The sequence below is a fragment of the Rhodanobacter sp. FW021-MT20 genome, from assembly GCF_041107475.1.
In the GTDB taxonomy this organism is placed as follows: Bacteria; Pseudomonadota; Gammaproteobacteria; order Xanthomonadales; family Rhodanobacteraceae; genus Rhodanobacter_A; species Rhodanobacter_A glycinis.
The window spans coordinates 57,104-156,334 of record NZ_JBGBPX010000010.1 but is presented as its reverse complement, the minus strand read 5'-3'; the positions used below and the strand labels follow the sequence as shown (position 1 = coordinate 156,334).

General features: G+C 65.7%; 88 protein-coding genes (1 of these 88 running past the window's edge). 42 read left to right on the top strand and 46 right to left on the bottom strand.

Features of this window, described 5'->3' with window-relative positions:
- Window positions 1-119: 119 nt before the first annotated feature.
- From AB7849_RS12305 to AB7849_RS12285, 5 genes are all read left to right on the top strand, one after another.
- The gene (locus AB7849_RS12305) at window positions 120-5,237 is read left to right on the top strand and encodes a calcium-binding protein (protein WP_369501113.1); all 5,118 of its coding nucleotides are present in this window, start codon (window positions 120-122) and stop codon (window positions 5,235-5,237) included.
- A 215-nt stretch (window positions 5,238-5,452) separates the two neighbouring features.
- A complete protein-coding gene (locus AB7849_RS12300; protein ID WP_008216148.1) occupies window positions 5,453-6,112 on the top strand; it encodes a C40 family peptidase in 660 nt (219 codons plus the stop codon).
- A 184-nt stretch (window positions 6,113-6,296) separates the two neighbouring features.
- Window positions 6,297-6,962 carry a rhomboid family intramembrane serine protease gene (locus tag AB7849_RS12295; RefSeq protein WP_008216147.1) on the top strand — a complete coding sequence of 222 codons (666 nt, stop codon included), beginning with the start codon at window positions 6,297-6,299 and terminating at the stop codon, window positions 6,960-6,962.
- A 111-nt stretch (window positions 6,963-7,073) separates the two neighbouring features.
- Window positions 7,074-7,331, top strand: a complete 258-nt coding sequence (locus AB7849_RS12290; RefSeq protein WP_037102234.1) for a DUF2249 domain-containing protein — start codon at window positions 7,074-7,076, stop codon at window positions 7,329-7,331.
- Between the two features lie 9 nt (window positions 7,332-7,340).
- Complete coding sequence (locus AB7849_RS12285) at window positions 7,341-7,952, top strand: hypothetical protein (protein ID WP_037102232.1); 612 nt, start codon at window positions 7,341-7,343, stop codon at window positions 7,950-7,952.
- Window positions 7,953-8,114: 162 nt separating this feature from the next.
- Here the strand turns inward: AB7849_RS12285 and rapA are convergent, their stop codons facing one another.
- The 5 genes from rapA to AB7849_RS12260 all read right to left on the bottom strand — a co-directional run bounded on the left by rapA (window position 8,115) and on the right by AB7849_RS12260 (window position 17,642).
- Entirely contained in the window at window positions 8,115-10,955 is a 2,841-nt protein-coding gene (gene rapA, locus AB7849_RS12280) for an RNA polymerase-associated protein RapA (protein WP_369501112.1), read from the bottom strand.
- A gap of 82 nt (window positions 10,956-11,037) precedes the next feature.
- Entirely contained in the window at window positions 11,038-11,715 is a 678-nt protein-coding gene (locus AB7849_RS12275) for a Fe2+-dependent dioxygenase (RefSeq protein ID WP_008215459.1), read from the bottom strand.
- An 87-nt stretch (window positions 11,716-11,802) separates the two neighbouring features.
- Window positions 11,803-14,133, bottom strand: coding sequence for a catecholate siderophore receptor Fiu (locus tag AB7849_RS12270; protein ID WP_008215456.1), 2,331 nt, complete (start codon window positions 14,131-14,133; stop codon window positions 11,803-11,805).
- 354 nt (window positions 14,134-14,487) lie between these two features.
- Window positions 14,488-16,626: a M13 family metallopeptidase gene (locus AB7849_RS12265; protein ID WP_369501111.1), complete on the bottom strand. Its 2,139-nt coding sequence runs from the start codon at window positions 16,624-16,626 to the stop codon at window positions 14,488-14,490.
- A gap of 131 nt (window positions 16,627-16,757) precedes the next feature.
- The gene (locus tag AB7849_RS12260; RefSeq protein ID WP_037099642.1) at window positions 16,758-17,642 is read right to left on the bottom strand and encodes a LysR family transcriptional regulator; all 885 of its coding nucleotides are present in this window, start codon (window positions 17,640-17,642) and stop codon (window positions 16,758-16,760) included.
- Window positions 17,643-17,719: 77 nt separating this feature from the next.
- Here AB7849_RS12260 and AB7849_RS12255 point away from each other — a divergent pair, with 77 nt between their 5' ends.
- Window positions 17,720-18,133: a CidA/LrgA family protein gene (locus AB7849_RS12255; protein ID WP_008211088.1), complete on the top strand. Its 414-nt coding sequence runs from the start codon at window positions 17,720-17,722 to the stop codon at window positions 18,131-18,133.
- On the top strand, window positions 18,123-18,812 hold the full coding sequence (locus AB7849_RS12250; RefSeq protein ID WP_369501110.1) for an LrgB family protein: 690 nt from the start codon (window positions 18,123-18,125) through the stop codon (window positions 18,810-18,812). Before AB7849_RS12255 ends, AB7849_RS12250 begins: the two co-directional genes overlap by 11 nt.
- 109 nt (window positions 18,813-18,921) lie before the next feature.
- Here the strand turns inward: AB7849_RS12250 and AB7849_RS12245 are convergent, their stop codons facing one another.
- From AB7849_RS12245 to AB7849_RS12230, 4 genes are all read right to left on the bottom strand, one after another.
- Window positions 18,922-20,745 carry a M14 family metallopeptidase gene (locus tag AB7849_RS12245; RefSeq protein WP_008211083.1) on the bottom strand — a complete coding sequence of 608 codons (1,824 nt, stop codon included), beginning with the start codon at window positions 20,743-20,745 and terminating at the stop codon, window positions 18,922-18,924.
- A gap of 103 nt (window positions 20,746-20,848) precedes the next feature.
- Window positions 20,849-21,511, bottom strand: a complete 663-nt coding sequence (locus tag AB7849_RS12240) for a DUF502 domain-containing protein (protein ID WP_008211082.1) — start codon at window positions 21,509-21,511, stop codon at window positions 20,849-20,851.
- A gap of 201 nt (window positions 21,512-21,712) precedes the next feature.
- Window positions 21,713-22,597 carry an HNH endonuclease gene (locus AB7849_RS12235; RefSeq protein WP_008211080.1) on the bottom strand — a complete coding sequence of 295 codons (885 nt, stop codon included), beginning with the start codon at window positions 22,595-22,597 and terminating at the stop codon, window positions 21,713-21,715.
- A gap of 181 nt (window positions 22,598-22,778) precedes the next feature.
- Complete coding sequence (locus AB7849_RS12230; protein ID WP_037099635.1) at window positions 22,779-23,837, bottom strand: tellurite resistance/C4-dicarboxylate transporter family protein; 1,059 nt, start codon at window positions 23,835-23,837, stop codon at window positions 22,779-22,781.
- 323 nt (window positions 23,838-24,160) lie between these two features.
- On the opposite strand from AB7849_RS12230, the gene AB7849_RS12225 reads away from it, so the two are divergent.
- Both AB7849_RS12225 and AB7849_RS12220 read left to right on the top strand, forming a co-directional pair.
- Window positions 24,161-24,688, top strand: coding sequence for an RNA polymerase sigma factor (locus tag AB7849_RS12225; RefSeq protein WP_008211077.1), 528 nt, complete (start codon window positions 24,161-24,163; stop codon window positions 24,686-24,688).
- Window positions 24,689-24,690: 2 nt separating this feature from the next.
- Window positions 24,691-25,359, top strand: coding sequence for a hypothetical protein (locus AB7849_RS12220; protein ID WP_008211075.1), 669 nt, complete (start codon window positions 24,691-24,693; stop codon window positions 25,357-25,359).
- A gap of 137 nt (window positions 25,360-25,496) precedes the next feature.
- Here AB7849_RS12220 and AB7849_RS12215 read toward each other — a convergent pair whose 3' ends face one another.
- Complete coding sequence (locus AB7849_RS12215; protein WP_008211073.1) at window positions 25,497-25,949, bottom strand: DUF4442 domain-containing protein; 453 nt, start codon at window positions 25,947-25,949, stop codon at window positions 25,497-25,499.
- A gap of 70 nt (window positions 25,950-26,019) precedes the next feature.
- Window positions 26,020-26,892, bottom strand: coding sequence for a thioredoxin (gene trxA, locus AB7849_RS12210; protein ID WP_008211071.1), 873 nt, complete (start codon window positions 26,890-26,892; stop codon window positions 26,020-26,022).
- Window positions 26,893-26,991: 99 nt separating this feature from the next.
- Here trxA and AB7849_RS12205 point away from each other — a divergent pair, with 99 nt between their 5' ends.
- The 8 genes from AB7849_RS12205 (at window position 26,992) to nadD (ending at window position 35,642) form a co-directional block, all read left to right on the top strand.
- Window positions 26,992-27,663, top strand: coding sequence for a paraquat-inducible protein A (locus AB7849_RS12205; protein WP_008211068.1), 672 nt, complete (start codon window positions 26,992-26,994; stop codon window positions 27,661-27,663).
- Window positions 27,660-28,283 carry a paraquat-inducible protein A gene (locus AB7849_RS12200; RefSeq protein ID WP_008211066.1) on the top strand — a complete coding sequence of 208 codons (624 nt, stop codon included), beginning with the start codon at window positions 27,660-27,662 and terminating at the stop codon, window positions 28,281-28,283. The genes AB7849_RS12205 and AB7849_RS12200 overlap by 4 nt, the downstream gene beginning before the upstream one ends.
- Window positions 28,276-29,973 (top strand): PqiB family protein, encoded by a 1,698-nt coding sequence (locus AB7849_RS12195; RefSeq protein WP_369501109.1) that lies wholly within the window; start codon window positions 28,276-28,278, stop codon window positions 29,971-29,973. Before AB7849_RS12200 ends, AB7849_RS12195 begins: the two co-directional genes overlap by 8 nt.
- Entirely contained in the window at window positions 29,970-30,575 is a 606-nt protein-coding gene (locus AB7849_RS12190) for a PqiC family protein (RefSeq protein WP_008211059.1), read from the top strand. Before AB7849_RS12195 ends, AB7849_RS12190 begins: the two co-directional genes overlap by 4 nt.
- A gap of 199 nt (window positions 30,576-30,774) precedes the next feature.
- Window positions 30,775-33,414: a leucine--tRNA ligase gene (leuS, locus tag AB7849_RS12185; protein ID WP_369501108.1), complete on the top strand. Its 2,640-nt coding sequence runs from the start codon at window positions 30,775-30,777 to the stop codon at window positions 33,412-33,414.
- 5 nt (window positions 33,415-33,419) lie between these two features.
- Window positions 33,420-33,971 (top strand): LPS-assembly lipoprotein LptE, encoded by a 552-nt coding sequence (locus AB7849_RS12180; protein ID WP_008211051.1) that lies wholly within the window; start codon window positions 33,420-33,422, stop codon window positions 33,969-33,971.
- A gap of 7 nt (window positions 33,972-33,978) precedes the next feature.
- Complete coding sequence (holA, locus tag AB7849_RS12175; protein WP_092704523.1) at window positions 33,979-34,995, top strand: DNA polymerase III subunit delta; 1,017 nt, start codon at window positions 33,979-33,981, stop codon at window positions 34,993-34,995.
- Window positions 34,996-35,009: 14 nt separating this feature from the next.
- Complete coding sequence (gene nadD / locus AB7849_RS12170) at window positions 35,010-35,642, top strand: nicotinate-nucleotide adenylyltransferase (RefSeq protein ID WP_008211046.1); 633 nt, start codon at window positions 35,010-35,012, stop codon at window positions 35,640-35,642.
- A gap of 212 nt (window positions 35,643-35,854) precedes the next feature.
- Here the strand turns inward: nadD and AB7849_RS12165 are convergent, their stop codons facing one another.
- The 11 genes from AB7849_RS12165 to AB7849_RS12115 all read right to left on the bottom strand — a co-directional run bounded on the left by AB7849_RS12165 (window position 35,855) and on the right by AB7849_RS12115 (window position 52,544).
- Entirely contained in the window at window positions 35,855-36,388 is a 534-nt protein-coding gene (locus tag AB7849_RS12165; protein WP_037099611.1) for a hypothetical protein, read from the bottom strand.
- A gap of 7 nt (window positions 36,389-36,395) precedes the next feature.
- Entirely contained in the window at window positions 36,396-41,141 is a 4,746-nt protein-coding gene (locus tag AB7849_RS12160) for an RHS repeat-associated core domain-containing protein (RefSeq protein WP_008211042.1), read from the bottom strand.
- An 18-nt stretch (window positions 41,142-41,159) separates the two neighbouring features.
- Window positions 41,160-41,288, bottom strand: a complete 129-nt coding sequence (locus tag AB7849_RS12155; RefSeq protein WP_256364903.1) for a hypothetical protein — start codon at window positions 41,286-41,288, stop codon at window positions 41,160-41,162.
- Window positions 41,285-42,925 carry a hypothetical protein gene (locus AB7849_RS12150; RefSeq protein ID WP_008211039.1) on the bottom strand — a complete coding sequence of 547 codons (1,641 nt, stop codon included), beginning with the start codon at window positions 42,923-42,925 and terminating at the stop codon, window positions 41,285-41,287. The genes AB7849_RS12155 and AB7849_RS12150 overlap by 4 nt, the downstream gene beginning before the upstream one ends.
- Before the next feature lie 16 nt (window positions 42,926-42,941).
- Window positions 42,942-45,170, bottom strand: coding sequence for a type VI secretion system Vgr family protein (locus AB7849_RS12145; RefSeq protein ID WP_008211038.1), 2,229 nt, complete (start codon window positions 45,168-45,170; stop codon window positions 42,942-42,944).
- Window positions 45,171-45,439: 269 nt separating this feature from the next.
- Entirely contained in the window at window positions 45,440-47,005 is a 1,566-nt protein-coding gene (locus tag AB7849_RS12140) for a PepSY-associated TM helix domain-containing protein (RefSeq protein ID WP_369501107.1), read from the bottom strand.
- A gap of 10 nt (window positions 47,006-47,015) precedes the next feature.
- Window positions 47,016-47,279 carry a hypothetical protein gene (locus AB7849_RS12135; protein WP_008208079.1) on the bottom strand — a complete coding sequence of 88 codons (264 nt, stop codon included), beginning with the start codon at window positions 47,277-47,279 and terminating at the stop codon, window positions 47,016-47,018.
- A complete protein-coding gene (locus AB7849_RS12130; RefSeq protein WP_369501106.1) occupies window positions 47,279-47,572 on the bottom strand; it encodes a hypothetical protein in 294 nt (97 codons plus the stop codon). The genes AB7849_RS12135 and AB7849_RS12130 overlap by 1 nt, the downstream gene beginning before the upstream one ends.
- 10 nt (window positions 47,573-47,582) lie before the next feature.
- Window positions 47,583-49,712, bottom strand: a complete 2,130-nt coding sequence (locus AB7849_RS12125) for a TonB-dependent siderophore receptor (RefSeq protein ID WP_037101729.1) — start codon at window positions 49,710-49,712, stop codon at window positions 47,583-47,585.
- Window positions 49,713-50,102: 390 nt separating this feature from the next.
- Window positions 50,103-50,723, bottom strand: coding sequence for a peptide-methionine (R)-S-oxide reductase MsrB (gene msrB, locus AB7849_RS12120; RefSeq protein WP_008214926.1), 621 nt, complete (start codon window positions 50,721-50,723; stop codon window positions 50,103-50,105).
- A gap of 93 nt (window positions 50,724-50,816) precedes the next feature.
- Complete coding sequence (locus AB7849_RS12115) at window positions 50,817-52,544, bottom strand: cytochrome c biogenesis protein DipZ (RefSeq protein ID WP_008214925.1); 1,728 nt, start codon at window positions 52,542-52,544, stop codon at window positions 50,817-50,819.
- Between the two features lie 285 nt (window positions 52,545-52,829).
- On the opposite strand from AB7849_RS12115, the gene AB7849_RS12110 reads away from it, so the two are divergent.
- From AB7849_RS12110 to AB7849_RS12070, 9 genes are all read left to right on the top strand, one after another.
- A complete protein-coding gene (locus AB7849_RS12110) occupies window positions 52,830-53,354 on the top strand; it encodes an RNA polymerase sigma factor (RefSeq protein ID WP_008214915.1) in 525 nt (174 codons plus the stop codon).
- Window positions 53,355-53,359: 5 nt separating this feature from the next.
- Complete coding sequence (locus tag AB7849_RS12105; protein ID WP_008214913.1) at window positions 53,360-54,016, top strand: NrsF family protein; 657 nt, start codon at window positions 53,360-53,362, stop codon at window positions 54,014-54,016.
- Between the two features lie 118 nt (window positions 54,017-54,134).
- The gene (locus tag AB7849_RS12100; RefSeq protein WP_008214910.1) at window positions 54,135-54,473 is read left to right on the top strand and encodes a pentapeptide MXKDX repeat protein; all 339 of its coding nucleotides are present in this window, start codon (window positions 54,135-54,137) and stop codon (window positions 54,471-54,473) included.
- Window positions 54,474-54,601: 128 nt separating this feature from the next.
- Window positions 54,602-55,666, top strand: a complete 1,065-nt coding sequence (locus AB7849_RS12095; protein ID WP_037101726.1) for an NAD(P)H-dependent flavin oxidoreductase — start codon at window positions 54,602-54,604, stop codon at window positions 55,664-55,666.
- Between the two features lie 93 nt (window positions 55,667-55,759).
- Window positions 55,760-56,146, top strand: coding sequence for a ribosome silencing factor (gene rsfS / locus AB7849_RS12090; RefSeq protein ID WP_008214905.1), 387 nt, complete (start codon window positions 55,760-55,762; stop codon window positions 56,144-56,146).
- A 253-nt stretch (window positions 56,147-56,399) separates the two neighbouring features.
- Window positions 56,400-56,873, top strand: a complete 474-nt coding sequence (gene rlmH, locus AB7849_RS12085; protein WP_008214903.1) for a 23S rRNA (pseudouridine(1915)-N(3))-methyltransferase RlmH — start codon at window positions 56,400-56,402, stop codon at window positions 56,871-56,873.
- A 7-nt stretch (window positions 56,874-56,880) separates the two neighbouring features.
- Window positions 56,881-57,363, top strand: coding sequence for an HXXEE domain-containing protein (locus AB7849_RS12080; RefSeq protein WP_008214901.1), 483 nt, complete (start codon window positions 56,881-56,883; stop codon window positions 57,361-57,363).
- A gap of 35 nt (window positions 57,364-57,398) precedes the next feature.
- Complete coding sequence (locus tag AB7849_RS12075) at window positions 57,399-57,848, top strand: GNAT family N-acetyltransferase (RefSeq protein ID WP_008214899.1); 450 nt, start codon at window positions 57,399-57,401, stop codon at window positions 57,846-57,848.
- Window positions 57,849-57,883: 35 nt separating this feature from the next.
- Complete coding sequence (locus tag AB7849_RS12070) at window positions 57,884-58,456, top strand: Maf family protein (protein ID WP_008214897.1); 573 nt, start codon at window positions 57,884-57,886, stop codon at window positions 58,454-58,456.
- A gap of 10 nt (window positions 58,457-58,466) precedes the next feature.
- Here the strand turns inward: AB7849_RS12070 and AB7849_RS12065 are convergent, their stop codons facing one another.
- Entirely contained in the window at window positions 58,467-59,300 is an 834-nt protein-coding gene (locus tag AB7849_RS12065) for a CPBP family intramembrane glutamic endopeptidase (RefSeq protein ID WP_008214896.1), read from the bottom strand.
- A gap of 64 nt (window positions 59,301-59,364) precedes the next feature.
- Entirely contained in the window at window positions 59,365-59,760 is a 396-nt protein-coding gene (locus tag AB7849_RS12060) for an MAPEG family protein (protein WP_008214895.1), read from the bottom strand.
- 107 nt (window positions 59,761-59,867) lie between these two features.
- Here AB7849_RS12060 and ypfJ point away from each other — a divergent pair, with 107 nt between their 5' ends.
- Window positions 59,868-60,728, top strand: a complete 861-nt coding sequence (gene ypfJ / locus AB7849_RS12055) for a KPN_02809 family neutral zinc metallopeptidase (protein ID WP_369501104.1) — start codon at window positions 59,868-59,870, stop codon at window positions 60,726-60,728.
- Window positions 60,729-60,922: 194 nt separating this feature from the next.
- Window positions 60,923-61,390: a YkgJ family cysteine cluster protein gene (locus tag AB7849_RS12050; protein ID WP_081491837.1), complete on the top strand. Its 468-nt coding sequence runs from the start codon at window positions 60,923-60,925 to the stop codon at window positions 61,388-61,390.
- Between the two features lie 55 nt (window positions 61,391-61,445).
- Here AB7849_RS12050 and AB7849_RS12045 read toward each other — a convergent pair whose 3' ends face one another.
- Window positions 61,446-62,267, bottom strand: a complete 822-nt coding sequence (locus AB7849_RS12045) for a dioxygenase family protein (RefSeq protein ID WP_008214889.1) — start codon at window positions 62,265-62,267, stop codon at window positions 61,446-61,448.
- Window positions 62,268-62,485: 218 nt separating this feature from the next.
- On the bottom strand, window positions 62,486-64,348 hold the full coding sequence (locus tag AB7849_RS12040) for a DEAD/DEAH box helicase (protein ID WP_037101720.1): 1,863 nt from the start codon (window positions 64,346-64,348) through the stop codon (window positions 62,486-62,488).
- Between the two features lie 245 nt (window positions 64,349-64,593).
- On the opposite strand from AB7849_RS12040, the gene fghA reads away from it, so the two are divergent.
- Both fghA and AB7849_RS12030 read left to right on the top strand, forming a co-directional pair.
- On the top strand, window positions 64,594-65,442 hold the full coding sequence (fghA, locus tag AB7849_RS12035; RefSeq protein WP_008214884.1) for an S-formylglutathione hydrolase: 849 nt from the start codon (window positions 64,594-64,596) through the stop codon (window positions 65,440-65,442).
- A complete protein-coding gene (locus tag AB7849_RS12030; protein ID WP_008214882.1) occupies window positions 65,439-65,993 on the top strand; it encodes a GNAT family N-acetyltransferase in 555 nt (184 codons plus the stop codon). The genes fghA and AB7849_RS12030 overlap by 4 nt, the downstream gene beginning before the upstream one ends.
- 317 nt (window positions 65,994-66,310) lie before the next feature.
- On the opposite strand, the gene AB7849_RS12025 is transcribed toward AB7849_RS12030, so the two are convergent.
- Window positions 66,311-67,636: a DEAD/DEAH box helicase gene (locus tag AB7849_RS12025; protein ID WP_369501103.1), complete on the bottom strand. Its 1,326-nt coding sequence runs from the start codon at window positions 67,634-67,636 to the stop codon at window positions 66,311-66,313.
- Window positions 67,637-67,789: 153 nt separating this feature from the next.
- The gene (locus AB7849_RS12020; RefSeq protein ID WP_008208769.1) at window positions 67,790-68,488 is read right to left on the bottom strand and encodes a class I SAM-dependent methyltransferase; all 699 of its coding nucleotides are present in this window, start codon (window positions 68,486-68,488) and stop codon (window positions 67,790-67,792) included.
- A gap of 110 nt (window positions 68,489-68,598) precedes the next feature.
- Here AB7849_RS12020 and AB7849_RS12015 point away from each other — a divergent pair, with 110 nt between their 5' ends.
- Entirely contained in the window at window positions 68,599-69,831 is a 1,233-nt protein-coding gene (locus AB7849_RS12015) for an MFS transporter (protein ID WP_008208767.1), read from the top strand.
- 37 nt (window positions 69,832-69,868) lie between these two features.
- Window positions 69,869-70,354 carry an FKBP-type peptidyl-prolyl cis-trans isomerase gene (locus AB7849_RS12010; RefSeq protein ID WP_008208766.1) on the top strand — a complete coding sequence of 162 codons (486 nt, stop codon included), beginning with the start codon at window positions 69,869-69,871 and terminating at the stop codon, window positions 70,352-70,354.
- Window positions 70,355-70,576: 222 nt separating this feature from the next.
- On the opposite strand, the gene AB7849_RS12005 is transcribed toward AB7849_RS12010, so the two are convergent.
- From AB7849_RS12005 to AB7849_RS11985, 5 genes are all read right to left on the bottom strand, one after another.
- The gene (locus tag AB7849_RS12005; protein ID WP_092703336.1) at window positions 70,577-71,152 is read right to left on the bottom strand and encodes a C40 family peptidase; all 576 of its coding nucleotides are present in this window, start codon (window positions 71,150-71,152) and stop codon (window positions 70,577-70,579) included.
- A gap of 56 nt (window positions 71,153-71,208) precedes the next feature.
- The gene (locus AB7849_RS12000) at window positions 71,209-72,465 is read right to left on the bottom strand and encodes a M56 family metallopeptidase (protein WP_008208761.1); all 1,257 of its coding nucleotides are present in this window, start codon (window positions 72,463-72,465) and stop codon (window positions 71,209-71,211) included.
- A gap of 1 nt (window position 72,466) precedes the next feature.
- A complete protein-coding gene (locus AB7849_RS11995) occupies window positions 72,467-72,853 on the bottom strand; it encodes a BlaI/MecI/CopY family transcriptional regulator (protein WP_008208759.1) in 387 nt (128 codons plus the stop codon).
- A 79-nt stretch (window positions 72,854-72,932) separates the two neighbouring features.
- Window positions 72,933-74,204: a hypothetical protein gene (locus tag AB7849_RS11990; protein ID WP_369501102.1), complete on the bottom strand. Its 1,272-nt coding sequence runs from the start codon at window positions 74,202-74,204 to the stop codon at window positions 72,933-72,935.
- Between the two features lie 102 nt (window positions 74,205-74,306).
- Complete coding sequence (locus tag AB7849_RS11985; RefSeq protein WP_008208754.1) at window positions 74,307-75,686, bottom strand: hypothetical protein; 1,380 nt, start codon at window positions 75,684-75,686, stop codon at window positions 74,307-74,309.
- 104 nt (window positions 75,687-75,790) lie between these two features.
- Here AB7849_RS11985 and AB7849_RS11980 point away from each other — a divergent pair, with 104 nt between their 5' ends.
- From AB7849_RS11980 to AB7849_RS11965, 4 genes are all read left to right on the top strand, one after another.
- A complete protein-coding gene (locus tag AB7849_RS11980) occupies window positions 75,791-77,050 on the top strand; it encodes an NAD(P)/FAD-dependent oxidoreductase (protein ID WP_008208752.1) in 1,260 nt (419 codons plus the stop codon).
- 64 nt (window positions 77,051-77,114) lie between these two features.
- Window positions 77,115-78,461, top strand: a complete 1,347-nt coding sequence (gorA, locus tag AB7849_RS11975) for a glutathione-disulfide reductase (RefSeq protein WP_008208749.1) — start codon at window positions 77,115-77,117, stop codon at window positions 78,459-78,461.
- 25 nt (window positions 78,462-78,486) lie between these two features.
- Window positions 78,487-79,269 (top strand): N-formylglutamate deformylase, encoded by a 783-nt coding sequence (gene hutG / locus AB7849_RS11970; protein WP_369501101.1) that lies wholly within the window; start codon window positions 78,487-78,489, stop codon window positions 79,267-79,269.
- An 86-nt stretch (window positions 79,270-79,355) separates the two neighbouring features.
- Window positions 79,356-79,646: a hypothetical protein gene (locus AB7849_RS11965; RefSeq protein ID WP_008208744.1), complete on the top strand. Its 291-nt coding sequence runs from the start codon at window positions 79,356-79,358 to the stop codon at window positions 79,644-79,646.
- Between the two features lie 75 nt (window positions 79,647-79,721).
- Here the strand turns inward: AB7849_RS11965 and AB7849_RS11960 are convergent, their stop codons facing one another.
- Together AB7849_RS11960 and AB7849_RS11955 are read right to left on the bottom strand one after the other, a co-directional pair.
- Window positions 79,722-80,156 carry a RidA family protein gene (locus AB7849_RS11960; RefSeq protein WP_008208742.1) on the bottom strand — a complete coding sequence of 145 codons (435 nt, stop codon included), beginning with the start codon at window positions 80,154-80,156 and terminating at the stop codon, window positions 79,722-79,724.
- A gap of 74 nt (window positions 80,157-80,230) precedes the next feature.
- On the bottom strand, window positions 80,231-81,139 hold the full coding sequence (locus AB7849_RS11955; protein WP_008208740.1) for a LysR substrate-binding domain-containing protein: 909 nt from the start codon (window positions 81,137-81,139) through the stop codon (window positions 80,231-80,233).
- Window positions 81,140-81,233: 94 nt separating this feature from the next.
- Between AB7849_RS11955 and AB7849_RS11950 the strand changes: the two genes are divergently transcribed.
- Together AB7849_RS11950 and AB7849_RS11945 are read left to right on the top strand one after the other, a co-directional pair.
- Entirely contained in the window at window positions 81,234-82,802 is a 1,569-nt protein-coding gene (locus tag AB7849_RS11950) for an NADH-quinone oxidoreductase subunit L (RefSeq protein ID WP_369501100.1), read from the top strand.
- Between the two features lie 7 nt (window positions 82,803-82,809).
- Entirely contained in the window at window positions 82,810-85,284 is a 2,475-nt protein-coding gene (locus AB7849_RS11945) for a YbcC family protein (RefSeq protein ID WP_157618010.1), read from the top strand.
- A gap of 38 nt (window positions 85,285-85,322) precedes the next feature.
- On the opposite strand, the gene AB7849_RS11940 is transcribed toward AB7849_RS11945, so the two are convergent.
- From AB7849_RS11940 to asnS, 11 genes are all read right to left on the bottom strand, one after another.
- Window positions 85,323-86,780: an aldehyde dehydrogenase gene (locus AB7849_RS11940; RefSeq protein WP_439822719.1), complete on the bottom strand. Its 1,458-nt coding sequence runs from the start codon at window positions 86,778-86,780 to the stop codon at window positions 85,323-85,325.
- 110 nt (window positions 86,781-86,890) lie between these two features.
- The gene (locus AB7849_RS11935; RefSeq protein WP_008208732.1) at window positions 86,891-88,012 is read right to left on the bottom strand and encodes a contractile injection system protein, VgrG/Pvc8 family; all 1,122 of its coding nucleotides are present in this window, start codon (window positions 88,010-88,012) and stop codon (window positions 86,891-86,893) included.
- 15 nt (window positions 88,013-88,027) lie between these two features.
- A complete protein-coding gene (locus AB7849_RS11930) occupies window positions 88,028-88,198 on the bottom strand; it encodes a hypothetical protein (protein WP_157618009.1) in 171 nt (56 codons plus the stop codon).
- A 179-nt stretch (window positions 88,199-88,377) separates the two neighbouring features.
- Window positions 88,378-88,596, bottom strand: a complete 219-nt coding sequence (locus AB7849_RS11925; RefSeq protein WP_008208730.1) for a hypothetical protein — start codon at window positions 88,594-88,596, stop codon at window positions 88,378-88,380.
- 89 nt (window positions 88,597-88,685) lie between these two features.
- Window positions 88,686-89,654 carry a hypothetical protein gene (locus tag AB7849_RS11920; RefSeq protein WP_008208729.1) on the bottom strand — a complete coding sequence of 323 codons (969 nt, stop codon included), beginning with the start codon at window positions 89,652-89,654 and terminating at the stop codon, window positions 88,686-88,688.
- A gap of 12 nt (window positions 89,655-89,666) precedes the next feature.
- Window positions 89,667-90,950 (bottom strand): hypothetical protein, encoded by a 1,284-nt coding sequence (locus tag AB7849_RS11915; protein WP_202799612.1) that lies wholly within the window; start codon window positions 90,948-90,950, stop codon window positions 89,667-89,669.
- A gap of 171 nt (window positions 90,951-91,121) precedes the next feature.
- Window positions 91,122-93,917, bottom strand: coding sequence for a type VI secretion system Vgr family protein (locus tag AB7849_RS11910; RefSeq protein WP_369501098.1), 2,796 nt, complete (start codon window positions 93,915-93,917; stop codon window positions 91,122-91,124).
- Window positions 93,918-94,137: 220 nt separating this feature from the next.
- Complete coding sequence (locus tag AB7849_RS11905) at window positions 94,138-94,929, bottom strand: SDR family NAD(P)-dependent oxidoreductase (RefSeq protein ID WP_369501097.1); 792 nt, start codon at window positions 94,927-94,929, stop codon at window positions 94,138-94,140.
- A 67-nt stretch (window positions 94,930-94,996) separates the two neighbouring features.
- Window positions 94,997-95,314: a hypothetical protein gene (locus AB7849_RS11900; protein WP_008213238.1), complete on the bottom strand. Its 318-nt coding sequence runs from the start codon at window positions 95,312-95,314 to the stop codon at window positions 94,997-94,999.
- Window positions 95,311-96,102 carry a MalM family protein gene (locus AB7849_RS11895; protein WP_369501096.1) on the bottom strand — a complete coding sequence of 264 codons (792 nt, stop codon included), beginning with the start codon at window positions 96,100-96,102 and terminating at the stop codon, window positions 95,311-95,313. Before AB7849_RS11895 ends, AB7849_RS11900 begins: the two co-directional genes overlap by 4 nt.
- Window positions 96,103-96,110: 8 nt before the next feature.
- Window positions 96,111-97,526 (bottom strand): asparagine--tRNA ligase, encoded by a 1,416-nt coding sequence (gene asnS, locus AB7849_RS11890; RefSeq protein WP_008213235.1) that lies wholly within the window; start codon window positions 97,524-97,526, stop codon window positions 96,111-96,113.
- A 134-nt stretch (window positions 97,527-97,660) separates the two neighbouring features.
- Here asnS and AB7849_RS11885 point away from each other — a divergent pair, with 134 nt between their 5' ends.
- The 4 genes from AB7849_RS11885 to rplI form a co-directional block, all read left to right on the top strand.
- Entirely contained in the window at window positions 97,661-97,987 is a 327-nt protein-coding gene (locus AB7849_RS11885) for a HesB/IscA family protein (RefSeq protein ID WP_008213234.1), read from the top strand.
- Between the two features lie 214 nt (window positions 97,988-98,201).
- Entirely contained in the window at window positions 98,202-98,645 is a 444-nt protein-coding gene (gene rpsF / locus AB7849_RS11880) for a 30S ribosomal protein S6 (protein ID WP_008213233.1), read from the top strand.
- Window positions 98,646-98,659: 14 nt separating this feature from the next.
- A complete protein-coding gene (gene rpsR, locus AB7849_RS11875) occupies window positions 98,660-98,890 on the top strand; it encodes a 30S ribosomal protein S18 (RefSeq protein WP_008213232.1) in 231 nt (76 codons plus the stop codon).
- A gap of 213 nt (window positions 98,891-99,103) precedes the next feature.
- Window positions 99,104-99,231 carry the start of a 50S ribosomal protein L9 gene (rplI, locus tag AB7849_RS11870; protein ID WP_008213230.1) on the top strand. 322 nt of this gene lie beyond the right edge of the window, so the window shows 128 of its 450 coding nt (coding positions 1-128); the start codon lies at window positions 99,104-99,106; the stop codon falls past the right edge of the window.

Genomic DNA, 99,231 nt, shown 5'->3' with positions numbered 1-99,231 from the left:
GCGCATCGAGGGGAAGCCTTGCGATTGATCGAGCCTATGACAGTCGGCTCGGGCGAGAGTTTCTCAACAGCCTGCTAGCGGCATACCCCGACCTAGCGCCGATTTTCGATACGGCCTCGGTGCTTGGTACAGCCAACAATGACAGCCTGTTCGGTGGTGCCCAGGGTGAAATCATTGTTGGTGGCACCGGGGACGACGCGATCTTTGGCGGTGGTGGCGACGACAAATACTATTACAGCTTGGGCGATGGCAAGGATCGCGTGTACGACAGCAGTGGCGCGGATCAGCTTCTGCTGCTGGGCGGGATCACCACCGCGGATGTATCCGTAACCAGGGACCTCACTTCAATTTTTCTCCATGTTGGAACGGGGGAGGATGCTGGTGAAATCCGACTGGATAACGTGTTTGATGAGAACGGGCACCTGGCCGAGGGCGTCATCGAGTCCATAAAGTTCGAGGACGGCACCGAGTGGGGTCTGCCGGACATTCTGTCTCGTGTCTTGCTGCCGATCACCGAAGGCGCCGACGTGCTGTACGGGAGCATCCTCAACGACACGATCAACGCGTTGGGTGGTGATGACCGGGTGCTGGGTTTGGACGGCGATGATCAGCTGACTGGCGGAAGCGGCGCCGACTTGCTGTTCGGCGGGGATGGCAACGACAGTCTGACCGGGGGTGCCGGTGACGACACCTTGAATGGTGGCGCTGGTGATGACAGCTACTTCTTCGAGCCGGGCTTCGGCCACGACGTCATCGAGAACTACGATGATCAGGCCGGTCGTCTGGACAGGATCATTTTGGGCGGAAACATCGTTGCCTCCGACGTCACCGTGAAGCGCTCGGGGGATGACCTGCTGCTGTCTCTGGCTACTGGCGACAGCATCAGGGTTCGCTCGCATTTCGTCGGCGAGGGCAGCGGTGCATACAGCATCAATCAGATCCGGTTCTCGGATGGCCAGACATGGGGCATGCCCGACTTGAAGCTGCAGGCACTGGCAGGTACCTCAGTTGGCGACAATCTGGTCGGCTACGCGTCTGACGACACCATTAACGGCTTCGAAGGCGACGACATCATCCAGGGTGAGGGCGGTTCAGATCAGCTGTTCGGTGACAGTGGCAATGATCATCTGAGCGGCGGTAGCGGTAACGACGCGCTCTCCGGTGGTGCTGGCAACGACAGCCTTGCGGGTGATGATGGCGAAGATGTCATCAATGGCAGTTCAGGTAGTGACCATCTCAGCGGGGGATATGGTGCGGATCAACTGTTCGGTGGCGATGGTGACGACCAGTTGTTTGGTGATGCGGGCGACGACCGCCTCAGCGGAGGATTGGGCAACGACCGTCTGGAAGGTGGTTATGGCGATGACCAGTACTTCTTCGCCAAAGGCGATGGCAAGGACACCATTGATGATGTGGGGGGGCAGAACACCATTTATGTTTCGGATATCGCCCTGAGTACGGTGTATTTCCGTCGCGATGGGACCAGCCTGGTTGTTCGCTTTCTCGACAGCGTCGACGATGAGATCCGGCTGGAGCACATGTTCGACCCCACAAGCGGTGATGCGCTGTCCGGCTTGGCCATCGATGATGGTAGCGGCCAACGACGGGATCTGGATGCCGCGAGTCTGGATCTGGAGGTTTTGAAGGGCACTGCCCTGGACGACACCATTCTCGGCAACGTTCTGGCCAACGACATAGACGGCCTTGCGGGCGATGACATCATCCATGCAGCGGGTGGTGATGATCATGTCAGCGGGGGAGTGGGTGACGACCACCTGTACGGTGATGCCGGCAACGACATGTTACTTGGTGGCGCTGGCATCGACCTCCTCGATGGCGGTACGGGTGACGACCAGCTTGACAGCGGTGATGGCAATGACCACCTGCTGGGTGGTGAGGGCACAGACCAATTGCTGGGTGGTTCCGGCAATGATTTTCTTGATGGTGGCGCTGACGACGATCATATGGCTGGTGGATCGGGTGACGACATCTATGTCGTGGACTCGGCAGGCGACACGTTGCTGGAAGGCGCTGGCGAGGGCAACGACACCATCCGCAGCAGCGTGACCTACACATTGCTGGACAACGTGGAGCGGATGGAGCTCACCGGCAGCGACAGTATTGATGCCAAGGGCAACAGCCTGGACAACGAGCTGAACGGAAACGATGTGGCAAACCGCCTGGAGGGTTTGCAGGGCGATGACGTGCTGCGAGGCAATGCCGGCGACGACACGCTCATCGGCGGCACCGGCAACGACCTGCTGGACGGTGGCTATGGCGTCGACACCCTGACCGGCGGTGTCGGTGATGACACGTACGTGGTCGACACCGAAGGTGATGCCATCGTCGAACAGGCCGGCGAAGGCCTCGACGTGGTCAATGCCTACAGCAGCTACGCGCTTTCCGCGAACATCGAGAAGCTGGTGCTGGTGGAGGGTAGTGGCGCGTGGAGCGGCACCGGCAACAGCAGCGCGAATACCATTGTTGGCAATTCGTCGTCCAATCGACTGGACGGCGGCGCGGGCGCCGACACATTGACCGGTGGCCTGGGTGACGACACCTACGTCGTCGACGATGCGGGTGACCAGATTGTCGAGGCCGCGGGGGAGGACGCGGATACCGTCGAGTCGGGCATCGACTACGTGCTGGGCGCCACGCTGGAAAACCTCACCCTGCTGGGCAGCGCCAACCTCGACGGCACCGGCAACGATCAGGACAACGTGCTGATCGGCAATGCCGGCAACAACCGCCTGGAGGGCGGCCTGGGCGCCGACTCGCTCTACGGCGGGCTGGGCGACGACTACTTCATCGAGGAGTCGAGCGACGACTGGGTCTACGAGAACATCGGCGAGGGCCTGGATACGGTCGAGCGCCGCTACGAGACCAACCTCGTGCTCAAGGACAACGTCGAGAACCTGATCCTGGCTAACGGCGTCAAGACCGGCAACGGCAACGACCTGGGCAACCTGATCACCGGCAATGCCGGCGACAACACGCTCGGCGGCTGGGAAGGCGACGATACGCTGCACGGCCTGGACGGCAACGATGCGCTGTTCGGCGGCAACGGCAGCGACGCGCTGTTCGGCGGGTCCGGCGACGACTACCTCGACGGCGGCACCGGCGTGGACCATCTCGAAGGCGGCGCCGGCAGCGACAACTACATCGTCGACGACGGCAGCGACGTCGTGGTCGAGGCGGCGAACGCCGGCACCGACCAGGTGCAGGCATCCGCCTCGTACGTGCTGTCGGCCAACGTCGAGAACCTGTTCCTGACCGGGAGCGCGGACATCGACGGCACTGGCAACGGCCTGGACAACTACATCGCCGGCAACGGCGGCGCCAACCGGATCGACGGCGGCGGCGGCAACGACACCCTGGTGGCCGGCGGCGGCGACGATACCCTGGTCGGCGGCAGCGGCGACGACAAGTACGTCTTCGACGCCAGCTCTGGCAGCGACGTGATCGACAACGCCGACGGCGGCTTCGACGGCGTGTTCTTCACCGGCGGCATCACCCGCGAGCGGCTTTCGTTCGGCCGCGACGGCGACGACCTGCTGATCTTCGTGGACGCCGCGGCGACGCCGGCGGTACGCGTGAGCAACCATTTCCTCGGCGGCAATGCGGCCATCGACTACGTGCAGCCGGACGGCGGCAACTACCTCACCACGGCCCAGATCAACCAGATCGTGGCCGGCGGCAGCACCGGCGGGCAGTACGACCAGGTGATCGAGGGCACCGCGGCCGGCGAGCAACTGGTGGGCAGCGCCAGCAAGGACCTGGTCAAGGGCCTGGCCGGCGACGACCAGTTGTTCGGCCTGGGCGGGGACGACACGCTGCAGGGCGGCGACGGCGACGACTACCTGGCCGGCGGTGGCGGCAGCGGTACCGGCTCCGGCGCGGACCGCCTGGAAGGCGGCGCGGGCAACGACACGCTCAGCGGCGAGGATGGCAACGACGCCATGCTCGGCGGCACCGGCGACGACAGCTACGTCTACGGCGGCGGGCAGGACACGATCGACAATACCGGCGGCGGCTACGACGGCGTGTTCTTCAACGACGGCATCACCGCCTCGCGCCTGGCCTTCAGTCGCGACGGCGACGACCTGCTGATCACGGTCGACGGCGATGCCGGGAGCACGGTGCGCGTCGCCAAGCACTTCCTCGGCGGCGACTACGCCATCGACTACGTGCAGCCGGCCAGCGGCTCGATGCTCGACACGGCGGCGATCAACGCCCTGGCGGGCGGCAGCTCCGGCGGCGATCCCGATCCGGGCAACACCGGCAACGACGGCGACTACACGAACGTCGTGGACGGAACCGCTGCCGGCGAGCAATTGCTCGGCACCAATGGGCGCGACCTCATCCACGGGCTCGGCGGCAACGACACCATCTTCGGCTTCGGCGGCGACGACAAGTTCGAAGGCGGCGACGGCGACGATTACCTTTCCGGCGGCAACGGTTCCTTCAGCGGCTCGGGCAACGACATCCTGATCGGCGGCGCCGGCGTGGACACGCTGGTGGGCGAGGATGGCGAGGACCTGCTCATCGGCGGTACCGGCAACGACAAGTACGTGTGGCAGGCCGGTTCCGGCAGCGACGTGATCGACAACACCGGCGGCGGCACCGACTGGCTGTTCTTCAATGGCGTCGCCCGCACGCGGCTCAGCTTCCACCGCGACGGTGACGACCTGGTCATCCGGGTCGACGGCGACGCGGCGCAGCAGGTGCGCGTGCAGGATCACTTCAAGGGCGGCGACCTCGCCATCAGCTACGTCCAGCCGAGCGACGGCAATGCCATCCCGGCCTCGCAGTTCGGCAGCCTGCTGACGCTGATGCCGGCCGCAAGTGCCCGGCAGGCATCGGCATCGGGCGTGTCGAGTGCCATCGTCATGGATCAACCAAGGGAAAGCGGGCCGGTGTTCACGCAGCCTCCCGCGGAGCCGTGGCACGCCGACGCGGGCGGGCATGGCAATGGACTGGATGCATGGAATGACGGCACGCATCGCCGTCATCCCGACCTGCGCCGCTGGCACGACGCCTGGGGCGGCGGGGTGACGCATGGCGTCCAGGTGAATCATGAGGTCCAGCAGCTGATCCAGGCCATGGCCCGATTCGGTGCCGCTGCGGGCGGCGAAAGCTCGCTTCCAGACTACGCCGAGCAGCATCACGGTTTCGCGCTGGGCGCCCCCGGCCAGCTGCATGGTGCAACCATGCACCGCGAGATGTCTCACGCGTAGGCTGTGGCAGATCCCGCCGGGCGATCCTGCCAGGACGCCCGGCAGTGATGGTGATCACAGGGCTGAAGGAAAGGTGTCGGGTTTGCTGGACGACAGGGTTCAATTAACTCCATCCGAACAAGTCGTCCACTTCCCTTTGCTAAGTTCACTCCTTCATCACGGTCGTCGCACCATGCGGGCGATCGGAAGTCAGCGATTACACTGGGATTTCCCGAATGCTCTTCAAGCGATTGACCGCTTCTGCCGTGCTGGTGTCGGCCTTGCTCGCCAGCGGCACGCTGTTTGCTGCGGGTACGGTCGGGGCCACGGCCGACATGGCCGCTGCCCGGGCGTCCGCCCCGCTGATGGATGCCTTGCCGATCTTCAACCCGGCCACGAAGCTGGCGCAGTCGATGATCCCCAGTGGCCCGGTGGCCTTGCCGGCGTCCGCTGCGGATGACCAGGCACTGGATCTGCGCAAGACCCTGATCAGCCTGGCCATGAAGCTGCGCAACAGCCCGTACGTGCGCGGCGGCCATAGCCCGTCCACCGGGTTCGATTGCAGCGGTTTCGTGCGTTACGTGTTCGCCCATGCGCTGGGCCTGGAGCTGCCGACCAACTCCGCCTCGCAGTTCCACGTGGGGCACAAGGTGAAGCGCGACCAGATGAAGCCGGGCGACCTGGTGTTTTTCCGCACCGCCGGCCGTCACGGCCACGGCCGCGTCTCCCATGTGGGCATTTACCTCAGCGGTGGGCGCTTCATCCATTCGCCCCGCCACGGCGAAACCGTGCGCGTGGACAGCCTGCAGGAGGCCTACTGGGCCAAGCGTTTCGCCGGCGCCAAGCGTCCGGACGCGATGGCCGAGATCGACTCGATGGCCGCTCGCCAGGGCTGATTCGCCTGTCTCGCATCGCTGGACGAGGCCGCCATCTGGCGGCCTTGTCGTTTCCTTTTCCGGTTTTTGCGCCCCTTCGTGGCGTGGCGAATTGTCGCGGAGGGGTGCGTAGCCGTCCAGGCGACCGCATGACGCATGAGGGTACACCCGGCTACCCTTGCTCCATCGCTCCCGGAAACCTTGCATGCCCTTCAACCTGCCACCCGTTACCCGCAACCTGCTAATCGCCAATGTGCTGGTGTTCGTGCTGCAACTGTTGCTGCATGACCAGACCAGCCTGGCGCTGACCCAGCATTTCGCGTTGTGGCCGCTGGGGCCGGATGTCACCGGTGCCACGCCAGACGGGCATGTCATCACTGCCGGTTTCCGCATCTGGCAGGTGGTCACCTATGCCTTCATGCATGGCGGCTTCACCCACATCCTGTTCAACATGTTCGCGCTGTACATGTTTGGCGGGGCGATCGAACAGACCTTCGGCGCGCGTCACTTCGTCATCTACTACTTCGTCTGCGCGATCGTGGCGGCGCTGGCGCAACTGCTGGTGGTGAAATACTTCACCCACGGCTTCTATCCCACCATCGGCGCTTCCGGTGCGATCTTCGGCCTGCTGTTGGCGTTCGGCATGCTGTATCCGCAGGAGAAGGTGATGCTGCTGTTCCTGCCGGTGCCGATGCCGGCGTGGCTGTTCGTGATCGGCTACGCGGCAGTGGAGTTGTTCATGGGCGTCACCGGCACCGAGGCGGGCGTGGCGCATTTCGCGCACCTGGGCGGAATGGTCGGGGGCATCGTGCTGATCCAGTACTGGCGCGGCAAGTTTCCGATCAAGCCGAAACGGCGCCTGATGCGCTGACCGTGGCGGCTGCGGCGTGTCGCCGCGGGGCGGGCTGATCCATGTCATGGCGGGGCTGCGTGGCGGCGGCGCATGCTGCGCGGGTCATTCCCGCCACAGGTATCCATGCCCATGTACACGTCTGCCACGCTGAGCCAGAACTCCACGCACATCTTCGATGCACGCGGCATCGCACGGCGTTTCCGTCATTCGTCGATCTTCGCTGCATTGGGCGTGTTGCAGCCGGGCGAAGCCATGCGCTTCATCAACGACCACGATCCGTTGCCGCTGATCGCCCAGTTGAACGAGCGCTACGGCGACGTGTTGTCGGTGAACTATGTGCAGCGCGATGCCGAGCTGGTGGTCATCGATTTCGGCGTGACTGGCTGAGGCGCGATCATGTCCATGCCCGAGTTTTTCGACCAGGCGCCGGTGGTGTGCGTGCGTGACCGGTTGGCTGACCTGCTCGGCGCGGCGGGCGACGGTGTGATGGAATACCACTATGCCGACGCGGTGCGCCTGGCCGGGCATTCGTGCCCCACCGTGGCCGGTGCCTTTCTGCTGGGGCGTGCCGCGCTGATGACGCTCTATCCCGGCGAGATACCCGAGCGCGGCGGCGTGAGCGTACGCATGCCGGCACCCGTGGATGACGGCGTGACCGGCGTGACCGCACAGGTGCTCACACTGCTGACCGGTGCGGCCGCCGAAAACGGTTTCCATGGCCTCGGCGGCCAGCATGTGCGCAGCGGCCTGCTGGATTTTGCCGAGAGCGTCGAGGGTGGCCCCATCCTGTTCCGTCGCAACGATACCGGCGCCGCCGTGGCGTTGACCCTGGACCTGTCCAGCGTCCCGCCCGACCCTGCTCAGCGGGCCTTGCTGGGCCCGGTGCTGCAGGGCAATGCCGATGCAGCGCAGCGGCGCGCATTCGGTGCCGCGTGGCAGGGACGGGTGCGACGGCTGTTGCTGGAACACGCCGACGATCCGGCGGTGATACGGGTTGAGCGTCGGTGAGGGTACGACAAAGGCGGGCGCCGGTGACTCGTTGGCGCCTCGACTTCGTGTCGCCTCGACCTTCGTCACAGCCGCGAAAGCGGAAATGACGGTGAGGAGTGGGGTGCTGTGAAAAGCGGGGGCGAGGCGCGCTGGCGCACCGCCCGCTTGGGTCAACAGTGCTCAGCGAAGCGCCAGGAAGTCCGCGCTGACCACGAAGCGCACCGCGTCCAGGCGTAGCCGCGATTGCGGCAGAGCGTCCAGCAGGGCGGTGCGCTCGTCGGCGACGGCGGTGATTTCCGCCTCGCTGATCGACGGGTTGACTGCGTGCAGGGCACGCAGGCGTGACAGTTCCGCATCCAGCATCTCGGTGGCGAGCACGGTGGCCTCGTCGATGACTGATTGCGAGCGCAAGGTGGCAATGGCTTCGCTGCGTTCCAGCATCGGCGGTACCAGCTTGGTCAGGAATTTGCGGTAGCGCGCCACTTCGATGTTGCGGTCGGCGGCCTTGCGCAAAGCGATGTCACTGGGGCGGAAATCGGCGCGTTCGGCCAGTCGGGTGTCCACGGTGACCGTGATCGGCTGGGTCGGCAGGAAGCGTTCGGCATCGAGCTGGCGGTGGGCCACGCATTCAAGCAGGTACACCGCCTGCAGCAGTGCGGTGCGCGGCGGCAGCGCGTCGTCGACCATGAAGGCGGCGTTGCCCTGTTCACCGGACAGCGCCAGGTCCAGCGCGCCGGCCACCAGCGGGTGGTCGAGCCGCAGCAGTGGTAGTTCCTCGCGCGCCAGTGCCACGTCGCGCGCGAATGTCGCCGATTGCGGGCCTTCGGCGAAGCCGGGCAGGGCATCGGTGGACAGGTATTGCGGATCGAGCAGCAGTATCTGGCCGCCGAGTTCTTCGGCATGGATGCCGAAGGCTTCCAGCAGGCGTTGCACGAAGGCATCGCGGGCCGGATCGATGTCTTCGCGGCGGAATGCCTGGCCCAGTTCCTCGGCATGCAGGTCGCGGTTGGCTGCCAGTTCCAGCAGGTGGTCGCGGCCGGCGCGAATCAGTTCGGCCAATTGTTCGTGGGCGGCGCGGGTCTCGGCCAGCAGCGCTTCCAGTTCCTGGTCGCGGCTGCCGGGGCCGCGGGCGTGCTCCTCGGCCAGTTGCGTCAGCGTGCCGCCAAAACGGCGCAGCAGTTCGCGGCCATCGGCCGGGCTGGCGCGGAACGCGTCCACGCCTTCGTCGTACCAGCGGGCCAGCACGTGTTGTGCGCTGTCGGCCACGGCGAGAATGTGGATGGCGATGTCGTGGCTTTGGCCGATGCGGTCGAGTCGGCCGATGCGTTGTTCCAGCAGGTCGGGGTCGAGCGGCAAATCCCACAGCACCAGCCGGTGCGCGAACTGGAAGTTGCGGCCTTCCGAGCCGATCTCCGAGCACAGCAGCAGGCGCGCGCCATCGGGCTGGGCGAAGAACGCGGCGTTGCGATCGCGCTGCATGATGCCCAGGCCTTCATGGAAGCGCGCGATGCCGGCGCCGGTGCGCGTGCGCAGCGCTTCTTCCAGCGCCAGCACCTTGGCCTGGCTGCGGCAGATCAGCAGGAACTTGTCTTGCGGGTGTTCGTCGAGCAGGGCGACCAGGGTTTCGAGCCGCGGGTCATCCGCGTAGTCCAGTTCCAGCACGGGTGCCGGTTGCTGGATGTCGGCGTGGAACTCGGCGAGCAGGGACTGGCGGGCGTCGTCGCTGACCTCGTCAGGTTCAGTCACATGCCATGTCGGCTGGCGCTGCGGGAAGCCGCCGATACCGGCACGGCGGTTGCGGAACATGGCTCGGCCGGTGCCGTGGCGATCGATCAACGCATCAAGAATCGTGCGCGCGTGGGCGGCCTTGGTGGTGTCGGCCAGGCAGGCGAGCAAGGCATCGTCGCCGGCGAACAAGGCGTGCAGATGGGAGCGCTGCTCGGCGTCCAGGGCTTCGCCGTCGAGCAGCCGATCGGCGATGCGCGACAACGGCTGGAAGCGATCGGCTTCGGCCAGGTAGGTGTCCAGGTCGTGGTAGCGCTGCGGATCGAGCAGGCGCAGGCGGGCGAAATGGCCGCTGCGGCCGAGTTGCTCGGGAGTGGCGGTGAGCAGGATCACGCCGGGCGTCTTCGCGGCCAGCTGTTCCACCAGCGTGTAGCGCGGACTGGCGGCTTCGGGCGTCCACTCCAGATGATGGGCCTCATCCACCACCAGCAGGTCCCACGGTGCATCGAGCAGTTGCTGCGCGCGTTTCGCGCTGGCCTGCAGGAAGCCGAAGTCAGCGATCACCATCTGCTCGTCTTCAAACGGGTTGCTGTCGTCGCCGGATTGCTCCAGCGCCTCGCAGCGCTCTTCGTCGTAGATCGCGAAACTGAGGTTGAAGCGACGCAGCAATTCGACGAACCACTGGTACACCAGCGTGTCGGGCAGCAGCACCAGCACACGCGAGGCGCGGCCGGCGGCGAGCTGGCGGGCGATGATCATGCCCGCCTCGATGGTCTTGCCCAGGCCCACCTCGTCGGCCAGCAACACCCGCGGTGGCCGCCGAGCGGCGGCGGCGCCGGCCACGCGCAACTGGTGCGGCACCAGCCCGATGCGCGCGGCGCCGAGTCCCCAGGTGGGTGAGCGGCGGGCGTCGGCACGGCGTTGCAAGCCTTCCAGGCGCAGCTCGAAGTGGCTCACCGGATCCGTGCGGCCACCGGTCAGGCGCTCGTCGGCCTGGCTTACGCTTTGTTCGTCGTCGAGCTGGCCTTCGTGCAGTTCGCGACCTTCACCGCGATAGATCAGCAGGTCGTCCTTCACTTCCACCCGTTCGACCAGGAAGGCGACCCCCTTGCCGGCCACGCGTTGTCCCGCGCGGAATTCGGCCCGCACCAGCGGTGCCGAGTCGATCGCGTAGGGGCGCAGCACGCCAGCCTTGGCGAACAGCACCTGCACGCCGCGTCCTTCGACGCGCAGCACGGTACCGAGGCCGAGTTCCGGCTCGGCGGTGGAGATCCAGCGTTGACCAGGTACGAACATTGCACAGCCGTGGAGTTTCAGGGGTCGCCGATTATCCGCTCCCGGTCGCGTGGTGGGAACCGTTGCGTGTCGCCGGCCCTCTTCAGGCTTCGGCCCATTGCCGCAGCAGGTTGTGGTAGGTGCCGGTGAGTTGCAGCACGGCGTCGGCATCGGCGCCGGTGGCGGTGAGGCGCTGGATCGAGGTATCCAGTTCGAACAGCAGGCGGCGGCGACCGTCGTCGCGGATCAGGCTTTGCACCCAGAAGAACGAGGCCAGGCGCGCGCCGCGGGTGACCGGTTGCACGCGGTGCAGGCTGCTGGACGGATAGATGATGGCGTCGCCGGCGGGCAGCTTCACCTCGTGTTCGCCATAGGTATCGCTGACGATCAGCTCGCCGCCGTCGTAATCGTCCGGTTCGCTGAGGAACAGCGTGCAGGAGATGTCGCTGCGCAACTGCTCGCCGCCAGGCAGCGACATCACCGAACCGTCGACATGCATGCCGTATTGGCCACCGCCTTCGTAGCGGTTGAAGCGCGGCGGCAGCGTGCGCAGCGGCAAGGTGGCGGCATGGTAGAGCGGGTGGCGTGCGAGTGCGGCCAGCACGATGTGGCCCAGCTCGGCGCGCAGTGGCGAAGCATCGGGCAGCTGCCGGTTGCGTTTCACCAGTGCGCCCTGCACGCCGACGGTTTCGCGGCCATCGGTCCAGTCGGCGGCATCCAGCGCCTGGCGCAGCTGCACGATCTGGTCGTGATCGAGGATGGCAGGGATGTGCAACAGCATGGCGAGGGTCCTCAACGCGGCAAGCCCTCCCCGCAGGGGAAGGGCTTTCGAGTTTGCCTGAAACCGCAGGTGACAGCCTGACTCGGATCAGAAGCGGATGTTGGCGGTCAGCATGCCCGAGCGTGGCGTGGCCGGGGTGTAGCGGTAGCCGCTTTTGTTGATCGCCGCCACGTACTTCCTGTTGAACAGGTTGTACAGGTTCAACTGCAGGTCGATGTGCTTGTTGAGCGGATAGCTGGCCATCGCGTCGAACACCCAGTAGGCACGGGTGAAGGCCGGTGTGCCGATGGCGCCGTCGGTACCGCGCTTCATCTCGCCGGAGTAGCGCGCGCCGCCGCCGATGGTCAGGTTGAACGGCAGGTGGTAGGTGGTCCAGGCGGTGAAAGCGCTCTTCGGCGTGTAGGCCAGGTCGTCGGAGCCGTCTTCGGAGACGTTCGGGCCGGTGGTGACTTTGGCGTTCATGACGGTGTAGCCGGCACTGACCGCCCAGTTCCGGGTGATCTGGCCGACCGCGTTCAGCTCGATGCCTTGCACGCGCTTCTTGCCAACCTGGTAGTACAGCAGGTCAGTCGGATCCTGCACGACCTGGTTGGTGACCACGGTGCGGTACAGCGCACCGGTGAGCAGCAACTGGTCGTCGAGCAGGTTCCACTTGGTGCCGATTTCGGTGGTGCGGGCTTTTTCCGGATCGAAGATCGGGTTGTCCGCGCTGTTGGCCGAGGAACTGAGTGACAGGCCGTTGCCGCCCGGCGGCTCCTGCGATACGGCGAAATTGGCGTAGATGCTGCTGATCGCGCTGGGCTTGTACAGCACGCCGAGTTTGTAGCCGAGCAGGTTGCCGTTCTTGCTGGCGTCGACGCCAGGCGCGGGGCTGCCGGCCGGTAGGCCACCGCAATCGGGGCCGCGACGGCCACCACACGCCACGATGCTGTCGAAGCGGGTGGTGTAGTGGTCCAGTCGCGCACCGGCGTTCACCTGCCAGTGCTCGCCGAATTTCAGCGTGTCGAACAGGTAGGCGGCGTAGGTGTCGGTCTTGCCGCGGCTGGAGATGCCGGTGTCGCCGTAGACCAGACCGGTGGCATTCCAGCTGGGGTCGTACAGGTTGGCGGGTGACGCCGTGCTGCCGTCCAGCGTGCCGAGCCCACCGGTGTTGAGCTTCTCCTGGCTCAGCTCAATGCCGGTGCTGATGTCGTGGATGACGCTGCCGGTGGTGAAGCTGGCGGTGAGGTTGGTCTGGTTGGTGACGATGCGGTTGGTCTGGTCCTTGTAGTTCGGAATGCTGCGGACCAGCGACCAGCTGGACGGATCGGCCGGGTTCGGCGTGACCAGGTTGGCCGCGTTGCCCATGAACGAGGTCAGCAGGTAATCCTCATGCGTGCGGCCCCAGCGCAGCGTGTTGTGCAAGGCCATGTCCGGCGAGAAGTCGTGCTCGACGATCACGGTGAACATGTCCGCGGTGACGTGGTCGTGGTCGGCGTCGATGCCGTAAAAATTGTGCGGGTTGACCTGGGGGGCGTTGCTGATGAACGGGCGCGTCGGATCGGGGCTGGAATAGCCGGGCAGGCCGATGGCGGGGACGCCGCCGTCGGGCACGTTGGTCTGCTTCACATGCAGGTAGTCCAGGTACACGCGGGTGGGCGTGCCCAGGCCGAACGCCAGCGTGGGGGCGATGCCCCAGCGATCGTTCTTCACGTGGTCGCGGCCGGCCACACCGCTGTTCTGGCCCATCACGTTGAGGCGGAAGGCAGAGTGGTTGCCGGTGACCTGGTTCAAGTCGGCGGTCGCGCGCTTGTGGTTGCCGCTGCCGTAGGAGATCGAGGCGGAGACGGCGTTGCCCAGCATCGGCTGCTTGCTGACCATGTTGACCGCGCCGGTGGGCGCGGTGCGGCCGTATTCGGTGCCATCCGGGCCCTTGGTCACTTCCACCTGCTCGATGTTGAACACGTCGCGCGAAATCGAGCCGAGGTCGCGCACGCCATCCACGAAGATGCTGCCGGAGGTGTCGAAACCGCGCATGTAGATGGCGTCACCGGTGGAAGTGGTGCCGTTCTCGCCCACGTAGAAAGTGCCCACGCCGGGACTGTTGCGCAGCGCTTCGGTCAGCGTGGTGGCGCCTTGCTGCTGGATGATTTCCTTGCTGATGATGCTGATGGTCTGCGGCGTGTCGAGTAGCGGTTCGGTGAACTTGGACGAGGAGAGTTGATCGATCTTGTACGCCGCCGCGGTGCCTTCCACGTTGACGGCCGGCAGGCGCTTGGCCGAAGCAAGCTGTTCGGGCGTGGGGAAGGCGGTATCGGTGGACGTTGCAGCGACCGCGGGCAGCGCCAGCGCCAGGCCGGTCATCAGCGTGGCGGCGGTGAGTGTCGGTGCGCACGAACGGCGCGTGACGGGATGCTTGCGGCTCTTGATGAAGTCCATCGGTAAAAACTCCACGGCGTTTCTGGAAAGGGGAAAGCAGGGGGCGCGAGGTTGCGACTTGGCGGCCGGATGGCTGGCGTGTCCACGGATCCCGGCAGCGGGATCCGCGAGCGCGCTGCACTGTCGTCATGGCGCAGGCCGGGTCGGTTCCCCGAGACACGGACGGCGCGACCGTCGCAACGAATCATTCAGTCAATGTTATTTTTAATGAGAATGATTTGCAACATCTTTCGCGTCGTCAACCCGTAATGCCTGCTTCCCCACAATCGTGGCGCCCACGAAAAAGGCCCCGCACTCGCGTGCGGGGCCTTTGGTCTGGTCAAGCCGCGACTGGCGTGGCTTGGCCGAAGCGACTTACCAGATCTTCACCTGCTTGTCGCCAGAGCGGACCATCGGATCGGTGGTCTTGCACTGGAACGCCTTGGCGAATGCGCTCATGTCCGACGGAGCGGCAATGGCGCGGATCGATGCCGGCGAATGCGGGTCGACATTCAGGTACAGCTCGGCCTGCTTCTCGCGGATGTTGCCGCGCCACACGCGGGCCCAGCTGAGGAAGAAGCGCTGGTCCTCGGTATAGCCGTCGATCTTGGTGGCCGCTTCCTGCGGGTGATTCTTCAGCGCGGTCTGCAGGGCGTCGTAGGCGATGTTCAGGCCGCCCAGGTCGGCGATGTTCTCGCCCAGGGTCAGCTTGCCGTTGACGTGCAGGTCCGGCTTGCCCTTGATCGGCGTGTAGCCGTCGAACTGCTCGACCAGCAGCTTGGTGCGCGCATCGAACTGCTTCTTGTCCTGCGGCGTCCACCAGTCTTCGCGGTTGCCGTGGCCGTCGAACTGGCTGCCCTGGTCGTCGAAGCCGTGGCTGGACTCGTGGCCGATCACCGCACCGATGCCGCCGTAGTTGATCGCGTCGTCGCCGTGTGCATAGAAGAACGGCGCCTGCAGGATCGCGGCCGGGAAGTTGATGGTGTTGGTGCTCGGGTCGTAGTAGGCGTTGACCGTCTGCGGGGTCATGCCCCATTCCTTGCGGTCGGTGGCCTTGCCGATCTTGCTGATGTCGTAGTGGTAGTTGTACTTGCTGGCGGCTTCGAGGTTGGCGAACCAGTTGCCCTGCTCGATCTTCAGGCCGCTCCAGTCACGCCATTCGCCCTTGTCGGGGTAGCCGATCTTGGGCAGGAATTCGGCCCACTTGTCCAGCGCCTTCTTCTTGGTCGCTTCGCTCATCCAGTCCAGGTGCTCGATGCGATCCTTCAACGCGTTGCGCACGTTGGTCACCAGCTCTTCGGCGCGCTGCTTGGATTCCGGCGGGAAGTACTTGGCCACGTACAGCTGGCCCAGGCCCATGCCCATGGCGCCATTCACCGAGCGCAGCACGCGCTTCCAGCGCGGCTTCTGTTCCGGCTGGCCGGACAGGGTCTTGCCGTAGAAGTCGAAGCGGTTGTCCTCGAACGGCTTGCTCAGCGCGGACGAGGCGCTGCTGATCAGGTGGAAGCGCAGGTAGGCCTGCCACTGTGACACCGGCGCGTGGGCCAGCAGCTTGTCGAACTCGGCGATGAATTTCGGCTGCGACAGCGAGAAGCCCTTGTCGATGGTCACGCCCTGGGCGGCGAAGAACTTCTGCCAGTTGAAGTGCGGGCTGATCTTGTCCGCTTCCTTCAGGCTGACGAAGTGGTACTGGTTGTCGAGATTGCGCATCTCGGTAGGAGCGAGCGAGGCCTTGGCCAGCTCGGTTTCGAACTTCATCACTTCGCCGGCCTGCTTCTTGGCATCGGCGGCGGACACGCCGACCAGCTCCAGCGACTTGGCGATGTAGGCCTCGTACGCGGTGCGGATGTCCTTGTACTGTGGCTTGAAGTAGTAATCCTTGGTCGGCAGGCCCAGGCCATCCTGGTACACGTAGCCGATCTGCTTGGTCGCATCCTTGAAGTCGGCGCCGGAGCCGAAGCTGAAGATGTAGCTGTCACCGTTGTTGAAGCTGGTGTCGATGAAATTGGCGATGTCGGCGCTGTTCTTCAGGCCGTCGATCTGCGCCAGCTGCGGCTTGATCGGGTCGAAACCGGCCTTGTCGATGGCCGCTTCATCCATGCCGGCGGAGTACAGCCAGCCCAGTTTCTGTTCGGTCGAACCGTCCTTGGCGCTGGCAACGTTCTTTGCGGCGTTCTCGAGAATCTGGTGCTGCTCGTCCATGCTCTTGTCGGCCAACTGGTCGAACGCGCCCCAGCGGGTGCGGTCGGAGGGAATCGGGTTGGCCGCAACCCACTTCGCGTTGACGAAGGTATTGAAGTCCTGGCAGGCCTCGGTGGGCGCGCCCAGCTCGCTGACGTCGAACACGCTCTTGGGCGCGGCTGCGGCAGCAGTGCTGGCTGCGGCAGCCGGCGCGGCGACGGTCTTGGCCGGAGCCGGGGCGGGCGCGGCGGCCTGCTCGCTCTTGCCGCACGCGGCAAGCGCCAGGCTCAGGCTGGCGGCCAGCGCCAGCGGCTTCAGATACTGCTTGGTCATGGGTATCCCTCTGATAAATAGCAATGTGATTTGCCCGTAGGCTTCCTGGTTCGCGCGGACCGTGCCGGTGGGCCTCCCCGCCCGCGACCATGACCGCTCACGCTAGGTCAAAGGTCATGGGGGGCCCAGTGTCAAAGGTCAGGGGTGGTGTCGGCAACCAGTGCCAGCCAGGCGCGGGCGGCCGGCGAAAGCTCGGCGCCGCGGCGCCAGGCCAGCACCATCTGCCAGCGCAGGTCGCGGCCGGACAGCGGCACGGCGACCACGCCGCTGAGCGAACGCTCCTCCACGGTCAGCCGCGGCAGCAGGGCGATGCCGCCACCGGCGGCGACCAGCGCCAGGATGAAGTCCACTTGCGCGCTGTGCACGGTCTCGCGCGGCGCCACGCCGTGGCCGGCACAGGCGTCGCGGATCAGCCGGTTCAGCGCGAAGCCTTCCTCGAACAGGATCAACGGCGACTCGCCCAGCCACTCCATGCGGAAGCGGCGCGCCCGTGCGCGAGGATGCGATTGCGGCAGCAGGGCCAGCATGGGTTCGTCGCAGACTGGCTGGCAGTCCAGCCCTTCGCCGACCGGACGCAGCGTGGCGGCGATTTCCAGCTCCCCGGCCAGCACGGATTGCTCCAGGCGCCGACTGCCGTGTTCCAGCAGGTGGATGTCGATTTGCGGATGCTGTTCGCGGAAGCGTGCCAGCAGGGGCGCGAACAGCACGCTGCTGCCCAGCGGCGGCAGGCCCAGTCGCAGTTCACCGCGATGCAGGTTTTGCAATGCGTCCAGCTCGGCGCGCAGATGCTCGGTTCGCGCCAGCATGGCCAGCGCGTGGCGATGCACGATCTCGCCGGCCTGGGTCAGGCGCACGCCGCGACGGTCACGGTCGAGCAGCCGTGTGCCCAGTTCGTCTTCCAGTTGGGCGATGGCCTTGCTCAGCGTGGGCTGGCTGGCGTGGGCCGAGCCGGTCGCGCGGGCGAAGCCACCGCGACTGGCCACCTCGGTGAAATAACGCAGGCTGCGCAGGTCCATAATGTATTCCAAAAACGAATTGAAATGACGGAAACAATTCATTTCCATCATATACGGGATGGCCATAGGCTGGCGCCATGAAAACGCTCCATGCCCGCATGCGCCTGCTTGATCGTCGCCATCCCCGGCTTGCCCTGCTTGTGCAGGTGTTGCTGCTGGTGGTGCTGTGCGCCGTTTGCGAATACGTGGTGCGTGCGTGGCGCCTGCCGGTGCCGGGCAGTGTGCTGGCGCTGGGCGTATTGCTGCTGATGCTGGCGTGCGGCGTGGTGCCGATGTCGAGCCTGCGCCGCGGTGCCGACTGGCTGCTGGCCGAGATGCTGCTGTTTTTCATTCCCGCCGTGATGGCGGTGTCGCAGCATGCGGCGCTGCTGCGTGCGGAGGGCGTGCGCATCGTGGCGGTGATCCTGATCGGCACCGTGCTGGTGATGACGGCCACGGCCTTCCTGGTCGATCTGGTCTGGCGCTGGAGGCAAAAACACCATGCGCAGTGAACTCGCCTCGCTGGCGTGGCTGGCGGTCACGCTGGGCGGTTACTACCTGCTCAAGCCACTGTACCGGCGGCTGCCGCGCTGGTGGACCTCGCCGCTGTTCACCGTCCCCGTGCTGCTGATCGCGCTGGGCCTGCTGTTCGGTATGGACTACCCGGTGTACAGCCGCGACACGCACTGGCTGGTGCTGATGCTGGGTCCGGCGACAGTGGCGTTCGCGCTGCCAATCTGGCGTTATCGACGGTTGATCCGCCAGCACTGGGCTGCGTTGCTGGCCGGTGTGCTGGGTGGCAGCACGGTGGCGATGAGCAGCGCGTGGGGGCTGGCCACATTGTTTGGTTTGAGTGGAAGCCTGCGCCTGAGCCTGGTGCCGCGTTCGATCACCACGCCGCTGGCGATGCTGGTGTCGGCCGATATCGGCGGCGTGCCGGATCTGACCGCGCTGTTTGTGGTGATCACCGGCGTGGCCGGCATCGCGTTGGGTGAGTTGTTGCTGAAATACCTTCCGCTGCGTTCGGCGCTGGCACGCGGCGCGTTGTTCGGTGTCGGCGCACATGGCGCCGGTACCGCCAAGGCCTGGGACGTGGGAGCCGAGGAGGGCACCATCGCCAGCCTCGCGATGGTGCTGGCCGGCCTGCTCAATGTGCTGGCTGCCCCCGGGGTCGCCTGGCTGCTGCGGTGATTCGGCGTTTTCCTTCTCCCCGTCGGGGAGAAGGTGGCCCGAAGGGTCGGATGAGGGGCGGGTGCTCGCGGAAACACTTCACAAGCGAGGTTTTCGCAAGAGCGGCCCCTCACCCCGCCCCTCTCCCCGACGGGGAGAGGGAGACAGACAGTTGGCGCAGCTCTGCCGCGTTGAGTCGCAACACCGGGTACGCGCCAACACGCTGCACCGTGTACCACGGCGAGCGCTTGTAGAAGAATTCCAGGCGCGCGTGGCTGCTGGCGGCGAAGGCCGGATCGTCGTGCAATTTCTTTTCGAATTCGGCTTTGAGCGCCGGGTTCTTCGCGATCATCTCGCGCGCCAGCTTCTCCAGCACGCGCGGTTCGCCGTATTCCTTCGCCTCGAAGATCGCATTCAGATAGCCCCAGTGCAGCAACGAGTCGGGTGCCTGCGGTTCGAGCAATTCGATCGCCACGTTGGCCGCGCGCTGATCCATCGGCACGATCACCGAGCCGGGCGCCAGGGTGACGGTGCGTGGTGCCGTCGCCAGCGTGAAATCGCGCAGCATCAGGTGGCCTTCGAATGACCGGGTCGCCCAGCGCGGATCGTCGAGCTGGTAGCCCTGCGCGGTCATCGTCAGCGGGTGGTCGATGCGCCGGTAGGCAATGCCGTGTGCTTTCAGCCGGTCGATGATGACCGTCCACTGTGCCGGCACGACATAGGCCGCCGGCGGGGTGATCGAGAGATCCGGCAACAGACGGTTCCAGTTCTGGATGGTGTAGTTGCGCGGCGTGTGCGGGTCGTACCGGATCCAAATGTCGTTGGAGATGTCGCTGTGGGTCTGGCTGAAGGCGTAGCCCTTCAGCGTGTACGACGTGGGCACGGGATCGAGCTTGAAGGTGAGCGGTACGCGTGCCGCAGGATTGTCGGCGCGGGCGATCACGTCGGCATCGGCCTTGTGCGTGGCGGCGAGCAGGGCGGCCGGGTCCCGGTTGATGTCGGCCAGCATCAATTCGACCAGATCGTAGACGGCCTTCACGCGCACGCCGTAGGGCTTGAGCATGTGCGTTTCGATCAGCAGCGCGGGCCGGTTCTGAAGCGCCGCGTAGCCGGTGGAGAAGCGTGGGCCGGAGCCGAAATTCGCGATGCCCTTGCGCGGGTCGCGACCATCCTTGAACTCCAGATAGATCGAAGCGAGATGGCCGCGCTTGTCGTAGGCCGGCATCACCGTGTCGGTGAGCTGCTGCTGCCAGGACGCCACGGCGGGATCGAGCTTGTGCGGGTCTTCGGTGTACCAGGTCAGGTCGTACTGGTAGTCGGCGCCGTCGGTGGCATGCACGTCGACCAGGAAATTCGGTAGCCACGTCTGCCACAACTTCAGCCACGCGCGCATTTCCGGCGCGTCGGCCTTGATGTAGTCGCGGTTGAGGTTGAGGTACTGCGACTGCCCGCGGAAGCCCATGCTGGCTGGGCCGTTCTGATTGATGCGGTTGTAGGGCGAGGAATTCGCGTGACCATCCACGCTGAACACCGGGATGTAGACCAGCACCACATGATCAAGCAGGTGCGGATACTTGCCGGTGATGGCGAAATCGCGTAACAGCATCAGGCCGGCATCCTTGCCCGCGATCTCGCCCGGATGGATGCCGGCCTGCACCAGCACGACAGCCTTGTGCGCGGCGCGGGCCGCTTGCGGAGTGAACGTGCCATCGCCGCTGGCGATCACCACCGTCATCGGCCGGCCTTCCGGCGTGGTGCCGAAGGTTTCCAGATGGATCTTGCCGGGCGCGGCCTTTTGCAATCGTTGCAGGTAGGTCAGCGTATCGGCATAACTCGGCGTGGTACGGAAGTGTGCCGCCTCGGCCGGGGTGATCCAGTTCGTGGACGCGAACGTGGTGGCAGGCACGCATGCCGTGGCAAGCATGAGCAATGCGGTAAGCGGCCATTTCGGCATGAGGTTCCCCGGCACTGGCGTGAAAGACGCAGGCATTGTGGTGGGAGCGCTCCCTGTGCGCGCATGCCTTTCGTCGTGGTGGCGCGCGCGCGCAGCGCGCCGGCTACAGCGGGTGATCGGGATGGCGGGCAGGCGCAGGCAGAGTGTCCGGCGCCACGGCACCACCGGAAATGATGAAGGCCATCGCCTGGTCCATCGTCCAGTCGGTCGGCGTCAGCTCGTCCACCGGCACCAGTTCGAGATAGCCGCCGGTTGGGTTGGGCGTGGTGGGGATGTATACCGCCGCCATCTCGCGGCCGGTGCCTTCCTCGACCATGGTGCGGGTAACGAAACCGACCACCTTCATGCCGCGCCGGGGGAAATCGATCAGCACCACGCGCTGCATGCCGCCGGGCTTGTTCTGCAGCACCGTCATCAGCTTCTTGGTGCCGCCGTAAATCGTCTGCACCAGCGGGATGCGGTGCAACAGTCCGTCGAAAGCATCGAGCACGCGCCGACCGATCACCCGGTGCGCCAGCCAGCCGAGCGTATACAGCGCGGCCAGCGTCAGCAGCAGGGCGAGGATGAAGATCAGCCAGTCCTGGTTCAGCGCATCGGCTGCGCGCGGCGCCACCAGCGCCAACGCCTTGACGAAGCCCGCCACCACCGGCGCGCCGATCCCGGCCAGCAGACCCAGCACGAACTTGAACACCAGCCAGGTCACCCACAACGGGATGAAGGTGAGCAGTCCGGTCAGCAGATAGCGTTTGAGGCGCAGCGGTTGCATGGGGTGGGCACGTCAGGGGGATGGTTCGGCCATTGTAGGCGACGACTGTGGTGCCCTGGGAAAGCCGTTTGGCGGGTGTTTTTGCAAGGAGAGGCTTCAGTCGTGATGTTCTTGCTTGTTCCTGACCCACCGTCGTGTGGATCTTTGGCTGCCGCCGTTTCCAGCGAATTGCTGGAGGCACCGATTGCCTCGACGGTACAGCTACCGCTTGAAGCAATTTTCCCTGTGCCAGGCCAGATAGGTTGCGTGCGGTCGCAGGTCGGGATTGGCAGGGATACGCAGCTTTCTATCCGGCAGAATCAGCTTGTCCAGATCATCGGGTACGCCATGGGGTGAGAGCAGGATGCTGTAGTCATCGGCGAAGGTCAGCAGGCCTCTATCAAATAGCCAGTGAGCCGTGCCGGTGAGGGCAATGCCATTGCGGACGGTATCGGGGCCATCGGCTTCTACCGAACGGATATGGGCAGCCTGAACTTCAGGGCGACCACCGCCATTGATCAGGCGAAGACCTGTGACCGCACAAGTGTTTGCGTAGGCGTTGCGGACATGGCGCCTGAATGCGGCATCACGAAATTTTCGTTGGCTGACCTGTTCCACGATGGGGTGCACGACATACTCAGGCACAGGTTCTGCCACCCGGTCAGCCAGCTCCCATGGTTGGGGCTGGGCGTACAGGCCGGCTTGTGCGATTCGATCGAATTCCTCTCTGGGAATCAGGCGAACAGATCGACCGAAGGCGCCTTTGTTGGTTGAACCATCCGCTTTTTGCAGAATTGATTCCCGGTACTCTGCACCTTCACGAAACGCGATGGCTTGATCGAACTCCAGGAAGCCGCGCATCTGTGCGTAATGATGATCCGGTCGCGCGGGGTCCTGCGTGATGCCCGCGACTTGAGCGATGGCAAAGTAGGCTTGTCGGCCACCAGCGCGGTTCGGACCAGTGGACCGACGTGGTTCGTAGTAGATGATCCAGTCACCAATAGCCTCTTCGACCTGTCGAAGATAGGTGCGAGGGAAGTGGTAACGGCACTCGATCTGGTCGTCGTAAGCGGAGCTTTCTGAAGCGGTGAATATCGCGTTGGTCATCCTGCCTCCCCGTGTTGCCCAGGTTACCAGGGATAACGCGCTATGGGATTTCACGCGTGGCACGGCATGCCGGACTTGCAAAAGCGGAAGTATCGTGGAGTCCTTCAGGGGCGTTCAGCGAGCTGATGGCGAAGCGGTGCAAGGGATCAAAGTGCACACCACGCTGTGCCCACAGCGCATGTCAGCGCGACACGTGCGGCGCGTGCCGAAACTGGCTCCGGTACAACCGGCGCAATCCGATCAGCGCCACCAGCAGCCAGGCCAGCAGGCTGACGTAGACGCCCACGGCAGGAATCGTCCGCAGAAAATCCAGATGCAGTGCCTGTGCCAGTTCGAACGTGCCCACGGTATACATGCCGATGGGAAACACGATGTCCCAGTCGTCGGTTTCGTAACGCACCGGCACGTGGCGCCAGATGTGGCGCCACAGTTCCAGGATCACCAGCAGCGGAATCCACCAGCTGGCAGTGGCCCAGAAGAACAGGGTGAATCCTTTCACGAACGGCAGCAGGGGCAACAGCGGGCTGGCGGCTGGCGTGTTGATGACCACCAGGCTGCCGGCCAGCGTGGTTACCGCCAGTGCACCCATGTCGATCCAGTACGGTGGCGTGAACTCGCGTGCGCGCATCGGGAAAAACACCATGCGATAGACCACCAGCGTGATGATCAGCAGGTACAGCGCCGCGCCCAGCAGGTACAGGCACAGCGCCACGAACAGCCAGCCGCCGCGCGGCGTGGGTGCGTGGCCGGCGATCAGTGCAACCAGTGCCGCCAATGCCTGCGTGGAGACCACCGCCACCAGCCAGCCGCCGTTGATGCTGCGGGTGAAGCCGGGCTTGAAGCGGGCGGTGATGGTGGCGGCGAAGAACAGGTAGATCAGTGCCAGCCAGAGGACGGCGCCGGCGATCGCCAAGCCCAGGGCCAGCCGCGGACACGACACCACCAGCAGGCATTGGCTGCCGAGCACGCTGGTCGCCGCTGCCAGTGTCAGGAAGCCGGCGCCGCGCGAGGGATCGACGAAATCCGCCACCATGCTGTGGCGAAAACGCGCCAGCCGCAGCGCGGTCAGCACCAGCAGCCAGGCGTAGGCGATCAGGTTGAAGGCGAACAAGGCCAGCGCCAGCCACGGCATGCCGTGTTGGCTGGCGTCGACGGAGACGATGCCGGTGGCCATCACCAGCGCGAAGCAGCCGGGGTCGAGCCGGCGTACTCGCCGCAATAGCGCATCCACCACAGCCATCGCACCCTCCATCGCCGGCAACCTCGGTCATTATGCGACCGTGGGCCGGCGCGCCGGTGTGAAGGCGCAGCAGAGACACGACCCCGGGCCCCGCCGTTCGCACTGAGCGTAGCCTGCGCAGCTGGTGGAGTCGAAGTGGGGCCCGCATGGCCAGCGCTTCGCCGTGGGTGTCCTGCGACTTCGGCCTTCGGTCTGCGCTCTGCACTCGGAGCCTGCCCCGGACGCAATCCGGGGCGAGCGGTAACAAATGGTCTTCGGACGAGGTGTGATTTTTTTTTCGCGCCGTGCGAATCATGGGGTGTATCACGGGGAATACGGATGACATGACCAGCCGCAGCCATCAGCGACAGTTCGAGGCACTGCTGCACGAGCATCGCGGCATCGTGTTCAAGGTGGCTTCGGTGTATGCCGTCAGCGCTGCCGATCGCGATGATCTGGCGCAGGAAATCTGCGTGCAGTTGTGGCGATCGTTCGGCCACTACGACGAGCGCCGGGCGAAGTTTTCCACCTGGATGTACCGCATTGCGTTGAACGTGGCGATCTCGCAATTGCGTCGCCGCAAGACGTCGCTGGACAGCCGTGTCGAACCGCTGGATGAACATCATCTGGACAGCATCGGTGGTGGCCAGGTCATTGCCGAAACTGATGAGCGGCTGGCTGCGATGTACGCCTGCATCGGCCAGCTCGATCCGCTCCATCGCGCGCTGATCCTGCTGTACCTGGAAGACCGCAGCTACGCCGAGATCGCCGACGTGCTCGGCATCAGCGAAACCAACGTGGCCACCAAGATCAATCGCATCAAGCAGAAGCTGCGCGGCCAGATGACCGCGCCGGCACCTACCGGAGCATGACGATGGAACTCGACGAGATGAAGCTGGCCTGGCAGGCCATGGGACAGCAACTGGAGCGGCAGAATGCGTTGCAATTGGAGCTGTTGCGACAGGGGCGCGCCGACCGCCTGCACCGGCACTTGCGACCGCTGGCATGGGGACAGTCGCTGCTTATCGTGCTTGGCGTCGCCATCATGCTGTGGGGCATCAGCTTCTGGTCGACGCACCTGGGCATCTGGCAGGCGGTGGCTTGCGGTGCCTTCATGCAACTGTTCGGTACCCTGGCGTTTGCCTTCCCGATCCGCTTGCTGGTGATGCAACAAGGCATCGATTACACCGCGCCGGTGCTGGACATCCAGCGCCGCCTTGCCCGGATGCGCGTCTGGCGGGTGAAGGTGGAAGCGCCGGTGTTCGCGGTGCTGGGTGGCGTGGTGTGGATACCGGCCTTGCTGATGCTGGCGCAGTACGAGGGGGATCGTGTCGGGCTGAATCTGTGGCAGCAGGGCTGGCGACCGGGGCTCATGGCGTGGCTGTTGCTGAGCGTGGCGGTGTCGGTGGGCCTGGTGTTCCTGATCCGCTTCGTGCTGCGCCGGCTGGGTCATGGCCGCTGGCTGGAGAATGGCCTGGCCGGCAGCGCCATCGTCAGGGCTGAAGCGGTGCTGGAGGAGATGGCGCGCTTCGAGCGGGACTGAAGCCGTCCGTCATTCCGGCGCAGGCCGGAATCCAGTGTCGTCACGGCGGGGTTATCGCGAAATCCCTGAGCCCGGTTTCTGGATTCCGGCCTGCGCCGGAATGACGACTGGGTACGGAATGGCGGTGGGACAGGGCCTCAGCGCGCCTTTGGCTTCAAGCGCACATAGATCTGCTTGCGCACCCGGGCGATTACTTTGCCCGAGGCGGTGACGACGTCGGTCTCGAACCAGCGCAACACCTTCTCGCCGCCGGCGGCTGCCGTGCGCAGTTCGTCGATCACGCCGGGTTCCAGCTTGAAGTGGGCGTAGACGTCTTCATAGCCAGGTGCGACGAAGTCGATCGTGCCGGCCTTGTCCCACACGAAGTAGTCCTTGCCCAGTTGCTGCATCACCAGCAGCATCCAGAACGGGTCGGTCATCGCGAACAGGTTGCCGCCGAACTGGCTCTTGACGTAGTTGCGGTTCCACGGGCGCAGGCGCAACACCACCCTTGCTTCGGTGTAGTCGTCGCTGACCGATTGCAGGCGGATGCTGTTGAACAGGAACGGCGGCCACAGATTCAACAGCCGGCGGAAAGTGGATGCGCGCATGGGGCGGGAAGCGTGTCGAAGTCGCCGGAACGATACCATACCTTTGCGTATGGTGTGCCACTCGCACCGCTTAGAACAACAGCGAAGCCATCCGGCGCCGGTAGCGTCCCACCAGTTCCGCATCATCGAGCGTATTGAACGCCGCCAGCAGGCGCTTTTTCGCGGCACCGTCGTTCCAGTCGCGGGCCTTTTCGAGGATGACGAGGAACTGGTCGAGGCCGGTGGCCGGCTCGTCGCCGAGCAGCAGGCGCACGCCGAGCAGGTCGCGGGCCTCCCAGTCCGTGGCATCGGTTTGCACGCGCTGTTGCAGTTCGGCCAGCGTGGGCGCGTTTTTCAGCGTGCTCGCCAGTTCGAGCTGGCTGCGCAGGCGGACGGCGCGGGCATCGGTGGCGAGGTTGGCGGGCAGGGCGTTCAGTTCGGTTTCGGCGGCGTCGCTTTGACCGGCCTGCATCAGTGCCAGGGCGAGGTCGAGCTTGAGCTCGGCACGGTCCGGCTCGGTGGCGATGGCCTGCTGCAGGCGGTTGATGGCCTGTTCGGGCGTTTCGGCCGGGGCTTCGACGGCGTCGGCGGCATCTTCATCGCCGGCTCCGTCCAGTGGCTGCAGATGGCGCGACAGGAATTCGCGCAACTGGCCCTCGGGCAAGGCACCGGAGAAACCGTCGGCGATCTCGCCATTCTTCACCAGCATCACGGTGGGAATGGAGCGGATGCCGAACATGCCGGCCAGCTCCTGGTTCTTGTCCACGTCGACCTTGGCCAGCCGGAACGCGCCGTTGTATTCGGCGGCAAGCTTTTCCAGCATCGGGCCGAGGGTCTTGCACGGGCCGCACCAGGTGGCCCAGAAATCCACCAGCACCGGGGTGGCCTGCGAGGCCTGCAGGACATCGGTCTCGAAGTTGGTCGGGTCCACGTCGAAGACGTGAGTGGTGGCGGTATCGGTCACGATGGGCTCCGGTAGGCGGGATGCCCGCTGAAGGTCGGGGCGGGCACGAGCATATCAAGGGCTTCGACACATGCGCGCCGTTGACGCGGATTTGCGAGAATGGCCGGCATGAGCGTCCCGTCTCCCGCCATTGAGCAGGCCCCGGCCCCCGTGCCGGCGCCGCTGCTGATCTGCGAGCACTGCGACACGGTGTATCGCCGCCGCCCGCTGGCGTGCGGCGAAACGGCGCGTTGTGCGCGCTGCGATGCGGTGCTGGAGCGCCATCAGCGGCTGGGTACCAACGCCATGCTGGCGCTGATATTGACGGCCATGCTGGTGTTCGTGGAAGCGAACGTCTGGCCGATCGTCACCCTTGGGCTGAACGGCGAGAAGGTGGCCACCACGCTCTGGGGCATGATCCTGGCGATGTGGCACGAAGATGCCAAGGTGGTGTCGGTGCTGGCGGCGGCTACGCTGTTCTTCTTTCCGCTGGCGAAGATGATCGGCATGGGCTGGCTGTTGTTGTTCGCGCGCAAGGGGCAGCGGGCGCCGGGCTTCCGGTCGCTGATGGTGGGGCTGCATTACTTGCATCCGTGGACGATGAGCGAGGTGTTCGTGCTGGGCGTGCTGGTATCCATCGTCAAGGCGCACCTCTATTTCGAGATCAGCCCGGACCCGGGCATCTTCGCGTATGCGGCGCTGGCCGTCCTGATCACGATCTTCGCCGGGGTGGACTTGCGGCAATTGTGGGAAACCCTGCCGGAGCACGCGACCACGGAGCCGACTGAATGAGCGCGCTGCCGCGGGCACACGAGCTGGGGCTGATCGGCTGCCATGTCTGCGGACTGGTTTGTCGCGACACGCCGATGGACGACGCGGCCTGCCCGCGCTGCGGCTCGGCGCTGCATCGGCGCAAGACGGCCAGCTACGCGCGCACCTGGGCGCTGCTGATTGCCGGCTTCCTGCTGTACATCCCGGCCAACGTGCTGCCGATCATGCGCACGGCGAGCCTGGGCGACGTGGACGACAACACCATCATCAGCGGCGTGATGGAGCTGTGGAACAAGGGATCGCCGGATCTGGCGGTGATCGTGTTCACTGCCAGCATCCTGGTGCCGATGACGAAATTCTTCGTGCTGACGACCCTGCTTGTCAGTGCTCGTCGGGGCAGCAACTGGGCACGTCCGCAGCGTGCGAAACTGTACCGGCTGGTGGAATTCATCGGCTACTGGTCGATGCTGGACGTGTTCGTGGTGGCGTTGCTGACGGCGCTGGTGCAGTTCGGCATCTTCAGCCTGGTGGCGCCGTTGCCCGGCGTGATTTTCTTCGGCCTGACCGTGGTGCTGACCATGCTGGCCTCGATGAGTTTCGACCCGCGTTTGATCTGGGATGGCAGGACCGACGATGACTGATGAATCCAGGGCGACTCCCCCCGACGACTTGCCGCAACCGGTGGTACGAAGCCGACGCGTTGGCATATCGCTGATCTGGCTGGTGCCGGTCATCGCCGCACTGGTGGGGTTGTCGCTGGTGGTCCATGCCTGGTTGCAGGCGGGGCCCACGATCAACATCAGCTTCCAGACCGCCGAGGGCCTGACGCCGGGCAAGACGCCGGTGAAATACAAGAGCGTGACGATTGGCAAGGTCGAGAAGGTCCGACTCGGCAAGGATCGCGACCACGTCGTGGTCAAGGTGGCGCTGGAAAAGAGCGCCGAAAGTTTCGCCACGGCCGACACGCGTTTCTGGGTGGTGCGTCCCCGCATCGGGCTGGGTGGGGTGTCGGGGGTCGGCACGCTGTTGTCGGGGGCCTATATCGGCGCCGACATCGGTGACTCGAAAGAGGAAAAGTACCGCTTCAAGGGGCTGGAGCTGCCGCCGGCGATCACCCACGGTTCGCCCGGGCGCAGCTTCGTGCTGCATGCCCAGGATCTGGGTTCGCTCGACGTGGGCTCGCCGATCTATTACCGGCGCATCCAGGTGGGCCAGGTGGCGTCCTATCAACTGGACAAGGATGGCAGCGGCGTCACCATCCGGATTTTCGTGGGCAGTCCGAACGACCACTTCGTCACGGCTTCCACGCGTTTCTGGAATGCCAGTGGCGTGGATGTCTCGCTGGGCGCGAACGGGCTGAAACTCAACACGCAATCGCTGGCCGCGGTGCTGGCCGGTGGTGTGGCGTTCCAGAATCCGCCGGGGCCGCACGACAGCACACCGGCCGCCGAGAATGCCAGCTTTCGCCTGTTCGACGACGAGACCACCGCGATGGCGCCGCCGGATGGCCCGGCGCACTACATCCGCATGCGTTTCAGGCAGTCGCTGCGTGGGCTGGCGGTGGGCGCGCCGGTGGAGTTCCTTGGGGTGAACTTCGGCAAGGTGGTGTCGATCCGGATGGATTACGACGAGAAGACGCAGAGCTTCCCGTTGATCGTCGGCGCCGTGGTCTATCCGCAGCGGCTCGGGCAGGCTCACGACAAGCTGGTGGCACTGGCCAAGGCGCAGGGTGACAACGCGGACCTTTCGCACATGGTCGGCCGGCTGGTGGCGCATGGCCTGCGGGCGCAGGCGCGCACCGGCAACCTGCTCACCGGGCAGCTCTACATCGCGCTGGATTTCCTGCCGCATGCGGCCAAGGTGAAGTACGACCCCGATGCGCATCCGCTGGAGATTCCCACCGCGCCGGGCAGCTTCGACAAGCTGCAGGAGCAGTTGGCCGAGATCGTGGACAAGATCCACCGGATCCCGTTCGACAGCATCGGCAAGCATCTGGACGATTCGCTGGCCAACCTGGACAGCACGCTGAAACAGGTCAACGGCCAGGTGCTGCCGCAGGTCAGCGAGACCTTGAAGGGCGCGCAGGGCACGCTCGGCTCGGCCAACCACATGCTGGCCGGCGATTCGCCACTGCAGCAGAACCTGGGCGCCACGTTGCAGGAACTGCAGCGCATGGCGCGTTCGCTACGCGTGCTGACCGACTATCTCGGCGTGCACCCGGAAGCGTTGATTCGCGGGCGCCACGCCGATCCGGCCGTGCACGCGCCCGCCGCGGAGCCGACACCGTCTGCTGCGCCGAAGGGCACGGCATCGAAAGGGAGCAAGCCATGATTCGCCTGCGTTATCCGCTCGTGGCCACGCTGGCCGTGGCGCTGGTCGCCTGCGCCTCCGCGCCGATGCATTACTACACCTTGATGGCGCCGGCCGTGGCCGAAGCAGCGCCTGCCGTCACGCCGGCCTCGTTCCGTTTCGCGCTTTTGCCGGTGGGCATTCCGGCCCAGGTCGACCAGCCGCAGCTGGTGGTGCGCGAAGGCGGGCAGGGCGTGGCCATGCTCGATGGGCAGCGCTGGATCGCCCCGCTGGGCGATGAAGTGCGGGGCGCGCTGTCGGCCGATCTTTCGCGCGACATGGGCGCGCAGGATGTCAGCGGACTACCCACGGGGAACCAGCCGGTGCTGCGCATCAAGGTCGACCTGCGCCGCTTCGAATCCTCGCCCGGCCAGTACGCCCTGATCGACGCCGCCTGGAGCGTGCATGCGCTCAAGGGCGATACGGTGCTGGCCTGCACCAGCCGGATCCGGGAGAGCGTCGGCCCCGGTTTCGACGCGCTGGTGGCGGGCCATCAACAAGCATTGGCGGAGCTGGCACGGCGTATCGCCGCTGTGGCCCCGGTGGTCGCCGGCGGCAGAGTACCCGCCTGCCCGGCGGATTAGAACGGCCCCGCCATTGCCGCAGGGCGGGCATGCCCGCCGTCGTCATCGCCCCGCAAGGCGGGCATGGTCCGCCTTGCGGAGGCCTTTCCGCCCGCCCGTCGGCCCCGTCCGTCCGCCGTTCTGCTAGTCTGGCGCGTTCAACACGGCCGCCGGCCATGACGGTTCCCGGCGCCGGCCACAGGCACAACGGCAGCGGAACATGCAGGACATCCAGCAACAGGCCTCCAACGACTATGACCCGCAGGCGGTGGAAGCCGCCGCACAGCGGTACTGGAACGAACAGCACGCCTACGAGGTGAAGGAAGACCCGGCCCGGCCGAAGTTCTTCTGTCTCTCGATGCTGCCGTATCCGTCCGGCGCGCTGCACATGGGCCATGTGCGCAACTACACCATCAGCGACGTGATCAGCCGCTACCAGCGCATGCAGGGCAGGAACGTGCTGCAGCCGATGGGCTGGGATGCGTTCGGCCTGCCGGCCGAAAACGCCGCGATCAAGAACAAGACCGCGCCGGCGAAGTGGACCTACGCCAACATCGAGCACATGCGCGGCCAGCTGAAGTCGCTGGGCTATGCGATCGACTGGACCCGCGAGTTCGCCACCTGCCGTCCGGATTACTACGTGCACGAACAGCGCATGTTCGTGCGGCTGATGAAGAAAGGCATCGCCTACCGCCGCAACGCGGTGGTGAACTGGGACCCGGTCGACCAGACCGTGCTGGCCAACGAGCAGGTGATCGACGGCCGCGGCTGGCGCACCGGCGCGCCGGTGGAAAAGCGCGAAATCCCGCAGTGGTTCCTGAAGATCACCGATTACGCGCAGGAACTGCTCGACGGCCTGGACACGTTGCCCGGCTGGCCCGACGCCGTGAAGACCATGCAGCGCAACTGGATCGGCCGCAGCGAGGGCCTGGAAATCCATTTCGCGGTGGAGGGCGAAGCCACGCCGCTGACCGTGTTCACCACACGACCCGACACGCTGATGGGCGTGACCTTCGTGTCCATTGCCGGTGAACACCCGCTGGCGCAGAAGGCTGCGCAGGGTAATCCGGCGCTGGCGAGGTTCCTGGAAGAACTGAAGCACGGCGGTGTGTCCGAGGCCGAACTGGAAACCCAGGAAAAGCGCGGCATGGCCACTGGCCTGTTCGCCATCCATCCCGTCACCGGCGACAAGGTGCCGGTATGGGTCGCCAACTTCGTGCTGATGGGTTACGGCACCGGCGCGGTGATGGCCGTGCCCGGCCATGACGAGCGCGACTTCGAGTTCGCGACCAAATACCAGTTGCCGATCCGGCAGGTGATCGACGTCGACGGCGGCGAATACGACGCCACGCGCTGGCAGGACTGGTACGGCGACAAGACCCGCGCCGACATGCGCGTGGTCAACTCCGGCGTGCTCGACGGCAAGAATTACAAGCAGGCCTTCGACGCCATCGCCGAGTTGCTGGAGAAGGACGACAAGAGTCAGCGCCGCGTGAACTACCGCCTGCGTGACTGGGGCGTTTCGCGCCAGCGCTACTGGGGTTGCCCGATTCCGGTGATCCGTTGCGTCAAGTGCGGTGACGTGCCGGTGCCGGAAGACCAGTTGCCGGTGCTGCTGCCCGAAGACGTGGCCGACGTGTACTCGAAGGGCGGTGGCGTGCAGTCGCCGATCAAGACCGATCCGGAATGGCGCAAGACCACCTGTCCCGAGTGCGGCGGCGCGGCCGAGCGCGAAACCGACACCTTCGACACCTTCATGGAGTCGAGCTGGTACTACGCGCGCTACACCTCGCCGGGTGCCGCCACCCAGGTCGACGAACGCGCCAACTACTGGCTGCCGGTGGACCAGTACATCGGCGGCATCGAACACGCCATCCTGCATCTGCTGTACTTCCGCTTCTATCACAAGCTGTTGCGCGACGCGGGCATGGTGAATTCGGATGAGCCGGCGACCAACCTGCTGTGCCAGGGCATGGTGATCGCCGATACGTTCTATCGCGACAACGCCGACGGCTCGAAGGACTGGATCAATCCCGCCGACGTGGAAATCCAGCGTGACGACAAGGCGCGGACGATCGGCGCGGTGCTCAAGGCCGATGGCCGGCCGGTGCAGATCGGCGGCACCGAGAAGATGTCCAAGTCGAAGAACAACGGCGTCGATCCGCAGTCGATGGTGGGCAAGTTCGGCGCCGACACGGTGCGTCTGTTCTCCATGTTCGCCGCGCCGCCGGAGCAGTCGCTGGAATGGAACGAGGCGGGCGTGGAAGGCATGTCGCGCTTCCTGCGCCGTTTCTGGCGTGAGGTGACCACGCATGCCGCACAGCCGGATCACGCGGTGGTCGATCCGGCGCAACTGGATGCCGGCCAGAAGGCCTTGCGCCGGCAGTTGCACGAAGCCATCCAGAAAGTGGGTGACGACCTCGGTCGGCGCCACTCCTTCAACACGGCCATCGCCGCGCTGATGGAACTGCTCAACGCGGTCGGCAAGTTCGCCGACATGAGCGAGCAGGGCCGCGCGGTACGCCACGAAGTGCTGGAAACCATGGTGCTGCTGCTGAACCCGGTGGTGCCGCACGTCAGCCATCGCCTGTGGCAGGTGCTGGGGCACGCCGAAAGCGTGCTGGAAGACCAGCCGTGGCCGAAGGTGGACGAAAGTGCGCTGGTGCGTGATTCGCTGACCCTGGCGGTTCAGGTGAACGGCAAGTTGCGCGCTACCATCGAGGTTGCCGCCAGTGCGTCGAAGGACGAGGCGGAACAATTGGCTCGCGCGCACCCGCACGTGACCAGCTTCTTGGAAGGGAAGACCGTGCGCAAGGTGATCGTGGTACCGGGCAAGATCGTCAACATCGTCGCAGGATGAAAGCCATGAGCCGTTCGCTCCAAGTTTCGCTGTTGCTGCTGTGCGGCCTCGCGCTGAGCGCCTGCGGCTTCCATCTGCGTCGCAGCGCGGCGTTGCCGCCGTCGATGCAGCGCGTACATCTCACCGTCAGCGGCGGTGGCGAACTGCAGCGCAACCTGGCGCGCACGCTGACCGCCTCCGGCGTCACTGTCGAGGACGAAAGCGGCCCGGGCATCGCCGAGCTGGACGTCACTACCGCGCACTTCAGCACCGACTCGCTGAGCATCAACGGTTCCGCCCGCGTTACCGAATACGCCGTGCGCTACCACGTCGAGTTCAACGTCAAGGACGGCAAGGGTGACTTGCTGATCCCGGGGCAGCACATCGACATGTCGCGCGAGTACAGCTACAACGCCGGCGACACCGTGGGCAGCACCGCCGAGGTGGAAGAGCTGCAGCGCAGCCTCAACGACGACATGGTGCAGGCCATCCTGTTCCGTCTGCAGGCGGCCGCTAAGCATCCCCAGCCCGTAATGGGTGCGGCTGCCGCGCCGGCACCAGCCAGCAGCACGCACTGAGACAGCCATGCCGCTGAATGCCACCCAATGGCAGAAGGCGCTGGCGGCGGACAGCCTGCGCCCGGTCTACCTGCTGGTGGGCGAGGAATTGCTGGTGCTGGAAGCGGCCGACGCATTGCGCGCGCAGGCGCGCAAGCTCGGCTACAGCGAGCGCGACGTGCTCGACGCCGGTACCCATTTCGACTGGAACGATCTGGCTCGCGCGGGCGCAGGCATGTCGCTGTTCGCCACGCGACGGATGATCGACCTGCGCCTGCCCACCGGGCGCCCGGGCAAGGAAGGCGCCGCCGCGCTCACCGAGTACTGCGCCGACCCGCCGCCCGATGTCACCCTGCTGGTGACGGCCACCACCTGGAGCAGCAAGCACGACGGCGCGTGGAGCAAGAAGCTCGACGCTACCGGCGCGATGGTGGTGTTCAACGCACCGCGCCCGAACGAATGGAGTTCGTGGATCGGTGCCCGACTCGCTTCGCGCGGCTTGTCGGCCACGCCGGATGCCGCGGCATTGCTGGCCGAGCGCGTGGAAGGCAACCTGCTGGCCGCCGCGCAAGAGGTCGACAAGCTTGCCGTGCTGCGTGCCGGCGACAGCTCGCGCATCGATGCGGCGGCGATGGAAAGCCTGGTCGCCGACAGCGCCCGCTACGACGCCTTCAAGCTCACCGATGCCGCCTTTGCCGGCGACGGTGCGCGCGCATTGCACATCCTGGCCGGCCTGCATGCCGAAGGCGAGGAATTGATCGGCCTGATGGGCTGGCTGGTCAATCAATTGCAGCTTGCATTGCGCCTGGCCAATGCCCGCGACTTCGCCGCGCAAGCCCGCCTCGAACGCCTGTGGCCCGCACGCGAACAACTGTTTCGCAAGGCCCTGCGTCGTGCCCCGCGCGAACACTGGCTGCAATGCCTGGCGCGCGCCTCGCGCATCGACCGCATGGCCAAGGGGCGCGAAACCGGTGAACCGTGGCGCGAAGCCGAGCGGCTGATTGCCGCCATCGCCGAACCGCGCGCGGCCATGGCACTCGCCTGAACGCCAGACTTGTCATGAAGCCCCTCGCCATCCTCGGCGGCACCTTCGACCCGGTACACATCGGCCACCTCAACGCCGCCTGGGAAGCCGCCGAACTGCTCGACGCCGAAGTGCGCCTGATGCCTGCCAACGTGCCGCCGCATCGCCCGCCGCCGGTGGCCAGTGCCGAACAGCGCGTGGCGATGCTGCGCGCCGCGCTGCAGGGGCAGTCGCGACTGAGCCTCGACACCCGCGAACTGCAGCGCGAAGGCCCGTCCTATACCGTCGACACCCTTGTCGAGCTGCGCGCCGAGCAGGGCGATCGTCCGCTGGTGTTGCTGCTGGGTGAAGACGCCTTCGCCGGATTGCCGAGTTGGCATCGTTGGCATGAATTATTTGAGCTGGCGCATATGGGAGTGCTGACGCGGCCGGGGGTTGAACCGACGTGGCCGGCGGGACTTGCTGAGGCGATCAGCGGACGTTTGACTACCGATCCCCAGGGTATTCGCGCCACCCATGCTGGCCGAGTGGTCCTGATGCCGATCACGCCTTTGGAAATTTCCGCTACGCGCGTGCGCGAGCTGCTCGGTGCAGGGTGGCAGCCGCGTTATCTGCTTCCTGGTGGGCTGCTGGACAGTGTGGCATTGCTGGCACCATATCGACGGTAGATCGCCCACGAGAGCAGCTGGCGTCCAAGAAGCTGTGTCGCATGTGCTGTTCTTGATTGGGAGGACAGTCTCCGCTTCGGGCAGAAACCTGAAAATGTGTTCCTGCGAAAGCGCTTCTTCGGTCCCATGCTCTTCAATGCGTGGAAACGTCGGGATTCCGGCGTCTGGTGCCATTCAGTGCCGTAAAGCGACACACCAGGGTCCATGAGCCCTCAGTACGGCAGAAACTCAAGTTTCAATCCGTGAGTCTCCACCTGCTGTACCAATTTCTCCGATGCGACCATGTACATCCGGAACGCATGGTCCCGGGCCAGGTAGAACTCCTGAGTTACAGGCTTGAAGACGGGCCTCGTCAATATCCGTATTCCGCGGATATTGGAGAATGACGAAGCATCGGTATCGATCAGGTCCAAGGCGAGTTCAATCTTGCCTGCACGATAATCTCGTGTGCCTCCGCGCAAATACAGGGTTGCAGGGACCATTGTGACACTCTGTGCAAAAGCTTCCGGCATCGATGTGACGAACTTTTCGGAGAAGATGGGAATCCCCTTGGTCGTCTGGAGGTAGTCCGGTCCGATCTTGTCAAATTTCTTGATATCCAGGTCGACATCGATTTCGACCTTGTTGATGCTGACGGTGGCGGTCGGATCATCAATGAATATCGCAGTGCCGAATTCGTCTTCTCCTCGCATGGTGATTGAGAATTCGCCCAGCGATGTCGGATGGAGGAGCTCAAAATATTTCACTAATCACCTATCTGGCGCAGGTCAAATGACCGGTTCTCGTCCTGTTTCTCAGGTCCATCTGGAAATCCCTGAAAGCTGCCCGAGCGTCCGCCGCACTCAACCCACGCAAATGCGGTAACAATTGTTGCAGTTCCCTTGTGACCTGTTGATTGTACTGGGTATGTAACGGATGGAACCCGCGATGCAGTCCCATGTTGGGATAATTGCTTGGACGCCCTGAGGCGTATCGCGGCATGTACATCATGTTGTGAGCACCATGTACGTCGCTCATCGTCAATCCGAGCGAGGATAATTGGGGCATGAAATCGCGCCATACCGCGAACGGCACCAGATGTTGCCGTTCCCATCCTCTGACACCTGGCATCCATGGGGGCATTCGCCGGATGCCTGTCTTGGGATCTATGGGGTTTCTTGCCAGCCCCAGCGGATCCACCCACTGGATGGTATTGGGGCCGTACTGATAGAGGCTGATGCCCCCTACCAGACGAATGGGATCCTGGCTGATGTACGTGCCGATACAAGACGCGTAGTAGCGGTGTCGGTTGTAACAAAGATCGCTTTCCTGATCGAACTGCTGTCCTTGGTATCCGATGAAGTTCTGGATTTGTGCGACTGAAGTATTCGGGGCGCCTCCCCATGTGGCATAGCTTGCTCCCCAGACCACGGTGCCATTGCGATCGGTCATCCGGGTAGGGCAGCCGTTCACATCGACGTGGTAGTGGTAGACGACTGGCGTCCATTCGATGGCGGGTGTTCGGCCGGAGAGCAAATGTGATTGTTGTGTATCGCCGTCTTGCCGTCGGGCCGGCACGGCTGTGGTGGGTTGTTCTGTTGCAGTGCTCATGACAGACAACGATGCTTTGTCCGTGGCGCTCAATATCAAGCCGCCCGGCGTGCATGTTTTGAATGGTTGTTCCAATGAGCCGTGCTCGACGCATTTCTTGTGTTCCACTCCGATTAGCGATGGTGCGTCGGTCATCCCGGTTACCCCAGCACCCCTATTGGGCTGGCCAAGTGCGACCTGGCCGAGACCGCCAAAACCAGGGCCGGGCGCGATGCGCTGGGAGGTGGAGGTGCACATGGTGGCAGTCGCACTTGTCTGCGATGGGCCCGTCTGGGCGTGCGGTGCTGCACATTCGTGATGCTCGGCACGAGCAGACGGCAGGCTCTTGTCGTCGGCGGTGTTGCTCCCGCCTGCATATTTGAGACCGGGATCATTGTCCCCGCTCGCCACCATATTGCGTGTCGCCCGAGCGCGCTGCCGGTCAATCATCGCCAGTGGTATGAAGGTGTCGGAATGGTAGACGTATTCGCGCGTGCGGGGATGCAAGGCTTTGAACACTCGGTTGCGCTTTTGGGCGGCCATGAAGTCGACGACATGGCCGCCGCTCGCAGGCGCTGGTGCATCCGCAGCATCGCTGGCGTGGGTTACCTCGCCCAGCAGCACATCGCCATCCCAGAAAAACCACGTCGTATGCGTCGGGTTGCGCTTGAACACGCGTCGTCCCAGCGGGTCGTAGCCGTAGGTGGTGCGCAATTCTTCGCGGTCGCCGCCTTCCCAGTGGCTTTCGGCCAGGCGCTGGTTGGCGTCCCAGGCCAGGTGCAGGGTGGGGCGGCCGGGTTCCTGGTGGTGCTGGCGGCGGATCAGGTTGCCGGCGCGGTCGAATACGTAGTGGCGGCCGTCGTAGTCGCCTTCGCGGGTCCAGGCATCGGCAAGCGGGGCACCGCCCACGGCCTGTTTCATGCGCACTTCCAGCACACGGGTCTTGAGCCGGTCACCTGCGGGATCGTTGAGCCAACGGGTGAGCTTGCCGGCGGGATCGGTGTGCTCCAGCACGCGACCCATCGGGTCGTAGGTGTAGCGATCGGTGCCGTGGACGCTGTCGGTGCGTTCGGTGAGGTTGCCTGTCTGGTCGTAGGCGTAGCGGGTGTCGAACAGCGGCGTGTGGTCGTTCGTCACCGCCTGCGCGGTGAGCAGGCCGTCGGCGTTGTAGTCCAGCGTGCGGCGCAGGGTGGGCGTGAGTTGTTCGGCGACGACCAGCCCCGACGCGTTGCGTTCGATGGTGATGGGCGCGGCATCGTTGATGGTGATGCACTCGGGGCGGCCCAGTACATCGAAGCCGATGCGCACGGTGTTGCCGGCCGAGGTATGGCGCTCGATGCGATTGCCCAGCGCATCGTAGATGTTGTCCACGGTGAAGCCGTTCTGGACTTCCTGCAATAGCCGGCCTTCGGCATCGAAATTGCGGGTGACGTGGGCGACGGTATTGCGCAGTTCCACCAGCTGTCCCGCCGCGTTGTAGCGGAAGGTCTCGTGGATCTGGCGATTGGCATCCCGCGGATTGGGCAGGGTTTTCCGGGTGATGCGCCCCAGCGCGTCAGTGTCGAAGCCCAGGGCCCGGCCCAATGGATCGGTGCTGCGGCACAGGCGGCCGGCGGCATCGTAGTCGTAGCGGCGGCCCTGGCCCCAGTAGTCGATTTCCTCGACGATGCGACCGAGCGGGTCGCGCTTCAGCTCGTAGCGTTCCGCACGCTGGTTGATCACGGCGACCAGCCGTTCTTCGGTATCGTATTCGTAGCGAACGTCATGGCCGTCCGGCTGCCGGCGTCGGGCGAGCTGGCCGATGCCGGTGTAGTCAAACTGGGTGACGTGGCCGGCCTCGTCGCGATAGCGCACCAGTTGGTCTTCGGCGTCGTATTCGCAATGCACGCGGGCGTCGGTGGGCGAGATGATTTCGAGCAGGCGGCCCTTGGCGTCGTAGCGGTAGCGGCTGCTGCGGCCGGTGGCATCGGTGCGGCTGAGCAGGCGGCCCAGGGTATCGTGCTCGAAGCGATTGGCCTGTCCCATCGGATCGATGAGTTCGAGCAATGAGCCATGTCGGTCGAAGGCCAGTCGGGTGGCGGCGCCGAGTGCGTTGATGTGCCCGGTCAGCTGGCCATGCGCATCGTAGGTGTAGCGGGTGGTGGCACCCAGCGGGGTGCGTTGTTCATGCAGCAGGCCGTGTTCGTTCCACTGCTGTTGCCAGCTCGCTCCGGCAGCGTCGGTCATGGCGACGGGGTGGTCATTCTCGTCGTAAGCCGTTTCGATGACACTGCCGTCGGCTCGGGTGAGCATGAGCAGGTTGCCGTGCTCGTCGTACTCGAATTCGGTGCGCAACCCCATCGGGTCCACGACGGCGGTGGTGCGGCCGACGTCGTCGTATTCGAACACGGTGACGCCATCGAGCGGGTCGATCTCGCACAGTGGCAGGCCGTTCTCGTCGAACTTCACCAGCGACACATGGCCGAGCGAATCGGTGACTTCGGTTTCCTGCAATGCTTCGTCGTAGTGGAAGCGGTAGTCGTGCAGGCCGCCGTCGCCCCAGGCATGGATGACTTGCTGGCGGGCGTTGTACTCGTAGTGGAAACTCAGGCCGGTGCGGTCGGTGTGGCGCACCAGATGGTGTTTGGCGTATTCGAACCTGCGCGGCGCGCCCAGCGGGTCGATGGCCGCGACCAGGTCGCCGGCCTCGTCGTAGTCATAGCTGACCAGCGGATGGTTGATGCCAGTGGCGGGGTCGTGCAGCAGCAACTGGCGGATGTGGTTGCCGTGCACGGTGACGTCGATGAAACGCCCTTGCAATCCATCGATGCCGCTTTCCTGGATACGGGTGAGGCGCCCGTCGATGCGCTCGAAGCACCAGTGGTTGCCGCACCGGTCCTCGATGCGCTCGATGGGCAGCCGTTGCTGGCCCAGCGCGGCCACGTTGCGTGGTGGTCGCTGGAATGCGTAGACCAGGCCATCCTTGGTTCGTACCCGGTATGCCGCGCCTTCGGCGTACAGGCGCGCGCCATCGACCAGTTCGGTCACGGCATGTTCGAAGCCGTCCGCGGCAGGCAGTTGCGGGAACACCACATGACGATCCGTGTCGACGAACACCGCAATGCCATCGGTGTCGATGTCCAGGTGCAGGTCGGCGGGCGTCTGCCAGCCATGACCGCACAGGCCGGGCTGAAGGTTGCGCGAGCGATAGACGCGTGGCCACGCCAATGACAGCCGGCCCGGGATGACGAAGTCTTCGTGCTCCACCGCCACGCTGCCGTCGCGGATGTCCACCGGCTCGGCGCGCAGCACTTTGCACTTGAGGAATCCGCTGGGCATTTCACCGAATTTGCTCTTGCGCCAGGCCTTGAATTTCTCCATGGCGCTTTCGAAGCGTTTCAGCTTCTTCAGTGCCTTGAGACCTTTCAGCGCGCCGGCGAAACCGGCCTGGAACAGCAGGCCCATCATGTCGATGGTGGGCGCGCCGCCCACGCTGACGTTGCTGGGAATGGCCAGGTTCACCGCGGTGGGCAGGGTCAGCGACAGCGAGGGCTTCTTCGGTTTCTTCAGTCGCAATGGCGGGATCATGCCGACCATGTTGCAGTCGAGCACGGGCATGCACAGCTTGGAGAACGGCGCGCTGTCGGCGACCACGGTCTGGCTGCCCATGAACAACTGGTCGTCGAACTGCGGACCCTCGGGCGCTTCCTCCGGCGGAACCCACAAGCCACCGACCGGGATGTGCACGTTCAAGCCGCCGGTGCCTGCGGTGGCGCGCTTGATGCCGTGGACGTGGACGGTGCCGCCGATGAACGGGATGTAGTCGAACGGGTCGAAGACGATGCCGATATGCGGTGTCGGCAGGGGAATCGGGATCGGGCTGGGCGGAATCTCGTACAGGTGGATGTCGAGGCCCAACTGCGGATCGAAATGCTTGGCGGCGATGGTCATCGGTGACGTCCTTGTGGGTTACAGCGCGCGGCGCAGGGCACGCAGCAGGCTGTGTGCGTCGTGCCCGCCGACGCCGAACCAGTACACCAGCGCGATCGCCACGAGCACGGCGCCCGCCAGCACGAGCCAGCGTTGCGAGGTGCTCATGCGTGGTTCTCCAGCAGTGATTCGGTGGCGTTGGGTGCATCCGGCGTGGGAGCGAGCGGCGTCTCGGCCAGGTCGTTGCCGTCCGGCAGGGGCAGGAAGCCGGGTGGTTCGCTCCATTCCGCGGTGGGCTTGTCTTGCGGATGGCGCACGTCGGGCATGCCGTTCCAGCCCGGATGCAGCAATTCGCGGCCTACGGCGACGGTCTTGCGGAAGAACACGTCGCCGCCGGCAATCAATTGTTCGCGTTCCTTCACCAGTTTGGCGAAGGCGGATTCGCACTGTTCCAGCAACTCGGCGTCGATGCTGTCGAGGGCATCGCGAGCGGGCGCGTCGCCGAGCTTCGCGGCGCGATGTTCCGCGCGGACATGCGCGTCGGCGACGGCCTTCTGGTAGTCGTCGGCGCGCGTTGCCAGTTGCGTGGCGCGCCGCGGGTCCTCAAGTTGCAACAGGTTCTGCAGCAGCAACGGGAAGGTGGTCATGGCGCGATCGGGGGCTGCCATCTCGCGTGCCGCAGCTACGCCTTGCAGATGTTGCTGCAAGGCCTGCTCGCGCTGGTGGGCCTGGGCGAGGGAATGCCCGGCCATGCGTCGGCCTTCGATCACGAACAAGGGATTGGGTATCGACGCGGCCACTTGCGCGGCTTCGGCATAGGCCTGCGCGGCGTGCTCGGGCTGCTTCGCCGCAAGCAGGGCGCCGGCTTCGCCGAACCAGCCCTGCATCAGCAGGTCGTTGGCGGCGGGGTGTTGTTGCGCCTGGGCGACCAGCGCGCATTCGCGGGCGCGGCGATAGCGCAGCACGGCCTCGCCATAATGCTTTTCCTTCAGATGCGCACCGGCCACGGCCAGGTGCAGTACCACCTGCTGGTCGGGCCAGGATTGCCGTTCGGCAATGGCCATGGCGCGATCGGCGCGATGCGCGGTCTGCGCGGCGCTGCGCTTGTCGAGCAGGTTCATCACGTCGGTGAGCAGTTGCCGATAGGCGGTGGTACCGGGCGGACCGCCAGCCCCGGCCTGGGCGGCGGTGGCGCGCGCGATGTCGAACATGTCCAGCGGCGTTTCGATCAGGCGCGTCTGCGCGGGATGCTTGTCGATCAGGCCTTGCCAGGTGGGGCGGGCGATGCTGTCCACCAGTACCAGCCGCACGTGTTCGGGCACCGGTGCCGCCAGCGCCTGCGTCAGCCATTGCTCCAGCGCGGTCGCCGAGCCGACCTGTTCCGGCCACAACACGGCCACGCTGTAGCGCAGGTGTTCGCCATGGTGGCAGGTAAAGGAATCGAGCAGGCCGAGGAAGCCGGGGGCGGTATCCGGATGCGGTTCGAACGGACCGTTCCAGTCGACCTTCAGCGCCAGGTTCGTGAGCGTGTCGCGGCTGCGCAGGTAGCCGTCGAGCAGTTCGTCCTTCAGCGCGCGGCTGTAGCGATAGCCGGTCTCGAAGCTCGTCGAAAACTGCACGAACAAGTCGGGTGTGCCGGCGGTTTCGGGCTGTTGTTGCGCTTCGATGAAGGCGGACACCAGGCTCAGCGCATTGCCGGGAACGCGCCATACGGCCAATCGCATGGCCGGGTCGGCGCTGGTGTCCAGCCAGCGTTCGAGCAAGGTATCGATGGCCTTCTCGACCGGATTCCGTGTGACAGTCATGGTCGCGTCCCTGCGATCAGTTCAGGCTGATCTTGGCGCCGTTGATGCTGACGCCACCGCCGTCGATCTTGATCGTCGACCCGGCCGCGCTGATCACGATGGAGCTGCCGACGATCTCGATGCCGGCGCCGCCGACCTGCAGCGTCATCTTGCTGCCGGAGGCCAGCGTCATCGGGCCGCTGGCTGCCGTGTCGTGCTTGCCGCCGGCGACATGGCTGACGTCGCTGGCCACCATGGTCTTGTGCTGGCCGCCGATCTCCTGTTCGAGATTGCCGCCCACCTGGTGCGTGTCGCTGGCGGCCACCGTGGTGGTGCGGGTGGCATTGTGGTTTTCGGTGGTGGCGCCAAGCACGGTGCGCGTGGAAGTGCCGGTGACGGTTTCCGCCAGGGTGCCATTGCGCTGGCTGACGTGGTTGCCGTTCAAGGTGCTGGCGTAATCGCCGGTGATGGTTTCGTTGTAGCCGCCGGTGACGGTACGGGTATGGCCGGACTGGTAGGTCTCGGCCACCGCGCCGGCCACCGTGGCGGTGAGCGCACCGGTGATGGCATGGGTGGAACTGCCGGTGATGCTGGCGCTGTGGCTGCCCTTGACGTTGATGTCCTGGTTGCCGCCGATGGCGATGCTCTGGTTGGCCCCGACGTCAAGGCTGTGGCTGGCGCCGACGCTGGTGGATTTGCTGCTGCCGACCGAGCTGGTGTGGTCGTTCAGCACCGTGGTCGCCATGTCGCGCTGCGCGTGCATGTTGAGCAGTTCGGCGCCGGCGGCGTCGTGCATGGTCAGTTCGTTGAAGCCTTCGCCCTGCACGGTCTTCGAACGGATGCCGCTGACATGCTTGTCGAACGGTTGCGGGTTGTCCTCGTTGTAAACGCGGCCGGTGATGATCGGGCGATCCGGATCGCCATCGAGGAAATCCACCACCACTTCCTGGCCGATGCGCGGGGCAGAGACGCCACCCATGCCTGGGCCGGCCCATGGACTGGACACGCGTACCCAGCACGAGCTGCGTTCATCGCGCTGGCCCAGGCGATCCCAGTGGAACTGCACCTTGACCCGGCCGTAGCGGTCGGTCCAGATCTCCTCGCCGGCAGGGCCGACCACCGTGGCCGTCTGCGGTCCGCGCATCAACGGCAGCGGCGTGACGCATGGTGGCCGGTACGAAATCTTGCGGCGCAGGCAGGTGGCCTCGGTGCGATACACGCAGCCCTCGGCTTCGGAGAAGTCGGGCTTGAAGTTGTTGCGGGCCTCGTGCGTCACCTCGAGCAGGAAAAACTGGCGCGGTTCCTCGTCGGCTTCCGCATGGTCGTAGTGGCCCTGCAGCACGAAATAATGGCCCGCACGCAGCGCACGACAGGTACCGCCCGTCTCGAACAGCTTGGTCTGCCAGCTGAGTTCCTCGCCGCGCAGGCCGGCCAGTGCCTCGCCGCCGCTGCTGTCGCCGAAACGCGCGGCGCCGTCGTAGCGGTAATGTTCCAGCACGGGCAGCACGCCATGCGGCGGTTCGAGCAGGCGATCCACCGAGAGCGCGCTGCGTGGCTGCTTGAAATCGAAGCTCTTGTGCGATTTCAGGCCGACGCCGACGCGGCGAATGGCCGTCCATTCGTCCAGGCCGTCCTCGTCGCGCACACCCTGGTCGGACTGGAAGTGCACTGCCGGATGCGGGCCAATGGCCGGGCTGTGGGTGGAATCATCGGCCAGCTTCAGCACGTGCGCCTCGGCCGAGTGCTCGAAGTAGTAGTGGATGCCGGCGTCTTCGAGCAGGCGCGAGACGAAGGCGAAGTCCGACTCGTTGTATTGCACGCAGTACGGCATCTTCGGGTAACGCGAGGCGGTGACGTCGGCGCTGTACTCGGCCAGCCCGGGATAGCGGGCGAACACTTCGTCGACGATGTCCAGCACCGTCATGCCCTGGAAAATGCGGCAATTGCTGGTGTGGCGCAGGAAGTCGAACCATGGCGCGACTTCGGCGCGGTAGGTGGCCAGGTCGCCATCGGTACCGGTGCGCGCGAATTCCTTCACGTAGCCGTGAAAGTGGCGATCGCCTTCAGGCGTCTGCAAGGTGAACCCCATCGGCTGGCCGATGACCTGCTTCAGCTCCAGCGTGGCATCGGGCGAGAGCAGGTCGGCGGTAAACGCGAAGGGGCGGGAAACCGCTTCGCTGCCGCGGAAGCGGTGGACCACGAAGGGTTCGGGATCAAGTTGGGAGGTGACCCGGATCAGGCGGTGATCCTGCTGGAAGCGGGCCATTGTTGGCATGGCTTCGGCGGTATGTCCGTACACGGTGTTTCTCCCTCGGGTAGCAGTTTGTCGTGAACCGCCACATCGCCTGGCTGCATCGCCATCGGTGTCACGGTGTCTCGAACATTGCCCCCTGCGACCGAGGGTAAAACAGCCGGCGAACGACGCAAAGTGCGCACGGGGTGACGGTTCAGCTTGTACTGGCCGCAATGTGATGGTGTTCGCACAAGCGCAGGGATCGCTGGAAAATCGTTCCCCCCGATCACAGCCCTGGCGATTCAGGTGGCGGCTCGCGGAAGCGCCCACACGCTGTTGGTTTCGCCTGCCTGCGCGCGACGGTTGGTGGCGCGGGCCAGTGCGGCAAAGCCGGCGGCCAGCGCCAGTGCGCCGAGGTCGATGGCGGCCAGCGAGGTGTGTCCAGCCGCGGCACTGCGCCAGAACCACCAGCCAGTGGCGAAGCCGTGCGCCGCGGGTACCAGCGCGGTGACAATCGCGGCCAGCCACAGCAATTCGCGTGCGGCCTGAATCGGTGCGCGCACGCAGGCCCACAGCAGGCACAGCGTCCAGCCGAAGAAGCAGACCCAGTGCTCGCCCGCATCCACGTTCCAGCCTGACCTTGGCAGCAGTTGCGCTGCGATGGCGGTGGCCGAAATCGCCACGCACACACCGATGCACACACCGACGGTAGCGCGTGCCATCACGTACGCAGAGCGACGTTGTTCGCCCTGGCGTCGGCGTCGGCGCGATTCGATCCACAGCAGGTTGCCGGAGTAGAACAGGAACGCGCCGCCCAGCCCGAGCAGGAAGTACAGCCACTGCACGGCGGCGTTGCCGTAATCGCCAAAGTGCAATGCGTAGGCCCAGGCCAGCGTGGCGTGGTTGGCGTCGCGGTGGCCTGGCAATTGATTGGCGATCACCGCGCCGCTGGAAGCGTCCAGTGCCAGCGTGCCGGCGGCCAGCGTGCGCGGCACAGCGCCGGTGATTTCCACGGTGGCGTGGGCGTCGCCGGCATGCGCCAGTTTCAGGTATTGCGGCGCGAAGTCGTCAAGGCCCTGCTTGCGTGCGACGGCAGCAGCCTGCGCCGCCCACGACGACACCGGTGCCAGCGGCGCGGCGATGCCCGATGGCTGCACGGTCGGCGCAGTATTCATGGCCGGCGCCGAGGCCGCCAGCAGCTTGCCTTGCCAGGCCAGCGGGCCGATCGCCAGCATCAGCACCACGGACAGGCACAGCATCGCGCCGGTCACCGCGAACATCGCGTGGAACGGCAGGCTCAGCACGCCGATGGCGTTGTGCGCGTCTTGCCAGAAGCGCTTGAGGTTGCGTCCCGGACGCAGCGCGAACAGGTCTTTCAGCAGGCGCGGCAGGTGGATGATCACGCCGCTCACCAGCGCGATGCCGTAGAGCAGGCTGACGATGCCCATCAGGTACATGCCGATGTTGCCGGGCAGGCCGAGCGAGAAGTGCAATGCGTTGATCAACTCCGGCAAACCAGCCCCCGGTCGTTCGGGGCTGCCGGCCAGGTTGTCCAGCGTGGCGAACTGCCATGTGCCGTGACTGTCCTGCCAGTACGCGCTGGGGCCTTCCAGCATGTAGCCGGGGAAGGTCATGCCCAGGTGGGTGCGGGCATCCGGATGACGCGCCAGCACTTCGTCGAGCAGGCGCTGCATGTCGCTCGTCGAGCGGGTGGTTGCCACGTGCGGCGTGGCCCACTGCTGCAACGGCTGCTGGAACACCGTGATCGCGCCGGCGTAGAACGCCACGAACAGCGCAAGCCCGGCGAGCAGGCCCATCCATGAATGCAGCGAAGTGAAGATGCGCAGCGTGGCCGGTTTCAGTTTCATGCGATGGTCCTCAACGCACCCATTCCAGCGCCTGCAGCATGCGCAGCAGCAACAACCCGCCCACCGCCAGCGCACCCAGCCACAACCACGCGCGCCTGGCGCTGGCGAACTTCAGGCTGGCGCAGATCACGCCGATCCACAACGGGATGAAGGCGAGCAAGCCCGGCACCAGCGTGGATTGCCACGACCCCGGCAGCAGCCAGCAGACCAGCCCCACCAGCGCGGCGGACAGGAAGAAGCCAGCCACCACGCCGGCCGCGAAACGGCCCCACATCAGTCGTCCTCCCGCGCGGTGGCCTCGGCGGCATGACGGTCGGCCAACAGCGCGAAATACGGTTGCATGACCAGCGCCAGCATCCAGCCAACCAGCATCGCGCACAGGCCGGCACCGGGTCCGAGTGCGGCGATCCAGCCGACCAGCGCCAGCACGGCGAGGGCGAAGCCGCCGCCCAGCACGCCGCGCCGACGTCGCCACGCGTGCCACACGCAGTGGGACGACGCGGCGTACAGCAGCGCGGCGGACAACAGCGTCGCCACGCATGCCAGCAAGGTCAGCCATGCCGTCATCGGCCGATGCCTACCAGCGATACCGCGCGCTGGCGGTCACGTTGCGCGCGTAGCCGTAGTAGCACCAGACGGCGCTGTTGCAGACCGAGACATAGTTGCGGTCGAACAGGTTGCTGGCGTTCAACTGCAGGCGCCAGCGACCGGTTTCGTAATGCACCACGCCATCGACCAGGGTGTACGACGGCGTCTGCCACTGGTTGTAGCTGTCGCCGTAATGCGCGCCCACGTAACGCACGCCGCCGCCGAAACCCAGCCCGGCCAGTGGACCGCTGACGATGGTGTAGTCGGCGCCGATCGCAGCCTGCTGCTTCGGCAGCAGCGGAATCTGCTTGCCCAGCGAGGGCAGGTCGTTGGTCGCGGTGACCTTCGAGTTGCTGTAGGTGTAGTCGCCGTACAGGCTGAAATTCGTGCCGAAGTTCCAGCGGCCTTCCAGCTCCACTCCGCGCAGGCGCGTCTGACCCTGCTGCACCTGGAACAAGGTGTGGTTGGGATCGATGGTGAGCGAGTTCTTCTGGGTGATCTGGTAGGTCGCCAGGCTGAGCAGGCCGTTGCCGCTGGCCGGCTGGAACTTCAGACCGGCCTCGTACTGATCGCCGGTGGTCGGCTTGAAGGCGGTGCCGGCGAAGTCGGTGCCCACGGTGGGCTGGAACGAGTGCGACCACGACACGTACGGCACGAAGCCGCTGTCAAAGCGGTAGTTGACGCCGATGCGGCCGGAGAAGGCGTGGTCGGTCTGCTGCGCACGGGTGTCGCCGATCAACTGGTTCGTGTTGGTGTCCACGTGATCCTGGCGGCCGCCGATGGTGATGCCCCAGCGATCGATCCTGATCTGGTCCTGCGCGTACACGCCGAGCTGCTTCTGCACCTGCAGCGTGTGCGTGGTGTAGGCGGGTACCGTCACCGGGCTGCCGTAGACCGGGTCGAAGATGTCCAGCGGCGGTGCGTTGAAATCGAACGCCGAGGCGTAGTCATCGTTCGAGCGGCGGTAGTCCACGCCCACCAGCACGGTGTGCTGCAGCGCGCCGGTGTCGAAGTCGTATTGCAGGTTGTTGTCGACGCTGAAGGTCTTGGTGTGGTTTTCGTTGGGGAAGGCGTAGCGGATCAGCGTGCGGTTGTCGGCCAGCAGACCGAACGCACCGATGTTGGCGCCGTCACTGTCCACGTCGGCCTTGCCGTAACGCAGGTTCTGCCTGAACGTCACGCCGTTGGCGAAGTCGTGGCGTAACGCGTAGCCGATCGAGGCCAGCGTCTTGTCATAGTCGTTCTGGCCGGGCTCGCCGGTGAAGCGGTGGCGGGAAATCTTGCCGTTGGGGTTGTACAACAACGTGCCTGCCGCGGGCAGGAAGCCGGCACCCGAATCGGTATCGCCCTTCTGGAAGCGCGACAGCACGGTCAGCGAGGTGGCGTCCGAGGGCTTCCACGTGATCGCGGGTGCGAGGTAGTAGCGGTCGTCCTTGATGTAGTCGGTCATGGTGTTGCTGTTGCGGGCCAGGCCGGTGAGGCGGTACAGCAGCGTGCCCGCGTCGTTCAGCGGACCACCGAAATCGAACGTGCCCTGGCGCAGGGCGAAGCTGCCGTACGCGACGCCCACTTCGTGCAGCGGCTGCGCGGTGGGCTGCTTGCTGATCATGTTGATCATGCCGCCCGGCGGCATCGCGCCGTACAGCACCGACGACGGTCCCTTGATCACCTCCAGCCGTTCCAGCCCGTAAGGTTCGATGCGGGTGATGCCGGTACCGGAGCCGGCGGGCAGGGCCAGCCCGTCGAGATAACGCGCCGGGGTGAAGCCGCGTACCAGCAACCAGTCGCTGCGCGAATCGGGGCCGTAGCCGCCACCTTGCGCGCCAGCGGTGTACCACACCGCTTCCTCGATGCCCTGGATGCCGCGGCGGGCCATCTGCTGGTCGGTGATCACCGACACCGACTGCGGGATCGCCACGATCGGCGTGTCGGTCTTGGTCACCGAATCGCTGTCCTTGACGATCTTCGCGCTGACCTGTACGCCCTTCAGCGTGGTGGCCTGTTGCGGCGAGGGCGTGGTGTCGGCGGCATGGACAACGGCTACGCCGCCGAACAAGGGCAGGCCAAGCAGAGCGCACTGGAGCGCACGGGGAAGACAACGCAGATGGAACCTGGACATCGGAAACCTTGGCGAGTGAGGGCGGTCGGCGCCGCACTCCGGCCGTCATCTTCGGGTGGTGACGGCCGGGGCGAACGGTTTGTTCTCGACGGCTCGACACAAGGCGTTCAGGCAGATGCGTCAGAAGTTGCGTATGAGAATGATTCGCATTGTAAATCCAATGCCGGGTTTTCGGCAACGCCGCCGTCCCGAGCCCGGTTCGTCCGGAGCCGTAGGGAAGGCCGGCTGCGCATCGCGGCACCTCGATGCCGCCCTCTGTGCGGGCTGCGCTCCGTGCGAACGGGGCAGAGATCCACGCCCTTCGCTCCGCTTGTTGCCCGGGCCAAGCCCAGCCTGGATGGCGGGGGGGGCTGAGTGACGCGGATAAGTGCCGTTCGACCGGGAAGCGGCTCAGCTTGCGGCGCGTGGCACGAAATGCAGCGCCAGCGAGTTCATGCAATAGCGCAAACCGGTCGGGTGTGGGCCGTCGTCGAAGACGTGGCCGAGATGGCTGTCGCAGCGGGCGCAGCGGATCTCGGTGCGTTCCATGCCGAGGGTGGCATCACGATTTTGCACCACGTTGTGAGCCGAGATGGGCTGCCAGAAGCTGGGCCAGCCGGTGCCCGAGTCGAACTCGGTGGCGTCGTCGTAAAGCGCGGTGCCGCAGCCGCGGCAGCGAAAGATGCCGCGTGCGGCAGGGCGTTCGTGCTCGCCGCTGAAGGCCCGTTCGGTACCGCGCCGACGCATGATGTCGAAGGAGGCTTGCGACAGGCGCTGGTGCCACTGGGCATCGGTCAGCACCAGCTTCAGCTCGCGATGCAGGCCAAGGTTGCGGCCGTCGTCGGCGAAGGTTTCCAGCAGGACCGAGCCCGGCGTGGTATGGATCAGCCCCGGTGGCCAGCTGTCGGCGCCGGCGGCGAGCAGGCGGGGCAACGCGATGCTGCCGCCCACGGCAAGCATCACGCCGCCGGCCAGGGCCGAACGCAGGAAGCGGCGGCGATCTGCGGCAATGACTTCATCGATGCGTGACATGACGGTCTCCTGGGGGAGTCGGAGGTGTGGAGTCGGCCATGGCGTTCAACGTCCGCGGCCGGCGCCCGATGGCTTCAGGTCTTTCCCGGCCACTTAGCCGAAGGTGAAGGCGTAGGCGCGCACGCCGGGGTCGAGGAAGGTGATCTTGAACACCCGCTCGCCGGTGCCGTGGGCCTGGCGCACCAGCTGGTACAGCCGCTGCGAGGTCACCGTGCCGTTGCCGTCGGCGTCGGTGTCCATGCCGTGGTCGGCGCCCGGTGCCTTGCCATCCAGCGTGACGCGGAAGCGCACCGGCTTGCCGTCCTTGGTCGGGCCCAGCACCAGGTGCAGGTCGCGGCCGCGGAAGCGGTAGCTGATGCTGCCGTCGGCGCGATCGAGCGTGGCGTCCTGCGGATGCACCGTCCAGCGGCCGTCGAGCGCCCACTGATTGGTAGCCAGCGTGGCGGGCGCGTGGTAGGGGAACGCATCGTCATGGGCCACCTGGCCGCTGGCGAAATTTTCTGCACGGGCGTAGCCGACGTAGGTTTCCGGCGAACGCTGCGCATCACCCGAGGCCGCTGCTTCCGCGCCTTTCGCGCCCGGCTGCACGTAACCGCCCGGCAGGTTCTTGTAGCCGGCGTCGGTGAGCAGGCGGCGAATCATGTCCTCGCCTTCCGCGTAGCCGCCTTCGCCAAAGTAGTGGTGGCGGATGCGGCCATGTGCGTCGATGAAGTAATCCGCCGGCCAGTATTCGTTGTTGAAGCCCTGCCAGATCGCGTAGTCGTCATCCAGCGCCACCGGATACTTCACGCCCAGGCGTTTCACGGCGGCGGCCACGTTGGCCGGGTCCTTCTCGAAGGCGAATTCCGGGGAATGCACGCCGATGATCACCAGGCCGTGGTCCTTGTACTTGTCGTACCAGGCTTCGACGTAAGGCAGCGAGCGCAGGCAGTTGATGCAGGAATAGGTCCAGAAATCCACCAGCACTACCTTGCCGCGCAGCGATTGCGGGGTCAGTGCGCCGCTGTTGAGCCAGCCGGTGGCACCGGCGAGCGAAGGAAACTGGCCTTCGATCGGCAGCGGCTCGCCGGCTTTCGGCGCCGGCTCGGCGGAGGCCGTCGACATGGGGCGTACCGCGTTGATCAGCTTCTGCTCGATGCCGCTGGTGCTGGCCAGCGAGACGCGGGTGAGCAGGCCGGTATCCGCACCCAGCGCAATCGCCACCACGCCGCACAGCACCAGCGCACCCAGCCCGCGGCGAACCCATTCGCCCGCGCCCAGCGAGCGCTTCATCACGGCGAATACACGGCCGCCCACGGCCAACGCCAGCGCCAGCGAGGTGGCCGCGCCGGCGGCGTAGACGAGCAGCAGCAGGGTGGTGGCCACGCTGGCGCCGTTCAGTGCCGCGCCGGTCAGCAGCAGGCCGAGGATCGGTCCGGCGCAGGGTGCCCACAGCAGGCCGGTGGCGATGCCCAGGCCCACCGCGCCCCAGATCGAATCCTGTTCCGAATCGGCGTGTTGCGACAGCCGGTTGCCCAGCGCCACGAACGGCCGGGTGATCCATTCGGCCAGGTGCGTGGAGAGCAGGGTAAGTCCGAGGAAGGCCAGCACCACCAGCGCCACGATGCGGCCGTACTGGTTCGCATGCACCGCCCAGCCACCGCCGACCGCGGCCAGCGTGGCGACAAGGGCGAAGGTGAGCGCCATGCCGATCAGCATCGGCAGGCCGTTGCGCGCGAACGGCCGGTCGGCGCGGGCGAACACGAACGGCAGTACCGGCAGGATGCACGGGCTGAGAATGGTCAGTACGCCGCCGAGGTAGGCGAGTAGCAGCAGGATCATGGCGTCAGGCACCTGTGGAAGGGTTCGCTGGGGTATTCGCCGGCTCTCGTCGGGCGGTTACATCCCCGAGAGCGTGGGCATGCTCTTGTATACGAGGTAACCATCGCGGTGGATGCGGCGAACCGGAAATGGAGTGAAACACCAGGAACAAGCATGCCCCTCTTGACCGCTGGCGGTTCATGGGTGATAGATGATGGTCTGCCTTCACCATCGGATCGCCCCTTTACCGTGTCAGTCGAAGCCGCCAGCCCCAGTGAGCAGGCCGAGCGCCAGCGGGCAGCGTGGATGGCTGCCGCGCAAGCGGGCGATCGGCGTGCCTATGAGCGTGTGCTGGCCAGTTCGCTGTCGTTGATCCGCAGCGTGGCGCGTCGGCAGGGCGTGCCGGTGGATTCGATCGATGACGTGGTGCAGGAAACCCTGTTGACTGTGCACCGCGTACGCCACACCTACGATCCGACCCGCTCGTTCGATGCGTGGCTGGCCGCCATTGCCAGCCGCCGCGCGATCGATGCCCTGCGCAGCCAGGGCCGCCGTGGCCGACGCGAAGTGCACGACGAATTCGCGCTGGACCAGCATCCCGATCGTGACGACGCCAGCGTCGAAGGCGAACGCGAACAGCAGGCGCTGCGCCTGCGCGACGCCATCGCCGAACTGCCGCCGGGTCAGCGTGAAGCGGTGGAGCAACTGGGATTGAAGGAACAGACATTGGCCGAGGCCGCCGCCTTGACAGGGCGAAATACCGGCGCACTGAAAGTGAACCTGCACCGCGCGCTTAAGGCGTTGCGCGGCCGCATGCACGGAGAACCCTAGAAACCATGTCGTCCGATCCACGCCGCCACGAAGCCCTGATCGATGCGCTCGGCGCCGAGCTGACGCCGGTACGGCGCCTGCTGCCGCCGTGGCTGCGCACGCTCGGTTGGCTGTTCGTCGTGATGGCCATCGCGGCGGGATTGCTGATGCGCTATGGCGATCAGCCGATGCTGCGGCGCTGGGCCGGTGCTCCCGATCTGGCCTGGGCGGCGGCCGGTGCCGTGTTCACCGCGGTCTGCGCCGCATGGTGTGCCTTTGTGCTGGGGGTGCCCGGACGTTCGCGTGCATGGGCCTGGTTGCCGGTGCCCGGCTTGCTGTTGTGGATCGGCGCCAGTGGCCTGGGTTGCCTGCGCACGTGGCTGGCGCCGGATACCGACATTGCCACCTTGCACCAATCCGTTGATTGCCTGGTGTTCATCATCAGTTTCTCGGTTCCGCTGTCGATATTGATGGTGTGGTTGCTGCGTCGCGCCTGCCCGTTGCGGCCGGCGCTTACCGCGGTGATGGTGGGGCTGGCCAGTGCTGCCGCCTCGGCCAGCCTGCTGGAGATTTGCCACAACTTCGACGCGGCGGCCACCGACCTGCTGACCCATGCGCTGGCCGTGGCCATCGTGGTGGGCGTCAACGTGGCGATGGGCGGGCGGCTGCTGTCGCGGCATTGATCGGCAGGTCGCCGCGAGTTGCGGTTTGCCTTGAGGTAACCGTCGACGTGCGGCCTGCGAAGAAAGGGACGGAAGCGGCCAGATCGCTTCCGTCCCTTTTCCTTTCAAGGATGCACCCATGAACACACGCACGCTTGTCGCCGTGGCTGTGGCCGCCGCCGTTGGCGCCTTCGCTTTCAGCCCGGTCTTCGCGCAGGATGCAATGTCCGGTTCGTCGATGTCGCACGATGCCATGCACAAGGGCAGCATGATGAAGAAGGACGCGATGAAGCACGATGCCATGAAGCATGACGCCATGAAGCATGACGCCATGAAGTCCGGCGCCATGAAGCATCAGGCGATGAAGTCCGATGCCATGATGAAAAAGGATGGCGCGATGATGAAGAAAGGCGCCATGAAGCACGACGCGATGAAGATGAAGAAGACCGGCGGTGATGCCATGAGCAGCGGTGGCTGACACGACAGTCCCGGCCTGACAGGCCGCGGGGCATGGCCGCCGGCAACGGATGCCATGCCCCGATTTCATGCCGGGCAGACGCGACAGGCGGATAATGCAGGAGTCCCACTGCCTGGGGTGACCACGTCATGTCTGCTTTTGCACGCCGGCTCGGTATCGAGCATCCCCTTGTCCAGGCGCCGATGGCCGGCTCCACCACGCCAGCCCTGGTTGCCGCTGTGTCCGCTGCGGGCGCCTTCGGTTCGCTGGGCGCCGGCTACCTGGAGCCGCAGGCCATCCTCGAGCAGGCTGGCCAGGTCCGCGCAACGACCGATCGCCCGTTTGGTATCAACCTGTTTGTGCTGCCCGATGAATTTTCGCCGGACATGACCGCGGTGGCGCGAGCACGCGAGTTGCTCGATGCCCTGATGGAGCGCGAAGGCCTCGAGGTGCGCACCGCACTGCCAGCACGCTGGGCACCGCGTTTCTCCGAGCAGCTCGCCGCGTTGCGCGAAGCGCGCCCGGCCGCAGCCAGCTTCACCTTCGGCCTGCTGACCACGGAGCAGGTGCTTGAGCTGAAACGGCTGGACATCATGGTGATCGGCAATGCCACCAGCGTGGCCGAGGCCCGTGCCTGGGCCGAGCATGGCGCCGACGCGGTGTGCGTGCAGGGTGCCGAGGCGGGCGGACATCGCGGCACCTTCATGCATGCGCCGGAAGAGGCGATGATCGGCCTGTTCGCGCTGATTCCACTGGTTGCCCGGGCCGTGGATATTCCGGTAATCGCCGCCGGCGGCATCATGGATGGCCGCGGGATACTGGCCGCCGAGGTGCTGGGCGCCGCGGCCAGCCAGCTCGGCACCGCCTTCCTGTCCTGTCCCGAAGCCTCGGCCGCCCCCGCCTGGAAGCGCGACCTGCCGAACGTGGAAGCGCATCGCGTGGCCAGCATTCGCAGCTTTTCCGGCCGAGCCGCGCGCGGCCTGCGCAACCATTACGTGGTGGCGATGGAGTCTGCCGCCGACGAACTGCCGCCGTACCCCATCCTGAATGCGCTGACCGCCCCGCTGCGCCGTGCCGCAGCTCAGGCTGGTCGCGGCGACCTGCTCTCCGAGTGGTGTGGCCAGGCGGCCGCCATGACACGGCCCCTGCCGGCCGGCGAGCTGGTGGCCCTGCTGATGGACGAATACGACAGCGCGGCACGGAATGCGGGTTGAATGAATGCGGTGCCTTGACCTTGTCTTGCGCTGCGGCGGTTATACTGCGCCCGCGCCATACCGCGCGCCGACCACGCCGCGAGGCACCCGCTCTTGAGTACACCCCGCAACGTCAAGGCCGATTCCACGGCCGCCCTGCGCAAAGCTGTCATCGATGCGCTGGAAGAATTGAAGGCCAAGGACATTCGCGAAATCGATGTCCTGGGCAAGACCTCCATTGCCGATCTGCTGGTGATCGCTTCCGGCACCTCCGCACGCCACGTCAAATCCATCGCCGACGAAGTGGTGAAGTTCGCCAAGAAGGCGGGCGTGATGCCGCTGGGCGTGGAAGGCGAGCAGGAAGGCGAGTGGGTGCTGGTGGATCTGGGCGATGTGATCGTCCACGTCATGCTGCCGCGCATCCGCGAGTTCTATGGCCTGGAGCGCTTGTGGACGGTGGGCGACCACGGCCACGACCTGGATGCCGCGAGCGCCGGGTGAACGCCAGGTTTTCTCCCTCGCAGGTACGGGAGAGGCCACGCTTTTCTCTCTCTCCCCGCCGGGGAGAGGGCCGGGGTGAGGGGACAATCTCGCGAGGTGTCTGTCACGAAGCGAAGCGCAGCTTTGGTGGGCGATATCGCGAGCACCCGCCCCTCACCTCAATCCCCTTCGACCGGCTCAGGACGGTGCTCTCTCCGCAGGGAAGAGGAGGCGAACGAGGCACTATGCGCGCTCCATTTCATAAAGGCGGGCAATGACGCGCGCGCGCATCATTGCCGTCGGTGAGCGCATGCCTGGCTGGGTGGCCGAAGGGTTTGCCGAGTACCGCAAACGGCTGTCGCATGAACTGCCGCTGGAACTGATCGAGCTGAAACCCGGTGTGCGTGGCAAGGGACGCGATGACGTCCGCGCCATGCAGGACGAGGGCGCCGCCATTCTTGCCGCGTTGCCGCGCGACACGCACGTGGTGGCGCTGGACGGGCACGGCAAGGCGTGGTCCAGCGAGGAGCTTGCCGAGCAACTGGCAAAGTGGCGCATGGCCGGGCGCGATCTGGCCTTCCTGATCGGTGGACCCGACGGTCACGCTGCCGAAGTGCTGGCGCGCGCCGACCAGCGCTGGTCGCTGGGCCCGCTGACCCTGCCGCACATGCTGGTACGGCTGGTGCTGGCCGAACAGTTGTATCGCGCCACCACCATCATGGCCGGGCATCCCTATCATCGTGCGTGAGGCGTCGATGGATCTGTCGCTGCTTGGCTGGCTGTTCGCGTTGGGCGTGGTTGCTCATAACGCCGAGGAGGCGTGGCTGTTGCCGAGCTGGCCGAAGCGGCCCACGCGCTGGCGCATCACTCCGAAGGTGTTTCGCCTGGGTGCGCTGGTGCTGTCATTGCTTGCCTTGCTGGCAGCTTGGCTGGCGGCAGTCGGCGGCAGGCACAGCGCCGGAGCCTATCTGCTGGCGGGCTATGCGCTGGCGATGGTGCTGAATGTCCTGGCGCCGCATGTGATCGCCTGCCTCGTCACGCGCAGTTACGCGCCAGGCACGGCGACAGCCGTGTTGTTCAACCTGCCGCTTGGCAGCTGGCTGATCCATCGGTTGCTGCAGGATGGCGCCATCGAGCCGGCGGTGTTTGCCTGGAGCGGGCCACTCGTGGTGCTGGGTCTGTTGGCCTTCGTTCCCGTGCTGTTCGCGCTGGGTGGCAAGCCGGGCGTCGCGCGCTAAGCTGATTGGACGACTCACTGCCGAGAGCTTTCCTCATGCCGTTCGAGATACGCCGTGCCGCCTTCCACGACCTCGATGCGCTGGTGCCGCTGTTCGATGGCTACCGCCGGTTCTATGGCAAGCCGTCCGATGAGGCAGGGGCGCGCGATTTCCTCACCACGCGTCTGCGCCTCAACGAATCGATGATTCTGCTGGCGCGCGACGAGCATGGTGCGGCGCTGGGTTTCACCCAACTCTATCCGCTGTTTTCCTCGGTGCGCATGGTGCGTACCTGGCTGCTCAACGACTTGTTCGTGGCAGCCGGTGCACGGCGGCAGGGCGTGGCGAAGGCCTTGCTGGAGGCCGCCGCCACACAGGCGCGAAACCTGGGGGCCGCCAGCCTGTCGCTGTCCACCGCGCTGGACAACGCGCCGGCCCAGGCCTTGTACGAATCGCTGGGCTGGCAACGCGACCGCCAGTTCTGCAGCTATGACCTGACACTTTGAGCGCACCGTTCACCGGGTTGCCAACGGGAGTCCGCATGCTTCACCTTGCCTCGCAATCGCCGCGCCGCCGCCAGCTGCTGGAGCAGCTTGGCGTGGACTTCAGCGTGCTTGATGTGGACGTGCCCGAGCAGCGGGCCGTCGGCGAATCGCCGCAGGCCTATGTCGGACGCGTGGCGGGGGACAAGGCGCGCGCCGGATTGGCGAAACTGGGTGCCGCGCCCGACGCACGGGTGCTGGGCGCGGATACCGAGGTGGTGCTGGACGACGAGGTGTTCGGCAAGCCGGGTGATGCGGCCGAAGCCGCGGCGATGCTGCGTCGGTTGTCCGGGCGCACGCATGCCGTGATCTCGACGGTATGGCTGGTGGACGCCAGGCACGAGCACTGCGTGACGTGCGTGTCGCAGGTGCGCTTTGCCTCGCTGGACGAGGCCGCCATCGCCGGCTATGTCGCGACCGGCGAATCGTTCGGCAAGGCCGGCGGCTACGCCATCCAGGGGCGCGGTGCGGCCTTGATCGAGCATCTGGATGGCAGCTATTCCGGCGTGATGGGGCTGCCCCTGTTCGAGACCGCGCGGTTGCTGCGCGAGGCCGGTATCGTCATCGCGTAGTGCGGCCGTTTCAGGCGTGATGCTGGGCGACCGCCACGAACAGCGCAATCATCGCCACCGCATTGTTGACGCCATGGGCCAATACCGACGGCCACAGCGAGCCGGATTTCAGCCGCAGCCAGCACAGCGCCAGCGCCAGCAGCATCAGGTCGGGCAGTGCGTACCACTTGAAGTGCAGGCCGGGCAGGTGCACCACGCCGAACAGCAGCACGCAGGCGGCCACCGCCCAGCCCACCGGCAGTCGTCGCAACAGTGCGGAAAGCAGGGCGCCACGAAACAGCACCTCTTCCACCAGCGGGCCGATGCTGACCACCATCACGGCCAGCAGCATGCGCAAGCCGGGCGTGGCGCTGTGGCCGAGCTGTTCCACGTTCTGGGTTACCGGATGGCCGTGCGCCAGCCATTGCGTGAGCCACCCGCCCAGCGGCGGCAACACCAGGCCGAGGGCCACGGCGGCAAGGTAGAACGTGGGTGTAGTTGGCCTGCACAGGCCGAAGCCGGGTGGTTGCGGCAACGACCACAAGTGCGGCCACCAGCGATGTGCCACGTACAGTGCGACCAGTGCAGCCACCGGAACGGTGACGATGACCATCAGCGTTACCGCATCCGGCTGTTGCATGATCGCGACGACCTGCTGCCGGATGCTGGAGGCGGACTCGCCCATGTGCCGGATGCCGACGACCAATCCCACCACGAAGCCAGCCAGCACGCTCAGCATCAATTGCAGCAGGAAGTACAGCGCGATCAGGCCGAGAGCCGACCAGATGCCCGGCGCCGGCAGGGCCACGGGTGGTTCGCCACGCGGCAGTGGCGGTGGCTGGATGGCATGTTCTGTCGTGGTCATGCCACGGGTCTCGTGGCGACCGTCCTCCGGGACGGCCGATGACGTGGTCCGTTCATGGCTTGCATCAAGCCAGCAGCAGCGCGCGGATGACTCCGACAACGGCCATGATCAGCACGGCAGCCCAGGCCAGCATCGAGAGCATGAAGCCGCCCTCGCGACGCGCCGCCTCCTGCAGGTAACCCGCCGCGTACCACACCCGGCCGACGATCCAGAACAGCCCCGCGATGCCGGCCCAGCCGGCGAAGCCGTAGTGCGTGGCCAGCCACAGCGTGGGCAGGAACATCACCGTGCCTTCCAGCGTATTCATCTGCACCCGATAGGCACGTTCGAAGTCGGGATGGCCGCTGGTGGCGGGCGCCTTGATGCCGTACTTCCCGCGGGCGTGGCCCACCGCGAACAGGGTGCCGAACAGCAGCAGGACGGTAAGCAGGACAACCAGGGCGGGCAGTTGCTGGAGCATGTCGGGTTTCCGGAAGGACAGGGCCCCACTTTACCGGTTTGGCAGCCTGGCGCGCGTAGCGCTATCGTCATGGTCCGGTGGCGATGGTGCCGCCAGGGGAGGCGGACATGGACTGGCAAAAGGGCGAAACCAGCAACAACGTCGAAGTCGACAGCGGTGGTGGCGGTGGGCCGCGCTTCGGCGGCGGCCGGCGGATGGGGCTGGGCGGCTTGCTGATACTTGCGATCCTGGGCTGGGTGTTCTTCAAGAACCCCATGGCCCTGCTCGACCAGGGCGGCGGTCAGCCCGCTACCACGGCGCCGAACGCGCAGCCGGCGCAGGTCGATCCGCAACAGAAACTGTTCGTGGAGAAGATCCTCGGTTCGACCGAAAAGACCTGGGGCGACATCTTCACTTCGATGGGGCGCACCTATACCGACCCGAAACTGGACCTGTTCAGCGGCGGCGTGAACACTGCCTGCGGCGCGGCATCCACCGCGGTGGGGCCGTTCTACTGCCCGGGTGACCACAAGATCTATCTGGACCTGGACTTCTTCCAGGAGCTGCAGAACCGCTTCCACGCCAGCGGCGATTTCGCGCGCGCCTACGTGATCGCGCACGAAGTGGGCCACCATGTGCAGCAGCAGCTCGGCATCTTCGCCAAGGTGCAGCAACTGCAGCGCCAGGGCGCGCAGATGGACGGCGCCGATGGCCTGTCGGTGCGGCAGGAACTGCAGGCCGACTGTTTCGCCGGGGTGTGGGCCAACCGCAGCCAGCAGCGCCTGCAATGGCTGCAGCCGGGCGACGTGGAGTCGGCGCTCAACGCGGCCAGCCAGATCGGTGACGACACCTTGCAGCGCGAGGCCCGCGGCACCGTGGTGCCCGATTCGTTCACCCACGGCACCTCGGCGCAGCGGGTGAAGTGGTTCAAGACCGGCATGGTCAGCGGTGACATCAGGAGCTGCAACACCTTCGCCGGGGAGCCGTAAGCATCTGGCTCTCGCGTAGGAGCGCACCCTGTGCGCGAAGGCTTTTTCGGATGTCTGGCCAGAAACCTTCGCGCACAGGGTGCGCTCCTACCCGTGCTGGTGGGTGGTTCCGGGCGGTCCCACCTTCCGTCGCTAGGCGATCGGATCTAGACTCCGCGAGCTGCGTGCCTTGGGGTGCGCTTTCGCTGGCTTGCATGAGTCATCCCTGCCTGAGTTGCGGCGCCTGCTGCGCCTTTTTTCGCATTGCCTTCCACTGGTCCGAGACCGACCCCTTGCTGGGCGGAACCGTGCCTGCCGAACTCACCGAAAAGCTGGACCCGCATCGCGTTGTGATGCGCGGTACGCAGTCGAAGACACCGCGCTGCGTGGCGCTGGTGGGCGAGATTGGCGTGGCTGCCCATTGCGGCATTCACCCGATCAAGCCCTCGGTGTGCCGCGAGGTCGAGCCGTCCTGGGAGTTCGGGCGGCATAGCCTGCAATGCGACAAGGGGCGTATCGCCCATGGCCTGTTGCCGTTGACGCCAGCGGACTGGCCGACGCCGGTGATCCCGGTGCCGGTCCTGCCGCTGGTGCCGGAGTTGCCGCTGGACGAGCCGGCCATCGCCGTGCTGGCCAGCCTCGATCTGCCGCCGGCCACGGGCGGTACGGGTATTCCGGTGTAGGTACGCAAGGCTTGGGTGCCGGGCGGTTTCACAGTGCGGCCGGGTGCTGTCCGGATCAATCCATGGGCGGCTGCACCGTACTGGCTTGCGTCGCGGTGTCGAAGCGATAAAGGTCCATCGCGAGGAAGCCCAGGTCGATGCCGGCATCGATGCGCCGGGCCTGCGCCGATGTGCCCGCAGCGCCCAGTGCCACGAACAAGGGCAGCAGGTGTTCGTCCGTGGGATGGGCGCGTTCGGCGAATGGCGCCTGGTGACGGTAGTCGAGCAGAGCGTCGACGTCGCCGGCGGCCAGGCGCTGTTCGATCCAGTCGGTGAACGGGCGCACGTAGGGCGCCTCGCGCGCTTCGCTGTAACCGGCACGGAAGTCACCCAGGTTGTGCGTGATGCTGCCCGAACCGATGACCAGCACGCCTTCCTCGCGCAGCGGTGCCAGCGCGCGGCCCATGGCGAGCGCATGGGCCGGGCCGGCCTCGGGCTGGATCGATACCGGCACGACCGGGATGTCGGCTTGCGGATAAAGCAGGCGTAGCGGAACCCATACGCCATGATCGAGACCGCGCGATGGGTCGAGCCCGGGCTGCAGGCCTGCCGCGTCAAGCAGCGATGCCACGTGGGCAGCCAGGCCGGGCACCCCCGGTGCCGGGTAGTTCAGCGCGTGGAGCTCGCGCGGGAAGCCATAAAAGTCGTGGATGGTGGCCGGCCGCACTGCGCTGCCGACGTGCGGCGAGCGGGCCAGCCAATGCGCCGAGGCGATCACGATGGCTTTCGGCCGCGGCAACGTCGCAGCCAGTTCAGCCAGGCGAATGCCGGTGAGGCCGGGTTGCAGCGCGGTCATCGGCGAGCCGTGCGAGACGTACAGGCTGGGCAGGGCGGACATGGCGAATCACTGTCGAGGAGATCGCCTCAAGGTAAGGGATGTTGACGATTTTGCAGCGGCGTTCGGGTGAACGGCGTGTTGCCGTATTGAAACGATGGGCCCCGCACCGCGATGGAGTCGACTCATCGTGACACCGCGTGTCGGACCGACGAGTGGCGTGCAGCGAAGTTGCGAGGGCCTGCCCGGATGGATGCGGGCAGGCCTCGTTCCCGATCTGCTTACTTGCGTCGCGGCGGCTTGCCGCCACCGTTGTCGCGGGCGTGCGGTTTGCGTGCGCCGGGCTTGAACCCGCCGGGCTTGCGGAAGCCGCCCGGCGCGCGCGCTGGCGCGCTGGTCCCCTCGTCGGTGTCCTTGCCGTCCCACGGGTGGATGCGCAACTGCTGGCGCGCCACCCAGACCTTCTTCAGGTGCTCGAACACTTCCGCGGGCATGCCTTCGGGCAGGTCGACCAGGCTGTAATCGCCGCGGATGCTGAGGCGACCGATGAACTGGCTGTCGAGCCCGGCTTCGTTGGCGATGGCGCCGACGATGTTGCCCGGCTTCACACCGTGATCGTGACCGACTTCGATGCGGTAGGTGGTCTTGCCTGCCTCGGTCGCGTGGGGGCGGTGCACATGCTCGTGCGCGGACGGACGCTCGCGCTGGGGCGGACGATCATGCGAGGGGCGCTTGTTGTCGTCACGCTGGCGCGGCGGACGGCTGTTGCCATCATTCGTGCGCGGTGCGTATTCGCGCGGCGGCGGCGCCGTGAGCAGCAGCGGGCGATCGCCCTGGGAGATACGTGCCAGCGCGGCGGCGATCTCGATCGCCGGCACGTTGTGCTCCTGCTCGTACTGCTCGATCAGCTGCTGGAAAAACGCCAGGTCGCCGACCGCCAGCGTGTCGCTGATGTTCTGCTTGAAGCGGCTGATGCGCACGTTGTTCACCGCTTCCACGGTGGGCAGTTTCATCTCTTCGATGCGCTGGCGGGTGGCGCGTTCGATGGCGTGCAGCATGCCTTTCTCGCGCGGCGTGACGAACAGGATCGCTTCGCCGCTGCGGCCCGCACGGCCGGTACGACCGATGCGGTGCACGTAGCTTTCGGTGTCGTACGGAATGTCGTAGTTCAGCACGTGGCTGATGCGCTCCACGTCGAGGCCGCGCGCGGCCACGTCGGTGGCGACCAGGATGTCGAGCTTGCCGTCCTTGAGCTGCTGGATCACCCGCTCGCGCTGTGGCTGGGCGATGTCGCCGTTGATCGCGGCAGCGGCCAGGCCGCGCGCGGACAGCTTTTCGGCCAGTTCCTCGGTGGCCTGCTTGGTGCGCGCGAAGATGATCATCGCGTCGAACGGTTCGGCCTCCAGGATGCGCGTCATCGCGTCGAGCTTGTGCAGCCCGCTGACGAACCAGTAGCGCTGGCGGATGTTGGCGGCCGTGGTGGTGGCGGCCTTGATGGTGATCTCGACCGGGTCCTTCAGGTGCTTCTGCGCGATCTTGCGGATCACCGTCGGCATGGTGGCGGAGAACAGGGCCACCTGGCGCTCGGGCGGCGTCGCCTGCAGCACTTTTTCGACGTCGTCGATGAAGCCCATGCGCAGCATCTCGTCGGCCTCGTCGAGCACCAGGTACTTCAGCTCGGAGAGATCCAGCGTGCCCTTGTCCAGGTGATCGATCACCCGGCCCGGCGTACCCACCACGACCTGCACGCCACGACGCAGCGCATGCAGCTGCGGGCCATAGCTCTGGCCACCGTAGATCGGCAGCACCTGCAGCCCGGGCATGTGCGCGGCGTAACGCTGGAATGCCTCGGCCACCTGGATGGCCAGTTCGCGCGTGGGCGCCAGCACCAGCGCCTGCGGCTTGCCGGGCTTGAGGTCGATGCGTGACAGGATCGGCAGCGCGAACGCGGCGGTCTTGCCGGTGCCGGTCTGCGCCTGGCCCAGTACGTCGCGGCCTTCCAGCAGCGGCGGGATGGTGGCGGCCTGGATCGGCGATGGGGATTCGTAGCCGACGTCGGTCAGTGCGCGCATTACCTCCGGGGAAAGGGCAAGCGCGCCAAAGCCGGCGGAGGCCGGGGCGGAGTCGGAGGAAGGGGCAGACATGGGGGAACCTCGGCTGGCATGCGCGAAGGCATGCGAAAGAATGGTCACTATTGTAGCAGCCTGCGAGGACTTGCTCTCGCGCGGCCGGGCCATGGCGGCTCGCCCTGCAAAAAATGCTTGCCGGGACGTCTGGACGTCCACCCGTGCCGCAGCGGGTCGGCATGGGGCACCGTTGGCGGGTCGCCGGCCAGCCGGTGGCGCGGGTCGGTCCACTATCATGGAATTTCCCCACGGCGAGGATGAGCATGAGCGCAATCGAGACGATCTCCGAACAACGCTGCTTTGGCGGTGTGCAGGGCTTTTACCGGCATGCATCGACGGCGTGCGGCGGCCCGATGCGCTTCGCGTTGTATCTGCCGCCACAGGCCGCACAGGGGCCGTGTCCGTTGCTGTATTTCCTGGCCGGACTCACCTGCACCGAGGAAACCGCCACGTTGAAGGCCGGCATGCAGCGACTGGCCGCCGAGCTGGGCATGGCGCTGGTGATGCCTGACACCAGCCCGCGCGATACCGGTTTCGACGGTGCCACCGGCGACTGGGAATTCGGCGAGGGCGCGGGTTTCTACCTCGATGCGACGCAGGCGCCGTGGTCGACGCGTTTTCGCATGGAAAGCTACGTGGTGGACGAATTGCCCGCGTTGCTGGCGGAACACTTTCCGGTGGAGGTGTCGCGCAGCGCGCTGTGCGGTCACTCGATGGGAGGCCATGGCGCGCTGACCCTGGCGCTGAAACATCCGCAGCGCTATCGCTCGGTGTCGGCGTTTGCCCCGATCATGGCGCCCACGCAGGTGCCGTGGGGGCGCAAGGCATTCCCGCGTTATCTCGGTGACGATGCGTCGACCTGGGCCGGGCACGATGCCTGCGAACTCGTGCGGCAACACACGTTTCCCGGCACGATCCTGATCGACCAGGGCGAAGCCGATCCGTTTTTGCACACCCAGTTGCGGCCAGAATTGTTCGAACAGGCTTGTGCCGCGGCCGGGCAATCGCTGCAGTTGCGTCGTCACGCCGGCTATGACCATAGCTACTGGTTCATCGCCAGTTTCATCGAGGACCATGTGCGCCATCACGCCGATGCACTGGGACTCGCATGATCGTCTTGCCGGAACTCGAAACACCGCGTACCCGCATCCGCCTGATGGCGGGCCCGGATACGCAAGCCCTGTTGCGCTATCGCAGTGAAAACCGCGAGCACCTGGCGCCATGGGAGCCGCTGCGAGACGCGACGTATTACACGCCGGAACATTGCGCCCGCACGATTGCCGACGGGCGCGAAGCGGCACGGCTCGATCGCGGTTATCCGCTGGCCGTGTTCGACACGGGCGAGACGGAGATCCTCGCCACGATCACCTTCGCCAACGTGATGCGCGGCCCGTTCCAGGCTTGCCTGCTCGGCTATGGCGCGGCGGCTCGGACGCAAGGGCAGGGACTGATGTACGAAGCCCTGCAAGCCGCGCTGGGTTGGGCCTTTGGCGAACTGGATTTGCACCGCGTGATGGCGAACCACTTGCCGATCAACGAACGCAGCGCACGCCTGCTGGCGCGGCTGGGCTTCGAGCGCGAGGGCTATGCGAAAAACTATCTGCGCATCGCCGGCACGTGGCAGGACCACGTGCTGACGGCGAAAACGCGCGCCGGGGATTGAGGCGCGCATGCCCGCCAGACGATCGCCGGATTCGCCGAGGCTTTGAACTATTTGGTTGGCGACGAAGCTCGGCCAAGAAAGACCGTTCGCGCTGAGCGCAGCTTGCCTTGGCAAGCGCACGCGGAGAGTAGCCACGGATGGCTACGGTTTTGAGGAGCGAAGAAGCCGAAGCGCCTGCAGGCGATCACCCTTCGACTCCGGCCCTACGGGCCTACGCTCAGGGCGAACGGTGAGGTATCGGTTGAACCTTGTCGCCAATCAGGTTGGACGACATGAGCGCCCTGCCACGACATCGTCGTGGCAGGGCGACAGGATCGTCAGGCCTTGGCGGCAGGGCGGCCACCCGGGCGGCGGCGCTTGCGGTTGCCGGCGGCGTGCGGGTTGTTGCCGTTCGACGGGCCACGGCCATGCGGACGCTGCGTCGACGCACCATTGCCATTCTGTCGCGGCGGACGCGGCTGGCGCTGACCCTGCTTGGGACGCGGCGCACCGGCGTCGAGGCGCAGCGGCGTTGACGGTTCGAAACCGGGCACCTCGGTGATCGCGATGTCCTGGTCGAGCAGCTTGCGGATGTCGCGCAGCAGACCCGACTCGTCGTGGCTGACCAGCGACAGCGCCAGTCCCTCGGAGCCGGCGCGACCGGTGCGGCCGATGCGGTGCACGTAGTCTTCGGCCACCATCGGCAGGTCGTGGTTGATCACCACCGGCAACTGGTCGATGTCGATGCCGCGGGCGGCGATATCAGTGGCCACCAGCACGGTGACGCGGCCGCTCTTGAAGTCGCTGAGCGCGCGGGTGCGTGCGTTCTGGCTCTTGTTGCCGTGGATCGCGGCGGCGCGCAGGCCGGACACCTCCAGGAACTTCACCAGCTTGTCGGCACCGTGCTTGGTGCGGCTGAACACCAGCGTCTGACGGCGGCTGTCCTGGCTCAGCACGTGCAGCAGCAGGTCGCGCTTGCGCGAGGCATCCACCGGATGCACGTGGTGGGTGATCAACTGCGTGACGGTGTTCGGCGGGCTCACCGAGACTTCGCGCGGCTGGCGCATGAACTGCATCGCCAGCGCCTTGATCGGCGCGGCGAAGGTGGCCGAGAACAACAGCGTCTGGCGCTGCTTCGGTACGGCCGTGAGGATGCGCTTGAGCGCGGGCAGGAAGCCCATGTCGAGCATGCGGTCGGCTTCGTCCAGTACCAGCACGTCGACGCCGGAGAGCTCGATGTTGCGCTGCTGCATGTGGTCGATCAGGCGGCCCGGGGTGGCGATCACCACGTCCACGCCGCGGCGCAAGGCGTTGATCTGCGGACCCATGCCGACGCCGCCGAAGATCACCGCGCTGCGCACGTGCAGGTACTTGGCATAGGCGCGCAGGTTGTCGTCGATCTGCGCGGCCAGCTCACGGGTCGGGGTGAGGATCAGCACGCGCGGGCGGCGCGGCGTGGCGGCGGGGGCATCGATCAGTCGCTGCAGCAGCGGCAGGGCGAACGCGGCGGTCTTGCCGGTGCCGGTCTGCGCGGCGGCCAGCAGGTCGTGGCCGGCCAGCACCTCGGGAATGGCGGCTGCCTGGATCGGGGTGGGTTCGGCGTAGCCCTGTTCGGCGAGCGCACGCAACAACGTGGGCACGAGGCCCAGTGATTCGAAAGACATGAATGACTCCTGTGCAACCCGGAGCGTTCATGCAGAACCGTGTTGCGGTGTTTGGGGGAAATGGGGCGACGCGAGTCGCAACGGTTGGGGAACCGCCGGCAGAGTATAGCGGAAACCGGGGCACGCCATCTGCCGGCCTCGCCAGGCGGCGGTTCAGTGGGGGCGACGGGCCACGATCAGGTAGCTGTTGAACGGGGTATGCCCCCGCAAGGGCCGGGTCTGTACCAGCAATCCGGCGCCTTCAAGCTCCGTGCGGATCTCGTCGGCCGAGGGGTAATGCTGCGGCGCCACACGCATCCAGCCGGTGGCATGCAGGAAGAATTCCTCGAGGCGGGTGGCGTGGTAGCGCCAGTTCGGTTCGCGCAACACGTTGCGGATGACCAGCCGGCCACCCGGGGCCAGGTGCCGGGCCGCCAGCGCCAGCACGGCTGCCTGCTGATTGGCGGGCAGGTAATGCAGCACGTCCAGCAGCGCGACATGGCCGTGGAAGTCGGGCAGTTCGGCGGCATCGGTGCAGCGCCATTGCAGGCCGTTGCCCAGCGCAGCGGCCGCGTGGCGGGCCGAGGCGATCTTGCGTTCGTCGTGGTCGATGCCGAGATAACCATGCAGGGCGCCATGGGCGTGCAGGTACTGGCCCAGCAGGCCCATGCCGCAGCCGATGTCCAGCAGGGGCAGCGGCTCGGCGCCGGCAAGCACGCCGGCCATCGCGGCATAGACCGGGTCGCCAGCCAGCTTGCCGCGGACGTAGCCTCGCCGGCCGTGCGTGTCGTAACGGCTGGCGATGGCGTGCCGGATGGTGCGATCGGACTGCGGCCGCGGGTTGCCGCCGGGTTGCGTCGTTGACGGAGCCATGCCCCGATGGTGGCCGCAAACCATGCGTCGACGCAAATGCTTGCGCTTCGATGCAGCGGCGGTGCGGGCGCATGCTAGCCTGCGCGCAGACCCTCTTCCGGAGCCGTGGCATGACGTTCCTGGCACCCTTGCGTGAGCTGAGCCACGAGCAGCGGCACACCGTGCTGGCCAGTTTCCTCGGCTGGACGCTGGATGCGTTCGACTACTTCCTGCTCACCTTCGTGGTGCTCGGTGTGGCGCACGAATTCCACGCCAGCAAGGAAGCGGTGACCTACGGCCTGTTCCTGACCCTGGCGGCGCGACCGATCGGTGCGCTGATCTTCGGTCGGTTGGCGGATCGCTTCGGACGTCGGCCGATCCTGATGCTGGACGTGATCCTGTTTTCGGTGTTCGAGCTGGCTACCGCGTTCTCGCCGTCGCTGACGGTGTTGCTGGTGCTGCGCTTTCTGTTCGGCATCGGCATGGGCGGCGAATGGGGCATCGGCGCTTCGCTGGCGATGGAGTCGATTCCGGCGAAGTCGCGTGGACTGGTGTCCGGCCTGCTGCAGAGCGGTTACCCCTGCGGGTTTTTCCTGGCGGCGCTGGCGAACTGGCTGCTGATCGACCATATCGGCTGGCGCGGCTTGTTCGTGGTGGGTGCGCTGCCGGCCCTGCTGGTGCTGTACATCCGCCGCAAGGTGCCGGAGTCGCCGGCATGGCAGGCGAACCGCGAGGCACATCGGCGCGTGAACGTGCTCGACGCCATGCGCGGGCACTGGAAGCTGGCCATCTACCTGATGCTGTTGATGACCGCATTCAACATGTTCAGCCACGGCTCGCAGGACATGTATCACACCTTCGAGGAAGTGAACCTGCACCTGGACACGAGCTCCGGCACGGCCTTCCTGCTGGTGGCGCTGCTCAACCTGGGCGCGCTGGTGGGCGGCCTGTGTTTCGGCGCATGGTCAGAGCGGGTGGGGCGGCGCAAGGCGATGATCGTGGCGGCGCTGCTGGCGATCCCGGTGATCCCGCTGTGGATGTACGGTGGCTCGCTGGTGTTGCTCGCCGCGGGCGCGTTCCTGATCCAGGTGATGGTGCAGGGCGCCTGGGGCGTGGTGCCGACCCATCTCAACGAATTGTCGCCGGACGAGGTGCGCGGCACCTTGCCGGGCTTTGCCTACCAGGTGGGCAACCTGCTGGCGGCGGGGACGGCCACCGCGCAGACCTGGATCGCCGATCACCACGGCGGCGACTTCGCCTTTGCCATGTCGGCGTGGATCGCCGTGGTGGCCATCGTGCTGGCGCTGTTGCTGTGGCTGGGGCCGGAAGCGCGCGGCATAGGCTTCGGCCGGGCCGCGTCCTGATAGAATCCGCGTTTTGCACCCATCCGAGAGACAGGCAATGAAGGCTGGCAAGGACAAAGTCGTCGCACTCCACTACACGCTCACCGTCGATGGCGAGAAGGTCGAGAGCTCGCATGACCGTGATGAACCGTTGTGGATCCTGCTCGGCCACGGCCAGCTGATCCCGGGCCTGGAAAAGGCGCTGGAAGAGCATGAAGCCGGCGACAACCTGCAGGTCGAGATCGCGCCGGCCGACGGCTACGGCGAGCGCCAGGACGGCCAGATCCAGCGCGTGCCGAAGAAGTACTTCCAGGATGCCAAGCACCTCAAGCCGGGCATGACCACCGTGCTGGCGCTGAAGGAAGGCGGCCACCGCGCGGTGACCGTGCACAAGGTCGGCATGAGTGCGGTCGACGTGGATCTCAACCATCCGATGGCCGGCAAGACGCTGAATTTCGACGTGGCCATCCAGGAAGTCCGGGATGGCACCGAAGAGGAAATCAAGCACGGCCACGCCCATGCACCGGGTGCCGAAGCCCACTGAAAAGTGCGCTTTCCACGGTAAAAGCAAAACGGCGCCCCATGGGCGCCGTTTTCCGTTAGCCCCTTCTCTCCGTCGGGGAGTACGCGGAGAGGCGCCATGGATGGCGCCAGACTTGAGGAGCGAGGAAGGTCGGGATGAGGGGCGGGTGCTTGCGAAGGCCTGAATCAGGCGTGTTTGTCGCAAGCGCGCCTCTCTCCGACGGTGAGAGGGAGAAAGCCTCGATCAATCCAGCAGCCGCTTCCCATAGGCGAAGTGGTCGCGCCAGTACGGCCCATCGATGTCGTCCAGGCGCACGGTGCCGCCGCTGTTCGGGGCATGCACGAAACGCCCCTTGCCCACGTAGACGCCGACGTGGCTGATGCTGCCGCCGATGTCGAAAAACACCAGGTCGCCGCTCATCAGATTGCGCATGCTTTTCACTTTGCGGCCATCCGTGCGGGCCATGTCGCGCGAGCTGTGCGGCAGCACGATGTCGGCGCCGTGGCGGTAGATGTAGTCCACCAGCCCGCTGCAGTCGAAGCCACTTTCCGGCGTGTTGCCGCCCCAGTGGTAAGGCGTGCCGACCAGCGCCAGCGCCCGGAACAGTACGTCGTTGGCGGTGGCGACCTCACCTGTCGGCGCGCGGGCCGGCTCGTTGGCCAGCGCGGAATCCGAGGGCTTGAAGGTACGTTCGTGCCGGTGCGGACTGCTGGCGCAGGCGGCCAGCAGCAGAATCAGGGCCAGTAGCGTGGCCAGTCGCAGCCGCGTTGCTGCGTGCGGCGGCAGGACAGACAAACTGAGGGCACTGGCAAACCGCATGGGACAACCTCGGGTGAGACGTGCCGAGGTTATCAAGTCAACAAATTACATGCAAATCAAGATGATTGGTTCACTTTCGAAGAATTTTTCTCAACTTGCTTTGCCGGCGTTGCGCTGGGCTCGTCGAGGCTGAAGTCAATCGGTATCCGGGCATAGCCCTCGACTGCCTTGCCGTTCTTCATGCGTGGCTGGAAGTGCCACTGTTTCACCGCATCGCTGGCCGAGGTGATCAGATCGGTGGACGTGGTGGTGCTGCGCTTGGCGTCGTAGCTGATGCTGCCCACGCTGCCATCGGCGTGGATCAGCGCCCGAAGGACGACGGTGCCCTGTTCCTTGTTGTGCAGCGCGTCGACCGGGTACCTCGGACGGAATTGTGCGTTGTAGCTCATGGCCTGGGTGGCCGGTACGTCGGCCTGTTTGGATGTGGCGGCCTGGGCGAGCGAGATGCTGCCCGCCACCACCAGGGCGAGACACCCGTAACCGAGTCGACGGCGCGTGGCACTGCAATGATTTCGACGGATCATGGTGAGTCGCTCCTTCAGTTGGGGCTCGATGAGCCAGGGAATCAGGGCGGGTTGGGCGGCCACGCCGGCGCTGCGCAAAAGGGTGCGGGCGTACGGGGCATCGTCCCTGGGCGAGGCGCGCAGCACGTGTTCGTCACAGGCCAGCTCCTGGTCGAGACGGAAGCGCGGCAGTGACAGCCAGGCCAACGGATGGAACCACAGCAGCACGGCCACCAGTTCCGCCAGCAGGCTCCACAGCGGATCGCCCCGATGGACGTGGCCAAGTTCGTGGCGTAGCACGAGCTGGCGTTCGGCCATGTCGAAGCGCTCGTGGAAATCCTCCGGCAGCAGAACGTGTGCGCGCGGCGCCCACAGCACAGCCGGGCCGGATGGATGCAGGCGCAGCCGGCGGGCATCGCGTTCGGACAAGTCCGCGGGCAGATGGCGGCGCATGTCGGGCGGCAGGGGCCGGGTGTCGCGACACAGCCGCAGGTAGTGCACGATCAGGCGGAGCCCTCCGGCAGCAGCGCCCAGCAGCCACAAGGCGAGCAGCACGTTGTGCCAGGGGTGGTCGCCAGCGGTCGTCGTGATAACGGGTTGCGTGAACGCCAGCACATGGATCGGCGGCAAAATCGCCCAGCCGTGCGGCGATGCCGGCAGCCAAGGCATTGCCGCCAGCGCGATCGGCAGGCACCACAGCGTGAACGCGGGGCCGGCACCGAACAGGCGACGCGCGGGTTTGCGCAAGAGCAGCACGATGCCAAGTCCCACGGTGACGAACAGCAGCATGCGCAACAGTGCGGTATCCATGTCAGTGCTCCTTGCGTTCGATCGCATCGAGCAACTTGCGCAGCTCGTCGACGTCTTTCGCGCTCAGTTTCTCGTGCCGGCTGAAGTGCGCCAGCAGCGGTGCCACCCGGCCGCCGAACACGCGATCGAGCAGGTTGCGGCTTTCCTGCGATTGCCATTGCTCGCGGCTCAGTACCGGCGAGTAGAGATAGCGCCGGCCGTCCTTTTCCGCGCTCACCGCGCCCTTGCCGAGCAGGCGGTTGAGCAGGGTGCGGATGGTTTTCTCGTGCCAGTCGCTGTCCGCCTGCACGGCGGCGACGATCTGCTCGGAGGCCAGTGGCGATTCGCGCCATAGCGGCTCCATGACAAGGCTTTCGGCTTCGCTGATGGGGATCGGGGATGGCAGCATGGGTGGCGGTCCAATGAATTACACGCGTAGTCTCGACTTCAGATTACGTCAGTAATTCATCGACTGCAAGCAGCGCGCGTCAGTGCTCGTCCAGCAACAAGGTGCGGCTGCCGAGCGTCTGGCCTTTTGCATCGACGGCGCGCACCCGATAGCGGCCGGGATACAGATACAGCATGTTCTGTTCGTCGTCGTGCAGGAAGGTGTAGCGATCGGCCGCGGTGGCTGTGTCGGGTTCGTCGGCGTAATGCGCTTCGACGATGCACGGAATGTGCGCGTGGCAGAGGTCGGTGTTGACCAGGCGTGGTTGACGCTTGCCGTCGAGCGAGAGCCAGTGTGGGCGAGAGTCGGTGCCGGCGGATGGCAGGATCACGCTGATGTCGTGCCGCGCCGGGTCCGAGCTCCAGAGCGCTCCGGACTGCCTGTTGCGCAAGACGGTGGGTTGCAAGGGATGGAAGCGTTCGACCAGCACGCCATAGGCGCCAGGGTCCGGCTTGCCGGGGGCGATATCGCGGAACTGGGTCTGGTTGATGCTCAGCGGCTCGACGCCGGCCAGTCGGCCAAGTTGCACGGCCATCGGCTGTACGTTGTCACCGAGGTTGCCGGGGGCCTTGTCGATATGCGCGTAGCCGGCATGCACCAGCAATTTCGCGCGCGGATCTTTTGCGAATACCTGCCGGTAGATATTGCGGGCCTGCCCCGCTTCGCGTCCGGATGCGGTGGGCGCATCCGAGTCATAGGGGACGAGGATGTAGCCGATTCGAATGGCCTGGCGCACGATTTCGCCGTAGACGGGCTCGTGCAGGTATTCACTGCCACTGCCGTTGATGGCGTAGCCGCGTTTCATCAGCCCCGGGTCGTTCGACCCCAGTGCCTCGATGGCCAGGTAGCGGAAGCCTTCGGCGTACAACTTTGGCAGCAGTAGCAGGGTGAGTTCGCGCGTGTGCGCATCGTGGTGCGCCTCGTTGATCATCACGATGCGATGACGATTGGCCTGCGCGGCGATCGCCGCGACGGCATTCTCCGCGCGCCAGTCAACCGGTGTCGGCAGTGGAATCTTCGGCGGCGGCACGATGCGGTTGTCGAACGGAAACGCGGTGATGGCGCCGTCGTACAGGCCAAGCTGGTCTTCCACCGAGGCGAGCAGTTGTCGGGCGGTGGTGTTCTCCCCGGTCGACGTGATCGTCAGCAGGTACTGGTAGCGCGCAAGGTCGTTCGGCAGTGGTTTCAGTTCGGCAAGCAGGTCGCGAGGCCGCGTGGTTGCGCTGGAAGCACGGCTTTGGGCAGGCACGCGGGCGGGTTGGCAAAGCATGAGTAGGCCCAGCAGCAGAAGTGCCGCAGATCGCGTCGACATGCAGGAGTGCCCCAAGGTGAATGGCAGCCAGCGTGCAGTACGGATCGGCACGGGGCAAGACTTTCTCGCGCGAATCGTGAGGTTTGTCCGCATGCCGCAAGCTCACCGGCTCGTCGGAAGTGATTCCGTGCGTGGCCCGGTGACCGTGATGGTTTGCTGGCTCAGTGTCTTGCCACCAAGGCCTTTGACGGTCAATCGATAATGCCCGGGCCGCAGATACAGGTCGCTTGCGGTATCCGGGCGCACGAACGCATAGCGGTCGGCTGCGATGGCATCGGCCGGTTCGTCGGCATACGTCGCTTCGACGACACAGGGCAGGCGCATCCGGCATAACGATGAGTCGATGGCGACGTGGCGGCGCGTGCCTTCCAGTGACAGCCAGGCCGGGCGTTGCATCCAGTCCATGGTGGTGAGCGAGCCAAGTGTCAGGCGCGACGCATCCGTCACGTTCTTGACGGCCTCGCCGTTGAGCATGCGATCGTTGCCAAAGGACCGGACGGTTACCGTCGGCGGAAGGATGACGTTGGCATCGTAGAGCGCGGGACTCGCGCTCCAGACCTTTCCGTCGCTGCGGTTGACCAGCACCGAAGCGGTCTTCGGGCGGAAGCGACCAATCAGTTGCTGGTAATCGCCCGAGTGGTTCTTGCCGGTCTCCAGGAACTGGGTCTGGTCGATGGACAACGGATCGAACCCGGTCAACGCCTGCAACTGCGCGGCCATCGGCAGGACGTTGCCGAGTCGCCCCTTGGCCTTGTCGATATGGGCGTAGCCGGCAAGGACGAACAGACGGGCGTGGGCATCCCTGGCAAAGACTTCCCGGTAAAGGTTCTCGGCCTGCCCGATGTCGCGGGCTTGTGTCGACATATGGCCCTCGACGTCGTAGGGCACGACGGTGAAGCCCAACCGGATGGCTTCTCGCACGATCTCGCCATAGACCGGCTCCTGCAGGTACTCGGTACCGCTGGCCGCGGTCGGATAGCCGCGCTTTTCGAGATCGGGATCCGTGTCAACCAGCGCTTCGGCGGCAAAGTAATCGAAGCCCAGTGCGCGCAAACGCGGCAACAGTTCCAGGGCAAGCACGCGGGTATGCGCGTCGTGGTGCGCCTCGTTGATCATCACGATGCGTCGATCGGCGGCGAGTCGGCTGATGACGTCGACGGCACTGGCGGCTTGCCATTGCGAGGCCTGGGGCAGAACCAGCTCCGCCGGCGGCGTCATCTTGAGCGGAAAGCCGAGTATGGCCTGGTTGTAGAGGCCGAGTTCGCACTCGGCAGAGGACAGCAGTTGCATGGCCACGATGCGATCGGGCTTGGCAAGATCCGGCATCGCTTTCTGCAGATAGTCGTAGCGCGCCAGGGCGCCGGGTAGGCGATGCAGGGTCTTGAAGAGCCGGATCTGGGCCCTGTCGAAGGATTGCGCTGCGGCTGTGCATGGCGCCAGCAACGGGATCAGGCAAAGTGCGATGACGGCTCTGTTCCACATGCGGGGGGCTCATGCGTCCGGGGCGACATGATCGTGCGCCCGGCCCGTGCCCCGTGCAAGTGTCCGCAACGAACGCGAGACGTGCTCTCGCATACAATACCCGGATGGACCATTCCCATAGCGATGTACTGATTCTCGGCGGTGGCGTGGTCGGGTTGTCGTGTGCGTTGTACCTGCTGAAGGCCGGCGTCGGCGTGCGCGTGCTGGAGCAGGGCACGCCTGGCTGCGGCAGCTCGCATGGCAACTGCGGCACGATCACGCCCAGCCATGCGGCGCCCCTGGCGATGCCCGGCACGTTCGGGCTGGCGTTGCGTTCGATGCTGCGCGCCGATGCGCCGCTTTATCTCAACCCGCGCTTCGATGGCGCGCGCTTGCGCTGGCTGCTCGGCTTCGCACGGCATTGCAACTGGAGCGATTTCCATCGCGCCGCGGCCGCGCGTTCGGCCATCCTGCAGCGTTCCAGACAGGTGCTCGGCGAGCTGATCCGCGCCGAAGGTATCGAGTGCGAATTCGTGGAAGGCGGCGAGTTGTATGTCTATCGCACCGCGAAGCTGCAGGCAGCTGACGAGCGTCATCATGCCGCCGTGCTCGATCGGCTTGGCGTCGACGTGCAGCGTCTGGGCGGTGCCGAGGTGGAGGCGATGGAGCCGGCGCTGAAGCCGGGTGTCGTTGGCGGGCTGTTTCATCCGGGCGATGCGCGCCTGCGTCCGGATCGCTACGTTGCCGAGCTGGCGCAACGCGTGCGTGATCTGGGCGGCGCCATCGTCAGTGGCGCAAAGATCGATCGGCTCGACACGAATGCACGCCGCCTCACCCACGTGCGCAGCACGCGTGGCGTGTTCAGCGGCGACCGCGTGGTAATGGCGCTGGGTGCGTGGTCGCCGTTGCTCGCTCGTCAGCTTGGCCTGCGCTTGCCGATGCAGCCGGGCAAGGGCTATTCGATCACCTACACGCGACCCGCGCAGGCGCCACGCTTTGCCCTGGTATTGCGTGAGGAAGCCGTCTGTGTCACCACCTGGGACAGCGGTTACCGGCTGGGCAGCACGATGGAGTTCTCCGGCTATGCCGAAGGACTCAATCGCACCCGCCTGGATGCATTGCGTCGTGGTGCGGCCCACGGCCTGCACGAGCCGGAAGGCCCGGAGTTGCTGGAGGAATGGTGGGGCTGGCGGCCGATGAGCGTGGATGAAGTGCCGATCATCGGCCCCAGTACGCGCTGGTCGAACCTGCACCTGGCCACCGCGCACGGCATGCTTGGCGTGAGCATGTCGGCGGCGACCGGCGAACTGGTCGCCGCGCAGATCGCCAGCGGCGCGCCGGCGATCGATCCGGCGCCTTACGCGCCCGCGCGCTTCGGCTTGTAAAGCAGGGCTTGACGTCGGGTTTCACCGAGTTGGTTATGCTCCATGCTTTGCGCGGAGAACGACGATGAGCCACGCTTTCGACCTGATCGTGCTGGGTGCCGGCTCCGCCGGCCTGACCGTGGCGCGACGTTCGGCGAAGTTGGGCGCACGGGTCGCCCTGTTCGATCCCGACGCGCTGGGCGGCACCTGCGTCAATCGTGGCTGCGTGCCGAAGAAGGCGATGTGGTTTGCCGCGCAATGGGCGCAGGCGCAGCGGCTGGCTGCCGATATCGGCTTCGCGGTGACGCCGGCGCCGCTGGACTGGGCGCGCTTTCGTCGCCAGCGCGATGACTACATCGCCGGTATCCGCCAGCGCTATGCGCAACGGCTGGACGAAGAGGGCATCCATGTGCTGTCTTCGGCGGCGCGCTTCGTCGCGGCGAACACGCTGCTCGACGCTGACGGAGCACGCTACAGCGCTCCGCAGATCGTCATCGCCACCGGTGCCCGCCCGCGCCGACTGGATATCCCCGGGTTCGAACTGGGCATGGTGTCCGACGACATCTTCATGCTCGAAGCCGCGCCGCGACACATCGCCGTGGTGGGTGGTGGCTACGTGGCGACCGAGTTCGCCTGCGTGATGCATGGCCTGGGTTGCCAGGTGGATCTGCTGGTGCGTGGTGGTCTGCTGTCGAGTTTCGATGATGCGCTGGTCGAGGCGCTGGCGACCCAGATGCAGGCTCGCGGCATGCGCATCGTGCGCGATGTCGAGGTGGTCGCGGCGCAGGGCACTCCCGGCGACATTCGCTTGCGCGATGCCAGCGGTGCCAGCCATGGCCCGTATGACGCGGTGCTGTGGGCGGTGGGGCGTACGCCGAATACCGACGGACTCGGCCTCGATGCCGTGGAGGTCGCGCTCGATGCCAAGGGTCATGTGCAGACGGACGCATTCCAGAACACCAGCGTGCCCGGCATCACCGCGATTGGCGACGTCACCGGTCGCCATGCGCTGACCCCGGTGGCGGTGGCTGCCGGTCATGCATTGGCGCAGCGCCTGTTCGGCGGCGAGCCGCAGGCGCATTTCGATTACGAGGCGATTCCCAGCGTGGTGTTCGCCGAACCGCCGCTGGGGGGCGTGGGTTTGACCGAGCGTGAGGCGCGTGAGCGCCACGGCGACGCGGTACGTATCCACGCGGGCAGCTATACGCCGCTGCAGTTGATGGTGGCGGGCCACCACGAGCAGAGCATGGTGAAACTGGTTTGCGTGGGCGAGGACGAACGCGTGCTCGGCATCCATGCACTTGGGCCTGGCTCGGAAGAACTGTTGCAGGGTTTCGCGGTGGCCTTGCGGATGGGCTTGCATCGACGTGACCTGAAGGCCTCGGTGGCGATCCATCCGACCGCAGCGGAAGAAGTGGTGTTGCTGCGCTGAGCAGGGGGCGCCAAACTGCACGGCCATGGATATCTTCACGCTCGAACGCGGCACGGCGCCGCTGCTGATCAGCCTGCCGCACGACGGCAGCCATATTCCCGACGCCATCGCTGCGCGCATGCAGCCGGCGGCGCGACGCTCGCCGGATACCGATTGGCATGTCGGCAAGCTCTACGAGCCGTTGGCTCGGGAGTTGGGCGCCAGTGTCTTGCGGCCGCAGGCTTCGCGTTACGTGGTCGACCTCAATCGACCGGCCGACGGCCATGCGCTGTATCCGGGGCGGCGCGAGACCGGGCTGGTCTCCACCATCGGATTCGATGGCCAGCCTTTGTATCTCGAAGGCCAGGAGCCGGACGCCGACGAGATCGCGCAGCGCGTGTCCGACTGGTGGCAGCCTTATCACCGCGCGCTGGCCGAAGAGGTCGAGCGGCTACGCGTGCAGCATGGCCATGTGGTGCTGTGGGAAGGTCATTCCATCCGCAGTCATGTGCCGATGCTGTTCGAAGGCCGCTTGCCGGACTTCAACCTGGGCACCGCCGACGGCAGCAGTTGTGGCGCCGACCTGCAGTGGCGACTCACCAACGTGCTGGAATCGCAGGAGGACTACGATTTCGTGGTCAACGGCCGCTTCAAGGGCGGCTTCATCACCCGGCGTTTCGGCCAGCCCGGGGAAGGCGTGCAGGCGGTCCAGCTGGAGCTGTCCCAGCACCGCTACATGGACGAGGACAGCTTTGCCTGGGACGACGCCAAGGCGGCGCCGGTGCAGGCGCTGATCGGCCAATTGCTACGGGCCTGCCTGGGCGGGTGAGCCGGCCCGCCTGGGTGTGGGGAAGGGGACCTGCCGTCCCGGATTTTCGTTCAGTCACGGTATGCCAAGACGGATGCATTGTTGGCATGTCGCGCCGCCCGAGGCAGCCGGGTTCCGGCCGGGTCCGCGGCATCAATCTTCCGAGGCTCACGATCATGATTCGTAAACTTGCGATCGCTACCCTGCTTGTTGCGGGCGTGGCTCTTTCCGGTTCCGTGTTTGCCCAGTCGGCAGCCGCCGCTCCGCAGGCTGCGACCCATTCCATGACGGCCACCAAGACGACCGCCAAGCATCATCACGCCAAGAAGCACCACAAGCACCACCACAAGGCCCACGCGAAGAAGGCCGCCACGACGGCCGCCGCCGGCGGGAAGTAATCCGCCAGCAGGCCCGGGTCGCGTTTTCGCGACCTGTCGGAAAGCCCCGACCGGCATGGCCGCGTCGGGGCTTTTTCATGCGTGGGCGTTTATCACCGCCACGCACTTCAACTCGATTGCGATTGGCGTGGGCAACGCGGTGATGCCCAGCGTGGTGCGGCAGGCATCCACGCCGGCAAAGTGTTCCGCATAGAGCCGGTTGTAGGTGGTGAAATCGCGCTGCATGTCGGTGAGGAACACGGTGACGTCGACCAGGTCCTGCCAACGCGTGCCGCTGGCTTCCAGCACCGCGCGCACGTTGGCGAACACCTGCCGGCATTGGGCTTCGATGTCGTGACCGACCAGGGTGCCGAGCGGGTTGTATACGTTGCCGACTACCTCATCGGTACCCGGTACGCGCGGACCGACGCCGGAGAGGAACAGCAGGTTGCCGACCCGCCGGGCGTGCGGGTAGGCACCCACCGGTGCGGGTGCGGTATCGGTGCGGATGGGGCTATCGGGATCATGCATGGCTCGGTGCTCCTGGTCAGTGGGAAGGATGGCATGGCTGCGCAGTCGTGTTGCTCACCATGCCGTGAGGACATTCATGCGTTTGTGCGCATTTCCGCTGGGACGGCAGCCTCCAGGATCAGGTCGAGAGCGGCCGGGTGCTGGCTCGGCTGCGTGGTGATGGCGTAGAAGCGCTCGCGCAGCAGATCGGATTGTCCCACGCGTGTGAGTGCGCCCGATTCCAGCTCGTCCTGCACCACCACGGCGGGCAGGATCGTCAGCCAGCCACTGTCACGCGCCACCAGTCGCAGCATGGTCATGTCGTCGATTTCCGCACGCAACTGCGGGTTGACGTTGGCCGAGGAGCACAAGGCGTCGAACTCGGCGCGCAGCGCATGGCGCGCGCCGGGCAGCGCCACCGGCTGGCCGTCCAGGTCCTCGGGAATGCGCAGCTTGCGCCTGCCCCAGATGGCGGTCTGGCCCACCACCGAAATCTCCTGGCTGCCGAGGAATTTCGAGTGCAGGGGCTGGTCGGGCGACGACGATACGGGAGAGTTGGCCAAGACCAGGTCGAGCTTGTGCTGCAGCAGGCGCTGGACCAGTTCGTCCAGCGTGCCCGATTCGATGGTCAGCACCACCGTCGGGTCGCGCATCATTGGCCGGAACAGGTTTTCCTGGTAGTTGCGGCTCATGGTGGACACACCGCCGATGCGCACTCGCGCCATGCCTTCGTAATGGCCGTCCAGCCAGCCCAGCATCTCCTCGCCCAGGCCGAAGATGTTTTCCGCGTAGCGATACACCTGTCGCCCGGTGGCGGTCAGCAGCATCTGCCGGCCCCGGCGTTCGAACAGGGGATGGCCGAGGCGTTCCTCCAGGTGCTGGATTTGCGTGGAAAGCGTCGACTGGGAGACGTGCAGCGCGCGGGCGGCCTGCGTCAGGCGGCCCTCGGTCGTGACTTTCCAGAAGGCAAACAGGTGGCGGAAGTTGAGTTGCTGTAAGTCCATTGTTCTATTTTTCAGAACGAAAAGTCGTATTAAATATATTTTACACAAACTTTGTTTTCCCGGATCATGGCGCCTGTTTTGCTCCGGGAGGGACATGGACTTGCTGCTTGCCATCAATCATGCGGTCGCCTTGCTGCCGGCCCTGCTGATGCTCGGTGCCGCCTGGACGCCGCGCGTCTTTCGTACCTCGACAATCGCGCGCTGGCAGGGTTTCAACCGCTTGGCCGTGCTGGCGCTGGTGTTTGCGGCGATCTCGCTGGGCCTGGAGCTGATCGTTGCCCGGATGCCCGGTCACCCTGCTTTCGGCGGCGGGCATGCCTGGTTTGCGCCCAATCTGTTCGGCTGCTGGGTGAGCCTGCTGGTGCAGTTTCTGGGCACCGTGATCGGCGTGTACTCGATGCGCCATTTGCGAGGCGAACACCGCCAGGGCACCTACATCGCATCCTTGGCCGTGGTGCTGGCCAGCGTGCATTTCCTGCTGCTGGCCAACCACTGGGTGACCCTGATTGGCGCGTGGATGGCGATCGGTTTCGGCATGCAGCGGCTGCTCACGTTCTATCCCGAGCGCGGCTTCGCGCAGCTGGCCGCGCACAAGAAGCGCATTGCCGACCGGTTGGCCGACCTGCTGCTGATCGTGGCGGCAGTACTGGCCTGGCGCACCGTGGGCAGTGGTTCGCTGAGCGTGCTGATGGCGCAGGTGGCTGCCGGGGTGCGCGCGCCGGAGCTCAGCGCCAGCGCCACCTTGCTGGCGCTGGCGGTGATCCTGCGCACGGCCTTGTTGCCGGTACACGGCTGGCTGATCCAGGTGATGGAGGCGCCGACACCGGTGTCGGCCCTGCTGCATGCCGGCGTGGTCAACCTGGGTGGCTACGTGCTGGTGTTCTTCGCGCCGCTGCTGGGCGTGTCCGACGTCGCGCACTGGTGCCTGGTGGTGATCGGCCTGGTCAGCACGGTGCTGGGCGGGACGGTGATGATCACCCGGGTCAGCCTGAAGGTGCACCTGGCCTGGTCGACCTTGAGCCAGATGGGTTTCATGTTGATGGAATGCGGGCTGGGCCTGTATCAGCTGGCCGCGCTGCATCTGCTGGGGCACTCGCTGTACAAGGCACATTCGTTCCTGGCGGCATCGTCGGCGGTACGCAACACGCGCATCCTGCGGTTGCACGAAGACGGCCACAACGGGCGTCTGAGCCTGCTGTGGGCACCACTGTTGGGGTACGCCGTGGTCTGGTGCGGGCAGCATCTGCTGGCCGACCTGGCTTGGCCGTGGTGGTGGAGCGCGATCCTGGCGCTGGCATGGGGGCCGTTGCTGTGGTTGCCGGGGCGTCAGCGGAGATGGCACGCCTTGACCGGCCTGGCGATGGTGGTGGGCTTCACGGTGGCGGCCTTCGTGGTGGAGTACCTGCCGCTGGGCGCGGGTTTCGCGCCGTTCGCGGCCGCCGGGCCGCTGGCGTTCGCCGGCATGGCCTTCATGTATGCCGGCTTCGTGGCGCTGCAGTGGTGGCCGCAGGGCTTCGTCGGCTTGCGCCAGTGGATCTACGCGGGCTTCTATCTGGACGAGTTGTACACCGTACTGGTGCTGCGCTTGTGGCCGCAACACGAGGCGGGGTCGGCGGGCAGTCGGTTCCCTACCACGCAGTCCGTGCCGGCAAGGGATGAGTGAGATGAGCATGAGCGAGACAGTGCCGGAGGTGGCCGGTTCCGGCGTGGATGCCGAGGTGGTGCGCATGGCGTGCCAGCAGGCGGTACGGAGCATCGCCCCAAGCTGGCCGCTGGATGGTGCGGTAGCGATCAACCCGCACTGGCATCGCATTCACATGCCGGTGCGCCAGGTGGCGGCGCGGCTGGTGTTGCTGGGCGGCATCAACGTGCTGCCGCAGCAGGCCTACCTGCGTGATTGCTGGAACCAGGGCCGGATCACCCGTGCGGATCTGGAAGTTGCGCGGGCGCAATCGGCGATCGATGACCTGCCCGACGCGCAGGCATTGGTGGCGGCGTTGTACGAACCGCCGGTGACGGCGATGCCGCTGGTGGTCGACGAGCTGGACGATGGTGCCGGCGGCACGCGTCACCTGCCGTGGCGCGGCGAGATCATGTTCCAGCTCAGCCAGGTGTGCGCCGCGTATTTCGACAAGGACCAGTCGCACTGGCTGCCGCGTGCGCAGCACGGCTTGTACCGGTTCTGGACCGACACGCTGCGGCACGAGAAGGGTCTGGGCATGGTCATGGGCCTGCCCGGCTTGCGCGCCGTCCTGCGCGGCCTGCCGGATTCCGCCGAGGCCGCGATGCACTGGGCACTGGCTCGCTTGCAGCTGCCCGAGGCAGCGCTGGAGCCGTATTTCGAGGCGCTGTTGCTGTCGATCAACGGCTGGGCCTCGTGGTGTGCCTGGTTGAAGCACCAGGCCGAAGGACGCGGCGCGACGGATCGGCATCTGGACGAATTGCTGGCCATGCGCCTGGTGTGGGAAGCCTTGCTGCTTGAATGTCACCCGCGCCGGGTGAACCAGGCCGCGGCCCGCCTGCGCATGGCCTGGGAGGTATTCCCCCAGCGCCTGGCAACGGTCACCCATCGTGCGCGTGTGGACGAGGTGTGGCAGATGGCGCTGGAGCAGGGCTTCCAGCGCGAACTGGCGGACAAGTTGACCACGCCGGCTGGCGATGCGGTGGCGATCGCGACGACGGATGTACAGATGGTGTTCTGCATCGACATCCGCAGCGAGCCCATGCGCCGCGCGCTGGAGGCGCTGGATAGCGGCATCCAGACGCGTGCCTTCGCCGGCTTCTTCGGCTTGCCGATGAGCTATCGCCCGCTGGGCGCACAGACGAGCCGGCCACAGCTGCCGGGCCTGGCATTTCCTGAAGTGGAGGTGGAGGACCAGATCCTGCCTGCCCCCGGCGCGTCGCCGGAAGCGGCGCCGGGGCGTCGGCAGCGTCTCCGGCGACTGGCTGCCCACGGCCAGTGGCAGAACACCACCCGCTGGCCCAGCACAACGTTTTCCTATGTCGAGGCGGTGGGCTTCGGCTATCTGCGGCGCCTGTGGCAGTGGCTGCGGCCACCGACCACGCCGCGCCACAACGACGACCATTACGGTCTGCCACACGCCTACCGTGCGCTCGCGCGGCCGCGCTTGGTGGGCTTGCCACTGGAGCGTCAGGTGGCACTGGCGGCCGGTGCCCTGCGCGTCATGGGCATCGACCGTCAGTTGGCCCCGCTGGTGGTGCTTGCGGGTCATGCCAGCCAGAGCTGCAACAACGCACATGCCTCGACCCTGGACTGCGGCGCCTGCGGCGGTCAGTCCGGCGAGGCCAACGTGCGCGCGCTGGCGGCCTTGCTGAACGATCCGGAAGTGCGCGCGGGGCTGGCGCGTGAGGAAGGCATCGATGTGCCCGAATCCACCTGGTTCGTGGCGGCGCTGCACAACACCACCACCGACGAGATCACCGGCTTCGAGCTGGATCTGTTGCCGGCGTCGAAACAGGCGCGCTGGCAGCAGCTGCAGCAGACGCTGGCGGCAGCCGGCGACCGTGTGCGCCGCGAACGCGCGCCGACCCTGTGGATGAGCGCGGATGGCGACGTCACGGAGGTGCTGGAGCGCTTCCGCCGGCGTGCCAATGATGGCTCGGAAACCCGGCCAGAGTGGGGGCTGACTACCAACGCCGGTTTCATCATCGGGCCGCGCGCACTGACCCGGCATGCGCTTTTCACGCGCTGTTACCTGCATGACTACGACGCGCAGGCGGACGCGGATTTTTCGGTGCTGGAAAAGCTGATGCTCGGGCCGCTGGTGGTGACCCATTGGCTGGGCTGGCAGTACCACGCCTCCACCACCGACCCGCTGCATTACGGTGCCGGCAACAAGGTGCTGCACAACGTGATCGGGGGACGCATCGGTGTATTCGAGGGCAATGGCGGCGACCTGCGCATCGGTATCCCGCGCCAGTCATTGTCCGATGGTCGCAGCTGGCGCCACGAGCCGCTGCGCCAGACCACGGTGATCGCCGCGCCGCGCCATGCCATCGACGCGATCATCGCCCGCCACGAGGTGTTGCAGCGAATCATCGACAATGGCTGGATGATCCTGTGGCAGTACGAGAACGGTCGGCTGATGCGCCGTGCGGCCAGCGGTTGGCAGGTGCTGGGCTGATCGTCGCGAACCGGCGGCAACACGCTGCCGGCACTCGCTTACCAGGCGATGCAGACGTTTTTCGGTTCGGTGAAGAAGCGCAGCGCTTCGCTACCGCCCTCGCGGCCGACGCCGGAATGTTTGGTGCCGCCGAACGGCGTACGCAGGTCGCGCAGCATCCAGCAGTTGATCCACACGATGCCGAAGTCCAGTTGCGCGCCCAGCCGATGCGCGCGGGACAGGTCGCGCGTCCACAGCGAGGCTGCCAGGCCGTAGCCGGTGCCGTTGGCGATGGCCTGGGCTTCGGCTTCGTCCTCGAACGGAATCAGGCTCACCACCGGGCCGAAGATTTCCTGCTGATTGGTGACGGCGTCGTTCGACAGGCCCTCGATCACCGTGGGTGCCACGAACCAGCCCTCCGCGCAACGGCCGGGCAGTTGCACCGACTCGCCGCCGACCGATACCTGGCCACCTTCGGCGCGTGCCTGCGCGATGCAGGCCATCACCTTGTCGAAGTGCGGCCTGGAGACCAGCGCGCCGAGATCGCTGGCGTCGTCGTTCGGATCGCCGACGCGCAGGGCGCGCACACGCTCCAGGTAACGTTTGCGGAAGCCGTCGTAGATCGACCGTTGCACCAGCAAGCGTGAGCCGCACAGGCAGATTTCGCCCTGGTTGGCGAAGCCCGAGCGCACGATGGTGTCGAGGTTGGCATCGGACAGGTCGGCGTCGGCGAAGACGATGGCGGGATTCTTGCCGCCCAGTTCCAGCGAGACTTTCTTGAACTGTGGCGCGGCCACGCTGGCGATGCGCGCACCGGTGGCGGTGCTGCCGGTGAACGAGATCGCTTTCACGCCGGCGTGCTCGATGATGGCCTGGCCGATCGTGGGGCCTCGCCCCTGCACGATATTCAGCACGCCGGGCGGCAGACCGGCCTCGATGCTCAGTTCGCCGAGCAAGGCGGCGGTGCAGGGCGTGATTTCCGAGGGCTTGGCGACCACCGTGTTGCCCGTGGCCAGGGCCGGCGCGATCTTCCAGCTGAACAGGTACAGCGGCAGGTTCCACGGGCTGATGCAGCCCACCACGCCGAGCGGCTGGCGCAGGGTGACGTTGATCGCACCGGTGCCGGGTGTGCCGGTGTCCATGGCATGCGATTCGCTGCCCCAGTTCATCACCGCGGCGGCGAAGTAACGCAGGTTGCTCACCGCGCGCGGGATGTCCACGCTGCGGGCGAGTTTCACCGGTTTGCCGTTGTCGCGCGATTCCAGCGCGGCGAATTCGTCCAGCCGCGCCTCGATCAGATCGGCCAGCCGATGCAGCAGCTGGGCGCGTTGTTCGATAGGCGTGGCGGCCCAGCCGGGGGCGGCGCGACGGGCGGCTTGCACGGCGGCATCGACGTCGGCGGCATCGCCATCGGGGCAGTGGGCGAATATCGCGCCGGTGGCGGGCTCGAATACGTCGAGGTAGCGGTCGTTGGCCGGTGCCTGCAGGCGACCGTCGATCAGGTTGGCAAGGCGCATGGGCATCCGTGCAAGCTTACGACTTGCTCGCGGCGATTGCACTGGACGGTGGCGCAAGGCGGCCTTGCAAGCCGTGGTGGGACGTAATCACAGGGCGGCAGCGAACGTGGCTAATCGCCCGTATCCCCGTTGTGGCCATTGGTCGCCGGATGCATGGTTAACACCCCCTTGACCCGCTCCAATTGCTCCTGTCTTGCCGCGACAGCCAGCTCGAACGCCCGGCACTCGCCATACTTGGCGATCGAGAATCGGCGGGAAAGCCGACGACCATCGGGCAGCATGGTGGCAGCACAAAAAAGATCGTATTTCCCTTTATCCAGCACACGAGTGACCCCGGGAACGCCCGTTGTGTTGTTGCGACGCAAAATCTGGTTGCGTTCGCGCAGCTGCATGGGAGTGTGCCTGCGAATGGCCAGGTCGCGGTGCGCCTGCGCGGCACGAAGCGCGGCATCGGCTCCGCCGTAGTCCTTGTCCCGAAAACGAGCGTCCACGACGATACGGCCGCGTCGATGAATGCGCACCTGCCAACCAGCTTGTGAGGGAATGTAGTCGCGTCGATAGATGCCATACAACGCTGCATGGTGGAGCGCGGACGATTGAAGTGGCTTCTCTTGCACATAGAGCCGCAGACTTGCATTGTCGGTATGGTCGAACCGATGTCGCCAGTTGTAATACGTGCCTATGGAGATGCCAAAGCATCTCGGGATATCGGTGACCTTCACCTTCGCCGCCGCCATCAGGATGGCATGCTTCTGTTCCGGTTTGTAGTTGTGGCGCATGGTTGTGCATCCATGGTGCTGACGGACATCGTGTCGACTGTCAAGTGTGGCGGGCGATGCGAGAACGTGCCGAAATGATTGACGCCACTGTTCTCGCCGGAGGGTTGGCCGGGCCGTTGTAGAACAGGCCGACGACGACCGGGTGCGCAGCGGCGTGGTGACCTCGGTGCGTACCTTGAGTTGCGGGTAGTCGGCCAGCACCTGGGTGACCACGTCGAGCGCGCTGCGATCCTGGAAAATCAGCGTATTGCGGCGCAGCGCCAGCCCTGATTGCATGTCGAGCCGGTAGCGTGCCAAACCGTCGTCGGCACCCAGCGAGGCGGCGTGGGTGACGATGCCGTGCCAGTAGCACCGGCCGCCGGTGGCGGTGGCGATCCCCATGCCGATCGGCTGGCCGAGCAGCGGCTTGAGGTTGATGAAGGCCGAGGCACTGACGTAATCCAGATCATCCACGAAATGCGTGTGCGTTTATCGTCGGGTGTGGTAGAGGCGTTTAAAGTTCACGCGGTTGGCGAACATCTTGAAACAGCTCATGCCGTCGCCGACGAGCAAGACGCCGAAGGTGATCCATCCCAACCATGCATAGGTGCGATGGCCCACATAGACCCCCGCGACGATGGCCACGAGCAGCACGGCCATGAGCGCTTCCTTGGGCATACCGTATTCCACTTCGGCTTGGCAACCCGTGTACACCTGGCACCGTGGCACCTGCGTGCGGCAATGCGGACAGGTGTAATGGGGACCGTCTGACATGTCGATATCTCCTTGGGTAGCGAAGGCAGTGGCCGTCACGCGGCCACGCCGCCTGTCGGATCGCTTCAGCGCTCCTTGATCGCCTTGACCGAGCTCTGGATGTCCATCAGCACAAAGAACGCGCCGAAGGTCACTACGCAGAAGATGAAAGCAACCACCAGCGACAGGATGCCGCCGATGAAGCCCTTGCCGATCCAGCCGCCAACGAAGCTGCCGATGAGGATCAACCACATCGAGATTTCGAGCAGGGTCTTGTACGAGTTGAGGATCAGTTTGCTGAGCATGGTTTCTTCCTTGAGGAGGCGGTTAAACCGCGGGAGGGACAGGTCAATGATCGGCCGGGGTCAGACCAGAGCCTGGTTGAATCTGTATTTCAAAGGCGTGGCGGCCCCTGATCCGGCGACCATTGCCAGAAGGTGGTGCCGTAGTCGCTACTTTCGATGGCGGGAAACGCATCTCCCTTGTTGAAGTAGCGGTGCGAACCCGACTTGGCCGGAGTGAACCACCACCCCCCACGGGGGCACGGCTGGCCGGCCGGCACATTGCGAGGCGGCGTCGGCTGGCCGTCGAGCAGGTTCATCAAGCCGTCTTCCACGGTTTCACCGGGAACGCGTTCGACCTTGATCCAGGTGGTGGGTTCTTCGTGGTCGTATTGGCCACCGCTTTTACTCAAGCCCACGCTGGCCTCTGGCGCCGCAATCCAAGGTTGCTCAGGTGTGGTCGGCACGAGGAATTGCACGGCCGCGTCAGGCGTCTCCGGCCAATACAAGCCGGCATGCGCCACGGGTTCGCCCGAGGCCACGCGGATGGTAGGGTTCAGCCGGTAGCGAGGCCAAGCCGAAGGTGGCTCCCATGGGTCAGAGGGGGAAGGCTTGTATCTGAAACTCAGGGAGCCTTGAATCCAGCCATGTCGGGTGGCGTTGATTCTTCCTGCCAGATAACTTGCCAGATAAAGCAAATCCGAATACTTGCCGGCAGCCGCGGGTTCCACCTCGTCCATCCAGCCTTCCCAGAACTCCCTCTGGCCGCGAACATCGCCACTGACTCCGTCACCTCCCCACGCCGACCAGTCACCGTGGCTGAACTTTATGTAGCTGTCATAGAGGTCTTGCAGCGTCGACCGAAAATTGGGTAGCACGCGCTCGCCCCAGACGATATCGGGTTGCTTGGGCAAGGGGCGCTTGCGGTAGGCATCGGGCAGGTGTTGCATGTAGCGGTCGAGCATGCCTTCCGCGTAATGCACCGTGGCCTCCCACGCGTCGCGCAGGCGGCCGAAGTATTCCAGTGAGGTGTAGCGTTCCAGTAGATAGCATTCGTGGGCGGTAAGTGGGGTGGCGGGCACGACGGACTCCGGTTACTTTTTCTTCTGCATGGAAGACAGGTTATTGGTGAGCGTGGGCAGGCCCAGCTTGGCGTCGCTCTCGCCGGGGAACTCGCTGTAACCCCAGTTCGTGGACTGGCGCTTGCCAATCGACGTGGCTTTCAGATCGGCTGGATCAAGAACCAATTGGATGCCGCCGCCTTCAAGCACGTATGCGGCGCCTTTTTTCGACTGGCTGGCAGCAGGCCCTTCCCAAGCCTTCAGCCCTTCGCCCGGTGGCACCACATAGGTCACGTACTCGCCGTTACGGTTCCAACTTCCCCATACCGCGAAACGACGGCGCCACTGGCTCTTGCTTTTCAACGCTTGGAACTCAGCCTCGCGCATCCAGCAGATACGGTCGTCGTAGGAACCGGGGTCGAGCACGCGATAGATCTTCTCGCCCGGCGGGATCACGACTGGCTCGACGTCATGGAAGGTATCGAATGCATTTCGAGTGACGTCACTCTTGGCATGGCCGCTGATGTCCGGCCATCCTGCAGGAATCGGTGGACAATCCTCCCGAGGGCTATATTTCAACTTTGGGGTTTCATCCACCCAATCGGGCTTGGCCTTGGCGAAGTGGGCCTCTTCCGCAGTCGCTTCCACACGCGTGAACCCATGCGGATTGGTGCTGTTGACGATGGCGCGATAGTTCATGTCGCCTTGAACTTCAAGGCGACGTGCAAGCTGCTCCAGCCATTGCGTCACCGGCGCCAGCACCTTTTTCAACGCCTGATTCGCCTTGTTGCGGATGTCGATGACCACTTGCAGCATGCTACCGGCACGCGTAGCCAAGGCTTCGCTGCCCCAGTGCTGGATTTTCTCCACCAGGGAGCGCAGCACCCGCAAGACCTTGTCGAAGGCCGCCAGCAAGGCACTCAGGCTCACGTGCCCGGCCAGTGAGCTCACCTTCTCCGACAGAAAGTGATAGGGCCGGTGGATGCGTAGTGCCTTCAACGTCTTTCGCACCATCGGCATTTTCAGATACTGATCGAGCTTGCCGATGCCCGCTTCGACGAAATGCTCGCTGGCCTTCCAGAGGCCGGATTCCAGCGCCTTTTCGCCCACCTTGAATACGCTTTTGCGACCGTAGGCGAACAGGATCTTGCCGCCGCCCTTAGCCAGTGAGCCGAGCTCGGGGAACAGGCCGATCAGCGTGAGAGGCAGAGCCACCCAGGCCCACGTATTGGAGACGTCCTCGTGGATCTTCTTGCAGTTGGCCACCAGATCGCGCACGTCGCAAAGTTGATCCACGCCGGGGATCAGCGAGATCACCGTGCCGGTGATGACCTGTGCATTGCTTTGCTGGTCGGCAAAGTCGCCTTCGATGACATTCAGGATCCATTCGGCAGCGGCGCCCAGATCTTTCTTGCCGCTCTGGTACCAGCGATCCGGAGCGGCGGCATACCACTCCATGGCGTTTTCGAATTCATTCCAATCCATGGATCATCCTTGGCCGGGTTTGTTGTTGACGGCGGCGACGAGTTGGTTGAGGGGATCCCACGGTGGATCGGGCAACGGTTTGACCGGCTCGTACTCGACGTGATCGGCCGGTGTGGGCACGTTATCGTGGCGTGCCTGGCCCATGGCATCGAGTGTGCCGGATATGACGCTGCCACCCGCAAAAAAGATCTTGTAGCCTTGCCCCGCGTAGGGCTGGTTGTCGGCATCGCGATGGCTGATCTGGATCCAGTTGGGCAGTTTGTCGGTGGAGTCATCCGGTAACACCGGCAACTCCGCCGCCTGTCCCTCACCCCCCAGCCACTCATGCGTCCCGCTCTTCACCGTGAAATTCCCCGGGCAGGCGATGGTGATGTTCGGGCCGTCGAGGGTGATGGTGCTTTGGCCCGATTGCAGGACGATGGTGTCTTTGGCCAGCACCTGGATGCGGTCGGTGGTGCTGGTAACCGTGACCGATTGGTCGGCGAGGATGTCCATGGCGTCGGTGTGGGCCTCCATGCTCACCGGGCCGTGGTTGGCGATGATCTTCATGCCGCCGTCGGCAGCGTAGAGGCTGGCGGCGTCGCCGCTGACGGCGGCCAGGGTGGCGCCGGCGGCGAGGTGGGTGTCGCGTTGGCTGGTGAGGTGCTGGTGTTCGCCGGCGAAGCTGGCGGCGCTCTTGGGGGTGGTGAGGGCGAGGCTTTCGGGGGTTTCCAGCAGCACGGCGGGTTGGGCGAAGCGTTCGACCGGATCGCCGCCGCTGCGCTGGTTGCCGTTGGGTTTCGTGCTGGGCTGGCCGTTGACGCTGCCGGTGTACTTGCCGTCCTGCTGCGGATCGATCATTTGTTGCAGGTCGGTTTGCGCGTTGTTGGCGGCCAGTGGCGTGGCCTTCGCCTGCGTGGCGGCGCCGTCCAGCCGCTGGGCGGTGGCGTGGGCGGCCTTGAGCTGGCCGAGGGCCTCGGCCGCATCCATTGGGGTGGATTGGCCTTGCGCGCGGGCGGTGCCGGACAGCAGCAGGCCTTCGCCGGCGCGGACCACGGCCCAGCCGGCGGTCATCAGTTCGAAGCCTTCGCCGCGATAGCCGCCGCGCTGGTTGCCTTGCTGGTCGATCAGGTAACCGAGGTTCAACTGGCTGTCGGCCACGCTGTGGTTGAGGCTGTGGCGCAGCTGGCCGGAGGCATCGTCGAGTACCCAGCGGCTGCCGGGTTGGCCATCCAGGGTTTGCGTCTGCACGCCACTGAGCGTGCCGGGATGATTGGCGCCGCTGTTCTCACCCGCCGCGAACGGCGGCGTGGCCGGGCCGTTGTAGAGCTGGCCGACGACGACCGGTTGGTCGATATCGCCGTGGGCGTATTCCACCAGCACCTCCGAACCGATACGCGGCACGAAACTGTGACCGTGATGGGCACCGGCGTTGGCCTCGGCCACGCGCACCCAGGTGCCCGAATGATGATCGCCCGGTGCGTGACCGTGCGGCAGGTGGGTGCTCATCGTGTCGGTGAGGCCGCCGGGTAGCGGTGCCGTGCCGCGTTGCCACGGGAATTGCACGCGCACCTGGTGGTCGCGGGTGCCGGTGAGCGTATCGCCGGGGACGCCCACCACGATGGCGCTTTGCACGCCGGGGGCCAGCGGGCGGTCACGATGGGCCGGCGCGATCGGCGTGCCGGTGGGCACGGCGTCGACGTGCTGGCGGTAGCTGCCCTTGCCCAGCGTGCTGTCGTCGGTCGGGCGGCCGCGCAGGTGCGGTAGCGCGGTGCCCAGGTTGTTGGTGGCGACGTGCGTCAGCGTCAGTGGCACGAAGGCTTGGCCGGACAGGTCCGGGTGCTGGGTCAGCACGTAGCTTTTGCCCGCTTCCAGCGTGCGCACGGCGCCCTGGCCGTGGAAGGTGCGGGCCGCGAGGCGCAAGGCATCCAGCCGATGGGTGGCGTAGCGCTGCGCCTGGGCGGCGGTGTCGAAACGGCCGCTGCGGTCGGCATCGAATACGTCCAGCGAGGGCAGTTCGGGCGCGTGGTCGTCGTGCGGGGCCTGGGCGCTGCCGGCCACGCTCAGCACCTGATCCGCTTTCCAACTGGCGGTGGTGACCCGGTCGGGCACCAGCTGGCGGCGTTCGCTGAACACGCTGATCGCGTCGTCCTGCTCGGTAGCGTCGATGCGGTGGAAGCGCACCGAGGCCGGCTCGCCGTCCGGTTGTGCGGCCTGGGTGTCGAAGATCACCAGGGTGTGGCCCGGGCTGTCGCCATCGGTGGCACTCTGGTCATGCTCGAAGCGGTACGACAGGCCTTCCTCGCCGAGCAGGCGCTGGACGAAGGCGAGGTCAGTCTCGCGGTATTGGGTGCAGATCGGGCGGGTGCGCAGTGGCGTGGTGACTTCGGTGCGCACCTGCAGCTGCGGGTAGTCGGCCAGCACCTGGGTGACGACATCCAGCGCGTTGCGGTCCTGGAAAATCAGCGCGTTGCGGCGCAGCGCCAACAGGGCCAGCCCCGATTGCATGTCGAGCCTGTAGCGGGCCAGGCCGCCGTCGGCACCCAGCGCGGCGGCATGGGTGACGATGCCGTGCCAGTAGCGGCGCCCGCCGGCGGCGGTGGCGATGCCTATGCTGATCGGCTGGCCGAGCAGCGGCTTCAGCTCGATGAAGGCCGAGGCGCTGACGCAATCCAGTTCGAAGCGGAAATCGTCGTTGACCGCTTCGCGGCCTTCGAAGCGTTCGACGATCAGGCCGTCGGCCGCGGCGGTGTCCAGCGTGATGAAACGCGTGGTCTGCGACAGCAGGCCCAGCCAGGCGGAAACGTCAAAGTCTTCCATGTCTTTCACCCTTAGTCGCATTGCGTCCTGTTCGGCGAGCGTACTCCAGTGGGAAATCTTGCAGGAGTGAGCGCACGAAGAATCAGCAAAGTCCTACAAGAAAACGTGATCGACGTAAGCTTCTTCGACGATTTTTAAGGTGGCAAAGCGAGTATGAGATGTTGGCCAGTTTGCTCCGGTTGCCAGTGGCGGCTTGCTGTGAATACCGGCGGTTTGCGAGTCAGCTCAGCGCGCGGGTCCGTCCACCGTCCACCGCGATGCTGACGCCGTTGACGTAGGCGGCGGCCTGCGTGCACAGGAAGGCGATCACTGCGGCCACTTCTTCGGGTTCGCCGAAGCGGCGGGCGGGAACGGTGGCCAGCATGTCGCGCGTGACGGCGTCTTCCTCGCGGCCGCTGGCCTTGATCCGGGTTGCAAGAATGTCATCCAGCCGCGCGGTGCGCGTGTAGCCGGGCAGCACGTTGTTGACGGTGATGCCGTCGGCGGCCAGCTCGCCGGACAGGGTCTTGGCCCAGCCGGCGACGGCGGCACGCACGGTGTTGGAGACGCCGAGCCCGGCGATCGGTTCCTTCACCGAGGTGGAAATCACGTTGACGATGCGCCCGTAAGCGGCTTCGCGCATGCCTGGCAGCAGCGCCTGCACCAGCGTCTGTCCGGCCAGCAGGTGTTGGCGAAAAGCGGTCTCGAAGGCGGCGGCATCGGCCATGTGTGCGGGGCCACCAGGCGGGCCGCCGGTGTTGTTGACCAGGATCTGCACGGGCGCGTCGGCGACGAGTGCGGCAGCGGCGTCGCGCAGCGCCGCGGTGTCGTGCATGTCCACGCTGCGCCAGTCGTGATGCTGGTCGGCATGCGTGCGCGGCAGTTGGTCGGCCAGTGCCTGCAGCGCTTCGGCGGAACGGGCCAGCAAGGTGACGCTGGCGCCAAGCCCGGCCAGTTCCAGCGCGCTGGCGCGGCCGATGCCTTGCGAGGCGCCGCAGACCAGCGCGTGACGTCCACTCAGATCCAGTTGCATGGTGATGTCCTTGGCATGGGGTGCGACGGCATGGAGGCGGCGGCGTGCGGCACGGCGAAACGGGCTCTCAGCCGCGCAGCACCCATTGCAGTCCCAGCGCGATAAGCCAGCAGGCCCAGGCCAGCCACTGGCTGTAGCGCCACACACGCCACCAGCGAGTGACGATGGGGTCGGCAAGAGCAGGAATGGCGGGCGAGCGCAGCACATGCTGCATCCGCATCCACAGTCGCATGCCGCGCGCGCTGCCGCTGTCGTCGATGATCTGCCAGTGCTGCGGATGATCCTCGCGGATGCGTCGCGCCACGCGAAACGGTGCAACGTAGTGCAGTACCAGGCAGACGAGTCCGGCCAGCAGCAGGGCGATGTAAACGATGAAATGGCTCAACTGCCGCTCCCGCTCCAGTGCACCGGCAGCGCCGTGCGCAAGGTATGCAGCACGCCCTGGCCTTGCGGGGGCTTGCCGCAGACGCCGTGATCCACGGCCTGGGCGTAAGTCTTGGTCATCAGCCCGATCCAGACCGTGCCGTTGGGCCCGTGCGGCACCTTGAAGCTGCCGTTGGAGACCATGTTGTTGGGGGTGTCCACGGAGAACGCGGCCGGCGACTGTTCCCAGTAGGTGTTGCTGGATTGCTGCTGGGCGGAGCTGTACAGCACCAGGTAACGCGCCTTCGGATTGGATACGGTGACGCTGCCGAAGGCGCCGCTGCTGGCGCTGCTCCAGCCCATGTACTCGCACAGGTTGACGTCATGCGTGTCGATCGGCTGGAAGGCATCGTCCAGCAGCACGACGGTGGGCGCGAACAGGTAGCTGTCCTTCAGCCAGCTGCCGTGCAGCTCGGACTTCAGGCCTACCCGGTAGGGCATCTTCACGTCGGGCGGCAGGCTGAAGGCCAGAAAATAGCTGCGCGTGCCGTTGAGATCGGCCACCAGGCTGCCGCTGCCCAGCTTGAACTTCTTCGGGCGCCACGGCAGCAGGGTCTGGTAGGAGAAATCGGCAAAGCTGCTGCAACAGGGCGTGGCATCCTTCAATGCCTGTTGCGCCTTGGCGATGGTGACGCCGGTACTCTGCGCCGGGCGCAGGTTCGGGGGCAGCAACGCCTTGGCACTGTGGCACGCGCCCAGCACGGTGCAGGCGGCAACGAGGATGGCGATGGCAAACGGTCGATAACGCATCAGGATCGTCAGAATTCAGCGGTCCCTGCCGCACGTGGATAGGGGATGGCGTCGCGGATGTTGGACAGGCCGCACACGTAGACCAGCAGGCGCTCGAAGCCGAGACCGAAACCGGCATGCGGTACGGTGCCGTAGCGGCGCAGGTCACGATACCAGCCATAGGTCGCAGTATCGAGGCCGAACTGGGCCATGCGGCGGTCGAGATAGTCCAGCCGTTCCTCGCGCTGGGCGCCGCCGATGATCTCGCCGATGCCCGGGGCCAGCACGTCCATCGCCGCCACGGTCTTCTCGTCGTCGTTCAGTCGCATGTAGAACGCCTTGATTGCCTCGGGGTAGTTCATTACGACCACGGGGCGGCCGATATGTTTCTCGGCGAGATAGCGTTCGTGCTCGGTTTGCAGGTCGATGCCCCAGGTCACCGGGTAATCGAACTTCTGCCCGGATTTCTTCAGGATCTCGACGGCCTCGGTGTAATCGATGCGCTCGAACGGTTTGGCGATAAAGGCTTCCAGACGGCTGATCGCGTCCGGCAGCACGCGTTCGGCAAAGAACGCCATGTCGTCGGCGCGCTCGTCCAGCACCGCCTTGAAGATCGCCTTGAGGAAGGCCTCGGCACAGTCGGCGTCGGCGGCCAGGTCGGCGAAGGCGATTTCCGGCTCCACCATCCAGAACTCGGCCAGGTGGCGCGGGGTGTTGGAGTTCTCGGCGCGGAAGGTCGGGCCGAAGGTGTAGACCTTGCTCATGGCCAGGCAGTACGCCTCGACATTGAGCTGGCCGGACACGGTGAGGAACGCCTCGCGGCCGAAGAAATCCTTGCGGAAGTCGATCTTGCCGTCGTCGGTGCGCGGCAGGTTGGCCAGGTCCAGCGTGGACAGCCGGAACATGTCGCCGGCGCCTTCGGCGTCCGAGGTGGTGATGATCGGGGTGTTGACCCAGAAGAAGCCCTGCTCGGTGAGATGGCGATGGATCGCCGTCATCATGGTGTGGCGCACGCGGGTCACCGCGCCGAACAGGTTGGTGCGCGGGCGCAGGTGGGCGACCTCGCGCAGGAACTCCATCGAGTGCTGCTTGGGCTGGATCGGGTAGGTTTCCGGATCGTCGACCAGACCGGTGACCTCGACGCTGTCGGCCTGGATCTCGAACGCCTGGCCCTTGCCCTGCGACGGCACCAGGGTGCCGGTGACGATCACGCCCGCACCGGCGGTGAGGTGCTTCACTTCGCTTTCGTAATTGGCCAGGGTGGCCGGTGCCACCGCCTGGATCGGATCGAAGCAGGAGCCGTCGGTGACATTGACGAAAGACAGCCCGGCCTTGGAGTCGCGCCGGGTGCGAACCCAGCCGCGCACGGTGACCTTGCTGCCGGCTTCCATTTGGCCGGAGAGCGCGTGCTTGACGCTGCATACCGTCGGGCTGACCGCCGTCATGAATTGAAACTCCTGATTGGGCGCCGCATATCGACGCGTGTGGGCAAACCGGCATGATAATGTAGTACACGTCGGACCCGCGACCTTTCGCCCGATTTTGTCCGGCTTGTTCCGTTCGTTCCACCGAGTTGCCCATGACCATCACGATCACCCCTGCCGCCAACCAGCGCATGCGCCAGTTCCTCGACCAGTCTCCTGCTGCCGCGGGCATTCGCTTCGGCGTGAAGCGCACCGGCTGCTCGGGTTTCGGTTATGTGGTGGATCTGGCCGAGGCCGTCGGTGCGGAGGACCAACTGGTCGAAGTCGATGGCGTGCCGGTAGTGGTGGACAGCAAGAGCCTGCCACTGGTCGACGGCACGGTGATCGATTTCCAGCGTCAGGGCCTCAACGCCAGCTTCGTGTTCCACAACCCCAACGCCACCGGGGCGTGCGGCTGCGGGGAAAGCTTCACCGTGAGCTGAGCCGGGCAGGGCGCCGACCCGTGGCGCCATCGGGAGAGTCCGCGCCCTTCGGGTCCCCGTTCGCCCGCGCGCCGAGACTTGCGCTCAAGTCACTGTCACGCTTACACTTCCGCTTCTGTCCGCGCTGCAAAGGGCCGACAGGACACTTGCCTCACCGCACCTGCGGGAGGCTGCGAGGCCGTTTTTGGCCGCATCCACAAGGAGTTCCTCCAAGATGACCCTGCGTCATTACGAAGTCGTGTTTCTGGTCCACCCTGACCAGAGCGAGCAGGTCCCGGCGATGATCGAGCGCTACAAGGCGCTGATCGAGACCGACGGCGGCAAGATCCACCGTCTGGAAGATTGGGGCCGCCGTCAGCTGGCTTACCCGATCGTCAACCTGGCCAAGGCACATTACGTGCTGCTCAACATCGAAGTCAGCCAGAGTGCGCTGAACGAGCTGGAGTCGGGTTTCCGCTTCAACGACGCCGTGCTGCGCCACTTGGTGATCCGTCGCGACGAGGCCGATCTCGAGCCGTCCTTCATCCTGAAGTCGAAGGAAAAGGACGATGCCAAGACCTCGCGTCGCCGTGACGACGACAGCGATGGTGACGAGCGCCCGGCCCGCCGCGAGCGCAACGACAGCGATAGCGACAACGATCGCGACAGCGACGACTGATCAGGAGCCACGACATGTCCAAGTTCTTCCGCCGCCGCAAGTTCTGCCGCTTCACTGCCGAGAAGGTGAAGGAGATCGATTACAAGGATCTCAACACCCTGCGTCAGTACATCACCGAAAACGGCAAGATCGTGCCGAGCCGCATCACCGGCACCAAGGCGCGTTACCAGCGTCAGCTGGCCACGGCCATCAAGCGCGCGCGCTTCCTGTCGCTGTTGCCGTACACCGACAACCACGACGTCTGATCCCGGAACCCTTCTCCCCGCCGGGGAGAAGGTGCCCGCAGGGCGGATGAGGGGGGGGGGCTCGCGACAGCGTTGATTCGAAGCGTGCTTCGATCGATGCCAGCGCAAATCCGCCCCTCGCTCCATCCGCCCTCTGATGGGAAACACCAGCAACATTCGGACAACCGTCCACGGCTGCGCCGGCCATTCCGGTGCTAACGAAAAGGAATCATCATGGAACTCATTCTTCTCGAGAAGGTGCGCAACCTCGGCAACCTCGGCGACAAGGTCGTCGTGAAGCCGGGTTACGGCCGCAACTACCTGCTGCCCCAGGGCAAGGCCGTGCGTGTGAACGCCGAGAA

Excerpts from the sequence above, each read along its gene's own strand:
- AB7849_RS12300 (WP_008216148.1), top strand. The coding sequence starts at position 5,453 with ATGCTCTTCAAGCGATTGACCGCTTCTGCCGTGCTGGTGTCGGCCTTG.
- AB7849_RS12295 (WP_008216147.1), top strand. The coding sequence starts at position 6,297 with ATGCCCTTCAACCTGCCACCCGTTACCCGCAACCTGCTAATCGCCAAT.
- AB7849_RS12290 (WP_037102234.1), top strand. The coding sequence starts at position 7,074 with ATGTACACGTCTGCCACGCTGAGCCAGAACTCCACGCACATCTTCGAT.
- AB7849_RS12285 (WP_037102232.1), top strand. The coding sequence starts at position 7,341 with ATGTCCATGCCCGAGTTTTTCGACCAGGCGCCGGTGGTGTGCGTGCGT.
- rapA (WP_369501112.1), bottom strand. The coding sequence starts at position 10,955 with ATGTTCGTACCTGGTCAACGCTGGATCTCCACCGCCGAGCCGGAACTC.
- AB7849_RS12275 (WP_008215459.1), bottom strand. The coding sequence starts at position 11,715 with ATGCTGTTGCACATCCCTGCCATCCTCGATCACGACCAGATCGTGCAG.
- AB7849_RS12270 (WP_008215456.1), bottom strand. The coding sequence starts at position 14,133 with ATGGACTTCATCAAGAGCCGCAAGCATCCCGTCACGCGCCGTTCGTGC.
- AB7849_RS12265 (WP_369501111.1), bottom strand. The coding sequence starts at position 16,626 with ATGACCAAGCAGTATCTGAAGCCGCTGGCGCTGGCCGCCAGCCTGAGC.
- AB7849_RS12260 (WP_037099642.1), bottom strand. The coding sequence starts at position 17,642 with ATGGACCTGCGCAGCCTGCGTTATTTCACCGAGGTGGCCAGTCGCGGT.
- AB7849_RS12255 (WP_008211088.1), top strand. The coding sequence starts at position 17,720 with ATGAAAACGCTCCATGCCCGCATGCGCCTGCTTGATCGTCGCCATCCC.
- AB7849_RS12250 (WP_369501110.1), top strand. The coding sequence starts at position 18,123 with ATGCGCAGTGAACTCGCCTCGCTGGCGTGGCTGGCGGTCACGCTGGGC.
- AB7849_RS12245 (WP_008211083.1), bottom strand. The coding sequence starts at position 20,745 with ATGCCGAAATGGCCGCTTACCGCATTGCTCATGCTTGCCACGGCATGC.
- AB7849_RS12240 (WP_008211082.1), bottom strand. The coding sequence starts at position 21,511 with ATGCAACCGCTGCGCCTCAAACGCTATCTGCTGACCGGACTGCTCACC.
- AB7849_RS12235 (WP_008211080.1), bottom strand. The coding sequence starts at position 22,597 with ATGACCAACGCGATATTCACCGCTTCAGAAAGCTCCGCTTACGACGAC.
- AB7849_RS12230 (WP_037099635.1), bottom strand. The coding sequence starts at position 23,837 with ATGGCTGTGGTGGATGCGCTATTGCGGCGAGTACGCCGGCTCGACCCC.
- AB7849_RS12225 (WP_008211077.1), top strand. The coding sequence starts at position 24,161 with ATGACCAGCCGCAGCCATCAGCGACAGTTCGAGGCACTGCTGCACGAG.
- AB7849_RS12220 (WP_008211075.1), top strand. The coding sequence starts at position 24,691 with ATGGAACTCGACGAGATGAAGCTGGCCTGGCAGGCCATGGGACAGCAA.
- AB7849_RS12215 (WP_008211073.1), bottom strand. The coding sequence starts at position 25,949 with ATGCGCGCATCCACTTTCCGCCGGCTGTTGAATCTGTGGCCGCCGTTC.
- AB7849_RS12205 (WP_008211068.1), top strand. The coding sequence starts at position 26,992 with ATGGCCGGCATGAGCGTCCCGTCTCCCGCCATTGAGCAGGCCCCGGCC.
- AB7849_RS12200 (WP_008211066.1), top strand. The coding sequence starts at position 27,660 with ATGAGCGCGCTGCCGCGGGCACACGAGCTGGGGCTGATCGGCTGCCAT.
- AB7849_RS12195 (WP_369501109.1), top strand. The coding sequence starts at position 28,276 with ATGACTGATGAATCCAGGGCGACTCCCCCCGACGACTTGCCGCAACCG.
- AB7849_RS12190 (WP_008211059.1), top strand. The coding sequence starts at position 29,970 with ATGATTCGCCTGCGTTATCCGCTCGTGGCCACGCTGGCCGTGGCGCTG.
- leuS (WP_369501108.1), top strand. The coding sequence starts at position 30,775 with ATGCAGGACATCCAGCAACAGGCCTCCAACGACTATGACCCGCAGGCG.
- AB7849_RS12180 (WP_008211051.1), top strand. The coding sequence starts at position 33,420 with ATGAGCCGTTCGCTCCAAGTTTCGCTGTTGCTGCTGTGCGGCCTCGCG.
- holA (WP_092704523.1), top strand. The coding sequence starts at position 33,979 with ATGCCGCTGAATGCCACCCAATGGCAGAAGGCGCTGGCGGCGGACAGC.
- nadD (WP_008211046.1), top strand. The coding sequence starts at position 35,010 with ATGAAGCCCCTCGCCATCCTCGGCGGCACCTTCGACCCGGTACACATC.
- AB7849_RS12160 (WP_008211042.1), bottom strand. The coding sequence starts at position 41,141 with ATGACCATCGCCGCCAAGCATTTCGATCCGCAGTTGGGCCTCGACATC.
- AB7849_RS12155 (WP_256364903.1), bottom strand. The coding sequence starts at position 41,288 with ATGAGCACCTCGCAACGCTGGCTCGTGCTGGCGGGCGCCGTGCTCGTG.
- AB7849_RS12150 (WP_008211039.1), bottom strand. The coding sequence starts at position 42,925 with ATGACTGTCACACGGAATCCGGTCGAGAAGGCCATCGATACCTTGCTC.
- AB7849_RS12145 (WP_008211038.1), bottom strand. The coding sequence starts at position 45,170 with ATGGCCCGCTTCCAGCAGGATCACCGCCTGATCCGGGTCACCTCCCAA.
- AB7849_RS12140 (WP_369501107.1), bottom strand. The coding sequence starts at position 47,005 with ATGAAACTGAAACCGGCCACGCTGCGCATCTTCACTTCGCTGCATTCA.
- AB7849_RS12135 (WP_008208079.1), bottom strand. The coding sequence starts at position 47,279 with ATGTGGGGCCGTTTCGCGGCCGGCGTGGTGGCTGGCTTCTTCCTGTCC.
- AB7849_RS12130 (WP_369501106.1), bottom strand. The coding sequence starts at position 47,572 with ATGACGGCATGGCTGACCTTGCTGGCATGCGTGGCGACGCTGTTGTCC.
- AB7849_RS12125 (WP_037101729.1), bottom strand. The coding sequence starts at position 49,712 with ATGTCCAGGTTCCATCTGCGTTGTCTTCCCCGTGCGCTCCAGTGCGCT.
- msrB (WP_008214926.1), bottom strand. The coding sequence starts at position 50,723 with ATGTCACGCATCGATGAAGTCATTGCCGCAGATCGCCGCCGCTTCCTG.
- AB7849_RS12115 (WP_008214925.1), bottom strand. The coding sequence starts at position 52,544 with ATGATCCTGCTGCTACTCGCCTACCTCGGCGGCGTACTGACCATTCTC.
- AB7849_RS12110 (WP_008214915.1), top strand. The coding sequence starts at position 52,830 with ATGGCTGCCGCGCAAGCGGGCGATCGGCGTGCCTATGAGCGTGTGCTG.
- AB7849_RS12105 (WP_008214913.1), top strand. The coding sequence starts at position 53,360 with ATGTCGTCCGATCCACGCCGCCACGAAGCCCTGATCGATGCGCTCGGC.
- AB7849_RS12100 (WP_008214910.1), top strand. The coding sequence starts at position 54,135 with ATGAACACACGCACGCTTGTCGCCGTGGCTGTGGCCGCCGCCGTTGGC.
- AB7849_RS12095 (WP_037101726.1), top strand. The coding sequence starts at position 54,602 with ATGTCTGCTTTTGCACGCCGGCTCGGTATCGAGCATCCCCTTGTCCAG.
- rlmH (WP_008214903.1), top strand. The coding sequence starts at position 56,400 with ATGACGCGCGCGCGCATCATTGCCGTCGGTGAGCGCATGCCTGGCTGG.
- AB7849_RS12080 (WP_008214901.1), top strand. The coding sequence starts at position 56,881 with ATGGATCTGTCGCTGCTTGGCTGGCTGTTCGCGTTGGGCGTGGTTGCT.
- AB7849_RS12075 (WP_008214899.1), top strand. The coding sequence starts at position 57,399 with ATGCCGTTCGAGATACGCCGTGCCGCCTTCCACGACCTCGATGCGCTG.
- AB7849_RS12070 (WP_008214897.1), top strand. The coding sequence starts at position 57,884 with ATGCTTCACCTTGCCTCGCAATCGCCGCGCCGCCGCCAGCTGCTGGAG.
- AB7849_RS12065 (WP_008214896.1), bottom strand. The coding sequence starts at position 59,300 with ATGACCACGACAGAACATGCCATCCAGCCACCGCCACTGCCGCGTGGC.
- AB7849_RS12060 (WP_008214895.1), bottom strand. The coding sequence starts at position 59,760 with ATGCTCCAGCAACTGCCCGCCCTGGTTGTCCTGCTTACCGTCCTGCTG.
- ypfJ (WP_369501104.1), top strand. The coding sequence starts at position 59,868 with ATGGACTGGCAAAAGGGCGAAACCAGCAACAACGTCGAAGTCGACAGC.
- AB7849_RS12050 (WP_081491837.1), top strand. The coding sequence starts at position 60,923 with ATGAGTCATCCCTGCCTGAGTTGCGGCGCCTGCTGCGCCTTTTTTCGC.
- AB7849_RS12045 (WP_008214889.1), bottom strand. The coding sequence starts at position 62,267 with ATGTCCGCCCTGCCCAGCCTGTACGTCTCGCACGGCTCGCCGATGACC.
- AB7849_RS12040 (WP_037101720.1), bottom strand. The coding sequence starts at position 64,348 with ATGTCTGCCCCTTCCTCCGACTCCGCCCCGGCCTCCGCCGGCTTTGGC.
- fghA (WP_008214884.1), top strand. The coding sequence starts at position 64,594 with ATGAGCGCAATCGAGACGATCTCCGAACAACGCTGCTTTGGCGGTGTG.
- AB7849_RS12030 (WP_008214882.1), top strand. The coding sequence starts at position 65,439 with ATGATCGTCTTGCCGGAACTCGAAACACCGCGTACCCGCATCCGCCTG.
- AB7849_RS12025 (WP_369501103.1), bottom strand. The coding sequence starts at position 67,636 with ATGTCTTTCGAATCACTGGGCCTCGTGCCCACGTTGTTGCGTGCGCTC.
- AB7849_RS12020 (WP_008208769.1), bottom strand. The coding sequence starts at position 68,488 with ATGGCTCCGTCAACGACGCAACCCGGCGGCAACCCGCGGCCGCAGTCC.
- AB7849_RS12015 (WP_008208767.1), top strand. The coding sequence starts at position 68,599 with ATGACGTTCCTGGCACCCTTGCGTGAGCTGAGCCACGAGCAGCGGCAC.
- AB7849_RS12010 (WP_008208766.1), top strand. The coding sequence starts at position 69,869 with ATGAAGGCTGGCAAGGACAAAGTCGTCGCACTCCACTACACGCTCACC.
- AB7849_RS12005 (WP_092703336.1), bottom strand. The coding sequence starts at position 71,152 with ATGCGGTTTGCCAGTGCCCTCAGTTTGTCTGTCCTGCCGCCGCACGCA.
- AB7849_RS12000 (WP_008208761.1), bottom strand. The coding sequence starts at position 72,465 with ATGGATACCGCACTGTTGCGCATGCTGCTGTTCGTCACCGTGGGACTT.
- AB7849_RS11995 (WP_008208759.1), bottom strand. The coding sequence starts at position 72,853 with ATGCTGCCATCCCCGATCCCCATCAGCGAAGCCGAAAGCCTTGTCATG.
- AB7849_RS11990 (WP_369501102.1), bottom strand. The coding sequence starts at position 74,204 with ATGTCGACGCGATCTGCGGCACTTCTGCTGCTGGGCCTACTCATGCTT.
- AB7849_RS11985 (WP_008208754.1), bottom strand. The coding sequence starts at position 75,686 with ATGTGGAACAGAGCCGTCATCGCACTTTGCCTGATCCCGTTGCTGGCG.
- AB7849_RS11980 (WP_008208752.1), top strand. The coding sequence starts at position 75,791 with ATGGACCATTCCCATAGCGATGTACTGATTCTCGGCGGTGGCGTGGTC.
- gorA (WP_008208749.1), top strand. The coding sequence starts at position 77,115 with ATGAGCCACGCTTTCGACCTGATCGTGCTGGGTGCCGGCTCCGCCGGC.
- hutG (WP_369501101.1), top strand. The coding sequence starts at position 78,487 with ATGGATATCTTCACGCTCGAACGCGGCACGGCGCCGCTGCTGATCAGC.
- AB7849_RS11965 (WP_008208744.1), top strand. The coding sequence starts at position 79,356 with ATGTCGCGCCGCCCGAGGCAGCCGGGTTCCGGCCGGGTCCGCGGCATC.
- AB7849_RS11960 (WP_008208742.1), bottom strand. The coding sequence starts at position 80,156 with ATGCATGATCCCGATAGCCCCATCCGCACCGATACCGCACCCGCACCG.
- AB7849_RS11955 (WP_008208740.1), bottom strand. The coding sequence starts at position 81,139 with ATGGACTTACAGCAACTCAACTTCCGCCACCTGTTTGCCTTCTGGAAA.
- AB7849_RS11950 (WP_369501100.1), top strand. The coding sequence starts at position 81,234 with ATGGACTTGCTGCTTGCCATCAATCATGCGGTCGCCTTGCTGCCGGCC.
- AB7849_RS11945 (WP_157618010.1), top strand. The coding sequence starts at position 82,810 with ATGAGCGAGACAGTGCCGGAGGTGGCCGGTTCCGGCGTGGATGCCGAG.
- AB7849_RS11940 (WP_439822719.1), bottom strand. The coding sequence starts at position 86,780 with ATGCGCCTTGCCAACCTGATCGACGGTCGCCTGCAGGCACCGGCCAAC.
- AB7849_RS11930 (WP_157618009.1), bottom strand. The coding sequence starts at position 88,198 with ATGGCCGTGCTGCTCGTGGCCATCGTCGCGGGGGTCTATGTGGGCCAT.
- AB7849_RS11925 (WP_008208730.1), bottom strand. The coding sequence starts at position 88,596 with ATGCTCAGCAAACTGATCCTCAACTCGTACAAGACCCTGCTCGAAATC.
- AB7849_RS11910 (WP_369501098.1), bottom strand. The coding sequence starts at position 93,917 with ATGGAAGACTTTGACGTTTCCGCCTGGCTGGGCCTGCTGTCGCAGACC.
- AB7849_RS11905 (WP_369501097.1), bottom strand. The coding sequence starts at position 94,929 with ATGCAACTGGATCTGAGTGGACGTCACGCGCTGGTCTGCGGCGCCTCG.
- AB7849_RS11895 (WP_369501096.1), bottom strand. The coding sequence starts at position 96,102 with ATGCGTTATCGACCGTTTGCCATCGCCATCCTCGTTGCCGCCTGCACC.
- asnS (WP_008213235.1), bottom strand. The coding sequence starts at position 97,526 with ATGACGGCGGTCAGCCCGACGGTATGCAGCGTCAAGCACGCGCTCTCC.
- AB7849_RS11885 (WP_008213234.1), top strand. The coding sequence starts at position 97,661 with ATGACCATCACGATCACCCCTGCCGCCAACCAGCGCATGCGCCAGTTC.
- rpsF (WP_008213233.1), top strand. The coding sequence starts at position 98,202 with ATGACCCTGCGTCATTACGAAGTCGTGTTTCTGGTCCACCCTGACCAG.
- rpsR (WP_008213232.1), top strand. The coding sequence starts at position 98,660 with ATGTCCAAGTTCTTCCGCCGCCGCAAGTTCTGCCGCTTCACTGCCGAG.